This is a genomic window from Kiloniellales bacterium (assembly GCA_030064845.1).
Classification (GTDB): domain Bacteria; phylum Pseudomonadota; class Alphaproteobacteria; order Kiloniellales; family JAKSDN01; genus JASJEC01.
In genome coordinates, this window is the sequence record JASJEC010000007.1 from 1 (window position 1) to 95097 (window position 95097).

Consider the following 95097-nt stretch of genomic DNA (forward strand, 5'->3'; position numbering starts at 1 on the left):
ACAGCACCTGGGAGAAGCTGAACAGCCAGTCGCCGGAAAACCTGGAGACCGCCGATCTGGATGGCAACGGCATGGAAGAAGTCATCGTCGACTTCGGCGCCGGCGGCCTTTGGGCCTTCTATAACAACAGCGCCTGGACGTCGCTCAACAGCCAATCGCCCGAAGCTCTAACCTCCGGCAATTTCGATGGCTTGTGAGCCGGAACCGGAGAGGCCGGACACGATACCGTCCGCCCTCGAAAGCATCCCGACGCCCGCCATTGAGACCGACACCGTGTTCGGTCAGGAATGATTGCTTTGGGTTACCCTCGGTGCCGTCCGGCATCGCCGGCCGAGGTCAACCATCCAAGCCGAAGCCGACCTTGAGGTCGAAAGGCGGAAGTGACCTCTCGAATGTTCGAGGCCGGGGCCGGCGGCCCAGCCAACGCAGCAGCGGTTTCACCATCGAGATCTCCGGGTGATACGACGACAGCAGGAGAACGACGTCGGCCTCGTCACCGACGTGGTGCCGTTGGCGGACCTCGAGCAGGTCGCGATCCTCGGCGCGCAGCCCGTCGGAGGACCAAGCTTTCTCCAAGTCGACGGTCGAGAAGGGTCTGAAGCCGGCCCTGGCCGAAGCCCAGGCCCGCTACCGCGGCTCGGACTGACCGGACAGTCTTGCTCCCGAGGCCCTTCGACCCCGGGGCATAAGGGGTCGGAGACACCACCGGGCTGCTGTGCCTTGACACCTTTTTCAGGCGTGTCGAGTATCCCTGGCGGAGCGACGGCCAAGTCCGAGCGGGAACGGGATCAGCCAGATCATGACTCACGGGATCGTGTGCGCGGCCCAGCCGGAAGCGGTGGAGGCGGGTGCGCTCACGCTCCAGCGCGGCGGCAACGCCGTGGATGCTGCTGTTGCCTGCGCACTCACCCAGGGCGTTGTTGACCCTCTCATGACCGGACTGGGCGGCGTCGGCACCGCCATCGTGCGCGTCCCCGGGCATGGGCTGCTGGAGAACCTGAATTTCCTTGGCGCCGCACCGGCGTCGGCGACCCCGGAAATGTGGACAGACCGGATCGTCGGCGAGACCGGCGACGGATTCGGCTTCGTCCTCGCTGGGCGAGAGAACGCCCTCGGCCACCAGGCGGTCATGATCCCCGGCAATCTAGCGGGCTATTGGGCCATGCACGCGGCTCACGGGCGCCTGCCCTGGGCCGAGGTCTGCGATCCCGCGATCCATGAGGCCGAACGGGGATGGATGGTGCGCCCCCATGTCTACGCCTACGCGATCCAGGACGAGGCAGCGCAAGGGCGCGTGCCGAACGCGGAGATTCTGGGCTTCACGGAGACGGGGCGCGCGCTCTATCTCGACCCGGACCACCGCCCCGGGATGCCTGGCACCATGAAGCCGCTGGGCACGCGAATCCGTAATCCGGATCTCGCGGACACCCTGCGCGCGGTCGCAGCGTCGGGCGCCGACGCGCTCTATCGGGGCGAACTCGGGAAACGTATCGTCAACGACATGCGCAGCCACGGTGGATTGATCACGCTGGAAGACTTGGCGAGCTACCGTGTCATTCACCAGGCCGCGCTCGAAGGGACCTACCGCGGCCACACAGTCGCCACGAATCAGCCCGGCGGCTCCGGCGTGCAGGTGCTGCAAACCCTCAAGATCCTGGAGCAATTCGACCTCCGCGCGCTTCGCCACGGCGGACCCGAGCATCTGCGCACACTCGCCGAGGCCATCGCCTATGCGTACCAGGACAAGCGTGCGCATGTCGGAGATCCGGACCACGTTGACGTTCCTCTCGAACTGCTCATCAGTTCCGAGCGTGCGGCCGGGTATGCGCGCCGTATCGAGCGTGGCGAGCAGGCGACATTGCAGCGGCTCGAATCTCTGGACGAACCGCCGGAAACGACCCAGGTCTGCGCCCTGGACGAGCACGGCAACGCCGTGTCGATGACCCACACGCTCGGCGCGCCATCCGGCGTCATAGCGCCGGGCACCGGCTTCATCCTCAACGGGTGCATGGGGATCTTCGATCCGCGGCCCGGCCACGCCACCTCGATTGCGCCGGGCAAGTCCTACACCAGCTCCATGTCCCCAAGTATCGTGTTCGATCCCGAGGGTGCGCTGCGCATGGTTCTCGGTGCACCCGGGGCAACCTACATCCCGCAGGCCATCGCCCAGGCCATCTCGAACGTGCTCGACTTCGACATGACGATGTCGGACGCGGTCATCGCACCGCGAATTGCGGTAACCCGCAGCCGTACCATCGACGTCAGCAATCGTATCCCGCGCTTCGTCACGGACGAGCTCGAGGCGGCAGGCTACGCCATCCAACGCAGCTACCTGAGCTACGCCTTCGCCGGCGTTCATGGCGTGGAGGTTGCCGGGCAAAGCTGGCGTGGCGGCGCCGATCCGGGTCGTGATGGGATGGCGCTCGTCGTCTGAGGCTTTCGCTTGCTGCGCTAAGAGCCGAGCGCCGTACCCCCCGTTCGACGGATATCCGCAGCCATTTGGAAGCGGTCAGGAGGTGCGAAGCATACCGCGCTCACCCCACCGAAAAACATGTCCAGCGTGTCGAATCGGCGCTGCGGCACCTCGAGTTCGTCCACTGGCATACCCGGTTCGTAGGCGACGCGGCGCTCATCCTCCCGTGGCCACTCGACATGAAGGCGGGGATGATTGACTGCCTCCTGAAGTGTCATGTTCAGACGGATGAAGTTCGTCACCGTCTGCAGGATGGCGGTGGTGATGCGGTCCGCTCCCGGCGATCCGATGGACAGCACGGAGCCGTCAGCGCTGCGACCGGCGGTTGGCGCCATGTTGGAGGGGATGCGCGTGCCTGGTCGCAGCGCGTGAAACCCACGCTTGTTGAGCTCGATCTCGCCGAGGGAGTTGTTCATCCAAACGCCCGTTCCCGGCGGCATGACTCCAGAACCGTAGCCCGCGGAGGCCGTGACGGCGCAGGCGAGTCCATCCCTATCCACCGCGGAAGAGTGCACCGTGGACGGCGAGGCGAGCGCCGATGGATTTCTGTTCGCGAGGTTTAGTAGTCCCTCTACGTCGCGTCCAAGCTCGTCCGATCTATCCAAACACCGCCTGCGATACTGCATCACCTGGGTCTGCACTTCGATCAAACGGGCCGCCATTTGCCCCGTCCAGGCGCTGTGTTCGAGGCCGCGCACCAGCAAGAGCATGGCCGCCAAGGCGGCGCCCCCAACGCTCGGCGCCGCCGTGGTCGCCAGATGCCAGTCATCCATCTTTACCTCGAGGGCCGGCGAGATGCGGGGCCGGTATGCCTCGAGGTCCCTCAGGCCCAACAAACCGTCGTTGGCTTCCATGTCGCGGGCAATCAAGCGCGCGATATCGCCTCTGTAGAAGGTCTCTACGCCTTGCTCCGCGATGGCCGCGAGACTGTCGCTGAGGCCCTCTACATGGATCGTGTCTCCGGCGCGCTTCGTCTCGCCACGCTCATTCTGCAGCGGGCGCAAAGCGTTGGGATTCCAGCCAAATATGCCCTCGTGCGTATGCTCGATGTAGCGTTGGGACGCAGCGGAAAGGGGAAACCCGTCTCTTGCATGGGAATAGGCGGGTTCCACGAGGGCTTTCCACGGCATGCTGCCGTAGCGCCGGGCCGCGAGGGCATATCCGGCGAGCGCGCCCGGTGTGGCGACCGAAGAGTAACCGACCGTTGTGGGCGTACCGCCGCCGTAGGCGAGCATCACATCCAACCCGCCACGGCCCCGCCGCTCGGCCGGCACACTGCGACCCGGCATCTCCGACGTGCCATCGACCATCACCGGACGCTCGCCCGGCGGCCAGATCACGGCCAAGGCGCCGCCGCCGAGCGACACGACGCCGGGCTCCGTTATCAGCTGAACCAGGCTCGCAGCGATCGCCGCGTCGACGGCATTGCCGCCGGCCGCTGCGATCTCGGCGCCCGCGTCCGCTGCGATCTGCGAGCTCGATGCGATGGCGAGACGGGTCATATCGTACCGGCCACAAAGCGGTTCGTATTGCAATTCTTGCCGCCAACAGCCGGCTGCTGCGGTGATCCAAGTCAAACAACAGCACGCGGACGAAAGGCAGGGTTCGGCCGGCCACCAAATCCCGGCAGAGCGTCTCTTGCAGAGACTTCGCTTTGAGAGCGGGTTGTCTTCGATCGGGATCACGGCCTGATCCCGGTCCACGTGCCGACTCCCGCAAACTCACTCACGCCGGCGTCGAAGGCGTAGGATTGCGCTAGCTCAGGCCGGCCATTCTCGGAAATCTCCGTTGGCCAGCATCGCCGTTACCGTGACGTTGCGACGTTGTTCGATCAGCCGAGCCAATCGCTCCGGGTCGAGATGGTAGAATCCCGTGGAAAGGGCATCGGCCTCGGTCGCGGTCGACGCGCTTACCGACAGGCTGAGATAGCGGTGGGAACTGCGCCCTCTGGCAGGATCGAAGAGGTGGTGGTGGCCCCCCGAACCATCGAAGCGAGAGCCTTGGCCGGCCGAAGTCGCCAGGGCCGCCCGCTCCAGAGTGCGCGTCCCGTAGATGCGCTCCCTGTTCCGCGGGTCCTCCAGGCCGATGGACCAGGGCCGCCCCGCCGGGTGTTGGCCCAGCGCCCGCAGCTCTCCCAGATCGATCAAGCTGTGGCCGAGGCCTTCCCGGCGGAACAGATCCGCCACCCGGTCGGTGATGTAGCCCTGGGCGATGCCGTTCAGGGTGACCGCCATTCCCGGCTTCTCGAAGGCGACGCGGCCGGGGTCGAAGGAAACTGCTCTGAAGTCGACGTGCTTGAGGGTCTCGGCGATGGCCGCCGGACTCGGTCCGCCCGCCGCGGCGCTCGCTCCCGAGAAGTGCTCTGCATAGAGCCGCCACAGTGGCTGCACCGTTATGTCGAACGCGCCCTCCGTAAGCTCGCCGTAGCGCCGCGCCTCGGCGAGAAGGCGTAGCAGGTCGAGCGGCGGTGCGTGGAGAACGCCCTCGCGGTTCAGGCGGGAAACCGCCGAGTCCGGACGGTAGAGACTGAAGACCCGCTCGAGGCGCTCGATCTCGTCGAGCGCTTGCCGGATCAAGCCGCGGCCGCGTTCCGGATCGGGATGAGCGAGCCTGATGGAGGCGCGGGCGCCGAGCGCCGTCCCCTGCCAGGCCTGGAATTCGATCTTGGCGCCGCCCGAGCTTTGACGAAGCAGGCCGAGGCCGGTGGCCGCGGCGGCGATGCTGAGGAACCGCCGCCGGCCGGCGAGCTGCTGGTGCGTCATTGATGAGCCTCCTGGGTCTCGTGCCGGTCGTGTCCCTTGTCGTGTCCCTTGTCGTGTCCCGCCGCATGCCGGTGCGCGGGGGAATCGTGCTGCCCGTGGCTTGCCCCCGAATGGTGGCTATCCGGGACCTCGCCCAGAACGGCGTCGGCCGGAATATCGGCGAAGGCGACAACGCTGCCGCCATGTTTCGCGACGAAAGCTTCGGCCGCGGGCCGCTCGGAGAAGGGGACGGTCTCGGGCGCGCCCATGCCGCCCCGCCGTCCGCTGCCGATCACGTACCAGGCGGCCTTGGCGTCGATCCAGGTCCCTGCCTCGGGCGCCGCCCAGCTCGCCTGGCCCATATCGTTGACGTAGATGGCCGCGATGTTCTTGGCTTCCTCGGGCAGGCGGGTGAAGGCGACGGTGTCGCGCACCGAGCTGAACCAGATTGGCTCCGCCCGGTCGGTCAGGAAGATCTGCCCCTTCGGCCCGGGGTGATCCTCGACGATCATGTTGCAGTAGTGGCCGATAGCCTCGCGGGTCAGCTCCTGCGGATCGGGAGCCTCGACCCTCTGATCTTCACCGCAAGCGGGAAGCAGCAGCAGGACAGCCAGCACCGCGCGGCGGATTTCCTTTGTCACCATGTCTAGATCTCCCTGCGCCGGAACAGAGCGACGGTGGCGGCCAACGGCAAGGCGACCCAGGCCAGCATGATGAGAAGGGGCAACTCCAGGCCAAGGCCGGCCTCTGACGCCAGTCCCGCCATGCCGGACGCCAGGCCCACCCCGTCCGAGCCGGTCAGATTGAAGATCCTGTAGGCATCGGTCGGATTGACCAGCAAGAGCGCCGAGATCAGGTTCTGGCTCATCGCCTGCCCCTGGTCGGCGATGAGCAGTCCGAGCAGCGCCAGGTCGTAGATCACGACGAAGAGCAGCCAAAGACCGATGGCCAAGCCCGCGGCCGTGGCCCGTTCCCGCACCAGGGCGCTGGGCAGATAGCCGAGGCAGAGGAACACGGCCCCGAGAAGAAGCGAGCTCGCCATCATGGCGGAAAAGGCCCGCCAGTCTACTGCCGCGCCGTCGGCGACCAGGGACACGCCGGGGAGCACCAGGCCGTATCCGATCAAGATCGCCAGCGCGAGGATCGCGGTGTGGCCCAGGAACTTGCCGAGCACCACCTGCCAACGCGCCACCGGATAGGCCAGGAGCAACAGCAAGGTGCCCCGTTCCGCCTCGCCGACGAAGGCGTCGTAGGCCAACATGAGGGCGAGCAGCGGCAGGAGATAAACCGTCAAGCTGGACAGGCTGACGATCGTGACATCGAAGGCGCCGGCCTTGACGCCGCCGACCGGTGCCGAGCCCAGAAAGGCGAGCGACAGGGCAAGCGTCGCCAAGAGCAGAATGGCGGCGGCAATCCAGCGGTTGCGCAGGCCGTCGCGCAGCTCCTTGGCGGCGAGGATCATGAGCACCCTCATGACGGGCCTCCGCCGGTAGCGAAGTGCTGATAGATCTCCTCCAGCATCGGCGGCCGGATATCGATGTCCTGAACCGTCTCGCCCATGGCGGCGAGCTGCCGGACGATCGTCATCTTGTCGGCGCCGAGGCAGGTCAGATCGACCGTGCGGCTGTTGACGCTTCGCACTTCGCCGAGGCGGTCGATCCGCTCGGCAAACGGCCCGGCGTCGCCCGGCTTGACGGTCACCCGGACCCGGATCGGCAGATTGGCGGCTTCCCGCAAGGCCTCCAGGGTACCGCAGGCGACGAGGTGACCCTGATGCATGATCGCGACCCGATCGGCCCGGGCTTCGATTTCGGTGAGCGCGTGGGAGGAGATCAAGGCCGTGACGCCCGCCGCGCTCTGATCCGATAGCAGCTCGTAGAAGGCGCGACGGAAAGCGGGGTCCAAGCCGGTCGTGGGCTCGTCGAACAGCAGCAGCCGTGGTTTGCCGAGCATTGCCTGGGCCAGGCCGAGACGCTGTCGCATGCCCTTCGAGTAGGTGCCGACCCGCTGACTTCGGGCTTCAGAGAGGCCGAAGCGCTCCAGCAGACCGTCGCAAAGGTCCGTGTCCTGGCCCTTCAGCCTGGCGTAGAACTTCAGAACCTCGCGCCCGGTCAGGGCGCCCTGGAAGGCAACGTTCTCCGGCAGGAAGCCGGTGCCGCCGCGGTAGCCGGCGGCCCCGGCGCTTGCCGGATCCTCGCCCTGCACCCTGATCCGGCCCGCGCTCGGCCGTGTCAGCCCCAACGCCAGCTTGATCAAGGTCGTCTTGCCGGCCCCGTTGTGGCCGACCAGTGCCAGGCACTCGCCGGTTTCCACGCCGAGGCTCACGTCGTAGAGGACGGTCTTGCGGCCGTAGCGCTTGGTGACGCTCTCGAATTCGAGCATGTTCCCCGGGGCCCGCATGGCGATCAGCGTTCCGTCGTCCCTGCCCCGTCGGGTGGGGCCATGAGCGGCGCACTGTCGGTGACGCCACCCGGATGAAGCGCCGGGAATTCCGACTGGGCCCAGCGCAGGACCTGCACGGCCGGGCTGTTCAGCAGGAGCTTGGCGAGCGGCTGGCGCCAGACGATCTGGTCGACCAGTCCGTTCGGGCGGTAGGGACGCTCGGCGATCCCGTCGTTGTCGAGGTCGAAGGCCGGGTTGTCGCTCCAGTAGTTGCCTTGGCCTTCGACCGACCACTCCACTTCGCGCGTGCCGACGTACTTCACCTGGGTTCGATTGCCAATGAAGGCGTTGCCGGCAATCTCGTTGCGTTCCGAGCCGGCGGTGAAATGAATGCCGATGGCGCAGCCCTGGAAACGGTTGCCGCGAAAGCTGTTCTTGTTGGCGTTGTAGATGAAGACGCACTTCTCGGCGCCGCCGCGCACGGCGTTGCCTACGATCTGCGACCTGTTGGCGTAGTTGAACAGGAAGCCGTGATCTCGGTCGCCGTCGGACAGGTTGTCCCGTACCGTCAGGCGGTGTGAGAACATGACGGCGTAGCCGACATGATTGCCGCGCGAGACGTTGCCGGAGACCTCGCTGTCATTGGTGTACATGTAGTGAATGGCGAAGCGCAGCTCACCGAAGCGATTGTCGCGGAAGGAGTTCTGCTTCGAGGTGGTGACGAAGATGCCGTCGCGCCCGTGGCGGATCTCGTTTCCCTCGACCACAGAGCCCGGCGTGTTCCAGAGCTGCACGCCGTTGCCCCGCTCGTTCACGCGCAGATCCTTGCGTCCGACGATACGATTGCCCCTGACGACGGCGTCGCGCGGTCCCTTGAGATAGACGCCGATCAGATTGCCGGCCAGCCGGTTGTCCTCGATCAGCGCCCGGCTGCCGGCCACAGTGACGAAGATGCCGCTGTCCTCCCGTTCCAGGCTGGCGCCGGAGTTCTTGACGGTCAGTCCGCGCAGGACGACATCGGGCGCGGCCACGGTGATCACGGTGCCGGCGCCGCCGCCGTCGATCACGGTCTCGGGATGTCCGACCAGGGAAAGGGGACGTTCGATCCGGACCGGCCCTCGATAGCGGCCGGCCTTGAGCTGCAGAACATCGCCCGGCGCCGCCCGGGCGAGGGCTTTGCGCAAGGCCTCGGGTCCGGGCTCGACCGCTACGGTGGCGGCCAAGACCGCGGCCGGGCCGAGGCACCCGAGGACAAGCCCCGCGGCGGCCAGGAAAACCCTGGCCACCGGGAGCCTGCCAAGCTTTCGAACGCCCGACGGCATCACGCCGAGCGCGGCTCCACCAGCATCCGGCCCCGCATCTCCATGTGGAGCGCGTGGCAGAACCACTGGCAATAGAACCAATGCACGCCCGGCCGGTCGGCAACGAAGGTGGCCGAGGCTGTCGCCTGCGGGCCAATCTCGAAGGCGATGCCGTAGTTGGCCAGGGTGAATCCGTGAGTCAGGTCGTCCACGTCATCGATGTTGGTGACGATGATCGTCACCTCGTCTCCCTGCTTGACCGTGAACTTCTCCAGGCTGAAGGACGGCGCCACGGAGTGCATGTAGACGCGGACCTTGTTGCCGTCCCGGATGACGTCGGCAGCGATTTCCAGGTCGATCCCGTCCTGCTCGGCCTGCTTTCGCGTCTCCTCCCAGATCGGGTCCTTGCGGTCCCAGATCGAGTTCGGGTTGACCACGTCGGCCCGCACGATGATGCAGTCGTGCGGCTCGGCGAAGGTGGGTCCGTCGTGGACCACCTTCATCTCGTCGCCCGAGATGTCGATCAACTGCTCGTTCTCCGGCTTCAGGGGACCGACATTAAGGAAGCGGTCCTTGGAGAACTTGTTGAGCGACACCAGCCACTTGCCGTCCGCCTCCTTGGTCTCGCCCATGGAGGTGTGGTTGTGGCCCGGCTGGTACTGGACATCGACCTTGTGGAGGATCGGGTCGACCGCCTCGCCCTTGAAGGCCCGGATCGCCTTCTCCATGCTCCACTTCGCCACCTGGCTGTCGAGGAACAGGGTCGTGTAGCAGTTGCCCTTGTTGTCGAAGGCCGTGTGGAGGGGTCCCAGTCCCAGTTCCGGCTCGGCCACGATGCAGCCGCGCGGCTCGATCCTGTCGGCGAAGACGTCGGGCAGCTTGGTCACGTCGATCACCGAGACCGTCGGCGACAGCTTGCCGTTGATCACGATGTGACGTCCGTCCGGCGCCGTGTTGCAGCCGTGCGGGCTGTTCGAGATCGGAATGTAGCGGGTGAAACGCGAGCCCTTCCGGCCGTCGAGCACGGGCACGCCGCTCATTTCCTGGAAGTCGCCCCTCGTCACCGCGGCCTCGATCGCCTTGATGTCGAAGACCACGGCCCAGTCCTGCTCGTTGGCGGTCATCTCGGCCAGGGTCACCCCCTCCTCGCCGTTGTAGCAGGTCGAGACGGCATAGAGGCCCTGGTAGTCGGCGTCGCAGTTGTCGAGATTGCCGTCGACAATGACCTGCCAGGCGACCTTCATGGTATCGCCGTCGATCGCCGTGAAGATCGCGTGGTACTTCTCCGGCTCGTCCAGGATCATGCCGTCGTTGGGAATGGGAATCCTGTGCTCGCCGTTGGCGAAGACGTAGCCGGTGCGCGGGAATTTCTGCGGACGCATCCCGTGGATGTCGGAGGCGTTGGGGATCTCGATGATCTTGTCGCACTTCATCACGTCGCAGCGGATCCTGGCGACCCGGGTGTTGGCCTTGTCGTTGATGAAGACATAGCGCCCGTCATAGGTCCCGTCGGTGAAGGACATGTGCGGATGGTGGGCGTCGCCGTTGTGCCAGACGCCGCCGTGCGCGGCGAGGTACTCGCGGGTTTCGGGCAGAAGCCCCTCGGTCAGGATTCTGCGGCTCTCGTTGGTCTGACCCCAACCGGTCGCGCTGCAGCGATTGAACACGGGAATGCGCATCAGCTCCCGCATGGAGGGGAGCCCCAGGATGCGCACCTCGCCGCTCTGGCCGCTGCTCCAGAAGCCGTAGTACTCGTCGAGGTCGCCGGGCGCGACCGTGCCGCCCTCGGCCGCCTGCGCTGACTTGATCCCGAAGGTGCCGCGTTCGGCCAGGGTGGTGACCCCGGTCGCGGCGGCCGCGCCGCTCAGGCCGGCCAGAGCCGCGACCTTGGTGGTACCACCCAGCAAGTCGCGGCGCGAAAACCCCTCTGTGCTTTTCTGCTTCTTCGGCATGGTCCTCATCCTCCTTCTGGTTCGATTTCCGAAATTCACACTGACGCCAAATTCAGTCGGCCATGAAGTCCGCCAAGGTCTTCGGCTCTTCCCCGATCTGCGCCTTCGGCCTGGTTAGGGACTTCGAAGCCAGCGCCTCCCGGCGCTCGCGCTTGAGCCGCCGCTGGATCATCACGGGGCAGCGGTGGTCGTCCTGGTAGAGCGTCTGGCAGTGCAGGCAGTAGAGGCACTCGTTGGGATTGATCTGTCCCTCGGGATGGATCGCCTGCACCATGCATTCGTTGCCGCAGCGTTGGCAGGGCGAGCCGCAGTCGCGATAGCGCTTCAGCCATTCGAACATGCGGATCCGGCCGGGAATCGCGAGGGCCGCGCCGAGCGGGCAGATATAGCGGCAGTAGAAGCGCTCGATGAACAGGCCGACGGCCAGTACCGCCACCGCGAAAAGGACATAGGGCCAGTCGCGGACGAACTTGAGAATGATCGCGGTCTTGAAGGGCTCGATCTCGGCCAGCTGCTCGGCCCAGGCGAGCGAGTAGAGCGAGATGCCGAACAGGACCAGGAAGATCATGTACTTGGCCGGCCAGAGCCGTTCGTGAAGGCCCCAGGGCACGGGGATCTGCGGGATATGCAGCGCCTTGGCCGCGCGATTGAGCAGCTCCTGCAGCGCACCGAAGGGGCAGAGCCAGCCGCAGAAGGGACCGCGTCCCCAGAACAGCAGCCCGGCCGCCACCGAACACCAGAGGATGAAGATCAGCGGCTCCATCAGGAAGTACTCCCAGCTGAAGTCCGTGATCAGCGCGTTGAAGAAGGTCATGACGTTGACCACGGAAAGCTGAGCGTTGGCGTAGAACCCGATGCCGAAGAGGGTGATGACGAGAAAGCCGATCCGCACCCCGTCGGCCAGTCGCGGCCGCTTGGTCAGCCAGTTCTGGAAAAAGAAGATCACCGTCAGCACGGCCAGGCCGGCCAGCAGGAGCCCGATCTCGGGGGTCTTCTGGTGCCAGAGCCTTTGCCACAGCGGTTGGCCGTCCAGGCCCGCCAGAAACGGTTCGTCCGACTGCCCGGCGGCCGGGCCCGGCGCAGCGACCTCGACCTTGAAGTACTTGTCCGGCGGGTTGTAGCCCAGGTCGAAGGTCAGATAGGCCTTGGTGGTCGGTCCGGTCGCCCGTTGCACGAGCAGCTCGAGCCGCCAGGGCGCCGCCGGATCGAAGTCGAGGTCGGCGGGAATGCGAAACAGGTCGACTTCCTTGAGCGCCGGTGCCCCGGCGGCGGCGACCCGCCGAAGCCGCTTGTGATAGCGGTCGCGGAACCGGATCGAGCGGTCTCCTTGAATGATCTGAAAGCGGTCGAAGATGCCGCCGCGTACGTAGCCCGAGCCCTTGAAGGAGTAACGGCCGTCCGCCGCCAGCAGAACGGCCTGTTCGCCGGGCTTCAGCCGCTTCTCGAGGTTGCCGTATTCCGCCTGGCCAAGCAGGCTGCGGCCGATGGTCGGGATCGACACCAGGGCCGCATAGAGTTCGATATAGGCCTCATCGGGCGCCCCCGGCTCGGGCCTCTGCGCGGCGACGGGATCGCCGGAGTCCTCGAAGGCCCGGTTGATGTCGCCGACCGTCAGATGCAGCCGCCGCAGGGAACCGTCTCCCGTCAGGGTGGTCCAGTCCTCGAGGGTGCTGATACTCGGATCGAGGACCCGTTTCGGGCCCACGGCCTCCGCAGGCGTCGGCTTCAGCCCGCCCAGCCCGTAGGTTCGCGCTACCTTAATCGCGGAGCGCAGGATGCTGTCGTCGATCACCATGACCGTGACCGTCGCGCCGCTCACGATGTCGACGCGGTGCCCGGAGGGGTCCTTTACGAAGTCGGCGACGTTCAGACCCACGTAGGTCTCCATGACGGCTTCGATCTTGCGCTCCGGTATGCCGATCAGGACGATGGGTTCGTGGTGCTCGGCGAGACGGACGCCGCGGATCACGGCGTCCCGGTCGATGGCGACCAGGGCGTGGATCGGCTTTCCGGAGTAGCCGATCGCGCTCACGAAATCGGTATTCAGGAACACATAGCCGATCGTTTTGTTTGCCTTCCGCGCCTCGAGTACGGGAGGCGTTCCATCGATCGGATCAAGGCGTTCGGCCCCGGGGAAGAGCGCCGCGGGGTCCACTTTCCGAAGCAAGCGATCGAGATTGGCGCCGGCGGAGGCTGCCGCGGCGACGTTTGCGTGGACCAAGAGGGCCAAGACCAGCACAAGAGCCGCTCTGGCGAGGCTTGCGGCTGCTCCCCCGCCTTGTCGGCAATCCGGCGCGCTTGGGAGCTGGCTTCCGCTCAAGTTTCTTCCTCGCTCGCATATGGCCTTGGAGGACCGCGCCTTCGGAAGATCGGGCAAGCTCGAATGTACGTCCTTGATCGCTGTCAATTATTTCGCGCTGCGGGACGTAGTAGAAAGCCAACCGAAAATGCCACGCACCGGCGATATCTCTCTGGTTACCCTGCCTGCGCCTCGATCGGTCGAGGAGGCTGCGGCCATTGCCCTGACCGTGAACCGGGAGGCCGAACGGCGATGTCTGGATTTGGCGCGCGAGCTTCGCCGTTATGGCTCGCCTGAGAACGCCAACTTGCTCGAGGGGCTCGCGCGGACCTATCAAGCGCGCGCCGACCAACTGAAGAGACAGACCATGGTCGCGATGCGGCCTCGCGTCGTCATCGAGGGACTGGCGCCCTTCCTGCCAGAGATCTTCTCCGACGACGGTACAGCAGCTTGTGACGCGTTCAGCCTTACGCCCTATAGAATCTTTGCCGCTGCGGTCGCTTTGGCACAGTCTGGGTTCAAGCTCTACAGCTACCTCGCCGCGACCGCCGACGAAGAGGTCCGCGACTTTGCCCAGCGCGTCGCCCTGGACGAGCTGTCACGCGCCGCGCGCCTGCGCATCAAGCGTCGCCAGGCCTTTCGCGCCGAGCGTCTGGAGCCGCATCCCGAGACACTTCCCGCCGCGGGCCTGGTCGAAACAGAAGGCGATCTTCTGGCGGCCGCCCTCGCCATCGAAAGCCGGATCGCCCAACTGCTCTCGGCAGCCGCGGAAGATGAAGGCGGCCTTTCGTCGCTTTACCGCACAACCTGCCAGCGGGTCGAAGAATTGCGCCTTGCCGGGAGACAAGCTGGTCCGCCCAGCGCTCCCATGACGGAGAGATTGGCTGAACTTTTCCCTCGGGGACAGGAAGACGGCACTGCCGAGCAGAGGGCTGAGCTACCCGCGGGACGCCTCTATGCCGAATGCCAGCGGGCCTTCACTTTCTACGATGCCGTCACGAGCGCCGCGCCCAGCGAAGCCGGGTTGTTGCAGGCGCAGGATCTCAGCCGAGCGGCCTTGGAGCGTATCCAGGAAATTGGGTCGGCCCTCTGAGCCAGCTCCAGAGCCGCCTCAGACGCTCTTTGCTGCCTGGCAGAGGTTGCGCAGCTTGGTCATGGCCAGCTCGCGGCCGAGGAAACCCAGGCCGCAGTCGGGGGCGGCGATCAGTCGGTCGTGGTCGATGTGCTCGAGTGCGGCTTCAAGCCGGGCGCGAATCTCCTCGACGGGCTCGACCCGGCTCTTCGCGATCGCGACGACGCCCAGGATGATCCGGGTCTTCTCGAAGCGCTCGAGAAGCGCCAAATCGTTGTGGCGGTGCGCGTCCTCGAGAGAGACCACGTCGACCGCCGACTGGTCGACCGCCCGCGCCAGATCGAAGTAGGACTGGGGATCGGCCTTGGGATACTCGTCCTGGTCGATCTTGTTTGGATAGCCGCAGCACATGTGCATGACCCGGTTGACCCCGTCCGGCACGCCCGCGAAGCAGCGGTTCAGGTTCTCGATCCCGTAGTCGAGCGCCCTTCTCGGCTTGCGCGCGAAGACCGGCTCGTCGACCTGGATCCAGGTGCAGCCGGCGTCGGCCAGGGAGCGGATCTCCTCGTTGAGCGCCGCCGCCAGATCGGCGCCCAGCCGGGCGTCGTCCTTGTAGTGGAGATCGGCCGTGGTATCGGTGATCGTCATGGGGCCCGGCAGGGTGATCTTGACCGGCCGGTCGGTGAAGGACTGGGCGACCCGCCACTCCCGAGCGAGGAAGCGGTCCCGCGCGCTGACCGGCCTGACGATGCTGGGCAACTCGGCGCTATAGGCACCGTTGCGCAGTTCCCGCGAGGTCAGGGTCTCAAAGTCGATGCCGTCCAGATGGCGGCAGTGGTAGTGGATGTAGTTCTCACGCCGAACCTCGCCGTCGGTCGGGATGTCAATGCCCGCCGCGACCTGATCCGCGATCACCGCCTGGGTGCCCCGGGCAAAGAGGGCCTCGGCTTCCTCGCCCATCTCGGCCAGGGCTTCCAGGTAACCCGCCGTGGGGGTCGCGGTGTCGGGCCCCGCTTCGACGACGAACCAGTCGGGCACCGGAATGAAGTCCGGCTTGGGATAGGCCCCGATCGTCGTTGTCAGCAGGGCCATGGCCCCGTCCCCATCGACCCCGTTCAGTACTTGGACAGGACCTTGCGCAGCTTGTCCTGCATCTCGTCGAGGTGCTTCTCCTCGACCACCAGCGGCGGCGAGACGAGGGCGCAGTCGCCGGTCATCTTGACCATCAGCCCGGCGGCGTAGAAGTCCTGGATCGCCTGGGTGCCGCGGCGGCCCGGCGCGCCATCGGGCGCCAGGTCGATGCCGGCCAGCATGCCGTAGCCGCGGATATTCTTGACCACGGGGATGTCCTGAACCGAGAAGACCGCGTCGAGCAGCTTGGGTGCCATGGCCGCCGAGCGTTCGACCAGCCCCTCCTCCTCGTAGATCGTGAGCGCCGCGTGGGACGCGGCGGCGGCGACCGGGCAGCCCGAGTAGGTGTAGCCGTGGAACAGCTCGATAGTGTCCTTCGGCGCCGCCTCGGTGATGCCCTCGTAGACCTTCTCGTTGCACGCCACGGCGCCCATGGGGACCACGCCGTTGGTCAGCGCCTTGGCCATGGTGATGATGTCGGGCACGACGTCGAAGCTGTCCGATCCGAACTGCTTGCCGGTCCGCCCGAAGCCGCAGATCACCTCGTCGAAGATCAGCAGGATGCCGTGCTCGTCGCAGATCTCCCGGAGGCGCTTCAGGTAGCCCTTCGGCGGGACCAGGACGCCGGTCGAGCCGGCGATCGGCTCTACGAGGCAGGCGGCGATCGAGTCGGCGCCGTGCAGCTCGACGAAGCGCTGCAGGTCCTCGGCCAGCTCCGCGCCGGTCTCCGGCTGGCCGCGCACCATGTGGTGTTCGGGCAGGTGGGTATGACGCAGGTGCAGGGTGCCCGGCAGACCGAGCCCGAAGGCCTTCTTGTTGTTGATCATGCCGGCGACGGAGAGGCCGCCGAAATTCACGCCGTGATAGGCGCGCTCGCGGCCGACGAAGCGCATGCGCTGCCCCTCGCCCCGCGCCTTGTGGTAGGCGAGCGCGATCTTCATCGCCGAATCGACCGATTCCGAGCCGGAATTGGTGAAGAAGATATGGTCCAGGTCGCCCGGCGTCATGCGCGAGAGGCGCCGCGCCAGGGAGAAGGAGGCCGGATGGCCGAACTGGAATGGCGGCACGTAGTCCATCTCGAGCAGGGCCTTGTGGGCCGCGTCGGCGATCTCGGGGCGACCGTGGCCGGCCGCCACGCAGAACAGGCCGGCCGAGGCGTCGAGGATCTGCTCGCCGCGGTCGGTCGAGTAGTACATCCCCTTGGCGGACGAGATGATCCGCGGATCGGCCTTGAAATGCCGGTTCGCGGTGAACGGCATCCAGTGTTCCTCGAGGGAATTCGCGAGCTGTACGACGGTAGTCATGGCGCACTTTTCCTGTTCTGAGGCCAGCCCTGCCCGGTCTATCGGGAGAAGGCGGGCGAAGTTCGATGGGATGCCGGTGCCGCGCCGCCGACGCATGGAAACCAATCGACGGCTGCCGGATTTGCACCCTTGGATGCCACTCTAAGAGCGAATGCGGAAGGCGGCTAGATCCAATTCAGCCGCAAGCGTGATGCCAGGGAGAAGCTAGATCTCCGGATTGTCCGGCCCAGCGTCCTCCGGCCGCGGTTTCTTGCGCAGCGCCTGGAGGTTGGGGATCTGAAAGCGCTTGCCTGACTGCGCCGCCACCGACGGGCAGACCTCCGCCTCACCCTCGCCCTCGCACTCCGTCTCGCGGTCATCCTCTGCCGCGGCTTCGGAAGATTCCGGAAGGATCTCCAGGTCGAAGGGGATTTCCGCCGTCTCGGCTTCATCCTCGGGCGCCTCGTCGCCATCGGCGGCGGCGTTGGTGCGCTCGCTGATCGATCCCAGCATGCCGGTGATCTGCTGGCCGGCCGCATTGATGTCCTTGGCATAGGCGACATACTGCTCGCTGCCCAGGGGACCCAGGAGCTCATCCTTGAGGATCTCCGAGAAGCCGACGACGGCGTTGAGCGGCGTCCTCAGGCCATAGCTGATCTTGGACAGCCACTCCTCGTCGGTCGTTATGCCGGCGGCGATCCGCTTGAACGAGCGGTCGAGGGCGGCGAAGAGCTCCTCCGCCTCGAAGGGCTTGGTCACATAGTCGTAGGCGCCGCCGCGCAGCGCCGCCACGATGGTGTCCTTGTCGGCGAGCGCGGTCAGCATGATGGGGATGACCTCGGGCCAGTGCTGGCGCAGCTCGGGGACGAGATCCAGCCCGTTGCGGGCGCCGATCTGCACGTCGATCAGGACCACGTTAGGCTCGAAGCTGCGCAGCTTCCGAAGGGCTTCTTCGAAGGCCTGCGCCGTCTGCGTCTCGTAGCCGCGCGGCTCCAGCAGCTCACGGATGCCCTCGGCCATCTCCGGATCGTCTTCGACGATCAGCACGCGCCCTTCGCCGGCGTAGCTCGGCGGCTCGGGGGGCGGCGCCACTTCCGACGCGGTCGGCACCCGGAACACCTGTGGCGCGCCCGTCGGCGCGGCCTCTTCAGGCTCCTCGGCCGGCACGAACTCCAGGACCCCGGACTCCTGTTCGAGGGCGAGCAGGAGCTTCCGCGGATCGAAGGGCTTGAACAGGATCCCGGTGATCCAGAGGTCCCGATAGGGTGCGGTGGTCTCGGCCCCGGGAAGCGGCGACCGGCCGACGATCGTCAGTGGCTTCGCGTAGCCCCGGTCGCGCATCTTGAGATAGACGCTCATGGCGGAGACCACCGAGAGCCCCAGGTCGAGGACGACGTGGTGCTCGAAAACCCCCTCGATAAGGTCGAGCGCCTCCTGTTCGGACCTTGCGACCAGGGCCTCGCGGCCGTGCTTGCCCATGTATTCGCACAGCTGCTGGGCGAAATCCTCGCTGTCCGACGGCAGCAGCACGACCCCCTGGGGCTCGGCTCTCTCCAGTGCCTTGTCGAGGTACGGGTAGTCCAGCGGCAGGTGAAGCGTGCTCGCCTGGCCGTCGACCACGACCTCGGCCATAAGCTGCTCGACCGTCGATCCGGTCATGAGAATGGCTTCCATCTCGGGCCTGAGGCGCTGTATTTCGAGGAAGCTCTCGACCGTGCCCATGCCCGGCAGGCGAAGGTTGATCAGCGCGAAGTCGAAGCAGCGTTTCGCCAGCAGCTCACGCGCCTCGTCGGCGCGAAGGGCGAGCGCGACCTCGTGTCCGGCCATTTCGAGAACTTCGTACAGGCCCTCGGCGACATCGCGGTCGTCGACAACGACAAGTATTCTTCGCGATTTCGCCATCCGCTCTTGCCCCGCCGGACTAGGAATACAGGCCCCCTGCCCCGTCCGATCCTCAAACCATGCTATTTCCGCACAGCCTTTTATTATTCGCCGAATCTTTAGTTAAATTGAATCGGCCTTTTAACCTTCACTGCATCTGAGAGCTTACTTAAAAGACCTTACGCATGAATTAACGAATAAAACGCCGGCCCTTGGCGGTATCGCTCAAAGCAGCTTGCCGGGGTTCATGAGACCGCGGGGATCGAGCGCCCGCTTGACCGAGGCCATCATGTCGAGTTCGACCTCCGAGCGGTAGCGCCGCAGGTCGGCCCGCTTCAGCTGGCCGACCCCATGCTCCGCACTGAAGCTGCCGTCCAGTTCCGCGACCAGGTCGTGCAGCCGCCGGGTCACGGCCTCCCCGTGGCCGAGGAAAGCCTCCGGCGCCATGTCCCGGGGCTGGGACAGATTGAAGTGGATGTTGCCGTCGCCCAGATGGCCGAACGGTACGACCCGGACGTTCGGGATCGCAGACTCGGCGAGCGCCGCGGCCCGCGCAAGGAACTCGGGGACCCGCGAGACGGCCACCGAGACGTCGTGCTTGATCGAGGCCCCCTCGTGCTTCTGGGCCGCCGGCACGCTCTCCCGGATGGTCCAAAAGGCCCGGGCCTGGGCTTCGTTGTGCGACAGGCTGGCGTCCAGCACCTCGCCGCTCTCCATGGCCGCGCCCAGCACGGTCTCCATCAGGCCGTCCAGATCGGCGTCGGCGCGGCTGGTGGAGAGCTCGATGAGGACGTAGTGGTCGAAGCGCGCCGCCAGCGGTTCCCTGGTCCCCGGGATGTGGGCCAGGACGAAGTCGATGCAGGGCCGGGCGAGGTATTCGAAACTGGTTACCTCGTCGCCGCCGCTGTTGCGGAAGCGCGCCAGCAGGGCCGTCGCGGCCCCAGGGTCGGCGACCGCGGCGAAGGCGGTGCGGCTCTCGCTCGGGCGGGGAAACAGCCGGAGCACGGCCGCCGTGATGATGCCCAGGGTCCCCTCGGCGCCGAGAAACAGCTGCTTCATGTCGTAGCCGGTGTTGTCCTTGCGCAGGCGCCGCAGGCCGTCCCAGACCCGCCCGTCGGGGAGCACCACCTCCAGGCCGAGCACCAGGTCCCGGGCGTTGCCGTAGCGCAGAACCGCGATGCCGCCGGCGTTGGTCGAGAGGTTGCCGCCGATCTGGCAGCTGCCTTCGGCCGCCAGGCTCAAGGGAAACAAGCGGTCGGCTTCGGCCGCCGCCTCCTGGATCCTGGCGAGCACGCAGCCCGCCTCCACGGTCATGGAGTAGTCCAGCGGGTCGATGTCTCGGATCCGGTTCATACGCGTCAAAGAGACCAGGATCTCGGAGCCGCCGGTCGTGGGCACTGAGCCGCCGACATAGCCCGTGTTGCCGCCCTGGGGCACGATGCCGATGCCGTGGTCGCGGCAGATCCGCACCACGGCGGCCACTTCGGCGGTGCCGGCGGGAGAGACAACGAGGGGAGAAGAGCCACGATAGAGCTGCCGCGCGTCTTCCAGGTAGGCGGCCTTCTCCTGATCGCTCTCGAGCCAGCCCTTGGGCCCGACAGCGGACTTAAGCGCCTCGATCGCCGGCTGTGGAATGCTCTGGGTCAGCCCTCTCCTCCCCCAAGGCCCGGGCGCCGGTGGCCCCTCAACGGCCGAAGAGGCTGTCGCCCCCGAACTCGGAATCCCGCTCCCAGCGCGGCTCTTCGGTTGGGCGCTGACTGTCGGTCCGCTCAAAGCGGCGGACCGGCTCGCCCGTGACCTTCGGCGGCGGGCTGCTGCGCTCAACCGGCTGGGGCGCGGCGTTGTATTCGTCGCTGTCCAGAATACCTTCCGTATCGAGGAAGAGGTTGACCCGCACGTCATCTCCCTGGCCTCGCGCCCAGGCCTCCGGCGGGGCCAGGAGCATCAGCCCCAGACCGGCGGCCACCGCGACCAGAAGAGCCCGAGAGCCTATGTGCGCGACCGAGGCTCCGCCTCGACCCTCGCCTCTCGCTGTCAGCATCCCGCACCCCTTCCTGCTTGACCGTCCCGATGATGTTGGCACGCGCGCCGGCCGAGACAAGGCGTTGCCGCTCTCTAGTAACTGATCCCGAGCACCTCCTCGGCCGGAGTGTAGTGGAGGTCGTGCGCTTCAGCCACGGCCTTGTAGGTGACCTTGCCGTCGGCCACGTTCAGGCCCTGACGCAGATGGGGGTTTTCCCCCAGGGCCCGGCGGTAGCCCTTGTTGGCTAGGGCGAGGGCGAAAGGCAGGGTGGCGTTGTTGAGCGCGAAGGTCGAGGTCCGCGCTACCGCGCCGGGCATGTTGGTGACGCAATAGTGAACGCAGTCCTCCTCGATGTAGGTCGGTTCGGCGTGGGTGGTGCCGCGCGAAGTCTCAAAGCAGCCGCCCTGGTCGATGGCGATATCCACCAGGACCGACCCGGCGCGCATCTCCTTGACCATGTCGCGGGTCACGAGCTTCGGCGCCGCGGCGCCGGGGACCAGCACCGCGCCGATGACGAGGTCCGCGCCGGCGACGTGCTGCTCGATGGCGTCAACCGTGGAGTAGATCGTGTTCAGCATCGGGCCAAACTGGAGGTCGAGGGCGTAGAGCCGCTCGATGGACTTGTCGATCACGGTGACGTGGGCCTCCATGCCCATGGCCATCCGCGCGGCATTGGTGCCCGACACGCCGCCGCCGATGATCACGACCCTGGCCGCGGCGACCCCGGGAACGCCGCCCAGCAGCATGCCCGAACCGCCCTGTTCCTTCTCCAAGCAGTGCGCGCCGACCTGAACCGACATGCGCCCGGCGACCTCGCTCATGGGCGCCAGCAGCGGCAAGCCGCCATGAAGGTTGGTGACGGTTTCGTAGGCGACCGCGATGCAGCCGCTGTCGATCAGACCTCGGGTCTGCGGCTCGTCGGGGGCGAGGTGGAGGTAGGTGAAGAGTACCTGCCCCTCGCGCAGCTTGCCGTATTCCTCGGCCTGCGGCTCCTTCACCTTGACGATCATCTCCGCCGTGGCGAAGACCTCGTCGGCGGTGTCGAGAATGCTGGCGCCGGCCGCCCGGAAGGAATCGTCGTCGAACCCGATACCCTCGCCGGCCGATTTCTGCACGACCACCTTGTGGCCGTGGTGCACCAGCTCGCGGACCGAGCCCGGTACCAGACCGACCCGGTACTCGTGATTCTTGATCTCCTTAGGAACGCCAATCAGCATTGTCCTGCTCCCCCATTGAATGCCTAGGCTGCCGCCTCGACGCGAGCCGATAGCCGCCGCGCTCTGAAGTCTATGCGAAGCGCAGTCTTCAAGCCACTGGGCGCGCGGTATAGGCGCGCGCGGGCATGGCGGCTAGATCCAGACGGCGATCTTTGCTGGGTCCAGGGCGCGCAAGAGCCCTCGCCTAAACGCGGATCCGCGCGCTCTTGGGATCGTAGAGGGGCCGCAGGCTGGCCTCGGCCGGGATCCGCTCGCAGGCGACCTCGATCTCGAAGCTTCCCGAAGCGACAAAGTCGGCGTCCACGCCGTCCGGGTGGCCGATATAGCCGAGGCCAACCGCCGCGCCCAAATGATGCCCGTAGTTCCCCGAGGTGAGATAGCCGACGATCTCGCCGTCCCGGTAGATCGGCTCGTTGTGATAGAGCAGCGGTTCGGGATCCTTCAATGCGAACTGGACCATCCGCCGCTTCAGCCCCGCTTCCTTCTGCCGCAGCAGGGCCTCGCGCCCTAGGAAGTCGGTGTTCTTGTCGAGGCGGCAGACGAAGCCGAGGCCGGCCTCCAGCGGCGTGTCCTCGTCGGTAATGTCGTGACCCCAGTGGCGGTAGGCCTTCTCGATCCGGCAGGAGTCGAGCACGTGCATGCCCGCCGGCCTGAGGCCTAAAGCCTCGCCCTCGGACGTCAGCGCGTCGAAGACCGCGACCGCGAACTCGCTGGGGACGTAGAGCTCCCAGCCGAGCTCGCCGACATAGGTGACCCTGAAGGCCCGCACCCGGGCCATGCCGAGCTCGATCTCCCGCGCGGTCCCAAAGGGAAAGGCCTCGTTTGTCAGGTCGGTCGCGGTCAGCCGGGACAGGAGCTCCCGGCTCTTGGGCCCCATCACGCCCATGACGCCGTAGCCCGAGGTGACGTCGGTCGCGGTGCAGTGCGAGTCTTCCGGAATGTGCCGCTGCAGCCAGTTGAAATCGCGCCCGGCCACCGCCGCGCCGGTCACAACCATGTAGCTGGTCTCCGACAGGCGGGTCACCGTGAGGTCGGCCTCGATGCCGCCCCGGTCGTTGAGCCACTGGGTGTAGACGATCTTGCCCAGCGGGACCGCGACGTCGTTGGCGCAGATGCGCTGCAGCACGGCCTCGGCGTCGCGCCCCTGGACGAGGAACTTGCCGAAGGACGACTGGTCAAAGAGCGCGACCCCTTCGCGCACGGCCCGGTGCTCCTCGGCGGCATAGGGGAACCAGTTCTGGCGCTTGTAGCTGTAGGCGTAGCTCGGTTCGACGCCGGCCGGCGCGAACCAGTTGGGCCGCTCCCAGCCGGCGACCTCGCCGAAGCAGGCGCCCCGGTCCTTGAGACGCTCGTGAAGCGGCGACCGCCGCAGGCCGCGGGCGGTCTCATATTGCCGGTAGGGCCAGTGCATGGCGTAGAGCAGGCCTAGCGCTTCGCTCGCCCGGTGATAGAGGTAGGCCTTGTTGTTCTGGAAAGGCGCCATGCGGCGGATGTCGACGTCCGAGAGATCCATCGGCGGATGCCCTTCGGCGATCCACTCGGCCAGGACCTTGCCGGCGCCGCCGGCCGACTGGATGCCGATCGAGTTGAAGCCGGCGGCCACGTAGAAGTTCTTCAGGTTCGGCGCCTCGCCCAGCATGTAGCGGTTGTCGGGCGTGAAGCTCTCGGGGCCGCAGAAGAACTTGCGGATGCCGACCTCCTGGAGAGCCGGGACCCGGTTCATGGCCGCCTCGAGCACCGGCTCGAAGTGCTCGAAGTCCTCGGGCAGCTCGTCGAAGCAGAAGTCCTCGGGAATGCCGTCCATGCCCCAGGGCTTGGCGTTGGGCTCGAAGGCGCCGAGCAGGATCTTGCCCGCGTCCTCCTTGTAGTAGGCGCAGCCGTCCTGATCGCGCAGGACCGGCAGGTCGCTCGGCAGATCCGCGACCTCCTCGGTCAGGATGTAGAAGTGCTCGCAGGCGTGAAGCGGAACGTCGACGCCGGCCATCTGGCCGATCTCCCGCCCCCACATGCCGCCGCAGTTGACCACCACCTCGGCGGCGATGTCGCCCCGGTCTGTAGCCACGCCGGTGACCCGGCCAGCGCGGGTGTGGATCGCCGTGACCTTGGTGTCCTCGAAGATTTGCGCGCCGCCGGTCCGCGCGCCCTTGGCCAGCGCGGTCGTGGTGTCGATCGGGTTGGTCTGGCCATCCTTCGGCAGAAAGACGCCGCCGACCACGTCCTCGATATTGAGCAGGGGCCAGAGGCGCTTCATCTCTTCCGGGCCGATCACCTCGACCTCGAGCCCGAAGGTCCGCGCCATGGAGGCGCCGCGCTTCCACTCCTCGAAGCGCTCCTCGTTGGTCGCGACCGAGATGCTGCCGTTCTGCTTGAAGCCGGTCGCCTGCCCGGTCTCCTGTTCCAGCGTGGTGTAGAGGTCGGCCGTGTACTGGGCCAGGCGGGTCATGTTGAGGGTGGCGCGCAGCTGCCCGACCAGTCCGGCGGCGTGCCAGGTCGTGCCGCAGGTCAGCTTCCTGCGTTCGAGCAGGACGACGTCCCGCCATCCGATCTTGGTCAGGTGATAGGCCAGGGAGCAGCCGATGATGCCGCCCCCGATGATGACGACCTGGGCTTGCCCCGGCAGTGGCTTCGACATGGATCCGACCTCCCCTATCGTGTGCCTTTCGCACCCGGGCATTTAGCGAAACGCCGGGGCTCGCGACAAGCGCATTCCGCGGGAGGCCGGGCCTTAGGCTTCGAGGGCGAGCTCCGTGCCGGAAAATAGCGCGGCGTGGAGGGCGCGCCAGCTGTCCAGGTCAGGCGCAAGCAGCAGACCGTGGCCGCCGCGCCGCGCCGGCCCGTAGTCGAGCCCGTCCAGCGTCCGGCCGACGCCACCCGCCTCCCGGTGAATCAGGACGCCGGGAGCGTGGTCCCAGGGCATCAGCTTGGTGAAGAGCGAGAAGTGGAAGCCGTCGTCAGCGTTCGCCAGGCGGATGTACTCGTGCCCGGCGCAATGCAGCGAGCGGCCAATCTTGAGCCGGGACCGCCTGGCATCGATCTGGCGCTTCATTTCCGGCGTGGCGAAGGTGCCGGCATGGAGGGTCCCGGTCAGGCCATCCAGGGCACCGCCGGGAGCGACGGCGAGGCGCGCCCCTCCCATGAAGGCCCCCGAGCCCCGCTCGGCCACCGCCGTGCGGCGGCCGAGCGGGTCGTGGATCCAAGCGGCGAGGCTCTCGCCGCCGCGCACCAGAGCGACCATGACGGCGAAAACGGGCCGCCCGGCGGCGAAGTTTCCGGTGCCGTCGATCGGATCGATGACCCAGACCGGATCCTCCCCGGCCAGCGCTTCCATCACCGCCGGGCGCTTGGCCACGGCCTCCTCGCCGACCAGCAGCGAGTCCGGCAGGAGCGCCAGGAGGCGGCGGCCGATTTCTGCTTCGGCCGCCTCATCGGCGACCGTCACGAGTTCGCCGGACGCCTTGGTCTGGACCTCGTGCGCCTCCAGTGCCCGAAAGCGGGGCAGCACGATTTCCTGCCCAACCTCGGCCAGGATCTTGGTTATAGCTTCGGGATCTACGCGCATGGCCGGAGCACTATCTTGATAACCTCGTCAGGACAAGAGCTTATTCCCCCGGCGACAAGGCGGATATTCGTGCCGATCCGGCGGCCGGAGACACTAACCTAAAAGTAGAAAGCTAAGCCTTCCTCTAAAGCTCAGGTTTAAGGTAGCATTGGTGCGAAGCGTCCAGAGGCAATCGAATTCGCGATAGTCACTTGCCGGAGCGCATTTCCCGGGTCCGGCGTGTCGTCGCATTGCTGAGGCCACACTCAGAGAAAGGGACTGATCTTGAAGGCGGTCGCACGACTATTTGCCTTCGCGGGCACGGCAATCCTGTTCTCGGCATTCGGTATCGAGGCGAGAGAGCTTCGAATGATCGCGCCCATGATCCCGCCGCATTTCGATGACCACGGCAACGGCCGTATTGGAAACGTGATCCGGGCAACCCTGGCCTCCTGCGGTCACAGCGTCACTTTCACCGTGGTGCCCTTCGGGCGCCACTGGAAAGACTACGAGGACTTCGAGACCTATGACGGCCTGGCTACGGCAGAAGCCGATCAGGAATTTTCCGGCTTCACCACAGAGCCCTTCGTACACCTGCAGGATGGCGCAACCGTTCTGGGCGGCTCCGGGCTCGAAAGCATCATGTCGGTCGAGGATCTGCACGGCAAACGCATCGTCGCCTTCCCCAATGCGGACAAGATACTCGGCATCGAATCCTCGGTGCCGGCTTTCGAGAGCTTCAGGATGAGACCGAATCGGTTCGACCACGTTCGTCCTCTCCTGAGCGGCCGCGCAGACGCGATCCTGGCAGACGGATTGATCACCGCAAACTACATCTCGGTAGTCCGTGCCAGAGCGGAGGCCGATCAGGAGCCGGACCTCGATATCACTCGCTCCGTTGTTTTTCGGAGGATCTTCGCTCCGGGGCCTCAAAGACTCTATTTCCGAGAAGCGGCAATCGCGCAGGATTTCGACCGATGTTTCCAGGAACTGCTGGTGAAGGGTGAGATTGAGCGAATCACTAAGCCTTTCGTCGACAGGTTTCGCGATGTTCTCAGTGACCAGTATCCGAACTTTTGAGATCTGAGCGTTTGTGACGAGTTCATGACCTGGAGGTGGCAGAGCCACAGTTTCTCGATATTGGGCAGGAGCAAAATGAAGCAGGACAGAGGTTCGGTGTTCCGACCCCGACTTAGAATTTATGCACGTGCGATGATCTTCATTGGGACGGTTCTCACCGCGATCACCGCAGCCGTCACCTGGGTCAAGATAAGCGAGGAACGCCGGCAGCTGACGGAAGCACTGTACTCTCGTTTGGCCGACCTCTCCACCGGGCAGGCATTGGCCCTTTCGAACTCCGTATGGGACCTGAACCGGGACAATGCGAAGACCATCATGCAGGGATTGGCTCAGCATCCCGATTTCGTCGCCGCCACGGTGACGGACGAAAAGTCCCGGGTCTTCGTGGCGCTTCGCGCAAAGGATGCGATGCGTCTACCGGTGGTCAGCCAGACCACCGACATCGTGCTCAAGGAACAGTCCAGCACCAAGACCATCGGCAGCCTGGAACTGTCGCTTTCGCTCGACCGGCTGAGACAGGCGCAGGAGCAGGCGCTGATCGATGCAATCGTCCTGGGATTCGCCCAACTCTTCGCGGTGCTGGTCGCCGTCGGCCTAGGGCTGCGAACCGTGGTCAAGCCGCTGACGTCGATAACCGACACAATGGTGAGTGTTGCCGCCGGCCACTTGGACCCACCGATGCCCTTCGTGGATCGTCAGGATCAGGTCGGCGCCGTGGCGCGTGCGGTCCGCTCGCTTCGGGACATGGCGGTAGACCACAGAAAGGCGAAGGAGGCGCTCGAGCGGGCGCAAAGCGAATTGGAGCAGCGCGTGGAGGAACGTACTCGGGAACTGCACGCCAGCGAAAAGCGGTTCCGGGACTATGCGGAGGCCTCGGGCGACTGGTTCTGGGAAACGGATGCGGACCTGAGGTTCACCTACATGTCCGGCGCCGTGGAACGCATCCTGGGCGTACCGCCCGAGTGGCACTACGGCATGACCCGCGAGGAGCTCCTCAGCAAAGATCATGACAAGGCGGCATGGGCACAGCACAAGAAGACACTTCTGGAGCGCAAGCCGTTCCGCAACTTCGTGTACTACCGCGTCGGAGAAGGCATCAAGCCGCACTGGCTGAGCATTAACGGCATACCGGTGTTCGATGATTCGGGAACCTTTATCGGGTACCGGGGAACCGGTGCCGATATCACCGCTCAGAAGCGGGCCGAGCTCAAACTCCACGCCAGCGAGGAACAGCTGCGCCAAGCCCAAAAGATGCAAGCAATAGGCCAGCTGACAGGCGGTGTGGCGCACGACTTCAACAATCTTCTCGCGGTCATCCGGGGCAATCTGGAGATCCTTGCCGGCAAGAGCGGCGAGAAGGAACCCAGGGTGCAGGCAATGTTCCGCGCGATCGGAAGGGGCGCCGAGCTTACCCAGCGCCTGCTGGCCTTCTCTCTTCGCCAATCGCTCTCGCCGCGACCAATCGATCTGGCGGGCATGGTGGAGGAAATGTCGGAACTTTTGGCGCGGACCCTCGGAGAGGGCGTCACAATCGAAACCATCGCTGCCGAAGATTTGAAGCCCGCGCTAGCCGACCAGGGTCAGGTAGAGAACGCCCTGGTCAATCTCGCGATCAACGCGCGCGACGCGATGTCGGGCAGCGGCAAGCTTACGATCGAATGCAGCAACGCCCGGCTCGACCAGTCCTACGTCGCCAGGAACCCCGAAGTCGATGCCGGCGACTACGTTGTCCTTGCGGTAAGCGACACCGGCCAAGGCATGACGCAGAAAGTTTTGGAGCATGCGGTCGAGCCGTTCTTCACCACCAAGAAGGTCGGCGAAGGCAGCGGCCTGGGACTATCCACGGTCTACGGCTTCGCAAAGCAATCGGGTGGTCATCTGGCGATCTACAGCGAACAGGGTCTCGGAACAACGGTGAAGCTCTACTTGCCGCTGGCAGATCAGGCCCCCCAAAAGCCCAAAGTCCAACCCGTGGCTCCCGAGCCTAGCGGACGGGGCGAGCTGATCTTGATCGTCGAAGACGACGAGGAGGTGCGCAAGGTGGCCGCATCGATTGTCCAGTCCCTTGGCTACGAGGTGATGGACGTGGCGGATGCCAGTGAAGCCCTGGCCTTACTCCAGCAAGACCTACCGATCGCGCTCGTGCTCTCGGACGTCGTCCTCCCGGGAGGTATGAGCGGTCCGGAAATGGCCGATGAGGCGCGGATCAAGCATCCTGACCTCCAGTTTGTTTTCATCTCCGGTTATCCGGCGGAGGCGGCGCGGCGCAACGGATCCATCGGCTCCGACAGGGTCCTTCTGAACAAACCCTTCGATCAGCGAGCGCTGGCGGTTGCCCTTCGACAGGCTCTCGACAAGTAGGAGGGCCACACCCGAGGCGAAGGAAGTCAACTGGGGCTGGCGGTCAATCTATCGTCGAGAGACTCTCGCGCGGCGATGCCGAAGCGTTGCTCGAAACGTGACAGGACCGCCGGTTCGAGGCTCACCTTGAGGCTGCAGCCCTCTTCGTCGTCGCTGCGTTCCAGCACCTTGCCCCTCTCGTAGAGCCAGGACAGCGCCGCACCGTCCTGGTGAGGAATCCAAAGATCGACAAGGCACCGGTGGCCGTTCACCGCGTTCGACAGAAGCAGGAGGAGCTGATCCAGGCCTTCGCCGGTCACCGCGGATATGGCGATCTGATCCGGCGTCCGGGCGGCCCGGTCGACGACGGCGGCACGCTCGTCGGGATCCAGCAGGTCCAACTTGTTCAAGACCTCGATCCGTTGACTCCCCTCGGCGGTCAGGCCCAGGTCCTCGAGCACGGCCTCGACGTCGCGGCGCTGGGCTTCCGTATCGGCATGGGCGGCGTCGCGGACGTGCAGAATCAGGTCGGCCTCGGAGACCTCCTCCAAGGTCGCCCGGAACGCGGCGACGAGGCCGGTCGGGAGCTCCGAGATGAAACCGACCGTGTCTGAAAGGATGGCCTCATGGTCGCTGTCCAGGCGGATCTTGCGCATGGTCGGGTCCAAGGTGGCGAAGAGCATCTTCTTCGCCATCACGCGCGCACCGGTCAGGCGGTTGAACAAGGTCGACTTGCCCGCATTTGTGTAGCCGACCAGAGCGATCACCGGATAAGGGACCCGCTTGCGCGCCTGGCGGTGCAACGCCCGCGTCCGCTTCACGGTCGCCAACTCGGTCCTGATCCGCGAGATCCTATCCGACGTCAGCCGGCGGTCGATCTCGAGCTGGCTCTCGCCAGGGCCGCCCAGGAAGCCGAAGCCGCCGCGCTGCCGTTCCAGGTGGGTCCAGGAGCGGACCAAGCGCGAGCGTTGGTAGCTCAGGGCTGCCAATTCGACCTGGAGCTGGCCTTCCTTGGTCCGGGCGCGCTCTCCAAAGATCTCGAGAATGAGGCCGGTCCGGTCGATCACCTTGCACGACCAGGCACGCTCCAGGTTGCGCTGCTGGATCGGCGTGAGCCCGTGATCGATGATGCAGAGCATTATCGATTGATCGGCGATGAAATGCGCTAGTTCCTCGACAGCGCCCTTGCCTATCAAGGTGCCCGGCCGCGGCCGGTTCGCCCGGAGGACGCGACCGTCGACCACCGCAAGGTTGATCGCCTCGGCGAGACCGACGGCCTCGCTCAGCCGCGCCTCAGAATCGCGGGGTGACGAAGGCGCGCTCCGGAAGGCCGGGTGGAGAACGAGACAGCGCTCCGCCGCCTTCCCCGGCGACCCGTCGCCGAGGCCCTCCACCTGCTTTCCTGGATTGCGATCGCTTGCCGTCAAATCGCGCCGAACGATGACACGCTCATACGTGCTCCGCTTCTTCCTTGGCCCCCTCGAACAGCTGCACAGGGGTGGCCGGCATCACCGTCGAGATCGCGTGCTTATACACCAACTGCGAGTGGGCGTCGCGCCGCAACAGGACGGAGAAGTTATCGAACCACGTGATGATGCCCTGGAGCTTCACCCCATTGACCAAGAACACCGTGACCGGGACCTTGTTTTTGCGAATGTGGTTGAGGAAGACATCTTGCACATTCTGGGACTTTTCGCTTGGCATTATCGACCATTACTCCCTTTTTTTCTTAGAGCGGTGTCGGCGCCCCCGTATCTCAGGATATCGTAACTTGGAATTGGGTGGGACTCCACGAAAACCAGGATTGCGCGAGCATTATGTGGGTCTAGCACAACCGACGGGGAATAGCTCTAGGGCAAATTTAGGAATTCAACGCGAGTTCGGCTAGGGCAAGACAGCCCGATACATGGAAATTAGGAACACAGTCCGGGAACTCTCCGGCGCCGGGCGGTTCGGGACGCAGCAGAACGGCCGTACAGCCGTTCCGCGCGGCGCAGAGCATGTCGATGTCGGTGTCGCCGATCAGCCAGACCCGGGGACCCGGCGACACGCCGCTGCCGGCCAGCGCCATGGAGACCGCCTCAGCGGCCGGCTTGTCGTAGGCCGCGTCGCCGGCGCCGACGATCCGGCCGAAGTATTCCTCCCAGGCCAGATGCGCGACCTCCCGTCTCAGCAGCTCGCCCTGTTTGTTGGAGAGGACCGCGAGCGGGATCCCCGCTGCGGCGAGCCCGGCGAGCAGTTCGTGCGCCCCTTCGTAAGGGCGAAGCTGGCTCAGGTGATTGGCTTCGAAGGCGCCGAAGAACACCGCCATGGCCTCGTCGCTGCGGGCACCGAACAGCTCGGGAAAGGTTTCGCGAGCGGAGCGCCGGACGTTGCGGCGGGTCTCATCGAGCGACCAGGGCCGCTGGCCCATGGCCAGGAAGGTCGTCTCAAGGGCGTGGTGGATCGACCGCCAGCTGTCGACCAGCGTATTGTCCCAGTCGAAGAGGACCGCCCGCGGCGGCGGGAGGCTCACGCGCTGGCCTTGCCGTTCTGCACGAAGTTCCTGTAGCTCGCCACGAGCTGCCCGGTCAGCAGTCCGGGATGGCCGTTGCCGACCGGTTTGCCGTCGATGCGGGTGACCGGCATCACGAAGTTCGTGCTCGAGGTCAGGAAGGCTTCCCGCGCCTCGGTCGCCTCCTCGGCGGTGAAGGCACGTTCGACGAAACGGATGTTCTCGCGCGCCGCCAAGTCGAGGATACGGAGCCGGGTAATCCCGTTTAGAATGGCTTCTGAGGCGTCCCGCGTAACCAGCTCGCCGTCCTGGGTGACAATCCAGGCGTTGGTCGAGGTGCCCTCGGTTACCAGGCCGTCCTCGTCGATCATCCAGGCCTCGAAGGCGCCCTCCTCGACCGCCTGCTGCTTGCCCAATACGTTCGGCAGCAGGGAGACCGATTTGATATCGCGCCGTTTCCAGCGGATGTCGGGGATCGTGACGATCCCGACCCCCTCGCTCAGGAGCTTCTCGCTCGGCGGCTTCTTCTGGCGCGTGGTCATGACCAGCGCGGGGCGGGCCTGGCGCGGAAACGCGTGGTCGCGCGGCGCCACGCCGCGCGTGACCTGCATGTAGAGAAAGCCGTTGCTGAGGGCGTTGCGCCGCATCAGTTCGCGGCTGACCAGCTCGATCGCCTGCCGTGACATGGGCAGCGGGATGCTCAATTCGCTGAGCGACCGTTCCAGCCGGTCGAGGTGCGGCGCCTCGTCGATCAGGGTCCCCTGGACCACCGGCACGACCTCGTAGACGCCGTCCGAGAACTGATAACCGCGGTCCTCGATGTGCACCGCGGCGGACTTGTGGGGCAGATAGCGCCCGTTGACATAGGCTAAGCGGGGCATGACCACCCTCCTCCGACCCTCGTCGTTCCGGACGACTGCTTTGCCACGGTAATCAGAAAAACTCCAGCTTGACGGAGAACAGCCGCTCGACCTTCTTAACCGCCTCAGTGGCGGCGAAAATCATGACCAGATCGCCGGCGCGGATGACGGTATCGCCACGCGGGATGATGACCGCGTTGCCCCGCACGAGGGCCGCGACGAGCACCCCGACGGGCAGCTTGGCCTGGCGGATCGGCACGCCGACTAGGCTGGTCGTCTCGAGCGCTTCGACCTCGATCAGCTCGCCGAAACCTTCGTTGACCGAGTGGACCGAGCGGATCCGGCCGCGCCTGACGTGCTGCAGGATGGTGGAGACCGTGATCACCCGCGGGCTGACTACGGTATCGATGCCCAGGGAGTCGATCAGCGGCGCATAGGAAGTCTTGTTCACCAGGGTCACCGCCCGCTCACAGCCGAAGCGCTTGGCCAGCAGCGAGCCCAGGATGTTGACCTCGTCGTCGTTCGAGACCGCGATCACGGTCTCTGTCTGCTTTGCGTTGACTTCCTCCAGCACGTCGGTGTCGAGCGCGTCGCCGTGGATCACCACGGTCCGCCGCAAGGTCTGGGCGACGAACTCCGCGCGCTTCTTGTCGATCTCTATCAGCTTCATGTGAACGTGGGGCTGATCCTCTTCGACCATACGGGCCAGCGACAGGCCGATGTTGCCGCCGCCGATGATGATGACCCGGCGCGCCTCCTTTTCCTCGTGGCCGAATGCCGACATGGCCCGCGCCAGGTGATCGGTCTCGGCCACGAAATAGACGTTGTCGCCCAGCCGCAGGTCGTCTTCCGGCCGCGGCACGAAACCGTTGCCGTCGCGGGAGATCCCGACAACGGTGATATGCAGATCCGGGAACAGGCCGGTCAGCTCCCTGAGCGGCGTGTCCAGGATCGGACAGTTTTCCGTGCAGTGGACGCCGATCAGGCTGACCTTGCCCTCGGCCAGGGGGTTGACGTCGAAGGCGCCCGGGACCTGCAGACGGCGTGCGATGGCGCGAGCCACCTCGATCTCCGGCGAGATAATGACGTCGATCGGCAGATGGTCGCGGCTGAACAGGTTGGCCCAGAGCGGATCCAGGTAGCTCTGGTGCCGCACGCGGGCGATCTTGGTCGGCACCTCGAAAAGCGTGTGGCAGATCTGGCAGGCGACCATGTTGACCTCGTCGGCGTAGGTTACCGCGATCACCATGTCCGCGTCCGTGGCTCCGGCCCGCTCGAGCACGTCGGGATGGGAGGCGAAGCCGACCAGTCCCTTGACGTCCAAGGACTCGACGAGTTTCTGCACGAGCTCCGGCGACTGATCGATCACCGTAACGTCGGCGTTCTCGCTGGAGAGGTAGCGCGCGATGTTGGAACCCACCTGGCCCGCGCCGCACACGATTACCTGCATGGAAGGGTCCCCGCTTTACCAGAGCGCATAGGGTTCGCCGAGAGCCGGCTCAGGCGGTTCGTCGACCCGGCGGTCTTGCTTCAAGAACAGAGTCTCGCGCGAAGGAACTGGCCCCCGTGCGATCGAGAATGAGCACCAAGTCAACGCGGGCCCGCCCTAGTGACGCTCTCCGGCCGTGAGGCCGAGGGTTCGCAGCTTTCGGTGCAAGGCCGAACGTTCCATCCCGACAAAGGCGGCGGTGCGGGAGATGTTCCCACCGAAACGCGCAACCTGGGCTTCGAGGTACTTGCGCTCGAAGACCTCGCGCGCTTCGCGCAGCGGCAGCGACATGATCTCTTGAGGATCCTGGTTCCGGGCCATCGAGGGCGCGATGGAGTCGATGTCGGAGGGCAGCACCTCCGCGTTGACCGGTTCGTCCGGCGCTCCGGGGGCCATGATCAGGATCCAATCGATCACGTTGCGCAGCTGGCGCACGTTGCCGGGCCAGTCGTAGGCCTGCAGGGTAGCCACGGCCTCCTCGGACAGCTGGCGCGGCGGCAGCCCGCCGAGCTCGGCCGAGCGGTTGATGAAGTGATCGATCAGCAGCGGCACGTCCTCGCGCCGCTCGCGCAGCGCCGGGACCCGCAGCGGCACCACGTTGAGTCTGTAGAACAGGTCTTCGCGGAACTTGCCGGCGTGAATCAGCTCCGGCAGGTTGCGGTTCGAAGAGGCGATGACCCGGACGTCCACCTCGACCTGCCGCTGGCCGCCGACCCGCAGGAAGGTTTGCTCCTGGAGCACACGAACGATCTTGCCCTGGGTTTCGACCGGCATGTCCGCGACCTCGTCGAGCAGCAGCGTGCCGCCGTGGGCGCGCTCGAAGGTACCGGTCTTGCCGGGCGTGTCCGGGCCCTCGACGCCGGGCTCCGTGCCGAACAGCTCGCACTCCAGCCGATCCGGGTGCATGGTCGCGCAATTCAGCGCCACGAAGCTGCCCGAGGCGCGCGGCGAGCGTTCGTGGATCAAGCGCGCCACGACCTCCTTGCCGACCCCGGCCGGCCCGGTGATGAAGACCCGGCTGCCGGTAGGCGCCACCTTGTCGACCACCTGCCGGACCTGGTTGATGACAATGGACTTGCCGAGCAACTCGGTGGCGGCGCCCGCCCTCTGACGAAGCTCCTCGACCTCCATCTTGAGGCGCGAGGCCTCGACCGCCCTCTGGACGACCAGGAGCAGACGATCGGCCTTGAAAGGCTTCTCGATGAATTCGTAGGCACCGCAGCGGATTGCGTTGACCGCCAGCTCGATCGTCCCGTGTCCGCTGATCATGACGACCGGAAGATTTGGATACTCGTTGAGGATCGCCTTCAGCAGGTCCATGCCGTCGAGCTGGCTGTTCTTCAGCCAGATGTCGAGGATGACCAGGTTCGGACGGCGCTGCCGGATCGCTTCCATGGCCCGGTCGCTGTCCCCCGCCTCGCGGACGGCGTAGCCTTCGTCCGACAGGATCCCGTTGATGGCCGTCCTGATGTCGGCCTCGTCATCGACGACCAGGATGTCATGCGCCATGGCGAGCAACCTTCGGCTTGTCTGCCCGGGCCGGCTCGGCCGGCGCGTCGTCGCCATCGTCGGGCGAGGGAAAGACCAGGCGGATTCTGGCGCCGCCCATTTCCGAATCGCCAAGCTCCAGATCGCCGCCGTGATCTTCCATGATCTTCTTGACGATCGCCAAACCAAGGCCGGTGCCGCGCTCCCGCGTGGTGACGTAGGGCTCGGTCAGCCGGTTGCGCTCGGCCTTCGGCAGACCGGGGCCGTTGTCTTCGATGGTAATGCTCGGCGCGCCTGGGCCGGCTGAGAGCTCGACGCGGACCCGCCCCTTGGGCGGCGGCGGGCCGTCGGTCTTGACCTCGCGGCCGTCCAGCGAATCGATCGCGTTCTGCAGCAGGTTGGTCACCGCGCGCCCTACCTGCTGCGAGTCGCACGGAAAGGTCACGGGCCGCGGCGGATGCTCGAACAGGATCTCGACCTCCGGATGGGCCGTCCGCTGCAGCACCAGGGCTTGCTCGACCAGATTAACAAGCTCCTGCTCCTCGATCACCGGCTCGGGCATGCGGGCGAAGGCGGAGAACTCGTCGACCATGCGACCGATATCCGAGACGTGCCGCACGATCGTGTCGGTGCACACCTGGAAGGTCTCCGGATCGCTCTGGATCTGGTCGAGGTATTTCCGTTTCAGCCGCTCGGCCGAGAGCTGGATCGGCGTCAAGGGGTTCTTGATCTCGTGCGCGATGCGGCGCGCCACGTCGGCCCAGGCCGCCTTGCGCTGCGCCGCCAGCAGCTCGCTGATGTCGTCGAAGGTGACGACGAAGCCGATGATGCGCCGCCGCTCGGCCTCCGGCGAGACGCGCACGAAGAGCGTCCGGCTCTGTCCCTCCGGAGTCTCCAGGGCGATCGGCTTCTCGCTGATCTTCGATGGTCGGCGCTGAGCCTGCTGCAGCAACTCGGATACCTCCGGTAGGATATCCTGCAAGGGCTGGTCCTCGAGGTCCTCACCCTTGCGGTCGAGCAGTTCGCTGGCGCGCAGATTGCTGTGGGTGATCCGGCCGCTGCGATCCAGGCCGATGACGCCGGAGGACACGCCGGCGAGCAGCGCCTCGATGAAGCGGCGCCGCAGATCGATCTGGTGGTTCGCGTTGAGCAGCTCGCCCTGCTGGCTCTGCAATTTCATGGTCATTCGGTTGAAGGCGATCGAGAGGGACCGGATCTCGTCGCGCCCTTCGTCGATCGCCACCCTGGCGGCCAGGTCGCCGGCGCCGACTCGGTTCGCCGCGGCGATCAGCAGGCCGATCGGCCGGCTGAGATGGTTGGCGAACGCCAGACCGACCCAAACCGCGGCCAATAGCAGGAGCAGCGCCACCACGACGAAGATCAGGGCGAAGGAGATCTGAAGGTCGGCGCGCTTGCCTTCCAGTTCCTCGTAAAGCTGGGCGGCCGCGCGGCTCTGGTCCATGTGAGCGAGGACCCGGGGATCGACCAGGCGCCCGACGTAGAGAAAGGTGTCCGTGAAGCCGTCGAGGCGGACCAGCGCGCGCACCCGGTCTTCCGTCTCGGCGGTCAGGATCGCCACCTCGCCCTCGCGCGCCTTCTGAATGGCCCAGTCCGGCAGCCGCGGGTTGAAGTCGAGCACGAAGCTGAAGCCGGCGCGCGCCAGCACCCGCCCGCTCCCGTCGAATACGATCGCCTCGGTCAACGACCGGATCGCCGCCTGCGCCCCGACGTACTGGTTGAAGCGCTGAGGATTGGTGGTCAGCAGCACGCCGCCGCGGTTGAGGTCCCGGGCCATCGCGAGGGCGTCCGCGCTGATCGTCTGGCGGTGCTCCTCCAGGTAGGCCTGGGCGACCAGGAGGGACTCCTTGACCGCCGTGCTCACGTGCTTGCTGAACCAGCCCTGTAGGCCCAGGTCGAACAGCAGGACCGAGAACAGAGCCACGATGATCGTCGGCAGTACTGCGATCCAGCTGAACAGGGCGACCAGCTGAACGTGCAGACGGGCGCCGGCCATGCCGCGCCGCCGCGCCATCCAGAGAATCACCAGGCGCCGGGCAACCAGCGCGGCCACCGCCAAGAGCAGCACGAGGTCGAGGTTGATCAGCCAGAGGATGATCCAGGGGTCGACCCTGCCGGGCAGCCGCCCCGTCATCGCCGCGAAGGTCAGGGTCCCGGACGTGACGGCGGCCACCAGCAGCGCGACCGCGAGCTTGCGCTCCAGCTTGACGCGGTGCGCCCAGTCCAGGAAGCGCTCGCGAAACTGGCTGAAGGGAGTCGCCGGCCTCAGCGAGGCGTCGAGATCGTCGCCGGTCTTTCCGGTATCGGTGGAGAGGGCCATGTCTTGCTGTTGCAATACTGCCACACAGCCTATTTAAGGCCGCGGAGGACCTGAATGTCTAGCTCGCGGATCTTCTTCCGTAAGGTATTGCGATTCAAGCCCAAAAGTCGAGCAGCCTGGATCTGGTTGCCGCGTGTGACGGCCAGGGCGCGCTCGATCAGGGGTCGTTCCACGACTCGGATGATTCGGCCATAGAGCCCGGAAGCGGGCAGACCGTCCTCGTGGGCGTCGAAGTATTCCTTCAGGTGCTGGTCCACGGCTGCGCTCAGCGATTCGCCACTGCCCAGGGGCGTGACCGGACCGGAGAGGTCCTCCGCCAGTTCGGCCCGAACGATTTCCGGGCCGATCGTCTCCTGTCCGTAGAGCGCGGCCAGGCGGCGCACCAGGTTCTTCAGTTCGCGGACGTTGCCCGGCCAGGAATGCCGGACCAGGAGCGCCATGGCCTCCGGGGCCAGGATCTTCGCCGGCAGGCCCTCCTGATGGGCTTCGTTGAGGAAATGACGGACCAGGTCCGGGATGTCCTCGCTGCGCTGGCGCAGCGGCGGCAGGCGCAGCGGCACCACGTTGAGGCGGTAGAACAGGTCCTCGCGGAACAGGCCCTGCTGTCGCTGCAGCGTCATGTCCCGGTGGGTCGCCGCGATGATCCGGACGTCCGGGCGGATCGGCGTGCGGCCGCCGACCGTGGTGAACTCGCCTTCCTGGAGCACGCGCAGCAGGCGGGTCTGGGCCTCCAGGGGCATGTCGCCGATCTCGTCGAGAAACAGCGTGCCGCCCGAGGCTTCCTCGAAACGGCCGATGGCGCGTGTGGCCGCGCCGGTGAACGCGCCCTTCTCGTGACCGAAGAGCTCGCTCTCGATCAGATCGCGGGGGATCGCCGCCATGTTGATGGCGACGAAGGGCCCCTGGCGGCGCTTGCCGTAGTCGTGCAGGGCCCGGGCGACCAGTTCCTTGCCGGTGCCGGACTCGCCGTAGACCATGACGCTCAGGTCGGTGCCCATCAGCCGCGCCATGGAGCGGTAGATCTCCTGCATCGCCGCCGAGCGCCCGATCAGCGGCAGCTGCTCCTCGGCTGCGCCCTGGTCTTCGGCGGGCCCCTCGCGTTCGTGGGGCTCGCTCAGCGCCCGTTCGACCAGGTTCAGGAGCTCGCGCAGGTCGAAGGGCTTGGGCAGGTACTCGAAGGCGCCGCGCTCGGTCGCGCGAACCGCGGTCATCAGCGTGGTCCGGGCACTCATGACGATGACGCGGAGCTGCGGCCGCAGCTTGCGGATCCGCGGAATAAGGTCGAGGCCGCTCTCGTCCGGCATCACCACGTCGGTGATCACCAGGTCGCCCTCGCCGTCCTTGATCCACTGCCATAGCGTCGCCGCATTGGCGGCGCTGCGCACCAGGTAGCCCTTGCGCCCAAGGGCCTCGCTGAGGACCGTGCGAATGCCCCGGTCGTCGTCGGCGACCAGTATGGTGCTGCCCGCGGTCATGCGCCGCTCTCCGGCGCGACAGGCAGGCGCAGGCGGAACACGGTGCGCCGCGGCCTGCTGTCGAACTCGATGATGCCGCCGTGGTCGTCGACGATCTTCGCAACGAGAGCGAGCCCGAGGCCCTTGCCGCCCGGCTTGTTGGTGACGAAAGCCTCGAACAGGTGGTTGCGCAGATCCTGGGGAATGCCCGGTCCGGTGTCCCGGACCTCCAGACTGATCGGCAGGTCCACCCGGTCGCCCTGCCCCGGCAGCGCGAGGCGGACACCGTGCCGATAGCGGCTGGCCAGCAGGATCTCGCCGTCGTCGTCGCCGATCGCCTCGGCGGCGTTCTTGATCAGGTTGAGGATCGCCTGGACCAGGAGGTCGCGGTTGCCGTAGACCGCCGGCAGCGAGGGGTCGTAGTCCTCGCTAAAGCGAATGTTCCTGGCGAAGCCTGACTGGGCTAGGCGCCGGACGTGGTTCATCACCTCGTGCACGTTGACCGCCTTTCGCGGCGGCGGCCGGTCGCTGGAGAACATCTCCATCCGGTCGACCAGCGCGACGATGCGGTCGGCCTCGTCGCAGATCAGGCGGGTCAAGCGGCGGCTCGAGGCATCGCTGTCCTGCTCGAGCAGCTGCGCCGCACCGCGAATGCCGGACAGCGGGTTGCGCAGCTCATGAGCCAGCATCGCCGCCATGGCAGTGATCGACCGGGCCGCGCTGCGGTGCACCAGCTGGCGGTCCATGCGCCGGGCCATGGTGCGCTCGTGCAGGGACAACACCACGCGCTCGGGCGGCAGCTCGCCCAGGACCGCCGCGGTGACGGCCACGCTGTAGGGCCCGATCTTTGGCGTCTCGATGACCAGGCCGTATTCGGTCACGCTGTGGCCGCTCTTCAAGACCTGGCCGATCAGGGAAAAGATCGGGCTGTCTTCCGGCAGCACCTCGGCCAGGGGGCGGCCCAGGAGGGCGCTCATGCTGCTTTGGAAGAACTGCTCGGCTGCGGCGTTGAGGAAACAAAGGCGCCACCTGTCGTCGACGACGAAGACCGGCGCCGCCAGGGCGGCGAGGATCGCGTCGGGCTCCAAGCCGGGGTCCTTTGCCGGCCGGGGCCGTTCGGCCGTGATCTCGACCATCACGCCGCCGCCGCCGCGGCGCGCTCGCCGTCCCGGTCGTAGAACTCCCGCACCAGCGCCAGCACCCGTTCCGGCGCGGCCTCGCGGTTGACCGCCGCGCGAAAGGCGGCCGGGTCCCGGAGCGAGCGCGCATACCAGCCCAGGTGCTTGCGCGCGATGCGCACGCCGAGCACCTTGCCGTAGTGGCCGAGGATCGCCTCGTAGTGGCGGCGCACGATTTCGCCCTGCCGCTCGAGCGCCGGTTCGCCGCGCGGCTTCCGGCCAGCCAGCAGATCCATCGCCTGGCCGAGAAACCACGGGCGGCCATAGGCGCCACGGCCGATCATCACGCCGTCCGCACCCGACAGCGCGCGCGCGCGCGACAGGTCGTCCAGCGCACAGAGGTCGCCGTTGACGATCACGGGAATGCCGACCTCGGCCTTGACCTGCCTGACGAAACCCCAGTCGGCCTTGCCCTCGAACTTCTGGCAGCGGGTCCGGCCGTGGACCGTGATCATGCGGATCCCGCAGTCCTCGGCGATCCGGGCAATGCGCGGCGCGTTCCGGTTGTTCCGGTCCCATCCCGTGCGCATCTTCAGGGTGACCGGCAACTTCACGGCCGCGACGGTCGCGGCGAGGATCCTGCCGGCCAGGCGCTCGTCGCGCATGATCGCCGAGCCGGCGGCCTTGTTGACCACCTTCTTCGCCGGACAGCCGAAATTGATGTCGATGATCGCGGCGCCGCTATCCTCATTCAGCTTGGCAGCTTCCGCCATGACCTCGGGCTCGCAGCCGGCGAGTTGCACGGCGAGCGTGCTGTCGCTCTCTTCGAGGTACAGCTTCCGGGCTTCCTTGAGGTTGCGCCGCGCCTCACGCACGACGGCCTCGCTCGCGATCATCTCCGAAACCACGAGACCGGCGCCGAGCCGCTTCACCGTCTGGCGAAACGGCCTGTCGGTAACGCCCGACATGGGCGCGAGGATGACCGGCTGCTCCAGCCTGACCGAACCAATTGTGATGCCCATTTTTTAGGCACAAGCCCTTTGCTGCCTATTTGGCAGGCCAGTTGTATCGCCTGTGGGCAGGATGTCAAAGCCACTCTCGTCCAGAGCGGGGCATGTTTTCACGCAACCGCGACGCGGATTCGACAAGACATGCGAACCCGCTCCAAGTCGTTGGCTCAGGTTTGAAGAAGCGATCCCGTCAAACCAAGATCGGCTCTAGGCAACCAGAATATCGGTCACGAACTTGACCCCGGGGTAGGCCAGGGTCAGCAGCAGATAGGCGAGCAGCGCCAGCCTGGCCGCCCGCTTGCCGCGCAGCCCGCTCCAACGGTGCAAGACCAGCAGCAAGCCGATTACCAGAAAGGCCAGGAGCGAAAGCAGGGTCTTGTGGTCGAGGACCAGCAGCTGCCCGGATGACAGGTGTTCGAGGGCCATGCCGGTGAGCACGCCGATCCCCAAGACGAGCTCTGCGGTTGCCAGCAGGCGCAGCTCGAGCGCCTCGCCGTCGGCGATCGACGGCAGCATGGCGCCGATCCGGCTCGACTGCTTCCGCTTGAGGTCGCGCTCCTTGAGAAAGACCGCGCATCCGGCGACTGCCGCCAGGGTCGCCAGGCCATAGGTCGCCAGCGATACCAGGATATGGACGGTCAGCCAGAGATCGAGTGAAGCCGTGAGTTCCCCCTGGGCCGGAACCTGGCCCCAGACCAGGGCCAGGACCGCGAGGCCACAGAGATAGGGCAGCAGGAGCGGCGTCAGGCGCCAGGCCTCCCGTGTCGCCAGAGTCAGGATCAGGAAGAGCACGAGGCTGACGGCGATCGAGAGCCAGAGCGCCTTGCTGAGACCGGTCTGCCAAGGGCCGAACACCTGCGCCAGAGCGTAGGCGACCGGCCCGACGACGGCGGCCGCGAGCACCACCCAGAACAGCAGATCACGCTGGCCGGCGCCGCGCCGATAGGACAACAGCGAGGCCGGAAGCAGCGACAGCATGGCCGCGAAACCGAACAGCAGGTTGTTCGCCATCGGCTGGTTATAGTCCGCTCCCGACCAGGGGGATAGGGGGCACCCGCGGAACCCAGGTAAAATTCGGCGCTGTCGGTTCAGCCAAGCTGCGCTGCCCCGTCAAAGACCCCTGGGCGATTTCATTCGCCTGCCTTCTGCACTAGAGCAGATCCGGGTTTGATGGAATCTCCACGGGCGATCCATCAACCCGGTGAATCTGCTCTAAACCTAGGATGTAGAGCGGATTCACATGTTTAGTTGGAAACCACGTAGTGGTTCCATCTAAACATGATCCGCTCTAGGGTCGCGTGATCGATCGCATTCCGGATCCGGGAGAAGAGATGGCGGGCACGACAGCCCTCGTGGTCGCGGCCGGCAAGGGACTCCGGCTCGGCGGCCCAAGACCGAAGCAGTACATGACTCTCGCCGGCCGGCCGCTGCTGCACCACACCTTGAAGGCGCTGCTCGAAAGCCCCGCCATCGACGCCGTCCGGCCCGTGATCGCGGCCGCCGACCGGGCATTGTTCGACGAAGCGGCCGAGGGGCTCGACGTTCTCGACCCGGTGGCGGGCGGCGAGACCCGCCAAGACTCGGTCCGCCTTGGCCTCGAGAGCCTGGCCGACCTCGGCCCCGAGCGTGTCCTGATTCACGACGGCGCCCGTCCTTTCGTCAGCGACGCCGTGATAGCCAGGGTGGTGGCGGCGCTGGCCGAGCGGCCGGCGGCGATCGCCGCGCTGCCTCTGGTCGACACCTTGAAGCGCCAGGCCGGCGAAACAGAGGAAATTGGGGAAACCGTGCCGCGGACAGGCCTGTGGCGGGCCCAGACCCCCCAGGGGTTCCATTTCGAGGCCATCCTCGATGCCCATCGCCGCGCCCAGCGCCAAGCTGGGAGCGCCGAGTTGACCGACGACGCCGCGGTCGCGGAGCAGGCGGGGATGAAGGTTGGGCTGGTGCTCGGCTCGCCCAACAACATAAAGGTCACCACCACGGAGGACCTGGCGCGGGCGGAGACCCTGATGCAACGCCACGAATACGCCTTCCCGGAGATGCGCAGCGGCACCGGCTTCGACGTCCACCGCTTCGGCAACGGCGACCACGTGACCATCTGCGGAATTGCGATCCCCCACGAGCAGGGGCTCATGGGCCACTCCGACGCCGACGTTGGCCTGCATGCACTCACCGACGCGCTCTACGGGGCCCTGGCCGCCGGCGACATCGGACAGCACTTCCCGCCTTCGGACCCTCAGTGGCGCGGCGCGGACTCGGCCGTGTTCCTCCGCCACGCCCGAGACCTGGCACGGGGCCGCGGCGGGCGCATCGTCAACGTCGACGTGACCGTCATTTGCGAGCGCCCCAAGCTGGCGCCGCATCGCGCGGCCATGGTGTCGCGCCTCTCGGAGCTGCTCGAGATCGAGCCCGGCCGGATCAGTGTCAAGGCGACCACGACCGAGGGCCTGGGCTTCACCGGCCGCAAGGAGGGTATCGCCGCCCAGGCGACGGCCGTTGTCTGTCTCCCACCGGAGAGCTGATGTTCCGGAGCCCGGCCCTGCCCTTCTTCCACCCGGCAAGCCTGGTCGCGACCTGGTTCGGCAGCGGCCTGATCCGGCCCGCCCCGGGCACCTGGGGCTCGCTCGCCGCCCTGCCCTTTGGCGCCGCGCTGGTTTGGCTCGGCGGCCCCTGGCTACTGGCCGCGGCGACGGCCCTGGCCTTCGCGCTCGGGCTTTGGGCGAGCGGGCTCTACGCCGCCGCCCACGAGACCAGCGACCCGGGGGACGTGGTCATCGACGAGGTCGTCGGCCAATGGATCGCGCTCCTGCCCTTCACCCTCGAGCCGGTCGCTTATCTGGTCGCCTTTCTAGGTTTCCGCGTATTCGATGTAGCCAAGCCGTGGCCGGCGAGTTGGTGCGACCGGCGTCTGAAAGGGGCCTTCGGGATCATGGCCGACGACGTTGTCGCCGGCGTCTACGCCGCGGCGCTGACCTATGGCTTGCTCTTTGCGGCCGATTATTATGGTTTAAGACCATGAGCTTGGAAGACACTGCTAAAGTCGTTCTGGAGCAATACCGGCAGGCCGGCCTGCACCTGGCTACGGCGGAAAGCTGCACCGGGGGACTGATCGCGGCCACCCTGACCGACATTGCCGGCTCGTCCGACGTTCTGGACCGGGGCTTCGTGACCTACTCGAACGAGGCGAAGACCGAGATGCTGGCCGTCCCCGCCGACCTGATTGCCCGGGTCGGCGCGGTCAGCGGCGAGGTCGCGGAAGCGATGGCCGCCGGCGCGGTCTCGGCCTCGCGCGCCGACGTCGCGGTCGCGGTCACGGGGATCGCGGGCCCCGGCGGGGCGACCGCCACCAAACCGGTCGGCCTGGTCTACTTCGGCCTGTGCCGGCGGGATCACCCGCCCCGGCACGAGCGGCAGGTCTTTCCCGGCGATCGCGGCGCGGTGCGCCGCGCCACCGTGGCGCGGGCGTTCGAACTGCTCACCGCGGTGGTCACCGAGTGAGCAGCGAGCCCTCGCGGCGGGCCTCCGCGGTCGAGGACCAGAACGGGCCCGACCAGAGGTTCGCCGCGTCGCTCAGAGCGCGCGACCTGCTGATCCTCTTCCTGGTCGCGGTTGCCGGGGTACAGGGGGCGGCTCTCCTCGGCGCCGTGGCGATCTCCGGCCTGGTGCAAAGGATCGGGTCGATCTTCACCGTGCTCGGGATTCTCGCAGTCCAGGCGGCCGTGCTCTTCCTGACGGTCTACTTCGTGATCCTGCGCAGGCGCCGTCTGTCCTGGTCGGACCTCGGGCTGCGCCCCGCCTCACCCGCATGGCTTCGCCGGGCCGTGCTCGCCGCGCTGCTGGCGCTGCCGGTCACCTGGGTAATCAACGCCGCGGTCCAATCGATCATCGGCAGCGACGTCGAGAATCCCCAGTTGGCCGCCCTCGCCCCACTCGGCGTTACCTGGACTGGCTTCGTCGGCCTCCTGGTGCTGGTCGGTCTCGTGATGCCGCTCGCGGAGGAGATCCTGTTCCGCGGTGTTCTTTACCGCTGGCTGAGAGTGCACATGAACGTGCCCCTGGCGGCGATGATTAGCGCGCTTGGCTTCTCAGTGCTTCACGGGGTGCCGGCGCTGATTCCGGCGATCGCGGCGCTCGGCGTCGGTCTCGCCCTCATCTATGAGGCCAGCGGCTCACTCTGGACGGCCGTTGTGACCCACGCGCTCTACAACACGCTGACGCTCGTCCTGCTCTTCGGCCTGCTCAGGGCGGGCCTCGAGATACCCTAGAGCGTCAGGCCTCGATCGACGTATCGGCGGCCGTGGTGCCGGTTTGCGTCCCGGGCGCGCCGTAGAGCGCGCGGGCGCGCCCCTCGAAGGCCGCAACCATGCGCCGCACCGCCTCGTGGAACAGGGGCTGGATCAGGCGCTGAAGGACCCGGGAGCGGAACTCGAAATCCACGTAGAAATCGATCAGGCAACCCTCGGGGTGGTCCTGGAAGCGCCAGTGGTTGTCCAGATACCTGAACGGCCCCTCGGCGTAGGCAACGTCGATGATCAGGCCTTCTGGATCGAGCGTGACCCGGCTGGTGAACCGTTCGCGCACCATCTTGAAGCCAATCACCAGGTCGGCGACGATCAGGCCCTCACGGCGTTGCCGGATCCGGGCGTTCAGGCACCAGGGCAGGAACTCGGGATAGCGCTCGACGTCGGCCACCAGGTCGTAGAGCTGGCGCGGGCTGTAGCCGAGCACGCGCTCCTCGTCATGCGTCGGCATGGCCGCGACACCGGGTCAGCCGGCGGCCGCGAGCTTGGCTTCGCGGGCGGCACGGAGGCGCTGGAAATCCTCGCCGGCGTGATAGGAGGAGCGGGTCAGCGGCGAGGCCGAGACCAGCAGGAAGCCCTTGCCGAGTGCCTGGGCCTCGTACTGCCGGAACTCCTCCGGCGTGACGAAGCGGTCGACCGCGTGGTGCTTGGGCGTCGGCTGCAGGTACTGGCCGATGGTCAGGAAGTCGACCTCCGCGGCGCGCAGGTCGTCCATCACCTGGAGCACCTCTTCCTTGGACTCGCCCAGGCCGACCATGATGCCGGACTTGGTGAACATCGCCGGATCGAGCCGCTTGACCTGGTCGAGCAGGCGCAGCGAGTGGAAGTAGCGCGCACCCGGCCGGACCTCGGCGTAGAGCCGCGGCACGGTCTCCAGGTTGTGGTTGAAGACGTCGGGCTTGGCCGCCACCACGACCTCGAGAGCCCCCTCCTTGCGCAGGAAATCAGGGGTCAGCACCTCGATGGTGGTGCCCGGCGAGGCCTCGCGGATCGCCCGGATGGTCTCGGCGAAGTGCGCCGCCCCGCCGTCGTCCAGGTCGTCGCGGTCGACCGAGGTGACGACGACGTGCTCCAGGCCCAGCTTGGCGACCGCCTGGCCGACGTTGGTCGGCTCGAAGGGGTCGAGGCGGCCGGGCTTGCCGGTCGCCACGTTGCAGAAGCTGCAGGCCCGGGTGCAGATCTCGCCCATGATCATCATGGTGGCGTGGCGCTTGGCCCAGCACTCGCCGATGTTCGGGCAGGCGGCCTCTTCGCAGACCGTGTGCAGCGCATGGTCGCGGACGATCTTGCGGGTCTCCTGGAATTCCCGGCTGGTCGGCGCCTTGACCCGGATCCAGGACGGCTTGCGCTTGACCGGATTGTCCGGTTTGTGCGCCTTCTCGGGGTGGCGCAGGGCGGCTTCGCTACGGTCTGCCATGGCTCACATGTGGATGACCCGCCCGTAGGCGTCAAGCACCGACTCGTGCATCATCTCGGACAGGGTCGGGTGCGGGAAGACCGTGTGCATGAGCTCAGCCTCGGTGGTCTCGAGGCCCATGGCGACCACGTAGCCCTGGATCAGCTCGGTGACCTCCGCGCCGACCATGTGGGCGCCCAGGAGCTGGCCGGTCTTGGCGTCGAACACGGTCTTGACCATGCCCTCCGGCTCGCCGAGCGCGATGGCCTTGCCATTGCCGATGAAGGGGAAGCGGCCGACCTTGACGTCGTGGCCGGCCTCCTTCGCCTTGGCCTCGGTCAGGCCGACGCTGGCGATCTGTGGGCTGCAGTAGGTGCAGCCCGGGATCTTGGCCTTGTCCATGGGGTGGACGTCGTTGAGGCCGGCGATCTTCTCGACGCAGATCACCCCCTCGTGCTCGGCCTTGTGGGCCAGCATGGGCGGGCCGGCGACGTCGCCGATGGCGTAGATGCCCGGCTCGGCGGTGCGCAGATAGCCGTCGACCACGATGCAGCCCCGGTCGGTCTGCACCTTGGTGGTCTCCAGGCCGATGTTCTCGATGTTCCCCTGGACCCCGACCGCCGAGATCACCCGGTCGACCGTCAGTTCGCTGGTCTTGCCCTTGGCGTCCTCAATGGTCGCGGTGACGTTGTTTGAAGATTTCTTGACCCCCACCACTTTGGCGCCGGTCAGGACCTTGATGCCCTGCTTCTCGAACTGCTTGCGAGCGTGCTTGGCGATCTCCTCGTCCTCGACGGGCAGAACCTGGGGCAGCACCTCGACCACCGTGACCTCGGCGCCCATGGTGCGGAAGAAGGAGGCGAACTCGATGCCGATGGCGCCCGAGCCGATGACCAGCAGGGACTTGGGCATGGTCTCGGGCACCATGGCCTCGAAGTAGGTCCAGATCAGCTTCTTGTCGGGTTCAATCCCCGGCAGGGCGCGCGGCCGGGCGCCGGTCGCCAGGATGATGTGGGGCGCCGCGTACTCGCCGAGCGCGCTGCCGTTCTTGGCCACGGTCAGCTTACCGGGGCCGTTCAGCTTGGCCTCGCCATCGACCACGGTCACCTTGTTCTTCTTCAAGAGATGGCCGACGCCGCGGTTGAGCTGCTTGGAGACGCCGCGCGAGCGCTCGACCACCTTTTTGAGGTCGAAGCCGACGCCCTGGGCAGAAAGCCCGTAGGCGTCCGGGTGCTGCATGTAGTGATAGATCTCGGCGCTGCGCAGCAGTGCCTTGGTCGGGATGCAGCCCCAGTTGAGGCAGATGCCGCCGAGATGCTCGCGCTCGATCACGGCGACCTTCATCTTGAGCTGGGCCGCACGGATTGCGGCGACATAGCCGCCCGGCCCGCCGCCGACCACGATCAGATCAAACTTGGTGTCGGCCATGTCCCATTCCTTCCTGAAACGGCGGCGCCTAGAGGAGCATCGCCATGGGGTATTCGATCAGCTTCTTGAAGGCGGCCAGGAACTCGGCGCCGACCGCTCCGTCGACCACCCTGTGATCGACCGCCAGCGTGCAGCTCATCACCGTGCCCACGGCGAGCGCACCGTCCTTCACGACCGGGCGCTGCTCGCCCGCGCCGACCGCGAGGATGCAGCCTTGGGGCGGGTTGATGATGGCGGCGAACTCCTTGACCCCGAACATGCCCAGGTTGCTGACCGAGAAGGTGCCGCCCTGGTATTCCTCGGGCTTCAGCTTGCCGTCGCGGGCGCGCACCGCGAGATCCTTCATCTCGCTCGAGATCTGGGCCAGGCCCTTGCCTTCCGCCGCCCTGATGATCGGCGTGATCAGGCCGTTCGGTGTCGCCACGGCGACCGAAACGTCGGCGTGCTCGTAGAGCATCATCCCGCTCTCGTCCCACGAGGCGTTGGCGGCCGGCACCTGGGTGAGGGCGATGGCCGAGGCGCGGATCACGAAGTCGTTGACCGAGACCTTGATCCCTTTCTTTTCGAAGCGGGCATTGAGCTCCTTGCGCACCTTCAGAAGCTCGTCGAGGCGGCAGTCCACGGTCAAATAAAAATGCGGGACCTGCTGCTTGGCCTCGGTCAGGCGGCGCGCGATGGTCTTGCGCATCGAGGAGAGCGGCTCCTGGCGGTAGGCCATGCCGAGGAGATCGGCCATCTCTTTCGCGGAGGGGCCGGTGGCCCCCGGGGACGCCGCCGCCGGGGCCGCGGGCGCCGGGGCCGAGGTCGCCGCCGGAGCGGCCGCCGCGCCGCCGGCAAGCGCCGCCTCGATATCGACCTTGATGATCCGGCCATAGGGGCCGCTGCCCTGCAGGGCCGCCAGGTCGAGCCCCGCCTGGGAGGCGAGGCGCCGCGCGAGCGGGCTTGCGAAGATGCGTCCCTGACCGCCCGCCTGCGCGGCGGGGGGCGTCGCCGCGGCGGGAGCCGCGGTCGCTGGTGCGGCTGGCGCGACTGGCGCAGGGGCCGGGACCGCAGCGGCAGCAGGCGCCGTTCCGCCGTTCGCCGAGGACGGCGGCGCACCGCCGTCAAGGGACAGGCCCTCCAAGGCCGAGGCGTCCTCGCCCTCCTCGAGCAGCACGGCGATCACCTTGTTGACGGCGACGCCTTCAGTGCCCGCGTCCACCAGGATCTTGGCGACCCGGCCTTCGTCCACGGCCTCGACCTCCATGGTCGCCTTGTCGGTCTCGATCTCGGCGATCACGTCGCCCGAGGTGATCTCGTCGCCCTCCTTGACGTGCCAGGTGGCCAGCGTGCCCTCGGTCATGGTCGGCGAGAGCGCCGGCATCAGAATCTTGATCGGCATGGCTTTTCCCCCCGCGCTCAGCCGGCGTAGGCGACCTCTTTGGCCGCGGCGACAATGTTCTCGGGCTGCGGCAGGGCGAGGCGCTCCAGGTTGGCCGCGTAGGGCATGGGCACGTCGACGCCGGCGACCCGCTTGACCGGGGCATCGAGCCAGTCGAAGGCCTGCTCCATGACCACGGCAGCGATCTCCGATCCAATGCCACAAGCCGCCCAGCCCTCTTCGACCGTGACGCAGCGGTTGGTCTTGCGGACCGAGGCCAGCACCGTCTCGGTGTCCAGCGGCCTTAGGCTGCGCAGGTCGATCACCTCGGCGTCGATGCCATCGGCGGCCAGAGTCTCCGCCGCCTCGAGCGCCTTGCCCACCATGAGAGAGAAGGCGGTGATCGTGACGTCGTTGCCCGGACGAACGACTTTCGCCTTGCCGATCGGCACCAGCCAGTCCTCCGCGTCGGGGATCTCGAAGCTCTGCCCGTAGAGGATCTCGTTTTCCAGGCAGATGACCGGGTTGGGGTCGCGGATTGCCGACTTGAGCAGGCCCTTGGCGTCGGCCGCCGACCAGGGCGCGATGACCTTGAGGCCCGGGATGTGGGCGTACCAGCTGGCATAGCACTGCGAGTGCTGCGCCGCGACCCGGGCGGCGGCGCCGTTCGGGCCGCGGAAGACGATCGGGTTCTCGATCTGGCCGCCCGACATGTAGAGGGTCTTGCCCGAGGAGTTGATGATCTGGTCGATCGCCTGCATGGCGAAGTTGAAGGTCATGAACTCGACGACGGGCTTGAGCCCGTACATCGCCGCGCCGGCGCCGATGCCGGTGAAGCCGTGCTCGGTGATCGGCGTGTCGATGACCCGGCGCCCGCCGAACTCGTCCAGCAGTCCCTGGCTCACCTTATAGGCGCCCTGGTACTCGGCGACCTCCTCGCCCATCAGGAACACCCGCTCGTCCCGGCGCATCTCCTCGGCCATGGCGTCGCGCAGCGCCTCGCGCACCGTCACAGTGACCGTGGCGCCGGTCCACTCCGGCTCGGCGGCCGTGCTCATCGGCGCGGCGGCGGCCGGCGCAGGCGCGACGGCGGGCGCCGGATCGGCGCTCGGCACCGATGCAGCGCTGGCGGCCGCTTGCGGGGCCGGCGCGGAGGCGGCGCCGTCGAGCGCGGAGGCGTCCTCGTCTTCTTCCAGAAGCAGGGCAATGACGGTATTGACGGCCACGCCCTCCGCGCCCTCCGGCACGGCGATGCGCCCGACCTTGCCTTCGTCGACCGCTTCCACCTCCATCGTCGCCTTGTCGGTCTCGATTTCCGCGATGACGTCGCCGGACGCGACATCGTCGCCTTCCTTGACGTGCCACTTCGCCAGCGTGCCCTCGGTCATGGTCGGAGACAGAGCCGGCATCAGAATTTCAATTGGCATGTTGGCCTTCCCAGAGATCCGCCGCTTGACGCGGGTAAACGCGAGCCTCGCGGCCCGATCAAGCCGTGATGTAGACGTCGGTGTAGAGTTCGGAGGGATCCGGCTCCGGCGAAGTCTGGGCAAAGTCGGCGGCTTCCGAGACGATCGCCTTGACCTCCTTGTCGATCTGCTTGAGTTCGTCGGCGTCGATCGCGCCCTCGTCGAGCATCCTCTGCTTGAGGCCTTCGATCGGATCCTTCTCCTGGCGGACCTTCTGCACCTCTTCCTTGCTGCGGTACTTCGCCGGGTCCGACATGGAGTGCCCGCGGTAGCGATAGGTGAGCATCTCAAGGATGTAGGGGCCCTTGCCGGAACGGGCGTGGGCCACCGCCTTGGCGCCTGCGTCTCGCACCTCGACCACGTCCATGCCGTTGACCTGCGCCCCAGGGATACCGTAGGCCTGGCCCCGCTGATAGAGGTCGGTGCGGGCCGAGGCGCGCTCGATGCTGGTGCCCATGCCGTACTTGTTGTTCTCGATCACATAGACCACGGGCAGGCTCCAGAGCGCCGCCATGTTAAAGGCCTCGTAGACCTGGCCCTGGTTGACCGCGCCGTCGCCCAGGTAGGTCAGGCAGACCGCCTCCTCGCCGAGATACTTCTGTGCGAAGGCGATCCCGGTGCCGATCGGCACCTGGGCCCCGACGATGCCGTGCCCGCCGTAGAAGCCCTTCTCGCGGCTGAACATATGCATGGAGCCGCCCTTGCCCTTGGAATAGCCGCCGCTGCGCCCGGTCAACTCCGCCATGACGCCGCGCGATTCCATGCCGCAGGCCAGCATGTGGCCGTGATCCCGGTACGACGTGAGCACCGCGTCTTTCTCGGTGATCGCCGCTTGCATCCCGACCACGACGGCCTCCTGGCCGATGTAGAGGTGGCAGAACCCGCCGATCAGGCCCATGCCGTACATCTGGCCGGCCTTTTCTTCGAAGCGTCGGATCAGCAGCATGTCGCGGTAATAGGCGCGCAACTGCTCGGCGGTCACCGCCGCCTGAGCCTTCGGCCGCCGGCCGCGCGTCTTGGGCGCTGGACTGGCAGCGGCTTTCTCCCTAGCCATCGGCTTTCCCCTCGTTTCCCGACCGGCTTGACGGCTCCAAGGCCCCCTTCCCCGGAGCGCACCAAACCATTGTTAAGGCGTGCTCGTTAGGACGAAGGTACGCTGAAAGCGATCCCGATTCAACGATAGGGTTAAGGCCTTGTATTAAATATTTTATTACGGCATTAACTTGATTTCGATTAATGTGATCAGGGCCGGTCCGGGGAGGCGCCGTAGATGACATACTCGTCACGTCCGCCGTAGTTGAGCAGGGCCTTGGCCCGCTCTTCCAGCATGTCGGGGTCTAGGTTGTCCGGGCGAAGCAGGCTCACCCGGTGCTCGAGGCGCGACTGTTCGGCCGCCAGGCGATGATCCAGGACGCGGGCCTGCGAAAGCTCGCGCTCGAGCCGCGTCCCGGCGAGAATACCGTGCTTTCCTTGAATCGCGTGATAGCAGAAGTAGAGTGTCAAGGCCGCCAGCAAGACCTGGGGGGCGGCCGAACGACTCCGACGTCTCAGTTCGCGGGTGAGCGACATGTCGGCACCGAATCACAAAGCGAATCGGGGCGTCAAGTTGAAATTCAACGGAATCACGCGGTCCGAAAGGTCGATTTGATGGTGCTTGGAACAGCCGCGCCGGCCAGCCCCGGTTTCGTCGAGGCGGGGCTCAAGTATCTCGCCAACAGCGTCGACCCGGTGAACTACGTCGCCTCTCGGGGCGGCGGCGACAGCTCCGAGCACCAGGGCAACTATGTCCTGCAAAAGGTCCGGATCCATGACGGTCGGCGCCACCGCGAGGCCTTCCGGCTCGACCGTGAGGGCTTTGCGCTCGTCGACCACGCGAGCGCGGTGACGGATTTCTACGATGACCGGCAGATCGCGGAAACCCATGAGCCCGAAGTCAGGGCCCTGATCCGCCAAGCGACGGGGGCGCGCCGCGTCGAGATATTCGACCATACCCGGCGGTCCGCATCGCGCCGCGTCCAGAAAGCCCAGAGCGTGCGCGAGCCGGCCTCGATCGTGCACAACGACTATACGGCCCGCTCGGCGCCGATCCGGCTGCGAGACCACTTCGCGCAGTCGCCGGAGGAAGCCGAGCGCTTGCTGACGGGCCGCTTCGCGATCATCAACCTGTGGCGCTCGATCAAGGGGCCCGTGCTGACCGCACCGCTCGCGCTCTGCGACGCGACCACGGTGGCCCCCGAGGATCTGGTCTCGGTTCAACGCGAGGCGAAGGACCGGATCGGCGAGATCCAGCAGGCGGTCTACAATTCCGCCCACCGCTGGTACTACTTCCCGGAGATGGCGCCGGACGAGGCTCTCCTGATCAAGACCTACGATTCCGAGACCGACGGGCGCGCCCGCTTCACCATCCACACCGCCTTCGAAGACCCGAGCGAACCCGAAGGCGCGCCGCCGCGGCAAAGCGTCGAGACCCGCTGCTTCGTCTTTTTCTGACTCGCCAAGCTGGCGGGTCCGATAAGGTGAGCTAGCCCGGGTTCAGCGAGCCGTCGCCGTAGCGTGCCGCCGGTCCCAGGTCCTCCTCGATGCGCAGGAGCTGGTTGTACTTTGCCGTGCGGTCGCTGCGGCTGAGGGACCCCGTCTTGATCTGGCCGCAGTTGGTCGCCACCGCCAAGTCGGCGATGGTCGAGTCCTCGGTCTCGCCGGACCTGTGGGACATCACCGCCCGGTAGCCGGCCCTGCGGGCCCGTTCCACCGCCTCGAAGGTCTCCGAAAGGGTCCCGATCTGGTTGACCTTGACCAGGATCGCGTTGGCCAACCCCTGGGAGATACCCCGGCTGAGCCGCTCGGGATTGGTCACGAAGACGTCGTCGCCGACCAGTTGGACCGTTTGGCCGATCTTCTCGGTTAGCACGGCCCAGCCGTCCCAGTCCTCCTCGGCCATGCCGTCCTCGATCGAGACGATGGGATAGCGGCCGCAGAGATCGGCCAGCGTGTCGGCCATGGCCGCGGCGTCGAGCGTCCGGCCCTCGCCGGCCAGCTGATAGGCGCCGTCCTTGAAGAACTCGGTGGCGGCGCAGTCGAGCCCCAGGACCACGTCTTCGCCGCTCCGGTAGCCGGCCGCCTCGACCGCCTTGACGATGAAGTCGAGGGCTTCGCCGGCGGTGGCGAGGTTGGGCGCGAAGCCGCCTTCGTCGCCGACATTGGTGCTGTGTCCCGAGGCCGAGAGCTCGCGCTTCAGCGCGTGGAACACCTCGGCGCCCATGCGGAGGCCTTCGCCGAAGCTGCCGGCGCCGACGGGAAGGATCATGAACTCCTGAAAATCGATCGGGTTGTCGGCGTGGGCGCCGCCGTTGATGATGTTCATCATAGGCACCGGGAGGGTGCAGGCGTAGGCGCCGCCGAGATAGCGGTAGAGCGGCAGGCCGGTGTCCTCGGCGGCCGCCTTCGCCACCGCGAGGCTGACGCCGAGGATCGCGTTGGCGCCGAGCCGGGACTTGTTCTCGGTCCCGTCCAACTCGATCATCATCTGATCGATCCGGACCTGGTCCTCGGCATCCATGCCCGAGAGGACGTCGAAGATCTCGTGGTTGACCGCCTCGACCGCCCGGAGCACGCCCTTGCCGCCGTAGCGTGCCTCGTCGCCGTCGCGCAGCTCGACGGCCTCGAAAGCGCCGGTCGATGCTCCGGACGGCACGGCGGCCCGACCCGACGCACCCGAATCAAGCGTTACCTCGGCCTCGACCGTGGGGTTTCCCCGCGAATCGAGCACCTCACGTCCTCTGATGTCGATGATCGATGCCATGCCGCCCCCCAACTCGAAACAGTGCAATGGGGGCACTCTTAGCTGCCGGCCCTAGGCGAGGCAAGGTAGAGCAACGGCGGCTCAGCGTCGTGTCTCGAAATTACCGCCTTAGAGAGCTTCGCCATCGCGGGGAATAACTCCTTAATTCCGTCGTTATCATTTTAGTTACCGTAAACCGCAGCGTACTGGATGAAGAGAGGGCTAGTTCAAATGGGAATCTCTACGCGCAAAACTCTGACCTCGGTCTACGCTCTGTTGGCCGGTGGATTCGCACTTGCAACCGACGACCTGTCCAAATGGGCCTGGACCAACGACGGGCCGACATGGGCCCAGAGCGCCCGAGCCGACGGTGATGGCGACGGCGATGGAGACGGCGACGGCGATGGAGACGGCGACGGCGACGGCGACGGGGATGGCGACGGCGACGGGGATGGCGACGGCGACGGGGATGGAGACGGCGACGGGGATGGCGACGGCGACGGGGATGGCGATGGCGACGGGGATGGCGACGGCGACGGCGACGGCGATGGCGATGGGTCCGATAGCGCTGACAGCTCCGACGGCGACTCTGATTACGGCGACTCCGATGACGGCGACGACGGCGACGACGACGGGGATGACGACGGCGACGACGGCGACGACGATGGGGATGACGACGGCGACGACGGCGACGACGGCGACGACGACGGGGATGACGACGGCGACGACGGAACCGACGACAACTAGCGCCGATGACAACTAAGGGGATGAAACCCTCAGGATGATTGGAGGGTAGCCTGTCGGTTCCAAACCGACCTTAAACCCGCTCCCCAAGAACTGCGAAGGTCCCGCCCGATGACGTGTCGTCCGGCGGGATCTTTACCTCCCTTGCTATTTCCACGTCTTATCACGGGTAAGGTTAGGAGATTCGGATCTAAGGGTCGCAGCGCGGCGGACCCTGTATCAAGCCCCAACCGTAGATCGGGTCTTTACCCGGCTCGCCCAGATCGCGCGCCCGGTCCCTCAACGCCTCTGTAACATCATTGCTTCCCAGACCGGGCTCCTCGGTCAGCAAGTCGGCGGCCAACGCCGTAACGAAGGGCGCGGCGAAGGACGTGCCGTCGCGAAACTCGCCGCCGGCGGCCCGGTCGATCGTCCAGACCTTCACCCCGGGCGCGGCAAAACCGACATGATCACCTCTATTGGCCCACCGATACACTCTCAGAGCGGCGTCAACGGCGGTGACAGCGATAACGCCCTCGTAAGCGGCTGGATAGGCCGGCGGCGCGGTGGGGCCGAAGTTGCCGACCGCCGCGATCAGAGCGATCCGCCTTTCCAGGAGGCGCGGCACCGATGCCGCCAGCAAGGCGTTGTCGGGACCGGACAGGCTCAGGTTGATGACCTGCACTTGCTTTCCAGTGAGCCAGTCCAACGCGGCAACCAGATCGAGAGCGTTGACGGTCTCCAGCCCCCCGGCCTCCTTGGACCGCAGGGCGTCGGCGAGGAAAACCTCTGCGGCTGGGATCAGGCCCGGAAAATCGCTGTTGGGCGATCCGACCAAGAGGCCGGCGACCGCGGTACCATGGGCGCTCGGCTTCGACGGCACGCCACTGGGGAACGTGCGGACCTTGATAGCCTGGCCCGCCAGCGCGGGATGAGACACGTCGACGCCGGAGTCGACCACGCCGATCCGGGCATCGCGGCCGCATGCAGGCCCGGCCGATTGCCAGGCGATCAGCGTGCGTTGCGTACAGTGGCGCCCGGTACATTCCGTTTCGGTGGACGAATAGACGTGGTTGAGCGAATAGCTGCCGTTCGGCGCCTCGCGTCGCAAGAGTTCAATCGCCTCTTCGGCGCTGAGACCCAGGGGCGGGCTCACCTGTGCGACCGAAAGGCCGAGTTCACCGAAGTTCCGAATGGAAAGGACCGAGAAGGAGAGATCGCTCAAGACGGCGAGCGTCTCCCGGTTCGGATCGACGACCAGAACCTCACGCGCAACCGCCGAGTTGCTGCCAACCCCGCTGCTCGCCGATTGGCTGGTCGTCGATCCGTCGCCTTCGTCACTGGCTTCGCCGTCTTCGTCTCCTTCGTCACCGTCGTCATCCCCGTCGTCGTCACCATCGTCGCCGTCGTCACCATCATCGGAATCGCCGTCATCGCTGCCAGCGCTATCGGAACCGTCGCCATCACCATCACCATCCCCGTCGCCGTCACCATCCCCGTCGCCGTCGCCGTCACCATCGCCGTCGCCATCCCCGTCGCCGTCACCATCCCCGTCGCCGTCGCCATCGCCGTCACCGTCGCCATCCCCGTCACCGTCGCCATCCCCGTCGCCGTCGCCATCGCCATCGCCATCGGCGATGGCCGGCGGCACAAGTGTCCAGAGGCCGCCGCCAACCAAATCGCCGGCGCGATAGGGCAGTCCCGTCAGGTACGCGCCGACCAGCACGGCAAGAAAAAGAGAGACCCGCAGCATGCTCCAGTCTGCAAACTGGCGACGTAAACCCTTAGTCTTACGACTACTCAATGTGTTTGTTGAAAAGCACAACGCCTTCACCGCCGACCTAGGGCCTGTGGACATTCACGGCGCGCTCCTGGCGGGAGCGCATTTGCGCCGGGGCCAGGAGCGGGAGGCGCCGTGGGGTTGGGCCCCACAAGTCCTTCCGTGACGCCGCCCCGACGCAAATGCGCCCCGTCCCGAAGGGATCCGGCGAAATCGACCCGCTGCCGCGTTGCTCGTCGTCGAATATGCCCGGCATGTCCTTCCTCCTTGCGCCTAACAGCGGGCCGATTTCACTCGGACCAGGAGCGCGCCGTGAGTGCCAACAGGCCCTAGCCCCGTGGGCGCTTGATCTTTGCCCCCCGCTGACCCACATTTCCGGAAGCAAGCCGGAGACCCAGAGATGTTTATTCAGACCGAAGCGACACCCAACCCCGCGACCCTGAAATTCCTCCCGGGCCGCGACGTGATGGCCAGCGGCACAGCGAACTTCGAGAACCGGGACGACGCCGGGCGCTCGCCCCTGGCGGAGCGCCTGTTCCAGGTCGAAGGCGTCAGCGGCGTCTTCCTCGGCTCCGACTTCATCACCGTCGCCAAGGCCGAAGACAAGGAGTGGTATCTGCTCAAGCCCGCCATCCTCGGCGTGATCATGGAGCACTTCACCGCCGGGCGCCCGGTTATCATCGAGGGCGCGGCCCAGGAAGAGGCCGGCGCCGGCGAGGACGACGACGAGGTTGTTTCCCAGATCCGCGAGCTGATCGATACGCGGGTTCGGCCGGCGGTCGCCCAGGACGGCGGCGATATCGTGTTCCGCGGCTTCGAGAACGGCATCGTCTTCCTGCACATGCAGGGCGCTTGCGCGGGCTGCCCGAGCTCGACGGCGACGCTCAAGATGGGCATCGAGAACATGCTGCGGCACTACATTCCCGAGGTGGTTGAGGTTCGCGCCGTCGTCTAGCCTGGAACGGCGGAGAGGGCGGCATGGCGCGGCGCGGCAACGGGCGGCGCCTTCCGCCTGGCCATAGAGGATTCCTTCGGATAGGACCCGCGCTCGGTATCGCCCGGCTGTGAGGGAGCCGCGTCGGCTGGTTCGCGCCGGCCCTCCGTCGGTGCCGCGAAGACAAGGGAGCGACAAGGTGAGCAACATCCTGAGCGACGCCGCACTGGACCGCATCTTCCGGAACGCGCGCACCCATTCCTCGTGGCAGGACCGCGAGGTCAGCGACGTCCTTCTGCAGGCGGTCTACGACCTGGCGAAAATGGGCCCGACCAGCGCCAACTGCAGCCCGATGCGGCTGGTTTTCGTCAAGTCTCCGGAGGCCAAGGAGCGCCTCAAGCCGGCGCTGGCCGAGGGCAACGTGGAGAAGACCATGGCGGCCCCGGTAACCGCCATCGTCGGCCACGACCTGGCGTTCTACGAGCGCCTGCCCCAGCTCTTCCCCCATACCGACGCGCGCTCCTGGTTCGTCGGCAAGACCGAGTTGAGCAGGGACACCGCGTTCCGCAACGGCAGCCTGCAGGGCGCCTATCTGATGATCGCCGCCCGCGCGCTCGGCCTGGACTGCGGGCCCATGTCGGGATTCGACAACGAAGCCGTCGACCGCGCGTTCTTCCCCGACGGCCAGGTGAAGTCCAACTTCCTCTGCAATCTCGGCCACGGCGACCCGGAGAAGCTCCATCCGCGCTCGCCCCGGCTCGAGTTCGACCAGGCCTGCCGGGTGCTCTGACCCCGCCGCTCGTCCATGTCCCTGACCAGCCTGCTCGCCCTCGATTGCGCGGGCGGGGCCTGCTCCGCCGCCGTCTGGCGCGACGGCGCGGTGCGTTCGCGGCGTCTCGAGCTGATGGCGCGCGGCCACGCCGAGCGCCTTGTACCCATGATCGAGGCGGTGATGGGCGAGGCTGCGGTGGACTTCGCCGACCTCGAGGCGGTCGCCGTGACCGTAGGCCCGGGCGGCTTCACCGGCGTACGCATCGGCCTCGCCACGGCGCGCGGCCTCGCGCTCGCCGCCGGCCTGCCGATCCTCGGGGTGAGCAACTTCCGCGCCGTCGCGGCGGCTGTGCCGGAGGCCGAATGGCGCGACCGCGAGCTGGCTGTGCTGATCGACGCCAAGCGCGCGGAGGTCTACCTCCAGGTCTTCGGCGCCGGCCTCGTGCCGCGCGCGGCGCCGGTCAGCATCCGGCCCGAAAGCCTGGCCGGCCGCCTCGGGCCGGGCGCCTACCTCTTCGCCGGCGACGCGATCGAACAGTGCCGGAAGGCCATCGAGGCGGCCTGGGGCGATTCCGCCCTGACCGCTGCGCCGGGCCATGCCGACGCCGCCTGGGTCGCGCGTCTGGCCCAGGCCATGCCGCGTCCGCCCGCCGGCGCGCCGCCGCCCGAGCCGCTCTATTTGCGGGCGCCGGATACCACGAAGCCCGGCAAGCGGGCCTGACCTTCATGGCGACCGGCGACCCAGCGTTGAGTCCCGGTGGCGACCCGGAGGTGCTCGCGGCGCTCCATGAGGCCTGCTTTCCCGAGGATTCCTGGAGCGCCGAGGCGATCGCCTCGCTCGCGTCGGGCCCCGGCGTGTTCGCCTTGACCGCGACCGTCGGCGCCGCGGCGGGCGACCCGGCGGCGCTCGGTTTCGTCATGGCGCGCTGCGTGGCCGAGGAATGTGAGATCTTAACCATTTGCGTCCGTCCCGAGCAGCGGCGGCAGGGCCTCGGCCGGGCCCTCCTGCTGGCGGCCATGGCGAGGGCCCGGGCCTTCGGCGCTGAAAAGGTCCTGCTGGAGGTTGCGGAAGACAACCGGGCCGCGCGCGCTCTCTACGGCGGCCTCGGTTTCGTCGAGTTCGCGCGGCGCCCGGCCTACTATCAGCGCGCGAATCGCGACCGGCAGACTGCCGTGGCCCTGGCCTTCAGTTTCGCCGCCGTCTAGCGGCGCGGACCCGACGGCGGCCGCTGCGCCATTCGGACTAAATCAGCCGTCCGGTTCTAGGGAACACCAGAAAAAGTGCTGCTAATAGACAAACGATCCGGATGTTTGCCCATCCACGTTTATTAGTTGTTCTACACGGTTGCTTTAGGTTAACATAGTAACTATATTCTCTAGCAAGCAAACAAACGGGGTGCGCACGGGCTATGGCGGATCAATCAAACTCCAGCGAGCTCTTATCTCTGACGACGAACATCGTTTCGGCCCATGTGTCGAACCATTCCGTTCCCGTCGACGATCTTCCTCAGCTCATTCGGGACGTCTACCAAACGCTATCTACGGTTGGCGGCGTCACGGAACGGGAGACCGAACGGCCGACACCGGCCGTGCCGGTCAAGAAGTCCGTAACCCCCGATCACATCGTCTGTCTGGAAGATGGCAAGAAGCTCAAGATGCTGAAGCGCCATCTCAAGACGGCCTACAACATGACGCCGGAGGAGTATCGGGAGCGCTGGGGCCTTTCGCCCGACTACCCGATGGTCGCGCCGAACTACGCGAAGCAGCGGTCCAAGCTGGCCAAGCAGATCGGCCTGGGCACGCGCGCGCGGCGCCGCCGGGCCTAAACTCCGCCGTCCAGCTCGGCCGGGCGTGGCCGATAGGCCATTGTTCGCCGGCATTGCAGATGCGATATTCCCGCAGCACGTCTGATGCCGATCCGCGGGAGCGGCAGGCGCCATCGTTGGCGGAATGATGGATTCTCGTATCGAGCAGCTCTGCGTCGAGAAGGGCCTCAAGATGACCGAACAGCGGCGGGTCATCGCAAAGGTGCTTTCCGACGCGACGGATCATCCCGACGTAGAGCTCGTGTTCAAACGGGCGTCCGCCGTCGATCCGCGCATCTCGATCGCCACGGTCTATCGGACCGTGAAGCTGTTCGAGGAAGCCAATATCCTCGAGAAGCACGATTTCGGTGACGGTAGGGCGCGTTACGAGGAACGGTCCGACGAACATCACGACCATCTCATCGACGTCAACTCCGGCGAGGTGATCGAGTTTCGCAACGACGAAATCGAGAAGCTGCAGCGCCTGGTCGCACAGGAGCTCGGCTATCGGCTGGTCGGCCACCGGCTGGAGCTCTACGGCATCCAGGCCGAAGAGGCCGATGGCAAGCCGGCGCGGCGGGACCGCCAGCGGGAATCCTGAAATTTCTAGGAACCGATCGCGTCTTGCGTCATTCTCTGCAGCAACCCACTCTCTGCGGCAACTCACGGGGACGCCGCGTGCCGACAAGGCGGCCATGAAGACGTGACCCACAGCGAAATCCCGCGTCCGGTCGATGTCAGGGCGCGGAACCTGCACATTAGGCTGGCCGAATCGGCCGACGAGATCAGGGCCTCGCAAGGCCTGCGCTACCGCGTCTTCTGCGAGGAGATGACGGCCAAGCCGAGCCAGGAAATGGCCTCGCTGGAGCGCGAATTCGACAGCTTCGACGAGTTCTGCGACCATCTCCTGGTGATCGACGAGACCCGCGGGAGCGACGCCGCGCAGGCCGTGGTCGGGACCTACCGCATGATGCGCCGCGAGGCCGCGGACCGCTTCGGCCGGTTCTACACCGCGGGCGAATACGATATCACCAACCTGGTGGCCCACGGCGGGGAGCTGCTGGAGGTCGGCCGGTCCTGTGTCGATGCCGAGTACAGGACCGGCGCAACCATGTACCTTCTCTGGCGCGGCATCGCGGCCTACGTGTTCCACTACGACATCGATATCCTGTTCGGCTGCGCCAGCCTGCCCGGCGTTGAGCCGCGCGAACTCGCCGTGCCGCTCGCCTTCATGTATCACAACCACATGGCGCCGGCCTTTCTGCGGCCGCGCGCCCTGCCCGAGCTCTACGTCGACATGGACTTCATGCCGCCGGATCAGATCGACCAGAAAGCGGCGCTCCAGGCCCTGCCACCGCTGGTCAAGGGCTATCTGCGCCTCGGCGGCTTTGTCGGCGACGGCGCCGTCGTCGACGGCGAATTCGGCACGACCGACGTCTGCATCCTGGTCAAGACCGACCGCGTGACGGAGAAGTACTACCGTCACTACGTGCGGGAGGAGAGCAGGGCCTGACGGTCATGGCGAAGACCATCCCCTCCTCGCGGCTCGTCGCGCTGGTCCGTCTCTCCCTCATGACGGGCTTCACCTTGCCGATGATGGCTTTGCAGACACTTGCGCTCTCCCTGAAGCTCCGGCTGAGCCACAAGCTGCCCCGCTGGTACCACCAGCAGTGTTGCCGGATCCTCGGCATCGAGGTCGTGTGCAAGGGCGAGCCGTCGCACGAGCATCCGACCATCTACCTCGCCAATCACGTCTCCTATCTGGACATCACCGCCCTGGGATCGCTGATCTACGGCTGCTTCATCGCCAAGGCGGAGGTGCGATCCTGGCCCCTGTTCGGCTGGCTGGCCCGGATGCAGCGGACGGTTTTCGTCGAGCGCCGGCGGACCCGCACCGCCGACCACCGCGACGAGCTGCTGGACCGCATGGAAAGCGGCGACGACCTGATCCTGTTCCCCGAGGGGACCAGCGGCGACGGCAATCGGGTCAAGCCCTTCAAGAGCGCGCTCCTGTCCGTGGCCGAGTACCGGCCGAAGGGCCGCCCGGTCCGGGTGCAGTCGGTCTCCATCGCCTATACCAAGCTCGACGGTTTGCCCTTGGGCCGCTACCTCCGGCCGCTCTTCGCCTGGTATGGCGATATGGATCTGGCACCCCATCTATGGCAGATGGCGGGAATGGGGCGACTGACGGTTGAGATCCGTTTCCACCCGCCGGTCACGGTGGACGAATTGGGATGCAGGAAGGCCTTGAGCGAACACTGTCAGCGTCTTTCATCCCTCGGTGTGGCCTCGGCCCTGACCGGGCGCCCCATGCCGGCCGGGGAAGCCGCGGTGCCGGTCCCGGCAAGCTAGGAAACCGCCGTTCTTGCCCGACCTCGCGCGCCTAGACATGTCCCGACCACGAAGAGACCCCGCGGAGCCCGCCGGAACGGCGGCGGAATGCGCCTGATATGGCAAAGCAACTCTTTATCAAGACCTATGGTTGCCAAATGAACGTCTACGACTCGACCCGTATGGCGGATACCTTGGCCCCGCTTGGCTATGCCGTGACCGACAGGCTCGAAGACGCCGATCTGGTGATCCTGAATACCTGCCATATTCGTGAGAAGGCGTCGGAGAAGGTCTTCTCCGAGCTCGGCCGGCTGCGCCGGCTGAAGCAGGCCAAGGCGGCCCGGGGCGCGCCCATGCTGATCGGCGTCGCCGGCTGCGTCGCGCAGGCGGAAGGCGAGGAGATCGTGCGCCGCGCGCCCCAGGTGGACCTGGTTTTCGGCCCCCAGACCTATCATCGCCTGCCGGAGATGGTGCGCCGCGCGCTCGGCCCCGAAGCCGGCCGGCCGGTCCTGGATACCGAGTTTCCGACCGAATCCAAGTTCGATCACCTGCCGGAGGAGGCCTCGCCCCAGGGCGCCGCGGGCTTCCTCTCGATCCAGGAAGGCTGCGACAAGTTCTGCACCTTCTGCGTGGTGCCCTACACCCGCGGCGCCGAGTTCTCGCGGCCGGCCGCCGAAATCGTCGCCGAAGCCGAGCGCATGGTCTCTGCCGGCACGATCGAGATCACGCTGCTCGGCCAGAACGTCAACGCCTATCACGGCGAGGCCGGGGCCGCCGCCACCTGGGGCCTCGGCCGCCTGATCCGGCGCCTGGCCCGGATCGACGGCCTTCGGCGCCTGCGCTACACGACCTCCCACCCCGCGGACATGGACGCCGAGCTGATCGAAGCCCACGGCGATGTCGCGGAACTCATGCCCTACCTGCACCTGCCGGTGCAGTCGGGTTCCGACCGGATCTTGCGGGCGATGAACCGGCGCCACGGGGCCGCGGACTACCTCGACATCGTGGCCCGCCTGCGGCGCGCCCGCCCGGACCTGGCCTTGTCCTCGGACTTCATCGTCGGCTTCCCGGGCGAGACCGATCAGGACTTCGCCCAAACTCTGCGCCTGGTCACCGAGGTCGGCTACGCCCAGGCCTACTCCTTCAAGTACTCGCCGCGCCCGGGCACGCCGGCGGCCGATCAGCCCGATCAGGTGCCCGAAGCGGTCAAGGACGAGCGTCTCGCCATGCTGCAGACCCTCTTGAACGAGCAGCAGACGGCCTTCAACCGTGCCAGCGTGGGCCGGGTGGTCGAGGTCCTGTTCGAACGCGCCGGTCGCGGCGCCGGCCAGCTGGTCGGGCGCAGTCCCCATATGCAGGCGGTCCACGCCGCCGCGCCCTCGGCGCTCCTGGGCCGGCTGGTGCCGGTCGAGATCGAGGCGGGTCATGCCAACAGCCTGGCCGGCCGGGTCGTCGAGGCGCGTGCCCCAGGGCCGGCCGGCGGGATTCCGGTCGGCGCAGCTACCGCGGGAGCCGGCCGATGAGCGTCTCCCAGACGGCCGATCAGCCCGATGTCCTGCAGTTCGAGGACAACAGCGTGCTCCCCATGCTGTTCGGCGAGCACGACCAGAACCTGGCAAGGATCGAACGGCAGCTCGGGGTCTCGCTCGCCTGCCGCGGCAATCAGGTGGCGATCAGCGGGCCGCCCGACGCGGTGCGCAACGCACGGGCCGCGCTGACCGCGCTCTACGACCGCTTGCTCAAGGGCCTCGGCGTCGGCGACGGCGAGGTCGACGCCGTGGTGCGGCTGGCCCGGAGCGAGGCCGACCCGGACCAGGGCGCGGCAGCCGACGCGATCCACGCCGAGCATCTTACGATCCGGACCCGCCGGCGGCACATCTCGCCGCGCTCCGCCGGCCAGGCGGCCTACATCGACGCGCTGATGCGCCACGAGCTGGTGTTCGGCCTCGGGCCCGCCGGCACCGGCAAGACCTACCTGGCGGTCGCCATGGCGGTCTCGCTGCTGATGTCCGGCAAGGTCGACCGGCTGATCGTGTCGCGGCCCGCCGTGGAGGCGGGGGAGCGGCTCGGCTTCCTGCCGGGGGACCTGCGCGACAAGGTCGATCCCTACCTGCGGCCGCTTTACGACGCGCTCTACGACATGCTGCCGGCCGATCAGGTCATGAACCGCCTGTCGAGCGGCGAGATCGAGGTCGCGCCGCTCGCCTTCATGCGCGGGCGCACGCTCAGCAACGCCTTCGTCATCCTCGACGAGGCGCAGAACACCACGCCCGTCCAGATGAAGATGTTCCTGACCCGCTTCGGCGAGAACAGCAGGATGGCGATCACCGGAGACCTGTCGCAGATCGATCTGCCTCACGGCCAGCCGTCCGGGCTGCGCGACGCGGTCGAGCTGCTGGGCGATCTGGACGAGGTGGCTTTCGTCCGCTTCACCGACGCGGACGTGGTGCGCCACGCCTTGGTCACGCGGATCGTTCGAGCCTACGATGCCAGGGACCGGAAGCGCGGCGACAAGGGGCGATGAGGGCGAGACGACGGTCTCTCAACAGGGCATGAGCGAAGAACCTCCAAGTACCGGCTTGAAGCTCTGGGTCCTCGCCGAGGATCCGCGATGGCTGTCCGACCTGCCCGAGGCAGAGGCCGTTGCGCGCCGCGCCGCCGAGGCGGCCTGGCGCGCGGCCCGGCCGTCCGACGACGCGGCGCCGCCAAGTGAGGTCTCGATCGTGCTCGCCGACGACGCCACCGCGGCGGAGCTGAACCGGCGCTACCGGGGGCGGTCCGGCCCGACCAACGTGCTGTCCTTCGGCGATCTCGACGGGCCCGGCGATCCCGGGCCCGGGCCGCGCCTGCTGGGCGACGTGGTGCTCGCCCGCGAGACGATCGCCCGCGAGGCGGTCGTCCAGGACAAGCGACTGGCCGATCACTTCGCCCATCTCGTCGTTCACGGGCTGCTCCACCTGCTCGGTCACGATCATCAAACCGCCGGCGAGGCGGCCGCGATGGAAGACCTCGAACGCCGGATCCTGGCCGGGCTGGGCGTTCCCGACCCCTATCGGGACGCCGCCGAACCTCGGGACGCCCTGCCGGCGGGAACTGTGTCATGACCAGCTACTCCGGCAACGCCAAGCTGGGCCGCAACGGCCAGAGCGAAGGGGGGCCGCTCGTCGGCCTCTGGCAGTGGCTGCGCGGCCTGTTCCGCGCGCGCAACGGCGATGCCCTGCGCGAAACCATCGAGGAGATCATCGAGGAGATCGGCGAGACCGAGGTGGAGGACGCCGAGGGCCCGCCGATCAGTAACGACGAGCGGATCATGCTCGCCAACATCCTCAAGCAGCGTCACTCCACGGCCTACGACGTTATGGTGCCGCGCGCCGACATCGTCTCGGTCGACGCCGAGACGGACCTGGACGAATTGCTCGACGTCATGAGCAAGGCCGGGCACTCGCGCCTGCCGGTCTACCGCGGCACGCTCGACGACGTACTCGGCCTGGTCCATATCAAGGACGTGCTGCCTTGCGCGGCCGCGCCCGAGAACTTCGATCTGCCGGCGATCATGCGCAAGGTCCTCATCATCGCGCCCTCGATGCGGGTCCTCGACCTCCTGCTCGAGATGCGCCTGTCGCGCACCCACATGGCGCTGGTGGTCGACGAATTCGGCGGGATCGACGGGCTCATCACCATCGAGGACCTGGTCGAGGAGATCATCGGTGAGATCGAGGACGAGCACGACGTGGTCGACGGGCCGAAACTGGTGTTCCGGGCCGACGGGTCGCTGATCGCCGATGCCCGCGCCATGGTCGAGGAGTTCGAGGAGCTGGTCGGCCCCGTGCTCTCGGATGAGGAGCGGGAAGAGGATATCGATACGCTGGGCGGCCTGGTTTTCTCCCTGGCCGGCCGGGTTCCGACCCGAGGCGAGCTCCTGGTGCACGAACCCTCAGGTGTCTCTTTCGAGGTGCTGCAGGCCGACCCCCGGCGCATCAAGCGGCTGCGTGTTCGCAACCTGCCGGAAAGGGTGACCGACCGTGGCCATCGCGCTGCAGACTGATCCGGCGGCACCCGCGCTCAAGCTCGCCCGCCGCCTGGCCGGCCTCGGCACCTGGCCGCGCCTCGCATTGGCGGTCGGCCTGGGGCTCCTGGCCAGTACCGCCCTGCCGCCGCTGCATCTCGTGTTTCTGCTGGTGCCGGCCTTCACCGGCCTGCTTTGGCTGCTGTCCGGGGTAGGTAGCGCGCGGGCCGCGTTCGGCCTCGGCTGGGCTTTCGGCTTTGGCTACTTCCTGGCCGGACTCTATTGGGTCGGCATCGCCTTCTTCGTCGACGCGGAGCGCTTCGCGCTGCTGATGCCGCTGGCGGTCGGCCTGCTGTGCGGCGGCATGGCGCTCTTTCCGGGCGTCGCGGTGGCGCTGGCCTGGCGTCTGCCGGGTCCCCGGCACGGCCGCTGGCTGATGCTGGCCGCCGCCTGGCTGTTCGCCGAGTGGATTCGGTCCTGGTTCTTGACCGGCTTCCCCTGGAACCTCGTCGGGTCGGTCTGGGTGTTCTCCGACGCCGTGCTGCAGAGCGCCGCGCTGGCCGGCGTCTGGGGCCTTTCCTTCGTCACCGTGGCCGCCGCCGGGGCCCCCGCCACGCTGGGTATCGCCGGCGCTGGCCCGTGGATGCGCTGGGCGCCGGTGTCGGCAATGGCCGGCTTGCTGCTCCTGCTGTGGGCGGCCGGGGCCTGGCGGCTCGCCTCGGCGCCGGCGCCCGGCGCCGACGGGGTCGAGGGCGTGCGGTTGCGCCTGGTCCAGCCGAGCATCGAACAAACGCTCAAATGGGACCCCGAGCTGCGGTTGCGCAACCTGGTCGACCAGGTGAACCTGTCCCGGCGGCCCGGCGCGGAACCTGTCACCCACGTGATCTGGTCCGAGACCGCGGTGACCTATTCTCTGGAGCAGGAGCCGATCCTGCGCCGCGACCTCGCCGCGGTCATCCCGCCGGACGGACTGCTGCTGACCGGCGCGATCAGGTCCTCCTTCAGCGGCGGCCGCCGGCAGGTCTGGAACTCCTTCCATGCGCTCGACGGCGCCGGCGCGATCCGGGCCACCTACGACAAGTTCCACCTGGTGCCCTTCGGCGAGTACGCGCCGCTCCGGGAGTGGTTGCCGATCGACAAGCTGACACCCGGCGCCATCGATTTCAGCGCCGGCCCGGGGCCGCTGTCGCTTGACCTGCCGGGCCTGCCGCCGGTCGGCCCGCTGATCTGCTACGAGGTGATCTTTCCCGGTGCCGTGGTCCAGGCGGACAGCCGCCCTGGGTGGCTGCTCAACCTGACCAACGACGCCTGGTTCGGCACCAGCTCCGGGCCGCACCAGCACCTGGCGGCGGCCCGCCTGCGCGCGGTCGAGGAAGGCCTGCCGATCGTACGCGTCGCCAACTCTGGCATCTCCGCCGTCATCGACAGCTACGGCCGCCTGCTCGACAGCGCCGGCCTCCAGGAGGTCCGGCTGATCGACTCCCCCCTGCCGAAGGCGCTCGAACCGACGCCCTTCTCGCGAATCGGCAATGCCGTCATTGCCGTGTTGCTGTTCGCGGCCCTGGCGCTGGCCTTCGGTCTGAAGTGGCGCGAAGGCCGATAATCTTCTCTCTTTCCGAGTTCATAAAACCTTCATAAGGGTTCACAATCAGACACATACTATGGTATGCGTTGACTGCATCGGGATCGGGGGTTGATGCGAAGATTTTCAAGAAGGAGATTACCGTATGAACCGGGGTGGGGATAAAGACTCCAGCCGCGGCGAAGGCGTGCCCAATCCAATTGATGTTCACGTCGGCGGCCGGGTGAAGCTCCGTCGGACTTTGTTGGGGATGAGCCAGGAAAAACTCGGGGAGGCCATCGGCCTTACTTTTCAGCAGATCCAGAAATACGAGAGGGGTTCGAACCGGATCGGCGCCAGCCGGCTCTTCGACCTGTCGCGCGTGTTGGACGTGCCGGTCGGTTTCTTCTTCGACGACATGTCGGAAGACGTCGCCGCCGCGTCGCCCGGTCAGGTGCGGGGCAAGGCCGAGGTCGAGCCCTTGAACGAGCCCAGCCCGATGGCCCGCCGGGAGACGCTGGAGCTGGTACGGGCCTATTACAAGATTCAGGATCCCCAGGTCCGAAAGAGGCTGTTCGAGATGGTCAAGGCGCTCGGCCTCGGCCCCTACGAGAAGGCCGGCTGACGCGGCGACGCTGCGGCATTTCTGCTTGACGAAAAAATTGCACTGGCGGCAAAGTGCCGCCGGCCGCGGCTACCGTGCTATCGGCGGCGCAGCGGAATGACGGCAAATCCGCCATCGGCTTGGCTCTGCGCGACGACCGCAAGGTCCCGAAGGTCGCGGCACCCGCCTGGGAGAATCTGATTTGAAACAGAGGCGATATCTCTTCACCAGCGAATCCGTGTCGGAAGGTCACCCCGATAAGGTTTGCGACCGAATCTCCGACACTGTGGTGGATCTGTTTCTGTCCCAGGACCCTCTGTCGCGGGTCGCGGTCGAGACCCTGGCTACCACCAACCGGATCGTTCTCGGCGGCGAGGTCCGCGGGCCCTCGACGGTGACGCCGGAACTGATCGAGGAAGCGGCGCGCCAGGCGGTCAAGGATATCGGCTACGAGCAGGAAGGCTTTCATTGGCGATCGGCGGCGGTCGAGAACTTCATCCACGAACAGTCAGTGGACATCGCCCAGGGCGTCGACGCCGCCGGCAACAAGGACGAGGGCGCCGGCGACCAGGGCATCATGTTCGGCTACGCGTGCCGCGAGACCGAGGAGCTCATGCCGGCGGCCATCCACCTGTCGCACAAGATCCTCCGGCTGCTCGCCGAAGCGCGCCACGCGGGTGACGCGCCCGGCCTCGGCCCCGACGCCAAGAGCCAGGTGACCCTCCAGTACGAAGACGACAGGCCGACCGGCGCCACCTCGATCGTGGTATCGACGCAGCACGCGGAAGAGCTCGATCAGGACGCGGTGCGCGAGATCGTCCGGCCCTACGTCCTCCAGGCCCTGCCCGAGGGCTGGATGTGCGACGACAGCGAGTTCTACGTCAACCCGACCGGCCGTTTTGTGATCGGCGGCCCGGACAGCGATTGCGGGCTGACCGGGCGCAAGATCATCGTCGACACCTATGGCGGCGCGGCGCCCCACGGCGGCGGCGCCTTCTCCGGCAAGGACCCGACCAAGGTCGACCGCTCGGCAGCCTACGCGGCGCGCTATCTGGCCAAGAACGTGGTCGCCGCCGGGCTCGCCGAGCGCTGCACGATCCAGCTGTCCTACGCCATCGGAGTCTCGAAGCCCCTGTCGGTCTACGTCAGCGCCTGTGGCGGCGAGCACCGGGTCGATCCGCATAAGCTGTCGCTTACGCTGCAGGACATGGTCGACCTCTCTCCGCGCGGCATCCGCGAGCATCTCGGCCTGAACCGGCCGATCTATGCCCGCACGGCGGCGTACGGCCATTTCGGCCGCGCGCCCGACCCGCAAGGTGGATTTTCCTGGGAGCGCCTCGACCTTGTGGAAGGACTTAAGGCAGCCTTCGACGCCTGACCGGCGTTCGCTTGGGTGCGCCCGGTCCCGCCGGGCAGGCGCGATCCGCCGCTAGGCGCATGGCCGGCCGCGATCCCCACGAGGGCCCGGGCTTTCCGCGGCGCAAGACCCACGGCCGCCGGCTCGGCCGGCCGCTGCGGCCCAAGGCGCGGAGCCTGCTGGAGAGCCGGCTGCCCGAATTGGCCGTTTCGCTTCCCGCGCCCGGCTTGACGCTGGACGCCGGCGGCCTGTTCGACGTGCCGCCGAAGGAAGTCTGGCTCGAGATCGGTTTCGGCAGCGGCGAACACCTCGTTTGGCAGGCGGCGGAGAACCGGGACGTCGGCATGCTCGGTGCCGAGGTCTTCATCAACGGCGTCGCCGCCGCGGTGAAGCGCATCGAAGCCGAGGGGGTCGGCAACGTCCGGCTCTACCAGGGCGACGCGCGCGATCTGCTGGATGCCCTGCCACCGGCGGCGCTCGGCCGGGTGTTTCTGCTGTTTCCCGACCCCTGGCCCAAGGTCCGGCATCACAAGCGCCGTCTTCTGACGGATTCCCTGCTCGACCGCCTGGCCACGACCCTCAGCGACGGCGGCGAGCTGAGGATCGCGACCGACCACGACGGCTATCTGCGCCGCATCCTGGAGTTGACCACCGCCCATCCGGCCTTCCGCTGGCTGGCCCGGGGCCCGGACGACTGGCGGCGCCGTCCGGACGACTGGCCCTCGACCCGCTACGAGCTCAAGGCGCTCAGCCAAGGCCGCCGACCGGCCTTCCTGCGCTTCCTCCGCGTGCCCCGGGACAGAGCCCCGGCGACGGCCGCCGATCCGGCATAAAGGCCTTGCGAACTTGGGTTTCGGGGCGTAAATTCCGCCTAACCATAAGGGTGGACGCAACCGGCCGAACCGGGTGCGTCTGGCTCTCGAAACGAGGTGGGCCAAGGGCCCACTTTTTTGTTCGGCATAAGCGGGAGTCGGTGAGTGGCGCTATCGAAGCCTTTCGAGGCGGTGCCTGGCGCGCATTTGACCAGTGAAGGTAAGGCGGCCGAAGTCGAGCAACTGATCTCGGCGCCGCTCGAGGCGCTCGGCTACGCGATCGTCCGCGTGCTGCTGTCCGGCGACCGGCGGGCCAAGCTGCAGGTAATGGTTGAGCGGCTCGACGGCGCGGCCGTCACGGTCGACGACTGCGCCGCCGCCAGCCGCGAGATCTCGGCCCACCTCGATGTGGCCGACCCGATCCGCAGCGCCTATGTGCTGGAGGTGAGCTCGCCGGGGATCGACCGACCGCTGACGCGGCTGGACGACTTCGCCCGCTTCGCCGGCTTCGAGGCGCGGCTCGAGACGCGCATGCCGATCGAGGGGCGCCGGCGCTTTCGCGGCACGCTGCTCGGTCTGGACCGGGACTCGATCCGCCTGGCGACGGAGACCGGCGAGGTCAGCTTGCCCTTCGGTGACCTGGCCAAGGCCAAGCTGCTCTTGACCGACGACCTGATCGCGGCCCATGGGGCGGCGCCGACGGAACGACAGTGATTTTGACGATGGGGACCGAGACGAGATGATGGAGACGGCAACTCTTTCCCGAACCGAGCTGCTGCAGGTGGCCGACGCCGTCGCGCGCGAGAAGAGCATCGAGCGCGACGAGGTGCTGGAGGCCATGGAGCAGGCGATCGGCAAGGCCGGCCGCGCCAAGTACGGCCACGAGCACGATATCCGGGCCGAGATCGACCGCAAGTCCGGCGAGATCAGGCTGCGCCGCTTCCGCGAGGTGGTCGACGAGGTGGAGAACGAGTTCACCCAAATGACCCTCCAGGACGCCGAGATCCGCCGCCCGGGCTCGACAGTCGGCGATTTCGTGGTCGAGGACCTGCCGCCGATCGACCTGGGGCGCATCGCCGCCCAGACGGCCAAGCAGGTTATCGTGCAGAAGGTGCGCGAGGCCGAGCGCTCGCGCCAGTTCGAGGAGTTCAAGGATCGGACCGGCGAGATCGTCAACGGCATCGTGAAGCGCAACGAGTTCGGCAACGTCACGGTCGACCTGGGGCGGGCCGAAGGCCTGATGCGCCGCGACGAATCGCTGCCGCGCGAGACCTTCCGAACCGGCGACCGGGTGCGCGCCTACATCTACGACGTGCGCGAGGAGACCCGCGGGCCGCAGATCTTTCTTTCGCGCACCCATCCGCAGCTCATGGCCAAGCTGTTCGCCCAGGAGGTGCCGGAGATCTACGACGGCATCATCGAGATCAAGGCGGTGGCGCGCGACCCGGGCAGCCGTGCCAAGATCGCGGTGATCTCCCACGACTCCTCGATCGATCCGGTCGGCGCCTGCGTCGGCATGCGCGGCAGCCGGGTCCAGGCCGTGGTCAGCGAGCTCCAGGGCGAGAAGATCGACATCATTCCCTGGTCGCCGGACACCGCGACCTTCGTCGTCAACGCCCTGGCCCCGGCGGAGGTGACCAAGGTGGTGCTCGACGAGGAGCAGGGACGGATCGAGGTGGTGGTACCCGACGACCAGCTGTCGCTGGCGATCGGCCGGCGCGGACAGAACGTGCGGCTCGCCTCGCAGCTGTCCGGGTGGGACATCGACATCCTGACGGAGGAGGAGGAGTCGCGCCGCCGGCAGGAGGAGGTCCGCCAGCGCTCGCAGATCTTCATGACCGCGCTCGACGTCGACGACGTGATCGCCCACCTCCTTGTGGCCGAGGGCTTCGCAAGCCTGGAACAGGTCGCTTTCGTGCCGCTCGCCGAGCTGGCCGAGATCGAAGGTTTCGACGAGGACGTCGCCGAAGAGCTCCGAGTGCGCGCCCGGACCTATCTGGAAGAGCAGGACCGGCGTTACGACGAACAGCGCCGGGAGCTGGGCGTGTCCGACGAGCTGGCCGCTCTCGAGGGGCTGCGCGCCGCCATGCTGGTCTCTCTCGGTGAGAAGGGCATCAAGACGCTCGACGATCTGGGTGACCTCGCCAGCGACGAGCTGATCGAGATCCTTGGCGAGGGGTCGCTCTCCATCGACGACGCCAACGCGGTCATCATGGCCGCGCGGGCGCACTGGTTCGACGACCTGCCCGACGCGGAGCAGGCCCCGGACACCGCCGCGGAGGCGGAGGAAACGGTGTCCGAGAGCGAGCCGGCAGGTTAATCCAACCGCAAGCCCGCGACACGCTCCATGATGGCGACGATGACACATAGCGAATCGAGGGCCGAGCCCCGCCGCGAGGCGGCCGGCCCGGTGCGGCGATGCCTGGCGAGCGGCGAGCTTCGCCCGAAGACGGAATTGCTGCGATTTGTCGTGGATCCCGCCGGCAGGATCGTGTTCGACGCCGCCGGCAAGTTGCCGGGGCGCGGTTTGTGGTTGGCGCCACGGCGCGATATGATCGAGCGCGCGTGCGGCCGCAACCTCTTCGCCCGCGCCGCCAAGCGGCCGGTGACCGTGGCCGAGGATCTGGCGGAACAGGTTGCCGCATCGTTGCGGCGCCGCTGTCTGGACCTGATCGGTCTGGCTCGGCGGGCCGGGGCGGCGGTCGGCGGTTTCGAGAAGGCAAAGGCCAAGCTTGCCGCCGGAGAAGGTGCGGTCCTTATTCAGGCGGTTGACGCGGCACCCGGCGGGCGTCAGAAACTAGCGGCCTTGGCCGGCGCGGCGCGGAACGGGCCGGCGCCGGTGGAGATCTTCACCGCGGCCGAGCTGGGCGGCGTGCTCGGCCGTGAGCACACGGTTCACCTCGTTCTCGCCCCGGGTGCGATCGCCGATCGCTTCCTTACCGAGGTGGCACGATTGACGGCGTTGGCCGGCGCCTACAATGCCGGCAAGAGGATGTGAGCGGATGAGCGACACGACGATGAGCAAAGAAAAAGAACAAGAAAAAGAAAAGAAGACGCTGACCTTGAGCCGGCCCGGCCGACTCGAGCTCAAGAAGCGTGTCGAATCCGGGCTGGTCCGCCAGAGCTTCAGCCACGGGCGCTCCAAGACCGTCATGGTCGAGCGCAAGACCAAGAAGAGCTTCGAGCGCAGCGCCGAAGGCCGCATGCGCGAGGTGGTGGCGCGCGCGCCGGAGCCCGAGGAGCCAGCGGCGCCGGACGAGGTCCAGCAGGCGGAACAGGTCGACGAACAGCCGGCGGTCGCCGAGCCGATCAAGAACTTGACCGAGGCGGAGCGCGCGACGCGCCTGCAAGCGCTGCAGAGCGCCAAACTGGAAGAAGACAAGCGCCGGGTGCGCGAAGAGGAAGAGGCGGCGCGCCGGATCCAGGAACAAGCCGAGGCGGAGAAGCGCGCGGCCGAGGAAGCCGAGCGGCAAGCCGCGGAAGCCGCTACCCAGGCCGCTGAGGCCGAGGCGGCGCCCAAACCGAGCGCCGAGCCGCAGCCGCCGCAGCCGCAGCCGGCGGCTGCCAGACCGGCAGTGACCCCTGCCGAGGAGGAGGCAGCCTCCCGGGCCAAGCGCAAGGTGGCCGCGCCCAAGGCGCCGCCGGCCAACCGTGGACGGCAGCAGAAGCGCCGCCAGGGCAAGCTGACCATCTCCCAGGCGCTGGAGGGCGGCGACCAGGAAAGGGTGCGCTCGCTGGCGTCGGTGCGCCGGCGCCAGGAGAAGCTGCGCCAGGCGCAGGACCGCTCGGCCCACCAGCCGCCGCAGAAGGTCATCCGCGACGTCGTGCTGCCGGAGACCATCACGGTTCAGGAGCTGGCCAACCGCATGGCCGAGCGCTCGAGCGAGGTCATCAAGGCGCTGATGAAGATGGGCGTGATGGCGACGATCAACCAGGTCGTCGACGCCGACACCGCGGAGCTGGTGATCGGCGAGTTCGGCCACCGGATCAAGCGCGTGGCGGCGGCGGACGTCGAGTTCGGCCTCAAGGGCGAGCCCGACGACGAGGCCGACCTGCAGCCTCGGCCGCCCGTGGTCACGGTCATGGGCCACGTCGACCACGGCAAGACCTCGCTGCTCGACGCCCTGCGCGAGAGCGACGTGGTCGCGCACGAGGCCGGCGGCATCACCCAGCACATCGGCGCCTACCAGGTGACCCTGCAGAGCGGCGACAAGATCACCTTCATCGACACGCCGGGTCACGCCGCCTTCACCGAGATGCGCTCGCGCGGCGCCAACGTGACCGACATCGTCGTGCTGGTCGTCGCCGCCGACGACGGCATCAAGGAGCAGACGGTCGAGGCGATCAGCCACGCGAAGGCGGCCGAGGTCCCGATCATCGTCGCGATCAACAAGATCGACCGCCCGGAGGCGGACCCGAACCGGGTCCACCAAGAGCTGCTGCAGCACGACCTCGTGGTCGAGGAGATGGGCGGCGACATCCTGGCGGTCGAGGTCTCGGCCAAGGAGAAGACCAACCTCGACAAGCTCGAGGAGGCGATCCTCTTGCAGGCGGAACTGCTCGAGCTGCGCGCCAACCCCGAACGCAAGGCCGAGGGCGTGGTGGTCGAGGCCAAGCTGGAGCGGGGCCGCGGCTCGGTCGCCACGGTTCTGGTTCAGCGCGGCACCCTCAGGGTCGGGGACGTCTTCGTCGCCGGCAGCGAGTGGGGCCGGGTCCGGGCCATGATCAACGAACGCGGCGAGAACGTGAAGCAGGCCGGCCCCTCGGTTCCAGTCGAGGTGCTGGGGCTGAACGGCACCCCGGTGGCGGGCGACGATTTCGTGGTCAGCGAGGACGAGGGCAGGGCGCGCGACATCGCGTCGTTCCGCGCCGGCGAGAAGCGGGATACCAGCATCGCCGCGCAGGGCCGCGGCAGCCTCGAACAGATGCTGTCGATGATCAAGCAGGGCGAGGCCAAGGAGCTGCCCGTGGTGATCAAGTCCGACGTGCACGGCTCGCTCGAGGCGATCAGCGGCAGCCTGGAGAAGATGGGCAACGAAGAGGTCAAGCTCCAGGTGCTGCACGCGGCGGTCGGCGGCATCAACGAGTCCGACATCAGCCTCTCCCAGGCGACCGGCGCCATCGTCATCGGCTTCAATGTCCGGGCCAACCCCCAGGCACGCGAGCTGGCGCGGCGCGAGAACGTCGACATTCGCTACTACTCGATCATCTACGAGCTGCTCGACGATCTGAAGGCGGCCCTGTCCAACTTGCTGGCGCCCCAGAAGCGCGAGACCTTCCTCGGCTACGCCGAGATCCGGGAGGTCTTCTCGATCACCAAGACCGGCAAGGTCGCCGGCTGCATGGTCACCGAAGGCCAGGTCAAGCGCGGCGCCAAGGTCCGCCTGCTGCGCGACGACACGGTGATCCACGACGGCACGCTCAAGACCCTGCGGCGCTTCAAGGACGAGGTCCGCGAGGTCAAGGAAGGCTACGAGTGCGGCATGGCCTTCGAGAACTATCAGGACATCCAGGTCGGCGACCAGATCGAGTGCTATGAAGTGGACGAGGTCGCCCGTGCCCTTTAGAGCGGATCACGCGACGCCGGAGCTGCTCTCCGGCGCCGGCGATCCGAGCGGCCCGGCCTTACGGGTGCTCCGCAACGTCGAAGCGGCGGCCGGCGCTTACCGCTAGTCCAAGGATCGATCCATGAGCCGGAGTAAGGGCGACAGCCCCAGCCTGCGGCAGCTCCGTGTCGGCGAGGAGCTGCGCCATGCCCTGGTGCGGGTGCTGGAGCGGTGCCGCTTCGACGACCCGGCCCTGAGCGGCACCTCGATCACGGTGACCGAGGTCAAGGTCAGTCCCGACCTCAAGGCGGCCACGGCCTTCGTCACCCCGCTCGGCGGCCAGGACTTGCCGGGCACGGTGGCGGCCCTAAACCGGGCCGCTGGCTACCTGCGCGGCCAGCTCGGCCGCGAGCTGACCCTGCGCTACACGCCGCGTCTCGGCTTCGCCGCCGACCATTCGTTCGATCACGCCGGCCGGATCCAGGAGCTGCTGTCCCGGCCGAAGGTGCGCCGCGACCTCGCCGATGATGGGGAGGCCGGCGCGGAGGGTGAGGATGAGGCGCCGAGCTAAGGGCCGCGTGGTCAATGGCTGGCTGGTCGTCGACAAGCCGGCGGGGCTGACCTCGGCCCAGGTCGTGAGTCGGGTGCGGCGGTTCCTCGACGCCCGCAAGGCGGGACACGGCGGCACCCTGGATCCTCTCGCGACGGGACTCTTGCCGATCGCCCTGGGCGAGGCGACCAAGACCGTTTCCTACGTCATGGACGGCACCAAGACCTATCGTTTCACCCTGCGCTGGGGCCAGGCCACCGAGACCGACGACGCCGAGGGCGCGGTGGTCGAGGAGAACCCGCATCGGCCGGCGGCGGCGGCGGTCGAGGCCGTGCTCGAGCAGTTCCACGGCTGGATCGACCAGGTGCCGCCGGCCTACTCGGCGATCAAGGTCGATGGCCGGCGCGCCTACGACCTGGCGCGCGCCGGCCAGGCGCCGGAACTGGCCTCGCGTCCGGTCTGGATCGGCCGCATCGCACTGGTCGATACGCCCGATCCGGACCACGCCGTCTTCGAGGTGGAGTGCGGCAAGGGGGCCTTCATGCGCGCTCTGGCGCGCGATATCGCCCGGGCCCTGAACACCGTCGGTCACGTCACGGCGTTGCGCAGAACCCGGGTCGGCCCGTTCCGCGAAGACGACGCGATTTCCCTGGAAACTTTGGAAACCCTGGGGCATAGTGCCGCCGCTTCGGGGCACCTACACCCCGTCGAAGCGGCGCTGGACGGCATCCCGGCGCTCGATTTGACGGAAGCCGAGGCGGGCAGCCTGCGCTGTGGACAGACAGTCTCGCTGCTGGCCCGTGCCCATCGGGAGCGGGTCCGTGACCTGACGAACGGGACCGTGGTCTGCGCTAAATCGTTCGGCAAGGCGGTTGCCTTGGCCCGTTACGAGGACGGCGGACTGCATCCTTTGCGTGTTTTAAAAACCTGATGCCGAGGAACGAATGCCATGTCGATTACCGCTGAGCGGAAAACGGAAGTTATCGGTGATTTCGCGACCCACAAAGGCGATACGGGTTCGCCAGAGGTCCAGGTCGCGATCCTGACCGAGCGCATCACCAACCTGACCGAGCACCTGAAGACCCATAAGAAGGACTTTCACTCGCGCCGTGGCCTTCTGATCATGGTCGGTCAGCGCCGGCGCCTGCTCGACTATCTGAAGCGCAAGGAGAAGCCGCGCTACGACGAGCTGATCAAACGCCTCGGGCTGAGACGGTAGCGAGGCGGGACATGGCGCCAGGACCAGCCACTGCTGGTCTGCTCGGGGCAGCGGGCAACCGCCGCGCTCCCCATATCCCTACGAGAGGCATGCGATTGCGCAACTGGCCGGCGCGATCGGACGAACGGCCGGGCCGACGCAAGGGGCGTGCCGCGCGGGATGACCGCGTGCGCCGTGCCCTTTACGCGGGTCCGGCTTTGGCAAGACGGCCAAGCGAAAGGACTTAGAGACAATGTTTGAAATACACCGCAAGGAACTAGACTGGGGCGGCCGAAAGCTGGTGCTCGAGACCGGCAGGATCGCCCGCCAAGCCGACGGCGCCGTGCTGGCGACCTACGGCGACACGATCGTGCTCTGCACGGCGGTCGGCGCCAAGGAAGAGCGGGAGGGCATCGACTTCTTCCCGCTGACCGTGAACTACCAAGAGAAAACCTTCGCCGCGGGCAAGATTCCCGGCGGCTTTTTCAAGCGCGAAGGCCGGCCCTCCGAGAAGGAGACCCTGACCTCGCGCCTGATCGACCGGCCGATCCGGCCGCTCTTTGCCAAGGGCTACAAGAACGAGACCCAGATCGTCTGCACGGTCCTGAGCCATGACCTGGAGAACGATCCCGACGTCGTTGCCATGGTCGGAACCTCGGCGGCCCTGACCATTTCGGGCATTCCCTTCCTCGGTCCGATCGGCGGTTGCCGGGTCGGCTTCCGCGACGGCGAGTATCTGCTCAACCCGACGCCCCAGGACCTGGAGACCTCGCAGCTCGACCTGGTCCTCGCGGCGACCCACGACGGCGTGCTCATGGTCGAGTCCGAGGCCCACGAGCTTTCCGAGGAGGTCATGCTGGGTGCGGTCACCTTCGGCCACGAACAGATGAGGCCGGTGATCGACGCCATCATCGATCTCGCCGAGGCCTGCGCCAAGGAACCCTGGCAGGTGCCCGAGCCGCCGGCCGAGGTCGAGACCCTGCGCACCAAGCTCGATGCGCAGGTCTCGGACCGGCTCAAGACCGCCTACCAGGAGCCGGACAAGGGCAAGCGCCACGAGAAGGTCGCCGAGGTCAAGGCGTCCGCCGTCGAGATCGTCGGCGAGGACGAGGCCGAGGCCGCCGTCCTGTCCGGGGTGTTCAAGAACCTGGAGAGCGACGTGGTGCGCGGCGCCATCCTGGCGACCGGCAAGCGGATCGACGGCCGGGGCACGGCCGACGTTCGGCCGATCGTCTGCGAGGTCGGGGTCCTGCCCCGGACCCACGGCTCCGCGCTCTTCACCCGGGGCGAGACCCAAGCCCTGGTAACCACGACCCTGGGCACCGGCCAGGACGAGCAGATCATCGACGCGCTGGAAGGCGAGTACCGGGAAAACTTCATGCTGCACTACAACTTCCCGCCCTATTCGGTCGGCGAAGCGCGGCGCATGGCGCCTCCGGGCCGGCGCGAGGTCGGACACGGCAAGCTGGCCTGGCGGGCGATCCGGCCGGTGCTGCCCTCGAAGGAGGACTTCCCCTACACCATCCGGGTGGTCTCCGAGGTCACCGAGTCGAACGGCTCGTCCTCCATGGCCACGGTCTGCGGCTCCTCGCTGGCCATGATGGACTCCGGCGTGCCTCTGCCCCGGCCGATCGCCGGCATCGCCATGGGGCTGATCAAGGAGGGCGAGGATTTCGCCGTGATCTCCGACATCCTGGGCGACGAGGATCACCTCGGCGACATGGACTTCAAGGTCGCGGGCACCGAGGACGGCATCACCTCGCTGCAGATGGACATCAAGATCACCTCGATCACGCCGGAGATCATGCAGATCGCCCTGAAGCAGGCGCGCGACGGCCGGCTGCACATCCTGGGCGAGATGGCCAAGGCGATCGACAGCGCGCGCGAGGGCGTATCGGAGAACGCGCCGCGCATCACCGTGATCACGATCCCGAAGGACAAGATCCGCGAGGTGATCGGCACCGGCGGCAAGGTGATCCGCGAGATCACCGAGACGACCGGCGCCAAGATCGACATCGAGGACGACGGCACCATCAAGGTGGCGGCGGTCGACCAGGACCAGGCCCAGGCCGCGATCGACTGGATCACCTCCATCACGGCGGAGCCGGAACAGGGCAAGATCTACCAGGGCAAGGTGGTGAAGGTCGTCGACTTCGGCGCCTTCGTGAACTTCCTCGGCCCGCGCGACGGTCTGGTCCATATCAGCGAGCTCGCCCCCCGGCGGGTCAAGACCGTCGGCGACGTCGTCAAGGAAGGCGATGTGGTCAAGGTCAAGTGCATCGGGATCGACGACCGGGGCAAGGTCAAGCTGTCCATGCGCGCGGTCGATCAGGAGACCGGCGAGGACCTGCAGGCCGAGGCCAGCTGATCCGCGGCGGAGCGGAAGCGGCTCCAAGGACTCCAACGGTGTCGCCGCGGCTGCCCAGGCTCATGGGACATCGCGGCGCCGCCGGGGTCGCGCCGGAGAACACTCTGGCCTCGATCCGGGCGGCGCGGGACGAAGGCATGTCCTGGATCGAGGTCGACGTCATGCTGACCGGCGACGGCCGCCCCGTGATCTTTCACGATGACAGCCTGCGGCGCACCACCGGTGTCGACACGCCCATGGCCGAGACTTCTTACGACCGCCTGGCGGCGCTCGACGCCGGGAGCTGGTTCGGCACTGGTTTTGCCGGGCAGAGAGTCCCGACCCTCGAAGCGGCGATGGAGCTGGCTCTGGATCTGGGCCTGGGCGTCAACATCGAGATCAAGCCCACGCCGGGCCGCGACGTCGAGACCGCCGAGATCGTGCTGCGCGCCTCGTCGGATATCTGGCCGTCCGACCGCCCGCCGCCCCTCGTCAGCAGCTTCAGCACCATGAGCCTGGCGGCCGCGCGCGTGTTGCAGCCCGACTGGCCGCGCGGGCTCCTGGTGCGGGGCCTGCCGAATGGCTGGCGCAGACAGGTCGAGGCCCTGGGCTGTGTGTCGGTTCATCTCGGCAACAAGCTGGTCAACCGCTTCGCCGTCCGGCGGGTCAAGGAGGCCGGTTACCTGGTCGCGGTCTACACGGTCAACAACGCGCGCCGCGCCCGGCGATTCCTGTCCTGGGGCGTGGACTGTGTGATCACGGACTACCCTGGCCAGCTTGCAGCGGCGCTGACGGATTAGGTCGGGGAGCGGGCGTTAACCCTAACCGTCGCCGACCGAGTTGGGCGAGGGAATCCCGATCACGTGGTAGCCGCCGTCGACGTAGTGCACCTCGCCGGTCACGCCCTTGGACAGGTCGGACAGCAGATAGAGCCCGGCCGCGCCGACTTCGCCCAGATCGACGTTGCGCCTCAGCGGCGCGTTGCGCTTGGTCCAGCCGAACACGAAGCGCGCGTCGGCGATCGCCGAGCCGGCCAGCGTGCGCATCGGGCCGGCGGAGATGGCGTTGACCCGCACCCCCTCGGTGCCGAGGTCGGCTGCGAGGTAACGGACGCTGGATTCCAGGGCCGCCTTGGCCACGCCCATGACGTTGTAGTTCGGGGTGACCCGTTCCGCGCCGAGGTAGGTCAGGGTCACCATGCTGCCGCCGTTGGTCATCAGCCGCTGTGCCCGCTGCGCCAAAGCGGTGAAGGAGTAGCAGGAGATCGAGAGAGTCCGCGCGAAGTTGTCGCGCGTGGTGTCCAGATAGCGGCCCTTAAGCTCTTCCTTGTCCGAGTAGGCGATGGCATGGACGACAAAATCGAGGCTTTCCCAGGCCTTCCCGACGGCGTCGAACAGCTCGTCGATGTCCTCGTCGTTCTCCACGTCGCAGGGCAGGACCAGGTTCGAGTCGAGCGAGGCGGCGAGCGGCCGCACCCGCTTTGCGAAGGGTTCGCCCTGATAGGTGAAGGCCAGTTCGGCCCCGGCCTCACGCAGCTTTGTCGCGACTCCCCAAGCAATTGAATGATCGTTCGCGACGCCCATCACGATGCCGCGCTTACCACTCATGAGTTTCGAATTTCCGACCACCCTGACACCTAACCCTTGGTCCGTCTCATCGGACCGATCTCTTCGAGAGGAACCCAATCGCTGAGTGCCTGCCGCCTGGGCGCGTATCTTGCCCGGCTGTCACCGGGTGCGACGGTCCGCCCTAGCCGTCGTAGCGCTTGAACGCCAAGGAGGCGTTGGTGCCGCCGAAGCCGAAGCTGTTCGACATGACGCAGCTGAGGTCCACGTCGTCCTGACGCTCGAGCACGATCGGCATGCCCTCGGCCTCCGGGTCCAGCTCCTCGATGTTCGCCGAGGCGGCGACGAAGCCTTCGTCCATCATGAGCAGCGAATAGATCGCCTCGTTGACGCCCGCCGCCCCGAGCGCATGGCCGGTCAGAGACTTGGTCGAGTTGATCCGCGGCAGGTCGGCGCCGAAGACTTCCTTGATCGCCTTGAGCTCGACGCTATCGCCGATCGGCGTGGAGGTGCCGTGGGTATTGATGTAGTTGACCGGCGTGTTACCGAGGCTCTCGATCGCGAGCCGCATGCAGCGCACCGCCCCCTCGCCGGAGGGCTGGACCATGTCGTAGCCGTCGGAGGTGGCCCCGTAGCCGGCGACCTCGGCGTAGATCTTGGCGCCGCGCGCCAGCGCGTGCTCCAGCTCCTCGAGCACGACGACGCCGCCGCCGCCCGAGATGACGAAGCCGTCGCGGCCCGTGTCGAAGGCGCGCGAGGCCCGCTCGGGCGTGTCGTTGTACCTCGACGACAGCGCCGGCATGGCGTCGAACAGCATGGTCGCGGTCCAATAGAGCTCCTCGCCGCCACCGGCGAAGACAATGTCCTGCTTGCCCCACTGGATCAGCTCGGCACCGTTGCCGATGCAGTGCGCGCTGGTCGCGCAGGCCGAGGTGATCGAGTAGTTGACGCCCTTGATCTTGAAGGGCGTGGCCAGGGTCGCCGAATTGGTGTTGGCCATGATGCGCGGCACCATGAAGGGGCCGACGCGCCGCGGCGACTTGTCCTTGGCGATCTGGTAGGCGTTGGTCATGTCCTTGGTCGAGGTGCCGCCGGTGCCCATGACGATACCGGTGCGCTCGTGGGAGACCTCGGTCTCGTCCAGGCCGGAATCCGCGATGGCTTCCTGCATGGCCAAGTAGTTGAAGGCCGCGCCGTCGCCCATGAAGCGGCGCAGCTTGCGGTCGAGGACGGAATCAATGTCCAGCTTGATCGTTCCGCAGACGTGGCTGCGGAAGCCGAGTTCGGCGTACTCTTCGCAGTACTCGACGCCCGAACGCCCGGAACGGAGCGATTCGGTCACTTCCTGCTTGTTATTGCCGATACTGGAGACGATCCCGATACCGGTCACGACGACACGCCGCATGGCACCTTCCTAAGCCGGTTTCGGAGCGGTGAAGAGTCCGACCTTAAGATCCTTGGCTTCGTAAACGGGCTCGCCGTCCACCGTCATGCTGCCGTCGGCGATCCCGAGCACGAGCTTGCGCATGATCACGCGCTTCACGTTCAACTGGTAGATGACGCGCTTTGCGGTGGGCAGCACCTGTCCGGCCAGCTTGACCTCGCCGACGCCGAGCGCGCGGCCCCGTCCCGGGGCGCCGAGCCAGCCGAGGAAGAAGCCGACCAGTTGCCAGAGCGCATCGAGGCCGAGACAGCCCGGCATGACCGGATCGTTCTCGAAGTGGCAGCCGAAGAACCAGAGGCCCGGCTTGATATCGAGCTCGGCGATGATCTCGCCCTTGCCGTGCTCGCCGCCGTCGTCGTTGATCCGGACGATGCGGTCGACCATCAGCATAGGCGGTAGGGGCAGTTGCGCGTTCCCGGGACCGAACAGCTTCCCGTGGGCGCAATCGATGAGTTCTTCGTAGCTGAAACAGTACTTGCGATTCGACACAGGTCTTTGCTCTAGGCTCCAAAAAGACAGCAACAGCAATAACATGCCATCGCTGCCCGATACTGCTGCCGACGGGAATATAACATCAAGGCTGTCCGGTGCAAGCGGGCGCCGAGCGCCTGACGTGGCGCGCCCGGGAATCCTGCGCGGAGCGGGGTTTCCCTTAAGATTTTATAGATATTCCAAAACACATCGCAATGGACTGATTTTTATGATTGAAATTCCAGGCATCATGGATCATGTTACGGACATGGCTACGGAACGAACATTCAGCGTCGTGATTGACCGCCTCCAGCAGGCGGGTCTCCGGCCGACGCGTCAGCGCTTGGCCCTGTCGCGGCTGCTGTTCGAGCAGGGCGACCGGCATCTGACGGCCGAACAGCTCCACAGCGAGGCGATCGGGGCCAACGTCAGGGTCTCGCTGGCCACCGTCTACAACACGCTGCACCAGTTCACCAAGGCGGGGCTGCTGCGCGAGGTGGTGGTCGAGGCGGGCCGGTCCTACTTCGATACCAACGTCAGCGACCATCATCACTTTTATTTCGAGGGCCGCTGCCAGCTGGTCGATATCCCGGAGCATGCGGTCAAGCTGGCCGAGATGCCGACCCCGCCGGAGGGCACGCGCCTGAGCCGCGTGGACGTGATAATCCGCGTCTCGGACCAGTAGGTTACATATAAAATTCAGGTTCTTAAGAACGATTCTCGAATCGTTCTAAATTGTTGACAAGCGTGCCAGTGTGAACTAGTACGTGCCTGCAGACGCCTGGGATCCTTTCCGGGCGCGAAAAGACGGCGCCGCGGTCGCCGCGCCGCCCCATTTACTTCAAATCGTGAGAGGGAGAGCGATGCCTAATCTTAAGAACTCCAAGACCGAGCAGAACCTGAAGGACGCATTCTCCGGCGAGAGCCAGGCCAACCGCCGGTATCTCTACTTCGCGCAGAAGGCCGACGTCGAAGGTTACAACGACGTTGCTGCGGTGTTCCGTTCGACCGCCGAGGGTGAGACCGGCCACGCCCACGGGCACCTGCAGTACCTCGAGGAAGTCGGCGACCCCGCCACTGGCGAGCCGATCGGCGCGACCTCCGAGAACCTCAAGGCGGCGATCGCCGGCGAGACCCACGAGTACACCGACATGTACCCGGGCATGGCCCGCACCGCGCGGGAAGAGGGCTTCGAGGAGATTGCCGACTGGTTCGAGACCCTGGCGAAGGCTGAGAAGAGCCACGCCGGACGGTTCCAGAAGGCCCTGGACACGATGGACAGCTGAACCGATCCCGTCGGACTGTCTTTCGCATGCTGGCGCGAGGTCTTTTCGGCCTCGCGTTCCAGCGCCATGTTGACTTACCCTGACGCAGTGCCGCCCGTCAGCCCGCCCTAGCGGGTAAGGGTCGAGCGACGCAGCCTTAATCACCGCGGGCTCGGTCGCATAGCGTTTCCGCGTCCGCAAAACCCGTGAGGAGAGATCATGCGCGAGGGCAGCCTCGACGCGCCGACGCGTCATCCCATCGCCTGGCAGGACCCCGATTTCACCGACCCCGAAAAGATAGATGCCGAGCTGCGCCGCGTCTTCGACATCTGCCACGGCTGCCGGCGCTGTTTTAATCTCTGCGATTCCTTTCCGCGCCTATTCGACCTGATCGACGAGTCCGAGAGCGGCGAGCTCGATTCGGTCGACTCGAAGGACTTCAAGCCGGTCGTCGACGCCTGCACGCTGTGCGACATGTGCTTCCTGACCAAATGCCCCTACGTGCCGCCGCACGAGTTCGACCTGGATTTCCCGCATCTCATGCTGCGTTACCGGGCGGCCGAGCTGGCCCGCGGCGAGATACCCCGGGCCCATCGCGAGCTGACCAAGACCGACCGCAACGGCCGCATGGGCCTGTTCGGCGCCGGGCTGGCCAACTGGGCCGGCAAGACCTCGAACAGCCTGACCCGGGGCGTCATGGAGAGCGTCGCCGGGGTCGACCCGCAGGCGGAGCTGCCCCAATTCCACGGCCTGACCTTCGAGTTGCGCGCGCGCGGCGAGGCCGCCGAGGTCAACCGCGACGCGCCAGCCTTCGGGCGGAAGGCGGCGCTCTACGCCACCTGCTTCGTCAACTACAACAACCCCGACATCGGATCGGCGGCGCGCGCGGTCCTGACGCACAACGGAGTCGAGACCGAGGTGGTCTATCCCTCGTGCTGCGGCATGCCCCAGCTCGAGCAGGGCGACCTGGCCAAGGTCGCCGCGACGGCGAAGCGCGTCGCCAAGGAGCTCGGCGCCTGGATCGACCAGGGCTACGACATCGTTGCGCCGGTGCCGTCCTGCGCGCTGATGCTGAAATTCGAGTGGCCGTTGATCGTGCCGGACGACCCGGCGGTCAAGCGTCTCGCCGAGGCGACCTTCGACATCAGCGAATACGTGGTCGGCATCGCCAAGAAGGAGGGGCTGGCCGACGGACTGCGCCCGCTGCCCGGCGGCGTGACGGTCCACCTCGCGTGCCACTCCCGGGCCCAGAACATGGGCCAGAAGGCGGCGGAACTCCTGCGGCTCGTCCCGGACACGGAGGTCCAGGTGGTCGAGCGCTGCTCGGGCCACGGCGGCTCCTGGGGCATCATGAAGGACAATTTCGATACCGCGCTCAAGGTCGGCAAGCCGGTCGTTCGGCAGGTCGCCCAGGCCGGCAAGGCTTTCCTGGCGTCCGAGTGCCCGCTGGCCGGCTCCCACATCATCCAGGGCCTGGAGCGCCTGAACGGCGAGGACGAGAGCCCTCGGCCGAAGACCTCCGCCCACCCGATCGAACTCTTCGCCCGCGCCTACGGCCTGGCAGAATAGGGAAGACTGAGACCATGAAACGCGAGATCAAGCGCGATGATATCCTCTCCATGGACCGCTACGCCGGCGAGCGCAAGCAGCTCAAGGAGAAACTGGTCGCCATGAAACGCAATCGCCGGGTCGAGGTCGGCCCGGTCTGCACCTTCTACTTCGAGAACTACGAGACCATGTGGCACCAGGTCCACGAGATGCTCTACATCGAGAAGGGCGGCGAAGAGCAGATCCCCGACGAGCTCGCGGCCTACAATCCCCTGATCCCCAACGGCCGCGAACTGGTCGCCACGGTCATGTTCGAGATCGACGATCCGGTCCGCCGGGAGAACTTCCTGGCCGGGCTGGGCGGAGTCGAGGAAACCGCCTACCTGCAGATCGGCGACACGACGGTCGACGGCAAGCCCGAGGAGGACGTCGACCGGACGAGCGCGGACGGCAAGGCCTCGTCGGTCCAGTTCATCCACTTCCCGTTCACCGAGGAGCAGGCCGCGGCCTTCCGGGCCGCCGGCGCCGCCGTCACGCTCGGCTTCCGCCACCCGTCCTATGGACATATGGCGCGCCTGACCGAGGACGTGCGCCAGGCACTCGCCTCGGATTTCGACTAGTGTCCCGATTCCGAAGTTCGAGCGATCGAACTTCGGGATCAGAGGGACACTACCCCTATGATTCTAGTGTGATTCAGCTTCCGAAGTTCGACACGAGAAACATGCCGAACTTCGGAACCATCACACTAGAAGCTGATCGCCCTGCGGCGAGCGGTCCAGCAGGGCTTTCTAAACAGAATAGACCCGCGATTTACTTGCACCGGCCCGAAAGGATTCAGGGTTAACCCCAAATAATCCTGCGGCCCGCCACCCGGAATGATTGCGGCCTTTATTGGTCTCTTCGTCCAGGATATGATCCCGGCCCTGGGGATTGGGGATTGCCTATGGCCTTTGAAGTTGGGGGTCGCGCAGAACAGGCATGGGATCGGGCCGAGGCGGATCCGGCGCCGGCGGTGGTCGCTGACGATTCCCTGATCGAATGCCATGAGTGCGGCATGGTTTACCCCGCACCGACGGATCTCCCGGATGGCGCCAAGGCCAAGTGCGGGCGCTGCGGCTACACCCTTTTCCAGAGCCGGCCCCATGCGGTCGACCGCGCCCTGATGCTCAACCTGGCCGCGCTTATCTTCTTCATTTTGGCCAACGTCTATCCCTTCATCACTTTCAAGCTGCAGGGCCGCGAGCAGGTCTCGACTTTGATCACCGGCGTGATCGAATTCATCAACCAGGACCTGTGGATCCTGGCCATCGTGGTCTTCGGCGCCACGATCCTGTTCCCGGCGGCCAAGATCCTCTCGACCATCTACGTGCTCGCCTCGGTCAAGCTCAATCAGCCTCAGCCGGGCCTGAAGAAGGTCTTCCGCTACGTCGAGATCATGCACCCCTGGGCCATGGTCGAGGTCTATCTGCTGGGCGTGCTGGTTGCGATCGTCAAGCTCTCCTCCATGGCAAAGCTCGAGTTCGGAGTCGGGCTCTATGCCTTCGTCGCGCTGATCCTGACCATGATCGCGGCCGAGGCGGCGCTCGAGCCGCGCGAGGTCTGGCAGCGCCTCGACCGCCTCCTGGGCCGGCCCGGTCCGCGGCCGCAGGTCTTCGAGCACATCAAGGAGAAGCTGCATCACCTGGGCTGCCACGCCTGCGGCCTGGTCAGCTGGCTGCTGCCGGGTCGGGGCCACACCGAGCCGGACTGCCCGCGCTGCGGCGTCCACATGCACCACCGCAAGCCCGACAGCCTGGCGCGGTCCTGGGCTCTGCTGATCACCGCGACCATCCTCTACATCCCGGCCAACACCTATCCGGTCATGACCGTGATCTCCTTCGGCAAGGGGGAACCCGACACGATCCTGAGCGGTTGCAAGACACTGATCGAGGCCGGCATGTGGCCGCTCGCCCTGCTGGTCTTCTTCGCCAGCATCACGGTGCCGGTGCTGAAGATCGTCGGGCTGGCCTACCTGCTGATATCTGTTCAACGCAAGTCCAAGTGGCGGCCCCGGGACCGCACCGTGCTCTACCGGGTCGTCGAGGCGGTCGGTCGATGGTCGATGATCGACGTCTTCATGATCTCGATCCTGATCGCGCTGGTGAAGCTGGGCTCGATCGCGACGATCGAGCCGGGCGTCGGCGCGACCTCTTTCGCCGCCGTGGTGGTCTTCACGATGGTCGCCGCCATGGCCTTCGACCCCCGCCTCATCTGGGATTCCATGGAGGAAGAACATGAGCCAAGATCAGAGCCTTAGCGCTTCAGGCGCCGGACCCTCCGGCGGCGGGCCGCAGATCGAGGTGGGAACCCGGCGCGGCATCTCGATCGTCTGGCTGATCCCCGTCGTCGCCGGCGTGATCGCCGTCTGGCTCGCCTATACCACGATCAGCGAGCAGGGGCCGGAGATCACCATCGACTTCAAGACCGCGGTCGGCCTTGAAGCCGGCAAGACCAAAATCAAGTTCCGCGACGTCGAGGTCGGCCTGGTCGATACCGTGTCGCTGAAGCAGGATCTCTCGGGCGTGACAGTTACCGCGAGCCTCGAGGCCGGCTCGGAGCCGCACCTCAACGAGCAGACCCGCTTCTGGGTGGTTCGGCCGCGCCTGGGCGCGGGCGGCGTTTCCGGCCTGGATACCCTGGTTTCCGGCTCCTACATCGAGATCTCCCCGGGCGGTGGGCAGAAACTCACCAAGGCCTTCGTCGGCCTGGAAACGCCGCCGGTCATCCGCCTCGACGTGCCCGGCAAGGAGTTCAACCTGATCGCCGAGACCCGGGGGTCGCTCGGCCCCGGCGCCCCGATCCTCTACAAGGGGGTGCGGGTCGGCCAGATCCTCGGCGATGAGCTGGCCGAGAACGGCTCCCAGGTCACCTTCCTCGCCTTCGTCGAGTCGCCCTACGACCAGTGGGTGACGCCGCAGAGCCGCTTCTGGAACGAGAGCGGCATCGAGGTCGAGGTCGGGGCCGACGGCGTCAACGTGCGCACCGGCTCGCTGGAGACCATCCTGAGCGGCGGCATCGCCTTCGAGACGCCGCCGTCCACGCTCAATGAACCGGCCGAGGAAGGCACGATCTTCCAGCTCCTGGCCAGCAGGGGCGACATCGTCGAGGAAAACATCCACGAGCGCATTCCCTACGTGCTCTACTTCGACGGCTCGGTGCGCGGCCTCAATGCCGGGGCCCCGGTCGAGCTCCTGGGCATCCGCATCGGATCGGTCAGGGAAGTCCGGCTGGAAGTGTTGGACGACAATCGGTTCCGGATCCCCGTGGTGATCTCGATCGAGCCGGAACGGGCGGGCGTCAAGAGCAGCGGCGACCCCTACGGATCCGCCGACGCCCTGATCCGACGCGGCCTGCGAGGGCAGCTCCGCTCGGGCAGTCTGCTGACGGGACAGCTCTATGTCGCCCTGGACTTCTTCCCCGACGCGGAACCGGCCGAGCTTGGCATGAAGGGACTCTACCCGGAGATTCCCACCGTTCCCCAGGACATCGAGCAGATCACCCAGTCGGCCACGGAAATCCTGCAGAATCTCGCCGCGCTGCCGCTCGACGAGCTGATCGCGGACGTGCGCCGCACGGTCCAGGGGGTCGAGGTGCTGGTCGACTCGCCGGAGATGAAGCAGTCCGTCAAGTCGCTCGACTCGGCACTCGCCGGGGTCGACAAGCTGGTGCAGCGGGACGTCGGGCCGATGCTGGCCAACCTGCGCCAGGCCTCGGCCTCCGCCGACACGGCCCTGGAGCAGGCGAACACCCTGATCGAATCGGTCGACACACTGGTCGGCGCCGACGCCCAGCTGCGCTACGACCTGATCCAGATGGTGAACGAGTTCTCCGAGGCGGCGAAGTCGATCCGCGTGCTCGCGGACTTTCTCGAGCAGAACCCGGATGCGCTGCTGAGAGGCAAGGGAGGGGTTCAGTAATGATCGAGAGCTATCGCCGCGGGCGCCGCCAGGGACCTCTGGTCCTGTTTCTCGCACTGCTGTTCGTGCCGCTTGCGGCCTGCACGGAGAGCCCGCCGACCAACCTCTACATGATTTCGGGCCTAGAGACCGAGGCGGTCAATCGGACCTCGACAGCCTCGAGCCCGGTGATCGGCGTGGGTCCGATCTCGGTACCGTCCTATCTCGACCGGCCGCAGATCGTCAGGCGGGCCAGTGCGAACAAGCTGGTGGTCGGCGAGTTCGACCGCTGGGCGGAGCCGCTGAAGGAGCTGGTCTCTAGGGTCCTGGCCGAGAACCTGGCGGTGATCCTCGAGAGCGACACGGTCTTCACCCTGCCGCGCCGCCGCCTCTCCGAGGTCGACATCCAGGTCGAGCTCGAGGTCTCCCGTTTCGACGCGGCGCCGGACGGCGTGGTCCATCTGACCGGCCGCTGGGCGATCTATTCCGCGGGCGGCAAGAACCTGGCGGCGGCTAAGAAGTCGATGATACGCGAGCAGGCCGGAAGCGACGACTACGAGGACTTGACCATCGCTATGAGCCGGGCGCTGGAGCGTCTGAGCCAGGAGATCGCGGTCGAGCTGCGCCCCCTGCTCTGAGCCTTGCCGCTCGGGGCGCGGTCTACCTCGGCGGCCTCATGAAAGACACTGACTGCGTCGCCTTCCTGCGCGCCGCTCTGCCGCGCCTCGGGCTGCGCTGGCCGGGCTTCCGCAAGGTGCGCGGCACGGTCTGCAAGCGACTCGGTCGGCGGCTGCGCGCGCTGGGGCTCGAGGACCTCGAGGCCTACAATGCGCTGTTGGAGGCGGACCCAGAGGAGTGGCGACGGCTCGACGCCCTCTGCCGCATCCCGATCTCGCGCTTCTACCGGGACCGCAAGGTTTTCGAGGCCCTCGCAGAGGTCATCCTGCCGGAACTGGCCGAGAGGGCGGTCGGGCGCGCTTCGCCGCAGATCCGCTGCTGGAGCGCCGGTTGCGCCTCCGGCGAGGAGGCCTACAGCCTGGCCCTCGCCTGGGAGATCGGCGTCGCCGGGCATTTCCCGCAGGCCCGGCTCGCTGTCATGGGAACAGACGTTGATCCGGTGATGGTGCGGCGGGCCGAGGAGGCTTGCTACGGCGGCGGGACCCTGAAGGACCTCCCACCGGCCTGGCTGGACGGGGCCTTCCGCCGCAGGGACGGCTTGTTCTGCCTGCGCCGGCGGTTCCGCTCGGCGGTGCGCTTCGCGGTCCAGGACCTGCGCCGGGAGAGGCCGGCGGAAAAATTTGACCTGATCCTCTGCCGCAACCTCGCGTTCACCTACTTCGAGGCCGGGCTTCAGCAGACCGTCCTTTCCCGGCTCGCGAAATGCCTCGAGCCGAACGGCTACCTGGTAATCGGGGCGCACGAGAACCTACCGCCCGGCCCGCAGGGGTTTCGCCGGGCGGTCGACTCGCTTCCGATCTTCGTTAGGGCCGAGGCGGAATCCCGCGCCTGACGATATCAGCGCGTCCCGGGTTGGACCGCCGGCGTCAGCCCTCGCTCATCTCGGCCTGCTTCCAGGCGGCGTAGCCGCCCGCCAGGGAAGCCGCCTCGCGGTAGCCCATCTCCAACAGGGTCTTCGCCGCAAGCGCGGAACGGCCGCCCGTGCCGCAGTAGCAGATGATGCGGCCTTGCGGGTCGAGCGCCGGATTGTAGATCGGGCTCTCGGGGTCGGCCTGGAACTCCAGCATGCCGCGCGACACATGGACCGAGCCCGGGATGATTCCCTGCTGCTCGCGCTCCAACTCGTCGCGCACGTCGACCAGCACGGTGTCGGGGTCTTCCATGTGATAGGGCAGGTCCTGGACCGAAACGGTTTCGATGGCCGCGTTGGCTTCGGCCAGTAGATCCTTGAATCCGCGTTTGAGCATGGCTGTCCCCGGTCTGTTCAACCGTCACCTTAGCGCCGCCGCGGCCCGGCGCCCATGATCTTCGTCAACCGCCCGATTGGGAGCGCGCGAGCGTGGGGGGCCGGACCGCCACCTTCTAGTTTGCCACACAGACTGCCTCGACGCACGAGAGCTCGAGAGTCGGGCAGTCCATCTCGCAGCGCTCCGCCACCCGTATGGTGGCGCAGAGCCGGTTCAGCCGCGCCGGGTAGCCGTCGGCTGCTGATTTCGCCACCGGCGTGCCGCAGCTGCAGCCGCCGCAGTGGGTCTGCACCGACGTGCAGTCTTCCGCGCGGCGGCAAACCCGGTCCGCGGTCGGGATCCTGACGTGCTCGCCGATCCCGATCACGCGCTCCAGCGTCGCGATGTTGCCGATGTCGGCGGCCGATCTCAGGTTCAGCGAGTGGCCGCACAGCGGGGACCAGAACAGCCCGCCGACCTCCCGCGGACTGACCACCAGGTAGCTCTCGCCGTTGGCGAAGCCATCGCCCCAATGGGTGTTGAACAGCACCTCCACGACCTGCCCGGGCGCGGCGCCCTTCCAGGCCCGGCTCACGGTGAAGCGGAAGACCTGCAGGTCGCTGTCCCGGGTGTAGAGCATGGCCAAGCGGTGGTCGCGGACCGTCGCCACTTCCCAACGCAAGAGCGGGCGTTTTGGACCTGCTCTCCCCTCGAAGATCATGACCGAGCCGTCGATGACCGCCTCGTCGAGGCTCGGCCGGGCGCAGCTGAGCCCGAAAGCCGGAGCGGACACGAGACAGGCGAGGACGGCGAGGGCGGCGATCCGAGAACGGAGCAAGCGCGTTCCTCCCACGAGACAAGGGGCGCCGGACAAGCTTGAACAACCGGTCTTTTGGAAGTCTTAACGATGCCCGCCTAGTCTATATCGGCCAATTTGAGCGGCATTATGGCGGGGAGGGGCATCCACAGTCGGACGGAGGTCCCGATGAACTACATCATAGCGATCGGCGGCCTGGCGGTCGGGATCCTGGCCTTCGTTCTCATGTCGGATGTCACGGGCCGGAGCGGCGGGATCGACTTCCAGACCGCGTCCCTGGAGGCCCGACAGGCCTGGATGGACGAAAAGGCCGAGAGCCTCAAGACCGCCGCCCGATACTTCCTGCCCAGCGGCCGCGGGCCGATGTCGCTGAGCTTCCGTCTCAAGGAGATCATCACGCGCCCGGAATCGAGCAGCATCGACATTATCATCGACGTCAAGGTTCCCTACGGCGCCGAGGTCGGCGTGGTTCCAAAGCACCAGTTTCTCGAATCCTTCTGCAAGAACTACGTCAAGCTGGACTTCTACAAGCAGCGCATCCAGATGTCGGTCTCATTCCGCAACCAGAAAGACCATTCCCCGATCACCAGGATCACCGTCTATCCCCACGACTGCCAGTGGCACGCGCCGGAGAATTCCTGAGAGCAGATCCGATCGGGCGGCGGCGCGGGCTTGCCGGAGACGCGCGGGTCACATAGCGTCCCAGCCATGGAGGATGAGGCCGCCCAGCTCGCGAAGCTCCTAGCGCAGGTGCGCTCGGTGACCGGCGCGGACCGAGCCCTGGACGCCGCTGTGGTCGCGTGCTTCGGCGCCGAGCCCGACGCGGAGGAGAACCCGCCCCACTACACCGCCTCGACGGATCTCTGCATCGCGCTTGTGCATCGGGTCATGCCGGGCTGGCACTGGCACGTCGGTTACGGGCCCAAGGGCATCCTGCCCTACGCCACGGTGTCGAGCGGGGAGCACCTCTACGAAGCGATTGCCGGAACCGTCCCGCTCGCCCTGCTCTCCGCCCTGGTTCAGGCCCGGATGGCCGAAACGGACGGCCCATAGATCACCAGAGCTGGATTGATTGGTGGAGCCGAGGGGAGTCGAACCCCTGACCTCTACAATGCCATTGTAGCGCTCTCCCA

The 95097-nt window shown here is 66.8% G+C and carries 88 protein-coding genes; 46 read left to right on the top strand and 42 right to left on the bottom strand.

Features of this window, described 5'->3' with window-relative positions; all coding sequences use genetic code 11:
• Nucleotides 1-197, top strand: a 197-nt coding sequence (locus QNJ67_04105; protein ID MDJ0608135.1) for a hypothetical protein, incomplete at its 5' end; no start/stop codon positions are given.
• A 139-nt stretch (nt 198-336) separates the two neighbouring features.
• Here the strand turns inward: QNJ67_04105 and QNJ67_04110 are convergent.
• The gene (locus tag QNJ67_04110) at nt 337-576 is read right to left on the bottom strand and encodes a hypothetical protein (protein ID MDJ0608136.1); all 240 of its coding nucleotides are present in this window, start codon (nt 574-576) and stop codon (nt 337-339) included.
• A gap of 223 nt (nt 577-799) precedes the next feature.
• On the opposite strand from QNJ67_04110, the gene QNJ67_04115 reads away from it, so the two are divergent.
• A complete protein-coding gene (locus QNJ67_04115) occupies nt 800-2434 on the top strand; it encodes a gamma-glutamyltransferase family protein (GenBank protein ID MDJ0608137.1) in 1635 nt (544 codons plus the stop codon).
• A 17-nt stretch (nt 2435-2451) separates the two neighbouring features.
• Here QNJ67_04115 and QNJ67_04120 read toward each other — a convergent pair whose 3' ends face one another.
• The 8 genes from QNJ67_04120 to QNJ67_04155 all read right to left on the bottom strand — a co-directional run bounded on the left by QNJ67_04120 (nt 2452) and on the right by QNJ67_04155 (nt 12902).
• A complete protein-coding gene (locus tag QNJ67_04120) occupies nt 2452-3975 on the bottom strand; it encodes a gamma-glutamyltransferase (protein MDJ0608138.1) in 1524 nt (507 codons plus the stop codon).
• Between the two features lie 258 nt (nt 3976-4233).
• Entirely contained in the window at nt 4234-5235 is a 1002-nt protein-coding gene (locus QNJ67_04125) for an FAD:protein FMN transferase (GenBank protein ID MDJ0608139.1), read from the bottom strand.
• Entirely contained in the window at nt 5232-5858 is a 627-nt protein-coding gene (locus tag QNJ67_04130) for a nitrous oxide reductase accessory protein NosL (protein ID MDJ0608140.1), read from the bottom strand. The genes QNJ67_04125 and QNJ67_04130 overlap by 4 nt, the downstream gene beginning before the upstream one ends.
• Nucleotides 5859-5860: 2 nt before the next feature.
• A complete protein-coding gene (locus tag QNJ67_04135; GenBank protein ID MDJ0608141.1) occupies nt 5861-6688 on the bottom strand; it encodes an ABC transporter permease subunit in 828 nt (275 codons plus the stop codon).
• Nucleotides 6685-7596, bottom strand: a complete 912-nt coding sequence (locus QNJ67_04140) for an ABC transporter ATP-binding protein (protein MDJ0608142.1) — start codon at nt 7594-7596, stop codon at nt 6685-6687. Before QNJ67_04140 ends, QNJ67_04135 begins: the two co-directional genes overlap by 4 nt.
• A 23-nt stretch (nt 7597-7619) precedes the next feature.
• The gene (locus QNJ67_04145) at nt 7620-8882 is read right to left on the bottom strand and encodes a nitrous oxide reductase family maturation protein NosD (protein MDJ0608143.1); all 1263 of its coding nucleotides are present in this window, start codon (nt 8880-8882) and stop codon (nt 7620-7622) included.
• A gap of 35 nt (nt 8883-8917) precedes the next feature.
• Nucleotides 8918-10849, bottom strand: a complete 1932-nt coding sequence (gene nosZ / locus QNJ67_04150; GenBank protein MDJ0608144.1) for a TAT-dependent nitrous-oxide reductase — start codon at nt 10847-10849, stop codon at nt 8918-8920.
• A gap of 52 nt (nt 10850-10901) precedes the next feature.
• A complete protein-coding gene (locus tag QNJ67_04155) occupies nt 10902-12902 on the bottom strand; it encodes a 4Fe-4S binding protein (GenBank protein ID MDJ0608145.1) in 2001 nt (666 codons plus the stop codon).
• Nucleotides 12903-13242: 340 nt separating this feature from the next.
• On the opposite strand from QNJ67_04155, the gene QNJ67_04160 reads away from it, so the two are divergent.
• Nucleotides 13243-14241 carry a hypothetical protein gene (locus QNJ67_04160; GenBank protein MDJ0608146.1) on the top strand — a complete coding sequence of 333 codons (999 nt, stop codon included), beginning with the start codon at nt 13243-13245 and terminating at the stop codon, nt 14239-14241.
• 18 nt (nt 14242-14259) lie between these two features.
• Here QNJ67_04160 and QNJ67_04165 read toward each other — a convergent pair whose 3' ends face one another.
• The 8 genes from QNJ67_04165 to QNJ67_04200 all read right to left on the bottom strand — a co-directional run bounded on the left by QNJ67_04165 (nt 14260) and on the right by QNJ67_04200 (nt 25314).
• Nucleotides 14260-15312: a cobalamin-independent methionine synthase II family protein gene (locus QNJ67_04165; GenBank protein MDJ0608147.1), complete on the bottom strand. Its 1053-nt coding sequence runs from the start codon at nt 15310-15312 to the stop codon at nt 14260-14262.
• A 23-nt stretch (nt 15313-15335) separates the two neighbouring features.
• A complete protein-coding gene (locus QNJ67_04170) occupies nt 15336-16655 on the bottom strand; it encodes an aminotransferase class III-fold pyridoxal phosphate-dependent enzyme (GenBank protein MDJ0608148.1) in 1320 nt (439 codons plus the stop codon).
• A 204-nt stretch (nt 16656-16859) separates the two neighbouring features.
• Nucleotides 16860-18536 carry a response regulator gene (locus tag QNJ67_04175; protein ID MDJ0608149.1) on the bottom strand — a complete coding sequence of 559 codons (1677 nt, stop codon included), beginning with the start codon at nt 18534-18536 and terminating at the stop codon, nt 16860-16862.
• A gap of 204 nt (nt 18537-18740) precedes the next feature.
• Nucleotides 18741-20162 carry an FAD-binding oxidoreductase gene (locus QNJ67_04180; protein MDJ0608150.1) on the bottom strand — a complete coding sequence of 474 codons (1422 nt, stop codon included), beginning with the start codon at nt 20160-20162 and terminating at the stop codon, nt 18741-18743.
• Nucleotides 20163-20199: 37 nt separating this feature from the next.
• Nucleotides 20200-20556, bottom strand: coding sequence for a hypothetical protein (locus QNJ67_04185; protein MDJ0608151.1), 357 nt, complete (start codon nt 20554-20556; stop codon nt 20200-20202).
• Nucleotides 20557-20630: 74 nt separating this feature from the next.
• Entirely contained in the window at nt 20631-21755 is a 1125-nt protein-coding gene (ald, locus tag QNJ67_04190; protein ID MDJ0608152.1) for an alanine dehydrogenase, read from the bottom strand.
• A 184-nt stretch (nt 21756-21939) separates the two neighbouring features.
• A complete protein-coding gene (locus tag QNJ67_04195; protein ID MDJ0608153.1) occupies nt 21940-24387 on the bottom strand; it encodes an FAD-dependent oxidoreductase in 2448 nt (815 codons plus the stop codon).
• A 93-nt stretch (nt 24388-24480) separates the two neighbouring features.
• Complete coding sequence (locus tag QNJ67_04200; GenBank protein MDJ0608154.1) at nt 24481-25314, bottom strand: inositol monophosphatase; 834 nt, start codon at nt 25312-25314, stop codon at nt 24481-24483.
• A 264-nt stretch (nt 25315-25578) separates the two neighbouring features.
• Between QNJ67_04200 and QNJ67_04205 the strand changes: the two genes are divergently transcribed.
• On the top strand, nt 25579-26373 hold the full coding sequence (locus tag QNJ67_04205) for an ABC transporter substrate-binding protein (GenBank protein ID MDJ0608155.1): 795 nt from the start codon (nt 25579-25581) through the stop codon (nt 26371-26373).
• A gap of 75 nt (nt 26374-26448) precedes the next feature.
• Nucleotides 26449-28734 carry an ATP-binding protein gene (locus tag QNJ67_04210; protein MDJ0608156.1) on the top strand — a complete coding sequence of 762 codons (2286 nt, stop codon included), beginning with the start codon at nt 26449-26451 and terminating at the stop codon, nt 28732-28734.
• A gap of 26 nt (nt 28735-28760) precedes the next feature.
• Here QNJ67_04210 and hflX read toward each other — a convergent pair whose 3' ends face one another.
• From hflX to ccsA, 11 genes are all read right to left on the bottom strand, one after another.
• Complete coding sequence (gene hflX / locus QNJ67_04215) at nt 28761-30107, bottom strand: GTPase HflX (GenBank protein ID MDJ0608157.1); 1347 nt, start codon at nt 30105-30107, stop codon at nt 28761-28763.
• Between the two features lie 55 nt (nt 30108-30162).
• Nucleotides 30163-30417, bottom strand: a complete 255-nt coding sequence (gene hfq, locus QNJ67_04220; GenBank protein ID MDJ0608158.1) for an RNA chaperone Hfq — start codon at nt 30415-30417, stop codon at nt 30163-30165.
• Nucleotides 30418-30574: 157 nt separating this feature from the next.
• A complete protein-coding gene (locus QNJ67_04225) occupies nt 30575-31228 on the bottom strand; it encodes an HAD family hydrolase (protein ID MDJ0608159.1) in 654 nt (217 codons plus the stop codon).
• Entirely contained in the window at nt 31225-32088 is an 864-nt protein-coding gene (locus QNJ67_04230; GenBank protein MDJ0608160.1) for a D-amino-acid transaminase, read from the bottom strand. The genes QNJ67_04225 and QNJ67_04230 overlap by 4 nt, the downstream gene beginning before the upstream one ends.
• 52 nt (nt 32089-32140) lie before the next feature.
• Entirely contained in the window at nt 32141-33517 is a 1377-nt protein-coding gene (gene trkA, locus QNJ67_04235; protein ID MDJ0608161.1) for a Trk system potassium transporter TrkA, read from the bottom strand.
• Nucleotides 33518-33673: 156 nt separating this feature from the next.
• The gene (locus tag QNJ67_04240) at nt 33674-35065 is read right to left on the bottom strand and encodes a sigma-54 dependent transcriptional regulator (protein ID MDJ0608162.1); all 1392 of its coding nucleotides are present in this window, start codon (nt 35063-35065) and stop codon (nt 33674-33676) included.
• On the bottom strand, nt 35055-37382 hold the full coding sequence (locus QNJ67_04245; protein ID MDJ0608163.1) for a PAS domain-containing sensor histidine kinase: 2328 nt from the start codon (nt 37380-37382) through the stop codon (nt 35055-35057). The genes QNJ67_04240 and QNJ67_04245 overlap by 11 nt, the downstream gene beginning before the upstream one ends.
• Before the next feature lie 29 nt (nt 37383-37411).
• Nucleotides 37412-38857: a nitrogen regulation protein NR(I) gene (gene ntrC, locus QNJ67_04250; GenBank protein ID MDJ0608164.1), complete on the bottom strand. Its 1446-nt coding sequence runs from the start codon at nt 38855-38857 to the stop codon at nt 37412-37414.
• On the bottom strand, nt 38854-39972 hold the full coding sequence (locus QNJ67_04255) for an ATP-binding protein (GenBank protein ID MDJ0608165.1): 1119 nt from the start codon (nt 39970-39972) through the stop codon (nt 38854-38856). Before QNJ67_04255 ends, ntrC begins: the two co-directional genes overlap by 4 nt.
• On the bottom strand, nt 39972-40976 hold the full coding sequence (gene dusB, locus QNJ67_04260) for a tRNA dihydrouridine synthase DusB (GenBank protein ID MDJ0608166.1): 1005 nt from the start codon (nt 40974-40976) through the stop codon (nt 39972-39974). Before dusB ends, QNJ67_04255 begins: the two co-directional genes overlap by 1 nt.
• 195 nt (nt 40977-41171) lie before the next feature.
• Nucleotides 41172-41975 (bottom strand): cytochrome c biogenesis protein CcsA, encoded by an 804-nt coding sequence (gene ccsA, locus QNJ67_04265; GenBank protein MDJ0608167.1) that lies wholly within the window; start codon nt 41973-41975, stop codon nt 41172-41174.
• A gap of 320 nt (nt 41976-42295) precedes the next feature.
• Between ccsA and QNJ67_04270 the strand changes: the two genes are divergently transcribed.
• The 4 genes from QNJ67_04270 to QNJ67_04285 are packed head-to-tail and all read left to right on the top strand — an operon-like array spanning nt 42296 to nt 45226.
• Nucleotides 42296-43483: a bifunctional 2-C-methyl-D-erythritol 4-phosphate cytidylyltransferase/2-C-methyl-D-erythritol 2,4-cyclodiphosphate synthase gene (locus QNJ67_04270; GenBank protein MDJ0608168.1), complete on the top strand. Its 1188-nt coding sequence runs from the start codon at nt 42296-42298 to the stop codon at nt 43481-43483.
• On the top strand, nt 43483-43980 hold the full coding sequence (locus tag QNJ67_04275) for a phosphatidylglycerophosphatase A (protein MDJ0608169.1): 498 nt from the start codon (nt 43483-43485) through the stop codon (nt 43978-43980). Before QNJ67_04270 ends, QNJ67_04275 begins: the two co-directional genes overlap by 1 nt.
• Nucleotides 43977-44459 (top strand): nicotinamide-nucleotide amidohydrolase family protein, encoded by a 483-nt coding sequence (locus tag QNJ67_04280; GenBank protein MDJ0608170.1) that lies wholly within the window; start codon nt 43977-43979, stop codon nt 44457-44459. The genes QNJ67_04275 and QNJ67_04280 overlap by 4 nt, the downstream gene beginning before the upstream one ends.
• The gene (locus tag QNJ67_04285) at nt 44456-45226 is read left to right on the top strand and encodes a type II CAAX endopeptidase family protein (GenBank protein MDJ0608171.1); all 771 of its coding nucleotides are present in this window, start codon (nt 44456-44458) and stop codon (nt 45224-45226) included. Before QNJ67_04280 ends, QNJ67_04285 begins: the two co-directional genes overlap by 4 nt.
• 4 nt (nt 45227-45230) lie before the next feature.
• Here QNJ67_04285 and QNJ67_04290 read toward each other — a convergent pair whose 3' ends face one another.
• The 7 genes from QNJ67_04290 to QNJ67_04320 all read right to left on the bottom strand — a co-directional run bounded on the left by QNJ67_04290 (nt 45231) and on the right by QNJ67_04320 (nt 52415).
• Nucleotides 45231-45713 (bottom strand): type II toxin-antitoxin system RatA family toxin, encoded by a 483-nt coding sequence (locus QNJ67_04290; protein ID MDJ0608172.1) that lies wholly within the window; start codon nt 45711-45713, stop codon nt 45231-45233.
• A 15-nt stretch (nt 45714-45728) separates the two neighbouring features.
• Complete coding sequence (gene lipA, locus QNJ67_04295; GenBank protein MDJ0608173.1) at nt 45729-46679, bottom strand: lipoyl synthase; 951 nt, start codon at nt 46677-46679, stop codon at nt 45729-45731.
• A gap of 3 nt (nt 46680-46682) precedes the next feature.
• Nucleotides 46683-48086, bottom strand: a complete 1404-nt coding sequence (gene lpdA, locus QNJ67_04300) for a dihydrolipoyl dehydrogenase (GenBank protein MDJ0608174.1) — start codon at nt 48084-48086, stop codon at nt 46683-46685.
• Nucleotides 48087-48114: 28 nt separating this feature from the next.
• Nucleotides 48115-49467, bottom strand: a complete 1353-nt coding sequence (locus QNJ67_04305; GenBank protein ID MDJ0608175.1) for a pyruvate dehydrogenase complex dihydrolipoamide acetyltransferase — start codon at nt 49465-49467, stop codon at nt 48115-48117.
• Nucleotides 49468-49484: 17 nt separating this feature from the next.
• Nucleotides 49485-50873, bottom strand: a complete 1389-nt coding sequence (locus QNJ67_04310; protein ID MDJ0608176.1) for a pyruvate dehydrogenase complex E1 component subunit beta — start codon at nt 50871-50873, stop codon at nt 49485-49487.
• A 58-nt stretch (nt 50874-50931) separates the two neighbouring features.
• Entirely contained in the window at nt 50932-51966 is a 1035-nt protein-coding gene (gene pdhA / locus QNJ67_04315) for a pyruvate dehydrogenase (acetyl-transferring) E1 component subunit alpha (protein MDJ0608177.1), read from the bottom strand.
• A 188-nt stretch (nt 51967-52154) separates the two neighbouring features.
• Nucleotides 52155-52415: a septum formation initiator family protein gene (locus QNJ67_04320; GenBank protein ID MDJ0608178.1), complete on the bottom strand. Its 261-nt coding sequence runs from the start codon at nt 52413-52415 to the stop codon at nt 52155-52157.
• Between the two features lie 144 nt (nt 52416-52559).
• Between QNJ67_04320 and QNJ67_04325 the strand changes: the two genes are divergently transcribed.
• Nucleotides 52560-53402 (top strand): CmcJ/NvfI family oxidoreductase, encoded by an 843-nt coding sequence (locus QNJ67_04325; GenBank protein ID MDJ0608179.1) that lies wholly within the window; start codon nt 52560-52562, stop codon nt 53400-53402.
• Between the two features lie 31 nt (nt 53403-53433).
• Here the strand turns inward: QNJ67_04325 and eno are convergent, their stop codons facing one another.
• Nucleotides 53434-54711 (bottom strand): phosphopyruvate hydratase, encoded by a 1278-nt coding sequence (gene eno / locus QNJ67_04330; GenBank protein MDJ0608180.1) that lies wholly within the window; start codon nt 54709-54711, stop codon nt 53434-53436.
• A gap of 210 nt (nt 54712-54921) precedes the next feature.
• On the opposite strand from eno, the gene QNJ67_04335 reads away from it, so the two are divergent.
• The gene (locus QNJ67_04335; protein MDJ0608181.1) at nt 54922-55437 is read left to right on the top strand and encodes a hypothetical protein; all 516 of its coding nucleotides are present in this window, start codon (nt 54922-54924) and stop codon (nt 55435-55437) included.
• A gap of 187 nt (nt 55438-55624) precedes the next feature.
• Here the strand turns inward: QNJ67_04335 and QNJ67_04340 are convergent, their stop codons facing one another.
• A complete protein-coding gene (locus QNJ67_04340) occupies nt 55625-57166 on the bottom strand; it encodes a S8 family serine peptidase (protein ID MDJ0608182.1) in 1542 nt (513 codons plus the stop codon).
• 427 nt (nt 57167-57593) lie between these two features.
• Between QNJ67_04340 and QNJ67_04345 the strand changes: the two genes are divergently transcribed.
• The 25 genes from QNJ67_04345 to ugpQ all read left to right on the top strand — a co-directional run bounded on the left by QNJ67_04345 (nt 57594) and on the right by ugpQ (nt 81815).
• On the top strand, nt 57594-58148 hold the full coding sequence (locus QNJ67_04345) for a NifU family protein (GenBank protein MDJ0608183.1): 555 nt from the start codon (nt 57594-57596) through the stop codon (nt 58146-58148).
• Nucleotides 58149-58326: 178 nt separating this feature from the next.
• A complete protein-coding gene (locus QNJ67_04350; protein ID MDJ0608184.1) occupies nt 58327-58917 on the top strand; it encodes a malonic semialdehyde reductase in 591 nt (196 codons plus the stop codon).
• A gap of 15 nt (nt 58918-58932) precedes the next feature.
• Complete coding sequence (gene tsaB / locus QNJ67_04355) at nt 58933-59619, top strand: tRNA (adenosine(37)-N6)-threonylcarbamoyltransferase complex dimerization subunit type 1 TsaB (protein ID MDJ0608185.1); 687 nt, start codon at nt 58933-58935, stop codon at nt 59617-59619.
• Between the two features lie 5 nt (nt 59620-59624).
• Nucleotides 59625-60104, top strand: coding sequence for an N-acetyltransferase (locus QNJ67_04360; GenBank protein ID MDJ0608186.1), 480 nt, complete (start codon nt 59625-59627; stop codon nt 60102-60104).
• 203 nt (nt 60105-60307) lie between these two features.
• Nucleotides 60308-60724: a MucR family transcriptional regulator gene (locus tag QNJ67_04365; protein ID MDJ0608187.1), complete on the top strand. Its 417-nt coding sequence runs from the start codon at nt 60308-60310 to the stop codon at nt 60722-60724.
• 127 nt (nt 60725-60851) lie between these two features.
• The gene (locus QNJ67_04370) at nt 60852-61304 is read left to right on the top strand and encodes a Fur family transcriptional regulator (GenBank protein ID MDJ0608188.1); all 453 of its coding nucleotides are present in this window, start codon (nt 60852-60854) and stop codon (nt 61302-61304) included.
• 102 nt (nt 61305-61406) lie between these two features.
• On the top strand, nt 61407-62216 hold the full coding sequence (locus QNJ67_04375) for a GNAT family N-acyltransferase (GenBank protein MDJ0608189.1): 810 nt from the start codon (nt 61407-61409) through the stop codon (nt 62214-62216).
• 5 nt (nt 62217-62221) lie between these two features.
• Entirely contained in the window at nt 62222-63055 is an 834-nt protein-coding gene (locus QNJ67_04380) for a lysophospholipid acyltransferase family protein (protein ID MDJ0608190.1), read from the top strand.
• 98 nt (nt 63056-63153) lie between these two features.
• A complete protein-coding gene (gene miaB, locus QNJ67_04385; GenBank protein ID MDJ0608191.1) occupies nt 63154-64557 on the top strand; it encodes a tRNA (N6-isopentenyl adenosine(37)-C2)-methylthiotransferase MiaB in 1404 nt (467 codons plus the stop codon).
• On the top strand, nt 64554-65558 hold the full coding sequence (locus QNJ67_04390; protein MDJ0608192.1) for a PhoH family protein: 1005 nt from the start codon (nt 64554-64556) through the stop codon (nt 65556-65558). Before miaB ends, QNJ67_04390 begins: the two co-directional genes overlap by 4 nt.
• A 28-nt stretch (nt 65559-65586) precedes the next feature.
• Nucleotides 65587-66138 (top strand): rRNA maturation RNase YbeY, encoded by a 552-nt coding sequence (gene ybeY / locus QNJ67_04395; protein ID MDJ0608193.1) that lies wholly within the window; start codon nt 65587-65589, stop codon nt 66136-66138.
• On the top strand, nt 66135-67079 hold the full coding sequence (locus tag QNJ67_04400; protein ID MDJ0608194.1) for a hemolysin family protein: 945 nt from the start codon (nt 66135-66137) through the stop codon (nt 67077-67079). Before ybeY ends, QNJ67_04400 begins: the two co-directional genes overlap by 4 nt.
• Complete coding sequence (gene lnt, locus QNJ67_04405) at nt 67057-68643, top strand: apolipoprotein N-acyltransferase (protein ID MDJ0608195.1); 1587 nt, start codon at nt 67057-67059, stop codon at nt 68641-68643. Before QNJ67_04400 ends, lnt begins: the two co-directional genes overlap by 23 nt.
• Before the next feature lie 124 nt (nt 68644-68767).
• Nucleotides 68768-69226: a helix-turn-helix domain-containing protein gene (locus tag QNJ67_04410; protein MDJ0608196.1), complete on the top strand. Its 459-nt coding sequence runs from the start codon at nt 68768-68770 to the stop codon at nt 69224-69226.
• A gap of 181 nt (nt 69227-69407) precedes the next feature.
• Complete coding sequence (gene metK / locus QNJ67_04415) at nt 69408-70583, top strand: methionine adenosyltransferase (GenBank protein ID MDJ0608197.1); 1176 nt, start codon at nt 69408-69410, stop codon at nt 70581-70583.
• 59 nt (nt 70584-70642) lie between these two features.
• Nucleotides 70643-71395: a tRNA (guanosine(46)-N7)-methyltransferase TrmB gene (trmB, locus tag QNJ67_04420; protein ID MDJ0608198.1), complete on the top strand. Its 753-nt coding sequence runs from the start codon at nt 70643-70645 to the stop codon at nt 71393-71395.
• A gap of 186 nt (nt 71396-71581) precedes the next feature.
• The gene (rimP, locus tag QNJ67_04425) at nt 71582-72088 is read left to right on the top strand and encodes a ribosome maturation factor RimP (GenBank protein ID MDJ0608199.1); all 507 of its coding nucleotides are present in this window, start codon (nt 71582-71584) and stop codon (nt 72086-72088) included.
• A 28-nt stretch (nt 72089-72116) separates the two neighbouring features.
• A complete protein-coding gene (gene nusA / locus QNJ67_04430; GenBank protein MDJ0608200.1) occupies nt 72117-73694 on the top strand; it encodes a transcription termination factor NusA in 1578 nt (525 codons plus the stop codon).
• A gap of 27 nt (nt 73695-73721) precedes the next feature.
• Complete coding sequence (locus QNJ67_04435; protein MDJ0608201.1) at nt 73722-74372, top strand: RNA-binding protein; 651 nt, start codon at nt 73722-73724, stop codon at nt 74370-74372.
• Between the two features lie 19 nt (nt 74373-74391).
• On the top strand, nt 74392-76941 hold the full coding sequence (gene infB / locus QNJ67_04440; GenBank protein MDJ0608202.1) for a translation initiation factor IF-2: 2550 nt from the start codon (nt 74392-74394) through the stop codon (nt 76939-76941).
• Nucleotides 76942-77062: 121 nt separating this feature from the next.
• A complete protein-coding gene (gene rbfA / locus QNJ67_04445) occupies nt 77063-77491 on the top strand; it encodes a 30S ribosome-binding factor RbfA (GenBank protein MDJ0608203.1) in 429 nt (142 codons plus the stop codon).
• A complete protein-coding gene (truB, locus tag QNJ67_04450; protein MDJ0608204.1) occupies nt 77475-78401 on the top strand; it encodes a tRNA pseudouridine(55) synthase TruB in 927 nt (308 codons plus the stop codon). The genes rbfA and truB overlap by 17 nt, the downstream gene beginning before the upstream one ends.
• An 18-nt stretch (nt 78402-78419) precedes the next feature.
• Nucleotides 78420-78689, top strand: coding sequence for a 30S ribosomal protein S15 (rpsO, locus tag QNJ67_04455; protein MDJ0608205.1), 270 nt, complete (start codon nt 78420-78422; stop codon nt 78687-78689).
• 232 nt (nt 78690-78921) lie between these two features.
• Nucleotides 78922-81036, top strand: coding sequence for a polyribonucleotide nucleotidyltransferase (gene pnp / locus QNJ67_04460; GenBank protein ID MDJ0608206.1), 2115 nt, complete (start codon nt 78922-78924; stop codon nt 81034-81036).
• 38 nt (nt 81037-81074) lie between these two features.
• Nucleotides 81075-81815 (top strand): glycerophosphodiester phosphodiesterase, encoded by a 741-nt coding sequence (ugpQ, locus tag QNJ67_04465; GenBank protein ID MDJ0608207.1) that lies wholly within the window; start codon nt 81075-81077, stop codon nt 81813-81815.
• 21 nt (nt 81816-81836) lie between these two features.
• Here the strand turns inward: ugpQ and QNJ67_04470 are convergent, their stop codons facing one another.
• From QNJ67_04470 to fabA, 3 genes are all read right to left on the bottom strand, one after another.
• Complete coding sequence (locus QNJ67_04470) at nt 81837-82622, bottom strand: SDR family oxidoreductase (GenBank protein ID MDJ0608208.1); 786 nt, start codon at nt 82620-82622, stop codon at nt 81837-81839.
• A gap of 142 nt (nt 82623-82764) precedes the next feature.
• Nucleotides 82765-83985 carry a beta-ketoacyl-ACP synthase I gene (gene fabB, locus QNJ67_04475; GenBank protein MDJ0608209.1) on the bottom strand — a complete coding sequence of 407 codons (1221 nt, stop codon included), beginning with the start codon at nt 83983-83985 and terminating at the stop codon, nt 82765-82767.
• A gap of 9 nt (nt 83986-83994) precedes the next feature.
• Nucleotides 83995-84513 (bottom strand): bifunctional 3-hydroxydecanoyl-ACP dehydratase/trans-2-decenoyl-ACP isomerase, encoded by a 519-nt coding sequence (gene fabA / locus QNJ67_04480; GenBank protein ID MDJ0608210.1) that lies wholly within the window; start codon nt 84511-84513, stop codon nt 83995-83997.
• A gap of 232 nt (nt 84514-84745) precedes the next feature.
• On the opposite strand from fabA, the gene QNJ67_04485 reads away from it, so the two are divergent.
• The 8 genes from QNJ67_04485 to QNJ67_04520 all read left to right on the top strand — a co-directional run bounded on the left by QNJ67_04485 (nt 84746) and on the right by QNJ67_04520 (nt 92753).
• A complete protein-coding gene (locus QNJ67_04485) occupies nt 84746-85180 on the top strand; it encodes a Fur family transcriptional regulator (GenBank protein ID MDJ0608211.1) in 435 nt (144 codons plus the stop codon).
• Nucleotides 85181-85358: 178 nt separating this feature from the next.
• A complete protein-coding gene (locus QNJ67_04490) occupies nt 85359-85781 on the top strand; it encodes a rubrerythrin family protein (protein ID MDJ0608212.1) in 423 nt (140 codons plus the stop codon).
• A gap of 198 nt (nt 85782-85979) precedes the next feature.
• Entirely contained in the window at nt 85980-87329 is a 1350-nt protein-coding gene (locus QNJ67_04495) for a heterodisulfide reductase-related iron-sulfur binding cluster (GenBank protein MDJ0608213.1), read from the top strand.
• Between the two features lie 14 nt (nt 87330-87343).
• A complete protein-coding gene (locus tag QNJ67_04500) occupies nt 87344-87928 on the top strand; it encodes a DUF3501 family protein (protein ID MDJ0608214.1) in 585 nt (194 codons plus the stop codon).
• A gap of 323 nt (nt 87929-88251) precedes the next feature.
• Nucleotides 88252-89604: a paraquat-inducible protein A gene (locus QNJ67_04505; GenBank protein MDJ0608215.1), complete on the top strand. Its 1353-nt coding sequence runs from the start codon at nt 88252-88254 to the stop codon at nt 89602-89604.
• Nucleotides 89582-91264, top strand: a complete 1683-nt coding sequence (locus QNJ67_04510) for an MlaD family protein (protein MDJ0608216.1) — start codon at nt 89582-89584, stop codon at nt 91262-91264. The genes QNJ67_04505 and QNJ67_04510 overlap by 23 nt, the downstream gene beginning before the upstream one ends.
• Nucleotides 91264-91881 (top strand): PqiC family protein, encoded by a 618-nt coding sequence (locus tag QNJ67_04515; protein MDJ0608217.1) that lies wholly within the window; start codon nt 91264-91266, stop codon nt 91879-91881. The genes QNJ67_04510 and QNJ67_04515 overlap by 1 nt, the downstream gene beginning before the upstream one ends.
• Before the next feature lie 38 nt (nt 91882-91919).
• Nucleotides 91920-92753: a protein-glutamate O-methyltransferase CheR gene (locus tag QNJ67_04520; protein ID MDJ0608218.1), complete on the top strand. Its 834-nt coding sequence runs from the start codon at nt 91920-91922 to the stop codon at nt 92751-92753.
• A 34-nt stretch (nt 92754-92787) separates the two neighbouring features.
• Here the strand turns inward: QNJ67_04520 and QNJ67_04525 are convergent, their stop codons facing one another.
• Nucleotides 92788-93168: a rhodanese-like domain-containing protein gene (locus tag QNJ67_04525; GenBank protein ID MDJ0608219.1), complete on the bottom strand. Its 381-nt coding sequence runs from the start codon at nt 93166-93168 to the stop codon at nt 92788-92790.
• Between the two features lie 115 nt (nt 93169-93283).
• Entirely contained in the window at nt 93284-93985 is a 702-nt protein-coding gene (locus QNJ67_04530; protein ID MDJ0608220.1) for a hypothetical protein, read from the bottom strand.
• A 147-nt stretch (nt 93986-94132) separates the two neighbouring features.
• On the opposite strand from QNJ67_04530, the gene QNJ67_04535 reads away from it, so the two are divergent.
• Together QNJ67_04535 and QNJ67_04540 are read left to right on the top strand one after the other, a co-directional pair.
• The gene (locus tag QNJ67_04535; protein MDJ0608221.1) at nt 94133-94606 is read left to right on the top strand and encodes a hypothetical protein; all 474 of its coding nucleotides are present in this window, start codon (nt 94133-94135) and stop codon (nt 94604-94606) included.
• Nucleotides 94607-94672: 66 nt separating this feature from the next.
• A complete protein-coding gene (locus QNJ67_04540; protein ID MDJ0608222.1) occupies nt 94673-95017 on the top strand; it encodes a hypothetical protein in 345 nt (114 codons plus the stop codon).
• Nucleotides 95018-95097: the final 80 nt, after the last annotated feature.

Coding starts and splice junctions, on each gene's coding strand:
- QNJ67_04115 (MDJ0608137.1), top strand. CDS start 800: ATGACTCACGGGATCGTGTGCGCGGCCCAGCCGGAAGCGGTGGAGGCG.
- QNJ67_04120 (MDJ0608138.1), bottom strand. CDS start 3,975: ATGACCCGTCTCGCCATCGCATCGAGCTCGCAGATCGCAGCGGACGCG.
- QNJ67_04125 (MDJ0608139.1), bottom strand. CDS start 5,235: ATGACGCACCAGCAGCTCGCCGGCCGGCGGCGGTTCCTCAGCATCGCC.
- QNJ67_04130 (MDJ0608140.1), bottom strand. CDS start 5,858: ATGGTGACAAAGGAAATCCGCCGCGCGGTGCTGGCTGTCCTGCTGCTG.
- QNJ67_04135 (MDJ0608141.1), bottom strand. CDS start 6,688: ATGAGGGTGCTCATGATCCTCGCCGCCAAGGAGCTGCGCGACGGCCTG.
- QNJ67_04140 (MDJ0608142.1), bottom strand. CDS start 7,596: ATGCTCGAATTCGAGAGCGTCACCAAGCGCTACGGCCGCAAGACCGTC.
- nosZ (MDJ0608144.1), bottom strand. CDS start 10,849: ATGCCGAAGAAGCAGAAAAGCACAGAGGGGTTTTCGCGCCGCGACTTG.
- QNJ67_04165 (MDJ0608147.1), bottom strand. CDS start 15,312: ATGGCCCTGCTGACAACGACGATCGGGGCCTATCCCAAGCCGGACTTC.
- QNJ67_04170 (MDJ0608148.1), bottom strand. CDS start 16,655: ATGACTACCGTCGTACAGCTCGCGAATTCCCTCGAGGAACACTGGATG.
- QNJ67_04175 (MDJ0608149.1), bottom strand. CDS start 18,536: ATGGCGAAATCGCGAAGAATACTTGTCGTTGTCGACGACCGCGATGTC.
- QNJ67_04185 (MDJ0608151.1), bottom strand. CDS start 20,556: ATGCTGACAGCGAGAGGCGAGGGTCGAGGCGGAGCCTCGGTCGCGCAC.
- ald (MDJ0608152.1), bottom strand. CDS start 21,755: ATGCTGATTGGCGTTCCTAAGGAGATCAAGAATCACGAGTACCGGGTC.
- QNJ67_04195 (MDJ0608153.1), bottom strand. CDS start 24,387: ATGTCGAAGCCACTGCCGGGGCAAGCCCAGGTCGTCATCATCGGGGGC.
- QNJ67_04200 (MDJ0608154.1), bottom strand. CDS start 25,314: ATGCGCGTAGATCCCGAAGCTATAACCAAGATCCTGGCCGAGGTTGGG.
- QNJ67_04210 (MDJ0608156.1), top strand. CDS start 26,449: ATGAAGCAGGACAGAGGTTCGGTGTTCCGACCCCGACTTAGAATTTAT.
- hfq (MDJ0608158.1), bottom strand. CDS start 30,417: ATGCCAAGCGAAAAGTCCCAGAATGTGCAAGATGTCTTCCTCAACCAC.
- QNJ67_04230 (MDJ0608160.1), bottom strand. CDS start 32,088: ATGCCCCGCTTAGCCTATGTCAACGGGCGCTATCTGCCCCACAAGTCC.
- trkA (MDJ0608161.1), bottom strand. CDS start 33,517: ATGCAGGTAATCGTGTGCGGCGCGGGCCAGGTGGGTTCCAACATCGCG.
- QNJ67_04240 (MDJ0608162.1), bottom strand. CDS start 35,065: ATGGCGCATGACATCCTGGTCGTCGATGACGAGGCCGACATCAGGACG.
- QNJ67_04245 (MDJ0608163.1), bottom strand. CDS start 37,382: ATGGCCCTCTCCACCGATACCGGAAAGACCGGCGACGATCTCGACGCC.
- ntrC (MDJ0608164.1), bottom strand. CDS start 38,857: ATGACCGCGGGCAGCACCATACTGGTCGCCGACGACGACCGGGGCATT.
- QNJ67_04255 (MDJ0608165.1), bottom strand. CDS start 39,972: ATGGTCGAGATCACGGCCGAACGGCCCCGGCCGGCAAAGGACCCCGGC.
- dusB (MDJ0608166.1), bottom strand. CDS start 40,976: ATGGGCATCACAATTGGTTCGGTCAGGCTGGAGCAGCCGGTCATCCTC.
- ccsA (MDJ0608167.1), bottom strand. CDS start 41,975: ATGGCGAACAACCTGCTGTTCGGTTTCGCGGCCATGCTGTCGCTGCTT.
- QNJ67_04270 (MDJ0608168.1), top strand. CDS start 42,296: ATGGCGGGCACGACAGCCCTCGTGGTCGCGGCCGGCAAGGGACTCCGG.
- QNJ67_04275 (MDJ0608169.1), top strand. CDS start 43,483: ATGTTCCGGAGCCCGGCCCTGCCCTTCTTCCACCCGGCAAGCCTGGTC.
- QNJ67_04280 (MDJ0608170.1), top strand. CDS start 43,977: ATGAGCTTGGAAGACACTGCTAAAGTCGTTCTGGAGCAATACCGGCAG.
- QNJ67_04290 (MDJ0608172.1), bottom strand. CDS start 45,713: ATGCCGACGCATGACGAGGAGCGCGTGCTCGGCTACAGCCCGCGCCAG.
- lipA (MDJ0608173.1), bottom strand. CDS start 46,679: ATGGCAGACCGTAGCGAAGCCGCCCTGCGCCACCCCGAGAAGGCGCAC.
- lpdA (MDJ0608174.1), bottom strand. CDS start 48,086: ATGGCCGACACCAAGTTTGATCTGATCGTGGTCGGCGGCGGGCCGGGC.
- QNJ67_04305 (MDJ0608175.1), bottom strand. CDS start 49,467: ATGCCGATCAAGATTCTGATGCCGGCGCTCTCGCCGACCATGACCGAG.
- QNJ67_04310 (MDJ0608176.1), bottom strand. CDS start 50,873: ATGCCAATTGAAATTCTGATGCCGGCTCTGTCTCCGACCATGACCGAG.
- pdhA (MDJ0608177.1), bottom strand. CDS start 51,966: ATGGCTAGGGAGAAAGCCGCTGCCAGTCCAGCGCCCAAGACGCGCGGC.
- QNJ67_04325 (MDJ0608179.1), top strand. CDS start 52,560: ATGGTGCTTGGAACAGCCGCGCCGGCCAGCCCCGGTTTCGTCGAGGCG.
- eno (MDJ0608180.1), bottom strand. CDS start 54,711: ATGGCATCGATCATCGACATCAGAGGACGTGAGGTGCTCGATTCGCGG.
- QNJ67_04335 (MDJ0608181.1), top strand. CDS start 54,922: ATGGGAATCTCTACGCGCAAAACTCTGACCTCGGTCTACGCTCTGTTG.
- QNJ67_04340 (MDJ0608182.1), bottom strand. CDS start 57,166: ATGCTGCGGGTCTCTCTTTTTCTTGCCGTGCTGGTCGGCGCGTACCTG.
- QNJ67_04345 (MDJ0608183.1), top strand. CDS start 57,594: ATGTTTATTCAGACCGAAGCGACACCCAACCCCGCGACCCTGAAATTC.
- tsaB (MDJ0608185.1), top strand. CDS start 58,933: ATGTCCCTGACCAGCCTGCTCGCCCTCGATTGCGCGGGCGGGGCCTGC.
- QNJ67_04360 (MDJ0608186.1), top strand. CDS start 59,625: ATGGCGACCGGCGACCCAGCGTTGAGTCCCGGTGGCGACCCGGAGGTG.
- QNJ67_04365 (MDJ0608187.1), top strand. CDS start 60,308: ATGGCGGATCAATCAAACTCCAGCGAGCTCTTATCTCTGACGACGAAC.
- QNJ67_04370 (MDJ0608188.1), top strand. CDS start 60,852: ATGGATTCTCGTATCGAGCAGCTCTGCGTCGAGAAGGGCCTCAAGATG.
- QNJ67_04380 (MDJ0608190.1), top strand. CDS start 62,222: ATGGCGAAGACCATCCCCTCCTCGCGGCTCGTCGCGCTGGTCCGTCTC.
- miaB (MDJ0608191.1), top strand. CDS start 63,154: ATGGCAAAGCAACTCTTTATCAAGACCTATGGTTGCCAAATGAACGTC.
- QNJ67_04390 (MDJ0608192.1), top strand. CDS start 64,554: ATGAGCGTCTCCCAGACGGCCGATCAGCCCGATGTCCTGCAGTTCGAG.
- ybeY (MDJ0608193.1), top strand. CDS start 65,587: ATGAGCGAAGAACCTCCAAGTACCGGCTTGAAGCTCTGGGTCCTCGCC.
- QNJ67_04400 (MDJ0608194.1), top strand. CDS start 66,135: ATGACCAGCTACTCCGGCAACGCCAAGCTGGGCCGCAACGGCCAGAGC.
- QNJ67_04410 (MDJ0608196.1), top strand. CDS start 68,768: ATGAACCGGGGTGGGGATAAAGACTCCAGCCGCGGCGAAGGCGTGCCC.
- trmB (MDJ0608198.1), top strand. CDS start 70,643: ATGGCCGGCCGCGATCCCCACGAGGGCCCGGGCTTTCCGCGGCGCAAG.
- nusA (MDJ0608200.1), top strand. CDS start 72,117: ATGGAGACGGCAACTCTTTCCCGAACCGAGCTGCTGCAGGTGGCCGAC.
- QNJ67_04435 (MDJ0608201.1), top strand. CDS start 73,722: ATGATGGCGACGATGACACATAGCGAATCGAGGGCCGAGCCCCGCCGC.
- infB (MDJ0608202.1), top strand. CDS start 74,392: ATGAGCAAAGAAAAAGAACAAGAAAAAGAAAAGAAGACGCTGACCTTG.
- rbfA (MDJ0608203.1), top strand. CDS start 77,063: ATGAGCCGGAGTAAGGGCGACAGCCCCAGCCTGCGGCAGCTCCGTGTC.
- truB (MDJ0608204.1), top strand. CDS start 77,475: ATGAGGCGCCGAGCTAAGGGCCGCGTGGTCAATGGCTGGCTGGTCGTC.
- rpsO (MDJ0608205.1), top strand. CDS start 78,420: ATGTCGATTACCGCTGAGCGGAAAACGGAAGTTATCGGTGATTTCGCG.
- pnp (MDJ0608206.1), top strand. CDS start 78,922: ATGTTTGAAATACACCGCAAGGAACTAGACTGGGGCGGCCGAAAGCTG.
- QNJ67_04470 (MDJ0608208.1), bottom strand. CDS start 82,622: ATGAGTGGTAAGCGCGGCATCGTGATGGGCGTCGCGAACGATCATTCA.
- fabB (MDJ0608209.1), bottom strand. CDS start 83,985: ATGCGGCGTGTCGTCGTGACCGGTATCGGGATCGTCTCCAGTATCGGC.
- QNJ67_04485 (MDJ0608211.1), top strand. CDS start 84,746: ATGGATCATGTTACGGACATGGCTACGGAACGAACATTCAGCGTCGTG.
- QNJ67_04490 (MDJ0608212.1), top strand. CDS start 85,359: ATGCCTAATCTTAAGAACTCCAAGACCGAGCAGAACCTGAAGGACGCA.
- QNJ67_04495 (MDJ0608213.1), top strand. CDS start 85,980: ATGCGCGAGGGCAGCCTCGACGCGCCGACGCGTCATCCCATCGCCTGG.
- QNJ67_04500 (MDJ0608214.1), top strand. CDS start 87,344: ATGAAACGCGAGATCAAGCGCGATGATATCCTCTCCATGGACCGCTAC.
- QNJ67_04505 (MDJ0608215.1), top strand. CDS start 88,252: ATGGCCTTTGAAGTTGGGGGTCGCGCAGAACAGGCATGGGATCGGGCC.
- QNJ67_04510 (MDJ0608216.1), top strand. CDS start 89,582: ATGAGCCAAGATCAGAGCCTTAGCGCTTCAGGCGCCGGACCCTCCGGC.
- QNJ67_04515 (MDJ0608217.1), top strand. CDS start 91,264: ATGATCGAGAGCTATCGCCGCGGGCGCCGCCAGGGACCTCTGGTCCTG.
- QNJ67_04520 (MDJ0608218.1), top strand. CDS start 91,920: ATGAAAGACACTGACTGCGTCGCCTTCCTGCGCGCCGCTCTGCCGCGC.
- QNJ67_04525 (MDJ0608219.1), bottom strand. CDS start 93,168: ATGCTCAAACGCGGATTCAAGGATCTACTGGCCGAAGCCAACGCGGCC.
- QNJ67_04535 (MDJ0608221.1), top strand. CDS start 94,133: ATGAACTACATCATAGCGATCGGCGGCCTGGCGGTCGGGATCCTGGCC.
- QNJ67_04540 (MDJ0608222.1), top strand. CDS start 94,673: ATGGAGGATGAGGCCGCCCAGCTCGCGAAGCTCCTAGCGCAGGTGCGC.